The following is a 115,343-nucleotide window of genomic DNA, read 5'->3' as shown; positions in this document are numbered from 1 at the left end:
GGCGATTGTACCTGTTGCAGCCCGCACACCTCACGTAAACATCCGCGCAACCAGCGATGGGCCAGGTCCGCGTCCAGGCGCGGGTGCCAGAGCATCGCCACGGTGAAGGCCGGTAAAGCCAATGGCAACTCGAAGCTGTGCAGGCCCTCGCGCTGGTGGACGGTGTAGCGCTCGGGCACGCTGGCGATCAGGTCGGTGTCCCGTGCCAGTGCGATGGCGGTGGAGAACCCGGCCACGATGGTAATGATCTGTCGCGGCATGCCTTGGGACTCAAGCAAATCATCAATCTGCCCTCGCGCTTGGCCACGGCGGGAGACGTACACGTGTTGCCCTTCGGCATAGCGCCGAATGCTGACAGTCCCCCGGCTGAGCGGATGCCCGCTGCGCACTACACCGATCAAGCGATCACGAAACAGCGCCTGGGTCAGCACCTCGGGGTTGGCACTGGCGTCGACCACACCGGTCTCCAGGTCGACGCTGCCATCGCGCAGCAAGGCGGTGTCCTTGTCGGTTTTAGTGACGAAGCGCAGGCGCACGCCAGGCGCCTCCCGGGCGATGCGCGCGAGCAATGCCGGGCCGAAGTTTTCGACGAACTCTTCGCTGGTGCGCAGGGTGAACGTACGTTCCACCCGGGCCATGTCCAAGGACTCGGCGGGCCGCAACACCGCCTGGGCCTCCTGCACCAAGCGGCTGACCTGCTCACGCAACGCCACCGCCCTGGGCGTCGGCACCAGGCCACGACCCGCGCGCACCAGCAGCGGGTCGCCGGTGGTCTCACGCAGGCGTGCCAGCGCCCGGCTCATCGCCGACGGGCTCAAGCGCAGGCGTTCTGCGGCGCGGGCGACGCTGCCTTCGGCGAGCAACACGTCCAGGGTGATCAACAAATTAAGGTCGGGCATCACGGCTCCTCATCAGGCGTTTCATGCAGGTATTAACTGCATACCCGGCGTCTTCCGCCATGTTAGGCCACGCCATAGAGTTGTGACAGTCGTGTTCACTCAAGGATTTACCCATGCACACTGCTTCACGAGGCGCCCTTGTCAGCCTGTCCCTGTCCATGTTGCTGGCCGCCTTGGGCACCAGCATTGCCAACGTCGGGTTGCCGGCGTTGGCCCATGTGTTTGATGCATCGTTTCACGCCGTGCAGTGGGTAGTGCTGGCCTACCTGCTGGCGATCACGGCGGTGATTGTCAGCGCCGGCAGCCTGGGCGATCGCGTGGGCCGTCGGCGTTTGTTGCTCGCCGGCTTGTTGTTGTTCGCCGTGGCCTGTGGGCTGTGTGGGTTGGCGCCGTCACTGCCATGGCTGGTGGCGGCGCGCGTCCTGCAGGGGCTTGGTGCGGCGGTGATGATGGCAATGACCCTCGCGATGGTCGGCGACACCGTGACCAAGGAACGCACCGGCCGGGTGATGGGCTTGCTCGGCACGATGTCGGCCGTGGGGACCGCGATGGGGCCTAGCGTGGGCGGGATGCTGCTCAGCTTGTGGGGTTGGCAAGCGTTGTTCCTGGTGGGCGTACCCTTGGGCCTGCTGGCCGCTGTCCTCGCCTGTCGCTACCTGCCGCTTGATCGACAGCCCCGGCTTCAGCCCACGGGCGAGCGCTTCTGGTCGCCGCTGAAAAATCCTGCCCTGCGCGTCGGCCTGGTCATCAGCGCGCTGGTGGCCGCCGTGATCATGACCACCTTTGTGGTGGGGCCGTTTTATCTGTCTCGGGGGCTGGGGCTCGATCCCGCCTGGATGGGCCTGGCCATGGCGGTCGGGCCTTGTGTGGCCGCGCTGACCGGTGTGCCCGCCGGCCGTCTGGTGGACCGCCTGGGCAGCCAACGCATGACCCTCGCGGGGCTAGGCGTCATGGCCCTCGGCGCCCTGCTGCTGTCTCTGGTCAGCGGGCTACCGGCCTATCTGGGTTCGCTGGTGTTGCTGACCGCCGGTTACAGCTTGTTCCAGGCCGCCAACAACACCGCGGTGATGAGCGATGTGCAGGCCTCACGCCGTGGCAAGGTCTCGGGCCTGTTGAACCTGTCACGCAACCTCGGCCTGATCTTCGGCGCGTCGGCCCTCGGCGCGGTGTTTGCCTGGGCTACACCGGACGTTACTCGTGCGCTGCCGCAATCAGTCGCCTACGGCCTGCACGTCACCTTTGGCGTGGCGCTTGGCCTGATCCTGTTGGCAGCGGGGATACGACACAAATATTGACAAGTTAAAATCGTAACGACTATTGTCTGACAACCTGATCACCAAGGCAGTCCCATGCTTGAGCTCCAACGCCCCGATTCGCTCGTCGTCCGGGTTGTCAGTGCCATCCGCGCAGAAATCGACTCCGGCCAGCTGCCGCCCGAGTCGCGCATGCCCACCGAACAGCAACTGGCTGAACAACTCAATGTCAGCCGTTCCGTGGTGCGCGAGGCGATTGCCCAGCTCAAGGCCGATGGCGTGATCACCGCGCGCCGGGGCCTGGGCTCGTTCATTTCGCAGACGCCGGCCGGTACGGTATTCCGCTTCCCCCAGGCCGACGGCCGCCGCCCCGACCTGGCGCAGATGTTCGAAGTGCGCCTGTGGATCGAAACCCAGGCCGCCTCGATTGCCGCCCGGCGCCGCGATGATGCCGACCTGCAGCGAATGAAAAGCGCCCTGCAGGCCATGCAGGACAACCGCGACAACTTCGAAGCCGCCGCCATCGCCGACGTCGAGTTCCACCGCGCCATCGCCGACGCCAGCAAGAATGACTACTTCGTGGCCTTCCACGACTTCCTGCGCAGCCAACTGGCCAGTGCGCGCAAGACCGCCTGGGAAAACTCCGCATCTCGCTTTGTGATCGGCTCGGCCGATGCCACTCAGGAACACCAAGCGCTTTATCAAGCCATCGCCGACGGTGACGCCTCACGCGCCGCCGCGAGTGCAGAGGCTCACCTGCGAGCGGCCGCGCGCCGCCTGAGCCTGGAGCTGCCCGCCACCCATTGATTGCTTTAAATAGCGTGTCCCTGGACACGCCCTTTTTTTAACAAAAACATTAGTCTGACAACCTGATAAGCAGACCGAAATGTGCAACCTTAGAGACTCCGCGTAATGATCCACGACTATTGCATCATCGGCGGCGGCATCGTCGGCCTGGCCACCGCCATGGAACTGCTCAAGCGCAAGCCCGGCGCGTCCCTGGTGATCCTGGAAAAAGAGTCGGTACTGGCCAAGCACCAGACCGGCCACAACAGCGGTGTGATCCACGCCGGCATCTACTACGCACCCGGCAGCCTGAAGGCCGACCTGTGCAAGCGCGGCGCCGAACAGACCAAGCAGTTCTGCACCGAACACGGCATCAAGTTCGAGGTGTGCGGCAAGCTGCTGGTGGCGTCCAACCCGCTGGAAATGCAACGTATGGAAGCGCTGTATGCGCGGTCTCAGCTCAACGGCATGAAGGTCGAGCGCCTGGATGCCGACCAGCTGCGCCAGCGTGAACCGAACATCGTCGGCCTGGGCGGGCTGTTTCTCGACGCCACCGGCATCGTCGACTACCGCGAGGTGTGCGAGACCATGGCCGAGGTGATCCGCCGTCGCTGTGGCCAGATCTGCCTGGACCGCACCGTGACCGCGATCCGCGAAGACACCGACAAGGTCACCATCAGCACCCGCAGCGAAACCTGGCAGGCGCGCCACCTGGTGGTGTGTGCGGGCTTGCAATCGGACCGGTTGGCGACGCTGGCCGGGGTGAAGATCGACCACCAGATCATCCCGTTCCGGGGCGAATACTTCCGCCTGCCGCCGGAAAAAAACAACATCGTCAACCACCTGATCTACCCGATTCCCGACCCGGAGCTGCCATTCCTTGGCGTGCACCTCACGCGCATGATCGACGGCAGCGTCACCGTCGGCCCGAATGCCGTGCTGGGCCTGGGCCGTGAGAACTACCGCAAGTTTTCGGTGAACTGGCGCGATGTGGCGCAGTACGCCAGCTTCCCGGGGTTCTGGAAAACCATCTGGCAGAACCTCGGCTCGGGCACCACCGAGATGAAAAATTCGCTGTTCAAGTCGGGCTACCTGGAGCAGTGCCGCAAGTACTGCCCATCGCTGACCCTCGACGACCTGCTGCCCTATGAAGCGGGCATCCGCGCCCAGGCAGTGATGCGCGACGGCAGCCTGGTACACGACTTTTTGTTCGCCCAGACCTCGCGAATGCTGCACGTGTGCAACGCGCCCTCGCCGGCCGCCACGTCAGCCATGCCCATCGGCGCGATGATCGCCGACCGCCTGTTCACCCCCGCGTAACACCCGGCACCAAACGTCCATTTGACAATAACTATAAAGACTCAGAAGGAAGTAACGCATGACGGCTCCCGCCTCCATCCCCAGCACTGAAACACCCGAGCAAACCCGCAAGCGCCTGCGCAAAGTCGCCGCCGCGACCATCTTTGGCTCGATGCTGGAGTGGTACGACTTTTACCTCTACGCCACCATGGCCGCGATTGTGTTTTCGAAGATTTTCTTCGATAACAGCGACCCGAAGACTGCCACGCTGATGGCGTTTTCCACCTTCGCCATCGGCTTTATCGCACGCCCGTTCGGCGGCATCCTGTTCGGCTACCTGGGCGACAAGTTCGGCCGCAAGCAAGTGCTGGTGCTGACGTTCTGCCTGATGGGCGTGTGCACCACGCTGATCGGCCTGATCCCCAGCTACGCTTCCATCGGCATCTGGGCGCCGATCGTGCTGGTGTTTATCCGCATCATCCAGGGCCTGGGCGCGGGTGCCGAGTTGTCTGGCGCGGCAGTGACGTCCTATGAACATGCCTCCCAAAACAAACGCGGCAGCCAGGGTGCCTGGCCGGCGCTGGGCCTGAACCTGGGCCTGCTGCTGTCCTCGCTCACGGTGTACCTGCTGACCATCAACGGCAACGAGTTCCTGCTGGCCGGCGGCTGGCGCATCCCGTTTGTGTGCAGCATCGTGCTGGTGGGCGTGGGCCTGTGGGTGCGCAACAGCATCCCGGAAACCCCGCAGTTCAATGAGCTGAGCAAGGCCGAAAGCAAAGCCAAGGCGTCGCCACTCAAGGCCTTGTTCAAGAACGACCTGAAGGGCCTGGCGGTGGTGTTCTTCGTGGCCATTGGCTACAACGCCCTGAGCTACATCTTCAAGACCTTTTCCCTGGCCTACCTCACCCAGTTCAAAGGCGTGGACGTGCACGTCACCTCGTTGTCGGTGACCATCGCCAGCCTGATCGCCATCGTCGCCGTGCCCTGCTTTGGTTGGCTGTGCGACAAGTGGAGCAGCAAGACCGTGCTGATGCTCGGCGGGGTTTGCTCGTTGCTGTTCGCTTACCCGTTCCTGGCGCTGCTCAACAGCGGCGAAAGCCTGATGATCTACCTCGCCATTGGCGTGGGCACCGGCATCCTCGCGCCGATGATGTTTGCGCCGCAGGGCTCGTTCCTGAGTCGGCAGTTCCCGACCCAGACCCGTTCTTCGGGCTTCGGCACCGGGCGTGAAATCGGCACGGCCATCGCTGGCGGCCTGGCGCCATTAGGTGCGTTGTCGATGGTCGCGGCCTCGGCCACTCACTCCACTGATGGCGTTGTGATAATCCTCGCGGTTTCGGCCTTGCTGGTGGTGGTGTTCGCCTTGTGCGACCAGGGCCGCAAACACTCGGCATTCAAGAACTGAGGAAAAAAGTTCGGACCAACGGGTGCATGGACGCACCTACATCGCGCATCATGGGCACTTTCAAGCTCAAGGGTAACGTCCATGCGCGTTCTGTCATTGATGATGGGTCTTACGACGCTGGCCGCCAGTTTGGTGTTCTGCGCCAGCGCGATGGCGAATGAAGAAAGTCAGTTGGTACAACAGATCAACGATTACCGCAGCCAGGTACAGCGCTGCGGCAACCAGGGTTCCCAGGAACTGCCACCGCTGGCCAGCGACACCCGGCTGGTGCTGCCCGCCACCAACGTTGGCGACCTGCAGCAGGCCCTGGCCCGTGCGGCCTACCCGATGGTCAACGTGCAGGCCATCAGCCTGTCGGGCCCCAAGGATGCACAAGCAGCGATGAAAGCCGTGCGCGAAAGTTTCTGCCGCGTAGTGCTGGACCCGCAATTTGTCGACATCGGCGTGAGCAACAGCGGCCAGGACTGGCGTATCGTGCTCGCCCGCCCGCTGCTGTCCAGTGGCCTGGGCGATTGGCAGACCGAAGGCAAGCAACTGCTCGGCCTGATCAACGCCGCCCGCGAACAGCCGCGCCAATGCGGCACCCAGGCCTTTACCGCAACCACCCCGCTGTCGTGGAACGACGACCTGGCCAATGCCGCCAACAGTCACACACGCAACATGGCCAACGGCAACTTCTTCGACCACCTCGACCACGACGGCCGCACCCCCGGTGACCGTGCCGAACTGGCCGGGTATATCGCCAAGAACATCGGCGAGAACATCGCCGCCGGCCTGGACACCCCACGCAAGGTAGTCGACGGCTGGCTGGCCAGCCCGGGCCATTGCGCCAACCTGATGAACCCGCAATTCCGTGAGCTGGGCGCCGCCTATGCGATGGACCCCAAGAGCGATGCGGGGATCTACTGGACGGGGGTTTTCGGCGCGCAATAACCGATTTTCAGCGGCCTCCACGCCACCGAAGCATCAAATTGATATCATTCGGAAAATCCCGCTGAACTGCCGGCGGGCATTCCGGTCTGTTGCTTGTCAGGCCACCCCTTCCTGGCATTGAATCGACCGAGGCACACAAGGTGTTTTCCCAATGATGAATTGGCTGCAAAGCAGCAGCGACATGGCTGAGCGGGTACGCCAGCATGATTGGGCAACCACGCCCCTGGGCCCGTTGGAACAGTGGCCCGATGTCCTCAAGACCACCGTGGCCTTGTGCTTTGCCTCCAGCTTCCCGCAGTCCATCGCGTGGGGCCCTCACCTGACCATGCTCTACAACGATGCCATGACCCCGATCCTGGGCGACAAGCCCTATGCGCTGGGGCGTCCGTTCAACGAGGTGTGGCGTGAAGCCTGGGCAGAGGTCAGCCCCATCGCCCAGGCGGCCTTCGAAGGGCATGCGACCTATGTCGAAAACTTCCCGCTGGTGATCGAACGCGGCGCCGGGGCCGAGCAGGCGTATTTCACCTTCTGCTACAGCCCGATCCGCGACTCCCTGGGCAAAGTCGTGGGCATGCTCAATACCGTCACCGAAACCACCGCTACCGTGTTTCTCACGCGCCGTCTGGCGGTGCTGGACGCCATCGGCAGTGCAGTGGCCAATGCCATCGATGCAGAAGCCATCATGACCAGCACCACGCGGTTGCTGGCCGAGCACCTGCACGTGTCGAACTGCGCGTATGCCGACATGGACGACGACCAGGACGGCTTCACCATTCGCGGCAACTGGGCCGCGCCCGGGTCACCCAGCATCGTCGGGCGCTACAGCCTGGCGTCGTTCGGCGAGCTGGCAGTGCGCCGCTTGCGCGCAGGCGAACCGCTGGTAATCCATGACAACCGCGTGGAGTTCGCCCCCAACGAAGCCGCCAGCTACCAGGCCCTGGGCGCCTTGGCGACGGTGTGCTTCCCGCTGATCAAGGACGGGCACCTGACGGCCCTGATGGCGGTGCATCACAAGAACGCCCGTGTGTGGTCGCCTTACGACCTGGCCTTGGTGGGCGAAGTCACCGAACGCTCCTGGGCGCATATCGAGCGCGTGCGCGCCGACGCGGCAGTGCGCGACGGGCTGACGGCCATCACCGAATTGAACGCCACCCTGGAGCAACGGGTAGAAGAGCGCACCACCGCGCTGACCCAGGCCGAAGCCGCCTTGCACCAATCGCAAAAACTCGAAGCCATCGGCCAATTGACCGGTGGCGTGGCCCATGACTTCAACAACCTGTTGACCATTATTCGCTCCTCAATGGACTTCCTGCGCCAGCCCGGGCTGTCCGAAGAGCGCCGCCAACGCTACATGGGCGCCGTCTCCGACACCGTCGAGCGGGCCAGCAAGCTCACCAGCCAACTGCTCGCCTTCGCCCGTCGCCAACCGCTCAACCCGGAAGTCTTCGACGTGAGCCTGCGGGTGAAGAACATCGGCGAAATGCTCGAAAGCGTGACCGGTGCGCGCATCCATGTGCAGATTGAGCTGCCTGCCACGCCGTGTCATGTACGCGTCGATTCCAGCCAGTTTGAAACCGCTTTGATCAACATGGCGCTCAACGCCCGTGACGCCATGGACGGCCAGGGCCAACTGACCCTGCGCGTGACTAGCGTGCCGGCCTTGCCGCGCATTCGCGGGGAGGCCGAGGTGCGCCAACCGTGTGTGGCGGTGTCCCTGGCCGACACCGGCAGCGGCATTCCCGGCGACAACGTGGAGCGCATTTTCGAGCCGTTTTTTACCACCAAGGCCGTCGGCAAAGGCACCGGTTTGGGCTTGTCCCAGGTGTTCGGATTTGCCAAGCAATCGGGCGGCAACGTCGATGTGGCCAGCACCCTCGGGCGCGGCACGGTGTTTACCCTGTACCTGCCCGAAGTGGCACCTCCCACCGTGCAACCCACTGCGCTTGCCGAAGAACACGCCCCGCTGCCCGACACCACGCTGCGGCATATCCTGATAGTGGAAGACAACCTGGAAGTGGGCCGCTTCGCCAACCAGATCCTGCAGGATCTCGGCTACCAGACCACCTGGGCCACCGATGCCGAACAGGCACTGGCGCTGGCCGGGGCGGATGCCATGGCCTTCGACGGGATTTTCTCGGACGTGGTCATGCCGGGCATGACCGGCGTGGCGATGGCCAGGCTGCTGCGCCAACGCCGCCCGGACCTGCCGGTGGTGCTCACGTCGGGCTACAGCGAAGAGTTGGCCGACAGCGGCTATGAAGGCTTCGAGTTCCTGGCCAAACCCTATTCGGCCGAGCAGGTGGCACGGGCGTTGGCCAAGTCGATGGCCCGGGACTGAGGCCTACTCCGCGACCGCCACCTGATTGCGCCCCAGGGCCTTGGCCCGGTACAGCGCCTTGTCGGCGGTGTTCATCAAGCTGTGCAGGTCTTGGTCGAGGCTGCGGGTGGTGGCCACGCCCAGGCTGGCGGTCAGGCCGTGCACGGGTTCGGCGGCCAGGCCGGAAATCGCCTTGATCAGTTGCTCGGCGATGTCGCGGGCGGTTTCCAATGAGGTGTTGGGCAACAGCACGGCAAACTCTTCGCCACCCAGGCGGCCGTACACGTCGGCCTGGCGAAACGACGCGCTGATCACCCCGCCAATCTGACGCAACACCTGGTCACCCGCCTGGTGGCCGTAGGTGTCGTTGATGTCCTTGAAGTGGTCCATGTCCATCATCAGCGCACTCAGCGGCTGCTGGTTGTGCCGGCACTGGGCGTACAAGAGTTGGGCGTGTTCGAAGAAGGCGCGACGGTTCATCAGCCCGGTGAGCTCGTCGGTCTGTGCGGCGCGGGTGGAGATGTTGTGGGCGCGTTCCATCTGACGGGTCAGGCGAAAGGCTTTTTCCAGGGCGTCAGACAATTTGCGCGTGGCGCTGACCACAAAGGTCGAGAACACCAGCACCGCAATCGCCACGCCCACTTGCATCGACGACGGCTGAAACAGCAGCCACAGCGTGCACGGCAGCAACACCAGGCCCATGGAGCCCAGGGTCATGTAGCGATAAGCCGAGTAACAGGACACCGCGCTGACCGACATGCCGACGGTAAACAGCATGACCAGCACCTGGGAGACACGGTCGTCGGTGGGCATCACGGCCAGGGCACCCAGGCCCCAGACGCCGGCCGACAGCATCAGCGTAACCCAATAGCGGCGCTCCCAACGGTCGGGAGTGCGTTCGATGTTCGGGCAGCGGAACCAGTCCATGAACATCTTGAGGCGTAGCAGCGAGGTGACCGCCAGCACCACCATCCAGATCAGCATCACCTTATGGTCGAAGCGATCCCAGCACAGCCAGCACAGCATGGCGGCGCCCAGGTAACTGCCGAAAATGGCGGCGAACGACTGACGAAACAGCTGGTGCAAACGGTCCGTTCGCACCTGCTCCTCGATAAAACAATCCTGGTCCCGCCCACGCCCAAGGCCGTTCATGAAATCCGCCTGCTTCGACTGCCACGACAAAGGCGCCATTGTGGCACCCTGCCAGTAGCGCGGACAACAGAATCCAGCACGGTAGAGCCCTTAAAGCGGTTCCGGCCGCAGAATCAGCACGCCAAGGGGCGGCAAATTCAGCGACAGCGACACCGGTTGCCCGTGACGTGGCTCATCCTGAGTAAACACCGCCCCGCCGTTGCCGTAGTTGGAGCCGGCATAGGTGTCGGCATCGCTGTTGATCACCTCACTCCAGCGCCCGGCAAACGGTACGCCCACGCCATAGGCCTCCCGCGGCACCGGGGTAAAGTTGGCGACCACCAGCACCGGCCGGCCATCCTTGCTCCAGCGCAGCCAGGCGTAGACGCTGTTGATCGCGTCGTCGCCGATCAGCCACTGGAAGCCCTGGGGCGCGTCGTCCTGCTCGTGCAACGCCGGTTCCTCGCGATACAGGCGGTTCAAATCGCCCACCAGTTTTTGCACGCCTTTGTGCTCGGCGTATTGCAGCAAGTACCAGTCCAGTTGCTGGTCGTGGTTCCACTCGCGCCACTGACCGAACTCGCAGCCCATGAACAGCAGCTTCTTGCCCGGGTGCATCCACATGAACGCCAGGTAGGCGCGCAGGTTGGCAAACTTCTGCCAGCGGTCGCCGGGCATCTTGTCGATCAGCGAATGCTTGCCGTGCACCACTTCATCGTGGGAGATCGGCAGGATAAAACGCTCGGACCAGGCGTACACCAGGCCGAAGCTCAACTCGTTGTGATGATGGGCGCGGTACACCGGATCCTGCTGGATGTAGTGCAGCGAATCGTGCATCCAGCCCATGTTCCACTTGTAGTTGAAGCCCAGGCCACCCTGCTGGGTTGGCTGGCTCACGCCGGGCCAGGCCGTGGACTCTTCGGCGATCACCAAGGCGCCGGGCGCTTCGAGGGCGACCACGTCATTCAAGTGGCGCAAAAAGTCGATGGCCTCCAGGTTCTCGCGGCCGCCATGGCGGTTGGGCACCCATTCGCCGGCCTTGCGCGAATAGTCGCGGTAAAGCATCGAGGCCACGGCATCCACGCGCAGGCCGTCCACGTGGAAATGCTTGAGCCAATGCAGGGCCGAGGCCAGCATAAAGCCATGCACTTCGGTGCGACCCAGGTTGTAGATCAAGGTGTCCCAGTCCTGGTGGAAACCTTCCAGCGGGTTGCCGTATTCGTACAGCGCGGTGCCGTCGAACTGCGCCAGGCCGTGGGTATCGGTAGGAAAATGCGCCGGCACCCAGTCAAGGATCACACCGATATCCGCCCGATGCAGGGCGTCGACAAAGTAGGCAAAGTCTTGCGGCGAACCAAACCGCGCAGTCGGCGCAAATTGTGACAGTGCCTGGTAACCCCAGGAGCCGCCGAACGGGTGCTCCATGATCGGCATCAGCTCGACATGGGTGAAGCCCAATTGCTGCACATAGGGGATCAAGCGCTCGGCCAGCTCACGCCAGTTGTACTGGCGCGCCACTTCGCCCGCCTCGTCCAGCTCGGCCTGCCAGGACCCCACGTGCAGTTCGTAAATGGACAGCGGCGCGGTGTGCTTCTGTTTCTCGACCCGCGCCTGCATCCACTCATGGTCTTGCCACTCGACCTGCAGCGGTTCGGCGACCTTTGACGCGGTGTCGGGAGGCAACTGCGTGGCCAGCGCCACTGGGTCAGCCTTGAGCGGCAAAATGCCGTGGCTGCCGAGAATCTCGTACTTGTAGGCCGCGCCCGGTTGCAGGCGTGGGATAAAGATCTCCCACACACCCGACGGATGCCGCAGGCGCATTGGGTGACGGCGACCGTCCCAGATATTGAAGTCGCCCACCACCGACACTCGCCGCGCATTCGGTGCCCACACCGCAAAGCGCACACCCTGCACGCCATCGACACTGGTCACCTGGGCGCCCAGGCAACTGCTGAGGTCGCGGTGGTTGCCTTCGGCAAACAGGTACAGGTCCATTTCGCCCAACAGCAATTGGCTGAAACTGTAGGGGTCTTCGGTGATCTGCTCGCCACCGGCCCACTGGATTTTCAGCAGGTAGTCCTGGCGCGTACCGAAGTGGCCGACAAACAAGCCCGGCACCAGGGTCGCATCGAGGCTGCCGATGGGGTCGCCACTGTCGCGCGCCAGTACCTGGACACTCAAGGCTTCCGGCAGGAAGGCGCGGATAAATTGGCCGCCCTGCTCGTCATCATGGGGCCCGAGAATCGAGAACGGGTCATGGTGTTCGGCGCGTACCAGCGCCTCGACATCTTTGGCTGCCGGTAATGCAGTCAACTTCGGTTGCAGCGGTTCTTTATGTGTAAAGCTCATGACGTCTCCCCACCGCGTGCAGTTTTCGATATAGGTGCTTGCTCACTGGAAGCGACCCCGCTGAGTAAACCGTGCAACCCTTGCAGGGGCACCGGCAACCAGGTCGGGCGGTTTTCCGCTTCGTAGGCCACTTCGTACGCGGCCTTCTCCAGGCTGAACAACGTCAGCGCTGCGTCCTGGCCGTTGGCATCCTGCCAGTCATGCGCCAGTGTAGACGTAGCTGCCTGATAAGCCTGGATAAATGCCTCGCGCGCCTCTTTCAGGTAACGCTCGGTTACCCGTCTGCGCGCCAACTCCGCTTCGGGCGAGTGATCCACGCCCTGAACATTGAGGGCCATGGCCGCCGCGTAATCAAACGAGCGCAGCACGCCACTCACATCTTTATAAGGGCTGTGCTTGCCACGCCGTTCATGTAACGGACGCGCCGGTTCCCCTTCAAAGTCGATCAGGTAGGCATCGCCCTGTACCACCAGTACCTGGCCCAGGTGCAAGTCCCCATGTACCCGGATGCGCAGCCCGCCTTTCGTGGCTTTGGCCAAGGCCTGCACGTAACGGCCTATGGCTTTTTCCCGGGCCAGCAATTCACTGACCAACGCCTGATCCGCGGGGTTCAACCGGGTTTCATGAAGTTTGAGTAATTGCAGCGCCCGGTCGAGCTGCGCGCCCACATCCCGGGCCCAGGCCTGGGTGTCCTTCGCCGTGGTCACCTCGGGCGCAAAGTCCTTGTTCGGCGTGCTTGCGCCCAAGACAACGTGCATTTCTCCCAGGCGTTGCCCCAGCAACCCGGCAAAGTCCTGCAACTCGCCAAGGGCGTTGTAATGCTGTTCCTGCTCGGAGATCGCCTCGGCCAACTCATCCCGAATCGCCCGCTCCAGGCTGTTCTGTGTCCAGGCCCACGCGTCGCCCTGATTGCTCAGGTAACCCTGGGCAATCATCAGCAGGTTGTCCTGCCCTTGCCCGTCACGGCGGATCACCGACCCCATCAGCGGCGAAATATTCGGATAACCCGCCTCGGTCAGGTACGCGCTCATTTCCAGTTCGGGGTGCACCCCGGAGGCCACCTTGCGGATCAGCTTGAGTACCAGGCTTTCACCCACCACCACCGAGCTGTTGGATTGCTCGGCCGACAGGTAACGCACCTGCGCCTCATCGGTCAGTTGCAGCGCCGCCAGGTGCGGTGTGGCGGCAAAGCGCAGGGGACCATCGCTGGAATCAATTACCGTACCGGCCTGCAAGCCCTGGATGACCGCCCGAATAAAGTGCTCAAGGCTGAAGGCATCGGTCACCAGCCCGACCTGGCGCGTGCGCCGTACCCGGGCCAGCGCCAACTGCTGGGGCAACGCCGTGGTGAGCTGGTCTTCGGCCAGAAACCCCAGCGGCAGTTGATAGCGGCTGACCTGGCCGTCGCTGGTCACCTCGATTTCACTGAGCAACACCGGGTGCTGCGGGTCGCCAAAGCGCACACCGTAGGCGATATGCACGCGGTCAATGGCGGCGTCCTTGCCAGCAAACCAACGGCGCTTGGGCAGCCAGGCCGGCAATGAGGTGTGCTCAAGGGTGTCGCGGCACGGCGCTTCCAGGAGTTCTTCCATACGTTTCTTCAGAACCAATGTGGTGAAGTCCGGCATGCTCTGGGCCGGCTCCACATGCCAGCTCGGCATCTGGTTTTCCGCCGCCAGCACGAACCAGTAGAAACCGTAAGGCGCCAACGTCAGCAGGAAATTTAGCTGGCCGATGGGCGGGAAGGCATTCCCGCCGAGCATCTCCACCGGCACCATGCCGGCGAAGGCCGACAGGTCCAGCTCGGCCGCCTGGGCACTGCGGGACACGTTGGCCACGCACAAGATGATCTCGGTGCGGCCGTCCTCCCCGGTGAACTCCCGGGTGTACGCCAGGATGCGCCGGTTGCTCGGCGAGAGCATTTTCAAGCTGCCCCGGCCAAATGCCTTGGATTGCTTGCGCACGGCGAGCATGCGCCGGGTCCAGTTCAACAGCGAGTGCGGGTCTTGGGTCTGGGTCTCGACGTTGACAGACTGGTAACCGTACAGCGGGTCCATGATCGGCGGCAGCACCAGGCTGGCCGGGTTGGCACGGGAGAAACCGCCATTGCGGTCGATGGACCATTGCATCGGCGTACGTACGCCATCGCGGTCGCCCAGGTAGATGTTGTCGCCCATGCCGATTTCATCGCCGTAATACAGGGTGGGCGTACCGGGCATCGACAGCAGCAGGCTATTGAGCAGTTCGACGCGGCGACGGTCACGCTCCATCAACGGCGCCAGACGCCGGCGAATGCCGAGGTTGATCCGCGCACGACGGTCGGCGGCGTAGTAGTTCCACAGGTAGTCGCGCTCTTTGTCGGTGACCATTTCCAAGGTCAATTCATCGTGGTTGCGCAGGAAGATCGCCCACTGGCAATTGGCAGGAATCTCCGGGGTCTGGCGCAGAATGTCGGTGATGGGGAAGCGATCTTCCTGGGCCAGGGCCATGTACATACGAGGCATCAACGGGAAGTGGAACGCCATGTGGCATTCATCGCCGTCGTCGCCCTTTTTGTCGCCAAAGTAGAGCTGGGTGTCTTCGGGCCATTGATTGGCTTCGGCCAGCAGCATGCGGTCGGGGTAATGCGCATCGATTTCGGCGCGAATCTGCTTGAGCACCTGATGGGTCTCGGGGAGGTTCTCGTTATTGGTGCCATCGCGTTCGATCAAGTAAGGAATGGCGTCCAGGCGCAGGCCGTCGATGCCCATGTCGAGCCAGTAGCGCATCACCGACAGCACGGCCTCCATAACTTTCGGGTTATCGAAATTCAGGTCCGGCTGGTGGGAATAGAAGCGGTGCCAAAAGTACTGGCCGGCCACCGGATCCCAGGTCCAATTGGACTTTTCGGTGTCGAGAAAAATGATGCGGGTGCCGTCGTACTTCTGGTCGTCATCAGACCACACGTAGAAATCCCGCGCTGCCGAGCCGGGCTTGGCCTTTCGCGCCCGCTGGAACCAAGGGTGCTGGTCGGACGTATGGTTGATCACCAGCTCGGTGATCACCCGCAGACCACGCTTGTGGGCCTCAGCGATAAAGCGCTTGGCGTCGGCCAGGGTGCCGTAGTCGCTATGCACACCTTGATATTCGGCGATGTCATAGCCGTCGTCGCGCCGTGGCGAGGGGTAGAACGGCAGCAGCCAGATCGTGTTCACGCCCAGGTCGGCGATGTAGTCCAGTTTGGCGATCAGCCCTGGAAAATCACCGATACCGTCGTTATTGGCGTCGAAATAGGATTTGACGTGAACCTGGTAGATCACCGCGTCCTTGTACCAGAGCGGGTCTTTGATGAAGGTGGACGGTGTGGGTTTCTTCGCCATTGGAAACTCCTGGAATTCTTTGACATTTGCCCGATGGAGCACGGTCAATGTGGGAGCTGGCTTGTCGGGTCGCCGCATCGCTGCGATAGCGGTGTGTCAGGGCCAGAAAGGCTGGCTGATAGACCGCTATCGCAGTGATGCGGCGACCCGACAAGCCAGCTCCCACAGGGGTTCTCCATCGGCTCAGGAAACGGTGATACGCCAAATACCGAACGGCATGTGCGGCTCGATACGCATCCATTGGGTCTTGCCGTACCAGGTCCAGCGATGGCCGTTCATCAGGTCTTCGCCCTGGGTCTGGGCATCGTCGGGCAGGCCCAATTCCCACAGCGGCAACTCAAAATTCGCTTCCTGGGCGTTGTAAGGATCCAGGCTCACCGCGACGAGAATGAAGTTGCTGCCATCCTCGCTGCGCTTGCCGAAGTACAGGATGTTGTCATTCCACGCGTTGTACAGCTTGAGCCCCAGATGGGTGTGCAAGGCCGGGTTTTGCCGGCGGATGCGGTTGAGCTGGGCGATCTCGGCAATGATGTTGCCAGGGGCGGTGAAATCCCTGACGCGGATCTCGTACTTTTCCGAATCCAGGTATTCCTCTTTGCCCGGCACAGGTGCGGCTTCGCACAGCTCAAAGCCTGAATACATACCCCAGAGGCCCGAGCCCATAGTGGCCAGCGCCGCGCGGATCAAGAAACCCGGGCGGCCAGATTCGTGCAGGAAGCCTGGGTTGATATCCGGCGTGTTGACAAAAAAGTTCGGCCGGAAGCACTCGCGCCAGGGCGACTCGTTCAACTGGGTGAAATATTCGCTCAGTTCGGCCTTGGTATTGCGCCAGGTGAAATAGGTGTAGCTCTGGGAATAACCGACCTTGCCCAGCCGCGCCATCATCGCCGGGGTGGTAAAGGCTTCCGCCAGGAAGATCACCTCCGGGTGCTTGGCGCGCACGTCACTGATTAGCCATTGCCAGAACGGCAGCGGCTTGGTGTGCGGGTTGTCGACGCGAAAAGTCTTCACCCCCTCTTCCACCCAGCCCACCACGATGTCACGCAACTCAGTCCACAGGCTCGGAATCGCGTCCGCCGCATAGAAGTCGACGTTGACGATGTCCTGGTATTTCTTCGGCGGGTTTTCCGCGTATTTGATCGTGCCGTCCGGCCGCCAGTTGAACCAGCCCGGGTGCTGCTTGAGCCACGGGTGGTCCTGGGAACACTGGATAGCAAAATCCAGGGCGATTTCCAGGCCATGCTCGGCGGCGGCCTTGACCAGGCGGCGGAAGTCAGCGCGGCTGCCCAGCTGCGGGTGAATCGCCTCGTGGCCGCCGTCCTCGCTACCGATGGCGTAAGGGCTGCCCGGGTCGTCCGGCCCGGCCGTGAGGGAATTGTTGCGGCCCTTGCGGTGGCTACGCCCGATGGGGTGGATCGGCGGGAAGTACAGCACGTCGAAGCCCATGTCATGGATCATCGACAGTCGCGAGTGCACGTCATTGAAGGTGCCGTGACGGGAGGGATCGTCGGTGATCGAGCGGGGAAACAACTCGTACCAACTGGCAAATTGCGCAGCCGTACGCTCCACATCGATCGGGTACACGGTGCTGATGCTCAAGTAGGCACGGTGGTCGGCCTGGGTCATCAGGTGTGCACTGTCTTCGTGCAGGAACTGCGCGACCTGCTCGGTTTCCAGCAAGCCCGAGAGTTCATGGTGCAACAGCATCAGACGGTCGCGCAGTTCGTTGTCGCTGCGCTCGGCCGCTTGCAGCACCAGGCTGCGCCCCTCCTGCAACTCCAGGCTGACCGGCACGCCGGCCTCGTGTTTCTTGCGCAGTTCGTAGCAGAAACTGGCGAAGGTATCGATCCAGGCCTCGATGCAATATTCGTGGGGCCCAAGCGCTTCGACGGTAAACGCCCCCTCCCAGCCATTGTTGCCCACGTCAGTCATCACCACGCTGTGCCAGCTTTCATCGCGCAGCGGGCGCCAGCGGATCAAGACAGCGAGCTTGTCATGACCGTCGGCGAACACCTTGCTGGTCACGTGAACCCGCTGGCCAACCACGGCCTTGACGGCAAATTCGCCGCCGTCGATCACGGGTGTGGTGCTTTCGATGGCGATCCTGGGCAACAGCAAGGCCTGGGACAGCGGCAATATGGAATCGTCTGGAGCCAGTGTTTCAGCAGTCATCGAGCATCTTCCCCTTACGCCCTGTGGACGCTCTTTGCTTGATCCGAATTCTGATACGGCGAAGCTCTCCCTGAGCGGGCCGTCATAGGTCCGAGCCCGGGCCCCGGTTAAAAGTTCAGGTGGATGTGCCGCCATTGAGCGGGGAATCAATTCACCGCGCCGGCTGTCCACCGATAGAGCAAAGCACAAAGGAGGCCACACCGATGAATATCCCGATCCCGGCTGAAACGCCGGACCCGAATATCGACAACCCGACCCTGCCGCCCAGCGAACCAGAGCCGATTCCGGAGAAAGAACCGCCTGAAAACGAGCCGCCTGCGGTGGAGGAACCGCCGACGACAATGCCGCCCGTCATTGTTTGAAACGCTCATACACGCAGGGGCTCGGTGCTCGACGCCGGGCCCTTTTCAGCACCTGCGTATGAGAGCCGTCCTTTCACTACAATTAGCGAAATGCCTTACAGCACTATCGGTCTACACCCCGCTTTACCACGATTCGACGTCCTTATACTCGTGTGCGTAAACGCTCTGGTCAGGTTGCTGGCAGTAGCGTTTTGTTGAACTCCCACGAGGCCAAAACCATGTCGATCATCAATCCGCATTACGTCCCCCCTGCCGGTACTGGGCAAAACACCAACGTGCCGCCACGTCACTCATCACCGCCCGCCAATCTCCCGAATCCAACCCCGAGCTCTGGCCCAAACTGGTCCACACCGCCCACGCAGCCTGCCCCGGGAAAAGGGGATAAGACCGTCAATGAATTGAACGCACTGCTGACCCCGGAAAACATCGAAGAACTCATGAACAACCCCGACTCGGACAAGTCGCGTGCGATCCTCACCCAGCTCCGCCCACTCATGACCCAAGCCAATATCAGCCAATGTTTGCAAGGTCAAAATGCTGAAGCGAACGCCAAGACTCTTGAAAAAATTGGCGAGCGTCTAGACAAGAACAAGCTCGAAGCCAACCAGAATTCATGCCTCAAAGGGTTAGGTGATAAATACCTGCATCAGGCCAAATACAGAAATCTCGAAATGCTATTTAAAGCATTCGATGCGGAGCTTGGCGATTTCGCCAACTTTTTAAGCAGCTCGAATGAAAACCTGAAAAACCTCAAGACGCGAATGTTCGGGACGAAAGCTAACACCAAAGAGTTGAACGATTTCGGTGGCCGCCTGAGCAAAGGTAAAATCGAAAAGATGCGACGCGAAGGCCCAGGCGGCCAAAGCTGAGTCAATGCTTCAACCCCGCTCACGGTTCCTTTTCGAGCAGTTTGACGATCCTCGGCATCAGGCTGAAGACCGCCAGGGCCAGCAACGTACTCAGCACCGCCGTCGACTCGCGCCCCAGCCCCGCCGCCACACCGATGGCGGCCGTCATCCACAACCCGGCTGCGGTGGTCAGGCCCTTGACGTGCTGTCCCGCCTCATCCTCCTTGCCTTTGAGGATGGTGCCAGCCCCGAGGAACCCGATCCCCGCAATCACACCCTGCAACACCCGGCTCATGGCATCCGCCTGGCTGCCAGACATCTGCGGTACCAACACAAACAGGGCAGCCCCCAAGGCCACCAGCATATGGGTGCGCACCCCGGCCGCCTTGCCCTTGCTCTCTCGTTCAAACCCGAGGATGCCGCCCAGCACAGCGGCAATCAGCAGGCGCACGGTAATCTGTGTCACCTGCCGGGCATCGCCGATATCGGCGAATTCGGCCTGCAGGGTTTGCCACACTTCATGCCACCAGGCGTCCATGGATGCGTTCCTTTGTCGTTATGGGTAATGGATGGACAGCGGCGACCGTCAGTCAGTTGCCTGGAACGTTGGAGGACCTGGCCAAGCCCAATCTTTACCAGCCTGAGAAAAGGAACGTGTCATGCCTGTACGTATCGAAAGCCACACCTGCCGCTTCAAGGTCGATGAGAACGGCCAGGAACAGAGCCTGCCCGCTGAGCAAGTGACGGTGAGCACCGACAGCGCCAAAGCCATGTCATTTGTGCAACTGGGCGCCGACCGGGTGTACATCACAGAAGCCGAGGCCGACGCCTTGACCGTTGCCGGCGCCAAGGACGGGCGTAAGCACTTGAAGGCCACCGACAGTGATTCGGTGATTTGATTGATCTGTATCAGCACCTTCGTCAATGGCCTGCACCCCTTGCGACACGGGGTGCAGCACATTGTCGCAGGCGGTGAAACGCGCTTCATCTGATCCGCTTTTTATCGCAATAGCTGAGTCTGTTATGCAAACAGAGCGCCGGTCATAGTTCATTCGCCTGATGGAGGCTGATGAGCAAACGACCATGAGCGAAAGAATCCCCGTCCGAACCGTGGAAATCCATGAGCCTGCGCACCCAAAGAAGGTGAAGGCCAAATCCAGCGACAACCTGATCCATACCCGCAGTTTCACCGGCTTGTTCCGCACCTTGCGCGTCAGTGGTGCAGGCTTTCTGTTCCTGGCCTTCTTCGGCACGGTGTGGCTGAACTGGGGCGGTCGCCAGGCTGTGCTGTGGGACCTGGCTGAAAGCAAGTTCCACATCTTTGGCGCCACCTTCTGGCCCCAGGACTTCATTCTGCTGTCAGCCCTGTTGATCATCTGTGCCTTTGGCCTGTTTGCGATCACCGTGTTTGCCGGGCGTGTGTGGTGCGGCTACACCTGCCCGCAAAGTTCGTTCACCTGGCTGTTCATGTGGTGCGAAAAGGTCACCGAGGGCGAGCGCAACCAACGCATCAAACTGCAGGCCGCGCCCTGGAGCCTGAACAAACTGGCACGGCGCTCGGCCAAGCACACCTTGTGGCTGGGCATCAGCGTGTTGACCGGCCTGACGTTTGTCGGCTACTTCACCCCCGTGCGCCCCCTGGCTGAAGAGCTACTGACCTGGCAAATGGGCGGCGTAAGCCTGTTCTGGGTGCTGTTCTTTACCGGCGCCACCTACATCAATGCCGGCTGGCTGCGTGAAGCAGTGTGTATGCACATGTGTCCGTATGCGCGATTCCAAAGCGTGATGTTCGACAAGGACACCCTGACCATTTCCTACGATGTGGCCCGTGGCGAAAACAGAGGCCCGCGCAAACGCGAGGTCAAGCCCGCCGACGTCGGCCTGGGTGACTGCATCGACTGCCAGCTGTGCGTGCAGGTGTGCCCCACCGGTATCGACATCCGGGACGGCCTGCAAATGGAGTGCATCGGCTGCGCCGCCTGCATCGATGCCTGCGATTCGATCATGGACAAGATGGGTTACGCCCGTGGCCTGGTCAGCTACACCTCCGAACATCAGTTGCAAGGTGGCAAGACTCACCTGCTCAGGCCACGCCTGATCGGCTACAGTGCGGTGCTGCTGGTGATGATTGCGGCGTTGGTGGTGGCGTTGATCGAACGACCAATGGTGTCGCTGGACGTGACCAAGGACCGTGGCATGTTCCGTGAGAACAGCCAGGGCATGATCGAAAACATCTACAGCCTCAAGGTCATCAACAAGACCCAGCAACGCCAGGACTACCGCCTGGAACTGGTGGACGCCGAAGGCTTCCAGCTGCAGGGCAAGACCGAGATCAGCTTGGCCCCGGGGGAAATCAGCGATGTGCCGGTGTCGGTGGCGCTGCTGGCCGACAAGCCGGCGAGCAGTTCGCAGACGTTGCGCTTCAAGGTCACGGATGTGGATGAGCCGTGGATCTACAGTGCCGCCGACAGCCGCTTTGTGGCGCCATTGAACCGCTGAGGTCTATCCAAATCTGTGAAAATCCAACTGTGGGAGCGGGCTTGCCCGCGATAGCGTCAGGTCAGCCAGCACTGCCGTCGGATGTGCCGCCGTCATCGCAGGCAAGCCAGCTCCCACATGTTGCCCGGCGTCAATTTCAACACGTTAATTAGGCCCCCATGAAACGCTACGAAAAATTCGCCGATGACATCGCAGAACTGATCCGCTCCGGGGTGCTTGGCCCCGGCCAGCGCGTGCCGTCGGTGCGCTATGCCAGCCAGACCTACGGCGTCAGCCCGTCCACGGTGTTCCAGGCCTACTACCTGCTGGAGCGGCGCGGGCTGATTCGCGCACGGCCGCGTTCGGGCTACTTTGTGAATACCCATGCGCCCAGCCCGTTTTCCGAACCGGTGGTAAGCGAACAGGTGCACGAGTCCACCGAAGTCGACGTCAGCGAACTGGTGTTCTCGGTGCTCGACTCGATCAAGGACCCGAACACCGTGCCGTTCGGCTCGGCGTTCCCCAGCCCCATGCTGTTCCCGCTGCCGCGCCTGGCCCGCTCCCTGGCCAGCGCCAGCCGCGAGATGGACCCGCGCCTGGTGGTCACCGATATGTCGCCGGGCAACCCGCAACTGCGTCGGCAGATCGCCCTGCGCTACATGGTCGGCGGCCTGATGCTGCCGATGGAAGAACTGCTGATCACCAATGGCGCCCTGGAGGCCCTCAACCTGTGCTTACAAGCGGTGACGGAACCCGGCGACCTGGTGGCGATTGAAGCGCCGGCGTTCTACGCCTGCCTGCAGGTACTGGAGCGCTTGAAACTCAAAGCCGTGGAAATCCCCGTGCACCCGCGCGACGGCATTGACCTCAACGCCCTGGCCCAAAGCCTCGAGCGCTACCCGATCAAGGCATGCTGGACCATGACCAGCTTCCAGAACCCCATGGGCGCCACCCTGCCGGAAGCCAAGAAACAAGCGTTGGTGGAGCTGCTGCGCAGCCATCAGGTACCGCTGATCGAAGACGATGTGTACGCCGAGCTGTATTACGGGCAGCAGGCGCCCAAGCCGGCCAAGGCCTTTGACACTGAAGGGTTGGTGATGCATTGCGGCTCGTTCGCCAAGAGCCTGGCCCCGGGCTACCGCGTGGGCTGGGTGGCGGCCGGGCGCTTTGCGCAGAAAGTCGAGCGCCTGAAGCTGATGACCTCGTTGTGCCCCTCAATGCCGGCCCAGGCGGCGATTGCCGACTACCTGCAACATGGCGGGTATGACCGGCACTTGCGCAAATTGCGCTACGCCCTGGAAGAACAGCAAAGTGCGATGCTGGCGGCGATTGCCCGTTACTTCCCGGCGCAGACCCGGGTCAGCCAGCCGGCCGGAGGCTATTTCCTGTGGCTGGAACTGCCGGAGCAGACCGACTCGCTGAAACTGTTCCAGATGGCGTTGGCCCAAGGCATCAGCATCGCACCAGGGCCGATCTTCTCGGCGACCCAGCGCTTTCGCAACTGCATTCGCCTGAACTATGGCAGCCCATGGACCGAGGCATCGGAGAAAGCGATGGAGACATTGGGGCGGATCGTGCGGTCATTTTGAGCCGGAACCGAATCAAGGAAATGGCCACACAGGAGGGCGCATTCTTCTCTTATTGAAGATTGCACCTTCCCTGGTTCAATGTTGAGTTCCCCATGAGCATGCCTATTCGCACGGGCCTTCCACGGTCACCCATCCCCCCCAACTACATGCGTGCAGCCGAACAGAAACAAGTGCGCGAGATGACCAGCCCGATGGGACGCCCGGCCGGCGACCATCGCTCGGCAGAACGGATCATCGAACAAAGCCCGGTGCTGAGGCGCTTACTGGACAACCACGACAACTACCACGTGCTTGATGAATTGATGATGCAGGTCGGTAATTGGACCGAGGCTAACCCTGACCCGAAATCCCGGGCCAACGCGGCCTACGACCTAGACAAAGTCTTGCGTTTCATCGACAACGTCGACGATCGCGCCCTCAGTTGCAGCCGAAACCGCAATGGCTATATCGACGGTTTTTGCACAAATGGCTATGGCACCGCCCACAACTCGGAGGCCCGCCTGTTGCAGGCCTTTTCCTATAAAGGCTACGAGATTCTGCGCTACCTGCCGACCTGACCACCCACGCCCTTAGCGGCCGCCGCCCAAATCCAGAAAGGTGCCGGTGGTATACGAGGCTTTGTCCGACAGCAACCAGATAATCGCCTCGGCCACTTCATCCGGGCGCCCGCCGCGCGCCATGGGGATGCCCGACTCGAGTTTGCTGACACGGTCCGGATCGCCACTGAGGGCATGGAAGTCAGTAAAGATATAGCCAGGACGTACGGCGTTGACCCGAATGCCCTCACCTGCCACTTCCTTGGACAGGCCCACGGTGAAGGTGTCGAGCGCGCCTTTGGACGCGGCATAGTCGACGTACTCGCCCGGCGACCCCAGGCGCGCCGCGACCGACGACACGTTGACAATGCTGCCGCCCTGCCCGCCATGCTTTGGCGACATGCGCAGCACCGCATGCTTGGCACACAGGATCGGCCCCAGCACGTTGGTCTTCATGATCTTGAGAATGCGGAACTCGGACATTTCATCGACCCGCGACTTATGCCCCACGGTACCGGCATTGTTGACCAGCGCAGTGACTCGGCCCAGCTCGGCATCGACGCGGTGGAACAGGCCGATCACTTCATCCTCGATGCTCACATCGGCGCGCACAGTGATCGCCTGGGCACCCAGCGCACGGACCTGCTCCAGCACGCGATGGGCCGCCTCTTCGTCAGACTGGTAGTTGATGCAGATGCGATAGCCCTGGCGCGCCGCCAGCAAGGCCGTCTCGGCGCCAATCCCACGACTGCCCCCGGTGATGATGACGACTTTGTCCATGCGTGTGGTCTCCTGATTCAACCTGATGTGTATGGCTGGATCCAAGAATACCTGTCACGCACGGCTTTTGTCAGGGGCTACGGCGTCTTCGGCGCGCTGGATATCGGCCATGAATCCATCGGCAGGCAGCGGGTGCCCCAACAGGTAGCCTTGCAGGGAATTACACCCCAGGCGCGTCAGGAAGTTCTGCTGCACATCGGTCTCCACGCCTTCGGCCACAATACGCAGGCCCAGGGCCTGACCCAGGGCAACAATGGCCGAAACGATGGCGGCGTCGTCGCTGTCGTGCTCCAGGTCGCGCACGAAGCCCCGGTCAATCTTCAACTCGTTGGCCGGCAGGCGCTTGAGGTACATAAGGCTGGAGTAGCCGGTACCGAAATCATCGATGGACAGGTCGACGCCCATGTCGGAGAGCTGTTGCAACACCGTCATGCTCGCGTCGGCGTCGCTCATGGCGGTGGTCTCGGTGATTTCCAGGGTCAGGCTGTTGGCCGGCAACTGGTGACGCTCCAGTGCAGTGGCCACGCTCTTGACCAGCCCGGCGTGACAGAACTGCAAGGCCGACAGGTTCACCGCAATGCGCCAGTCCTCATAGCCCTGGGCGTACCACAGCGCCATCTGGCGACAGGCTTCGTTGAGCACCCATTCGCCAATCGGAATGATCAGCCCGGTCTTTTCCGCCAGCTCGATAAACATCGCCGGCAACAACAGGCCCTGTTGCGGATGCTCCCAACGCAACAAGGCCTCGGCGCCCACCGCGATACCACTGACCGCGTCGAACTTGGGCTGGTAATACAAACGGAATTGCTCGTGCTCGACGGCATTGCGTAAGTCCTGCAGCAGTTGCAGTTGCTTGCGCGCATTGGTGTTCATCGACACATCGAAGAAGCTGTAGCCGTTCTTGCCCATGCCCTTGGCGTGGTACATCGCGGCATCGGCGTTCATCAACAGTTCCTGGGGGTTGTTGCCGTTCCCCGGGAACATGGCAATGCCGACGCTGGCCGAAATCTTCAATTCGTGTTCGGCCACCTTGAACGCGCGATTGATCAGGCCCACCTGGCGCTCGGCCAGGCCCATGGCGTCATCGGGCTGGCTCAGTTGCACCAGCAGCACGAATTCATCGCCGCCGATACGCGCCAGGGTGTCCTGACCGCGTAGGTCTTCCCGCAGGCGCAGGCCGACTTCGCGCAGCAACTGGTCGCCCATGTGGTGACCGAAGGCGTCGTTGACCGGCTTGAAGCCATCCAGGTCGATAAACATCAGCGCAAAGCAACCGCCCTGCTCCTTCACTGCCTGAATGGCCTGCTGGATACGGTCGGCCAACAAGGTGCGATTGGGCAGGCCAGTGAGCATGTCGTGCAGCGCCAGGTGAGTCAGTTCCTGGTTGGCCAGGGTCAGGGAATCGGCCAGCACCGCCGTGCGGGCTTCCAGGCGAGCGTCGAGCAACGAGGTCAGCAGTGCGATGATCAACACCGCCAACGAGGTCACCAACACCACGTTGTCCAGGCCTTTACCGCTCAAGCCGGTCAGCGCCGCGCCACAGAAACTCTCGTCGGCAAAGCGTGCGGCGGCCATGCCGGTGTAGTGCATGCCGACGATCGCCACGCCCATTACCACCGCCGCGCCGCCGCGCGCCAGGCGCACGTACGGGGTGTTGCGCCGCAAGTTGTGGGCGATCCACAGCGCTGCGCCGGACGCCACCACGGCGATCAGCAACGAGGCGCCAAACAGCGTGGGGTCGTAGTCAATGCCGGGGGTCATGCGCATGGCGGCCATGCCGGTGTAGTGCATGGTGCTGATGCCGGCGCCCATGACCAATGCGCCAAACGCCAGTTGCCAGGCGAGCAGGCGGGGTTGGTTGATCAGCCATAATGCGAAGCCGCTGGAGAGCACCGCGATCAACAGCGACAGCGCGGTAATGCCCACGTCAAAGCCCAGGGCGAACGGCAGGCGCAACGCCAACATGCCGATAAAGTGCATGGACCACACGCCCACCCCCATCGCCACGGCCCCGCCGGTCATCCACAGGTACACCGCGCGGCCTTTGGTGGTCGCGATGCGACCGGCCAGGTCCAGGGCGGTATAGGACGCCAGGATCGCGACGAACAAGGAGATCACGACAAGAGAGGGAGAATAACTACCGATGAGCATGGGACTTCTCAAAACCGACGGGCCTGAAAAGCCCGTGCCAGGTGGCAAAGCGAGCGATTGTAGCGAGAATAATTCTTGTACAGTTGAATTATTAGCGTATAGCCATCACTGGCATTTTGACGTCAATCTACCGACTCAAAACCGAAGGAAATTCGGCGCGAAATTGAATCCAAATATGGGGTTTGTGTGGGAACTGGCTTGCCTGCGATAGCGGTGCATCAGCTACCGCAAAGTCGACTGGACCACCGCGATCGCCGGCAAGCCGGCTCCTACAGGGGGTCGGTGGTGTACCCAGTTTCCCGGCCGGGCATAGATCCAAATGTGGGAGCTGGCTTGCCTGCGATAGCATCGCCTCGTTGCACCTGACCACCGAGTCGCCTGTATCGCAGGCAAGCCAGCTCCCACACAAGCCCGGCTCCCACACTCAGTCAGTCTTCACATCCGTGTTGCCATCCCAACCGCCACCCAGCGCGGCGATCAGTTGCACACTGGCCACCAATCGAGTCTGCAGCAGGGTCAGCACCGTGCGCTCGTTGCTCAGGGCCGTGGCCTGTACGGTAACCACATCCAGGTAGGCGATCAGGCCGGCCTTGTACTGGTTCTGGGTCAGGCGCAGGGATTCACGTGCTGCGGCCAGCGCTTCGTTGCTGACCACGGCCTCGTCTTCCAGCACCTTGAGCTGCACCATGTAGTTTTCCACTTCACGGAAGCCGTCGAGCACGGTCTGGCGGTACTTGGCCACGGTTTCGTCATAGCTGGCGATGCTGCGGTCGACTTCGGCCGAACGCTGGCCGCCGTCGAACAGGGTCATGGCCAGTTTGGGCCCCACCGACCAGAAACGGTTCGGCAGGCTGATCCAGTCGGCATAGGTGCTGCTCGAATAGCCGCCGGCCAGGCTCAGGGTCAGGTCCGGGTAGTAAGCAGCCTTGGCCACGCCAATGTTGGCGTTGGCGGCGATCACCGAACGTTCGGCCGAGGCGATGTCCGGGCGGCGTTCCAGCAGCTGCGACGGCACGCTCGCCGGAATCTGCGGCAGCGCCGGGATGCTTTGGCTGACGGCCAGGTTGAAGTTGGCCGGCGCCTCGCCGATCAACACCGCGATGGCGTTTTCCAGCTGGGCGCGCTGCCAGATCAGGTCGATCAGGCTGGCCTGGGTGGTCTTGAGCTGGGTTTGCGCCTGGGCGATGGCGTCCTTGCCGGAAATGCCGGCACGGTATTGGTTTTCGGTCATGGTCAGCGAACGCTGGTAGGCGTCCAATGTGGCTTGCAGCAGACGGGTCTGTTCGTCCATGACTCGCAGTTGCAGGTAGTCCTGCACCAGTTCCGATTGCTGGCTCAGGCGCATCGCCGCCAGGTCCGCCGAGCTGGCTTCGGCCGTGGCTTCATTGGCTTCCAGGCCTCGGCGCAGCTTGCCCCAGACGTCGGCTTCCCAACTCACACCCAGTTGAGCATTGAGGGTGTCACGGATACCGCTGCTGGAACTGCTCAGGCTGGCGTTACTGCTGCCAGTGCCCTGGCTGGCGCGGGTTTTACCGGCGCTCAGGTCCACCGTCGGGAAAAACGCGCCACGGGCACTGCGCACTTGGGCCTGGGCCTGGCGAAAGCGCGCTTCGGCCTGGGCGACGGTCTGGTTGGAAGTGTTCAGGCGCACCACCAGGTCATTGAGCTGAGGGTCGCCGTAGAGCTCCCACCAGGCGCCACGGGCCAGGGAGTCGCTGGGGGTGGCTTGGCGCCAGCCCTGGGCTTCCTTGAATTGCGCCGGTTCGATGACGTCCGGGCGTTTGTAGTCGGGGCCGATGGCGCAGGCGCTGAGCAGCAGGGCCAACACGACGGTAGGAACGAACTTACTCGCGAAGGTGGTCAACGAGAATGCGCTCAATCCGCAGGTACGCGGTGCATGGGCGTTTTTCGCCGGCAAGCCGGCTCCTACAGGAAAATGCATCGGAGCGGCAAACAGATGCGGTGCATTGGCAGGTGTTGAATCGGTCATAGCGCAGTGTCCAAGGCAGCATCGGTCCGCACGCCGCGCCAGGCATTGAAGCGATGGCGTGCGCGGTCTAGATAGAGGTAAACCACCGGGGTGGTGTAAAGGGTCAGGATCTGGCTGAACACCAGGCCACCGATAATGGTCAGGCCCAGGGGCTGGCGCATTTCGGCGCCATCGCCGGCGCCGAGCAGCAACGGCAATGCGCCGAGGATCGCCGCCAGGGTGGTCATCAGGATCGGCCGCAGACGCAGCAGGCAGGCACTGCGGATCGACTCCAGCGGGCTCATGCCATCGTGGCGTTCCAGTTGCAGCGCCAGGTCGATCATCAGGATCGCGTTTTTCTTCACCACGCCGATCAGCAGGAACAAGCCCAACAGCGAGATCAGGCTGAACTCGCCGCCCAACAGGTAGATGGACAGCAGCGCCCCCACCCCCGCCGACGGCAAGGTGGACAGGATGGTCAACGGATGAATGTAGCTTTCGTACAGGATGCCCAGCACCAGGTACACCGCCACCAGCGCGCCGAGGATCATGAACGGCTGGCCCTTCTGGGTCGCCGCAAACGCATCGGCGGTGCCGGCCATCTTGGCGATCACGTCTTCCGGCAAGCCGACCTTGGCCACCGCCCGTTCGATGGCGGCCATGCCCTGCTCCACCGTCACGCCGGGCGCCATATCGAAGGCAATGTTCTGCGAAGCGAACTGGCCCTCATGGCGCACGGTGTCATCGGCCAGGCTGTTTTCGTAATGGGCGATGGTCGACAGCGGAATCCGCGCGCCCGTGGAGGTGATGACCTGCACCTGGTTGAGGGTGATCGGGTCCTTGGCATAAAGCGGGTTGACCTCCATCACCACCTGGTACTGGTTGAGGCTGTCGTAGATGGTCGAGATCTGCCGTTGGCTGTAGGCGTTGTTGAGCACCGAGGTGACCATGGCCATGTCCACCCCGAGGCGCTTGGCCTGGTCGCGGTCCACGATCAGCGTGACCTGCGCTGCGCCGCGTCCTTCACGGGCGTCGATGGCGGTCAGCTCAGGCAACGTATGGAACGCGGCCACCACCTTCGGGTACCACTCGCGCAGCGCCGCCAGGTCACCGCTCTGCAGGATGTAGGAATACTGCGCGCTGCTCTGGTCACGGCTGCCACCAAACTGCAGGTCCTGGTCGGCCATCAGGAACAACCGCCCGCCCGGCACCAGTGGCACGTCCTTGCGCAGGCGCTCGATCACCGCCTGGGCGGAAATCTTGCGCTCGCTGATGGGCTTGAGGCGCACCAGCATCACCGCGTTATTGGTGCCGTTGTTGCCACCAATGAAGCCGGCCACGCTGAGCACCGCCGGGTCCTTGAGCACAGCCTGGCGAAAGGTTTCCATCTTCGGCTGCATCACGCCGAACGACAGGCCGTCGTCACCGCGCACAAAACCGATCAACTGCCCGGTGTCCTGCTGCGGCATGAACGTCTTCGGCACCACCACATACAGGGCGACGTTGACGCCAATCGTCAGCAACAGACTGAACAAGGTCAGGCGCCGGTGGCGCAACACCCAGTCAAGGCTGGTGGCATAACCGGCGACCATACGGTCGTTGACCTTCTGGCTCCAGCGTTGCAGGCCGGTCATCTGGCCTTTGATATGCGGCTTGAGCCAGCGTGCGCAGAGCATCGGCGTCAGCGTCAGCGACACCACCAGCGACACGATGATCGCCGCCGACAGCGTGATGGAAAACTCGCGGAACAGGTTGGTGACAATCCCGCCCATGAACAGGATCGACAGGAACACCGCCACCAGCGACACGTTCATCGACAGCAAGGTAAACCCGACTTCCTGGGCGCCCAGGTACGCCGCCTTCATCGGCGGCACGCCCTCGTCGATATGCCGAGAAATGTTCTCCAGCACCACGATGGCGTCATCCACCACCAGGCCGGTGGCCAGGATCAGCGCCATCAGCGAGAAGTTGTTCAGCGAGAAGCCAAACAGGTACATCACCGCAAAAGTGCCCACCAGCGACACCGGCACCGCCAGCGTCGGAATCAGCGAGGCGCGGAAGTTGCCCAGGAACAGGTAGACCACCAGGATCACCAGCGCCACGGCAATCAGCAGGGTCATTTCGGCTTCATGCAAGGTCGCGGTGATCACCGGCGAGCGGTCCATCGCCAGGCTCAGCTTGACGCTGCTCGGCAGCACCGCCTGCAAGGCCGGCAATTGCGCCTTGATCTGCCGTACGGTCTCGATGATGTTGGCGCCGGACTGGCGGTTGATCACCAGCAGCACCGCCGCATCATTGTTGAAGAAGCCGCTGTTGTAGCGGTCTTCCACGCCGTCGCTGATCTTGGCCACATCCCCCAGGCGCAAGGCGGCGCCGTTCTGGTAGCGAATCAGCAGCGGCTCGTAGTCCTTGGCTTTTTCCAGTTGGTCGTTGGCCTGGATCTGCCAGTTGCGCTCGCTGTCTTCCAGGGAACCTTTAGGCCGGCGCTGGTTGGCGTTGGCGATGGTATTGCGCACGTCGTCGAGGGCTACGCCGTATTGGTCGAGGGCCTTGGGCTGCAACTCGATGCGCACGGCGGGCAACGAACTGCCGCCGATCTGCACTTCGCCCACGCCCGGCACCTGGGACAGGCTTTGGGACAGGATGGTCGAGGCCAGGTCGTACAACTCGCCCTTGGGCAGCACGTCCGAGGTCAGCGACAGCACCATGATCGGCGCCTGGGACGGGTTGATCTTCTTGTAGGTGGGCATGCTGCGCATGCCACTGGGCAACAGGTTGCGCGATGCATTGATCGCCGCCTGCACTTCCCGCGCCGCCCCGTTGATGTCCCGGTCGGAGTCGAACGCCAGGATCACCCGCGTGGAGCCCTGGCTCGACGAGCTGCTCATGGTGGTGATGCCGGCAATCGAGCCGAAGGAGCGCTCCAGCGGCGTGGCCACGGTGGACGCCATCACCTCGGGGCTGGCCCCGGGCAAGCTGGCCGACACCACGATCACCGGGAAGTCGATCTGCGGCAACGGCGAGACCGGCAACAAGTTGAAGCTCACGCCGCCCAGCAACATGATCGCCAGGCTCAGCAGCATGGTAGCTACCGGCCGGCGAATGAAAGGTCCGGACAGGTTCATGACTCAACCGGCTCCAGGCTTTGCGGCTCTTTGCGCCAGCGCCGGCCCAGACGATCGAAGTACAGGTAGATGACCGGCGTGGTGAACAGGGTCAGTACCTGGCTCACCAGCAGGCCGCCGACCATCACCAGGCCCAGGGGCTGGCGCAACTCCGCGCCGGAACCGGTGGCCAGCATCAACGGCACCGCGCCGAACAAGGCCGCCAGCGTGGTCATCAGGATCGGCCGGAAGCGCAACAGCGCCGCCTGGTAGATCGCGGTCTGCGGGTCCAGGCCCTGGTTGCGTTCGGCGTCGAGGGCGAAGTCGATCATCATGATCGCGTTCTTCTTCACGATACCGATCAGCAAGATGATGCCGATGATCGCGATCATGCCCAGGTCATTGCCGCTGAGCAGCAACGCCAATAGCGCCCCCACGGCGGCCGACGGCAAGGTCGAGAGAATGGTGATCGGGTGGATATAACTCTCGTAGAGCACGCCGAGCACGATGTACATGGTGACCACTGCCGCCAGGATCAGCAGCAAGGTGCTCGACAACGAGGCTTCGAACGCCTGGGCCGCGCCCTGGAACTGGGTCTGCACGCCCACCGGCATGCCGATGTCCTTCTGGGTCTGGTTAATCAGCTCCACGCCTTTGCCCAGCGCCACGCCGGGGGCCAGGTTGAACGACATCATCACTGCCGGGAACTGGCCGATATGCGCGACGGCCAACTGTGCCTGGCGCTGCTCCACATGCGCCAGGCTGGACAGGCGCACCTGCCCGCCGTCGGTGGTTTTCACATGAATCTGGTTCAGCGCGGCCGGGCCGAGGGTTTCGCCGGACTGGGCCTGCAACACCACGCGGTACTGGCTGGCCTGGGTGTAAATCGTAGAAATCTGCCGCTGGCCGAAGGCGTCGTACAGCGCATCAGTGATGGTCGACACACTCACGCCCAGCCGCGAAGCCGCGTCGCGGTCGATCACCAGGAACACTTGCAGGCCCTTGTCCTGCAGGTCGCTGGCCACATCGGTCAGTTCCGGCAATTGGCTCAACGCATGCACCAGCTTGTCACTCCACAGCGCCAGCAGGTCGGCGTCAGGCGAGGACATGCTGAACTGGTACTGGGTACGGCTGACGCGGTCTTCGATGGTCAGGTCCTGCACCGGCTGCATGAACAGGCGGATGCCCACCAGCTTGTCGATTTCCGGCTGCAGGCGCGTGATCACCTGGGCGGCGCTCAAGTCGCGCTGGCCGTGGGGCTTGAGGTTGATCAGCAGGCGACCGCTGTTGAGGGTGGCGTTATCACCGTCCACACCAATGTAAGAAGACAGGCTTTCCACGGCCGGGTCGGCCAGGATGATCTTGGCCAGCTCCTGCTGGCGCTGGCTCATGGCCGCAAACGAGATCGACTGCGGTGCCTCGGAAATGCCCTGGATGACGCCGGTGTCCTGCACCGGGAAGAAGCCCTTGGGCACCACCAGGTACAGGAACACGGTGAGGCCCAGGGTGGCGATGGCCACCAGCAGGGTCAGCGGCTGGTGCTTGAGCACCCACTGCAATTTGCGCCCGTAGGCTTCGATCAGCCAATCGATCCACGCGCCGCTGGCCTTGTAGAAACGCCCCTGCTCTTCTTCCTTGGGCTCACGCTTGAGCAAGCGCGCGCACATCATCGGTGTAAGGGTCAGGGACACCACCAGGGAAATAAGGATGGCGACTGCCAGGGTGATGGCAAATTCGCGGAACAGGCGCCCGACCACATCGGCCATGAACAGCAACGGGATCAATACGGCGATCAGCGACAAGGTCAGGGACACCAGGGTAAAGCCGATCTGCTTGGCGCCCTTGAGCGCGGCGGCCAGCGGCGTCTCGCCTTCCTCGATGTAGCGGGAGATGTTCTCCAGCATCACGATGGCGTCGTCCACCACGAACCCGGTGGCGATGGTCAGGGCCATCAGCGTCAGGTTGTTGATGGAGAACCCCGCCAGGTACATCACGCCAAAGGTGCCCACCAGCGACAACGGCACGGCGATGGACGGAATGATCGTGGCGCTGAAACGGCGCAGGAACAGGAACGTCACCATCACCACCAGGGCAATGGCGATCAGCAATTCGTGTTGTACATCGGTGACCGAGGCGCGGATGGTCTGGGTGCGGTCGGTGAGCACCGTCACGTCAAGGCCTGCGGGCAGGTTGTCGGTGATGCTCGGCAGCAGCGCCTTGATGCGGTCCACCACTTCAATCACGTTGGCGCCCGGCTGGCGCTGGATATTGAGCAGCACGGCCTGATTTTCATTGGCCCAGGCGGCGAGGCGTTCGTTCTCGGCGCCGTCGACGATCTGTGCCACGTCCTTCAGACGCAACGGCGCACCGTTGTTGTAGGCCAGGATCAGCTCGGCGTACTGCTGGGGCGAGACCAACTGATCGTTGGCATCGAGCATCGACACGCGAGTGGGGCCGTCAAAGTTGCCCTTGGGCTGGTTGACGTTGGACGCGGCGATCAGGGTACGCACATCCGACAGGTTCAAACCATTGGCCGCCAGGGCCTCCGGGTTGACCTTGATGCGCACGGCCTGGCGCTGGCCACCGGCGATGCTGACCATGCCGACGCCGCTGATCTGTGCAATTTTTTGCGCCATGCGCGTGTCGACCAGGTCATTGAGCTTGGGCAACAGCATGGTCTTGGAGGTAATCGCCAGGGTCAGCACCGGCGTATCGGCCGGGTTGACCTTGTTGTACACCGGTGGCGCGGGCAAGTCCTTGGGCAGCAGGTTGGTGGCGGCGTTGATCGCGGCCTGTACCTGTTGCTCGGCGACATCCATGTTGATGTCGAGGTTGAAACGCAGGGTCAGCACCGAAGCGCCGCCCGAGCTGGTGGACGCCATCTGCGTCAGCCCGGGCATTTGTCCGAACTGGCGTTCGAGGGGCGCGGTGACCGCACTGGTCATCACGTCCGGGCTGGCGCCGGGGTACAGGGTCATCACTCGGATCGTCGGGTAATCCACCTGGGGCAGAGCCGACACCGGCAGCAAGCGGTACGCGATGATGCCGGCCAGGACAATGGCCAGCATGCTCAGCGTGGTAGCAACCGGGCGAAGGATAAACAGCCGCGACAGGTTCATGAACCGACCTTTTGCGCCTTGCCGGCGCTGGCGCCGGTCTCCCCTTTCGCCGCAGGCTTGCCTTGCAGGTGTTCGGTCGGGGTGGTCGGCACTTCGCTGCTGTCATTGACCACTTCGATCTCGCTGCCGTCCTTCAAGCGGTCGGTACCTTCCAGCACCACGCGGTCGCCCGCGGCCAGGCCTTCCTTGATCACGGTGTTGTCGCCATCGCTGTCGCCGATCACCAGGGGCTGGACCTTGACCTTCTTGTCGCCGTCGAGCTTGTAGACGAAGGTACCGTTGTTGCCGAACTGGATGGCGGCAGACGGTGCCAGCACTGCGTTGTGCAGGGTGTCGGCAAGCAGGTGCACGTTGACGAACTGGTTGGGGAACAGCGCCTGGTCCTTGTTATCGAAACGGCCCTTGAACTTCAGGGTGCCGGTGGTCACGTCGATCTGGTTGTCGAGGCTTTGCAGCACGCCGGTTGCCTGTTGTTTGACGTCGCCTCGGTCCCAGGCTTCAACGGGCAGTTTGTTGCCGGCGTGGTAGCGGGTGAGCACGGTGTCCAGGGTGTTTTCCGGCAGGGTGAAGACCACGCTGATGGGCTGGGTCTGGGTGATCACGGCGAGGAAGGTGGTGTCGTTGGCCGCCACCAGATTGCCCACATCGACCTGACGCAGGCCGACACGGCCGCTGATCGGCGCGCGGATCTTGGTGAATTCGAGGTTGAGCTTGGCGTCGTCCACCGCGCCCTGGTTGGTCTTGACCGTGCCCTGGTATTGCAGGACCAGCGCTTCGGCGGTGTCTAGGGTCTGTTTGGCGATGCTGTCCTGGGCGTACAGGTCGCGGTAACGCTGCACGTCGACCTGGGCGTTCTTCAACTGCGCCTGGTTCTGCAATAGCGTGCCCTGGGCCTGGAGCAAGGCGTTCTGGTAGCTGCGCGGGTCGATTTCCGCCAACAGGTCACCGGCCTTGACCATCTGCCCTTCTTCAAAGGCGATCTTCACCAGTTCGCCACCCACCCGGCTGCGCACATTGATGGTGTTGAGCGCCGTCACCGTGCCCAACGCCTTGTAGTACACCGGGAAGTCACCCAATACCGCCGGCGCCACGCGCACCGGAATCGGGCCGGTGGAACCGCCGAAGCCCGGGCGCATCATCCCCGACTTGCCAGCGCGCTCGGCCGGTTTCTTGGCGGCGGCGTCCTTGTGGCTGGCGGGCCAGAATTTCCAGCACAGGCCGGCGATGACCAGCAGCACGAGCAGGCCGAACAGCCAGCGGCGGGAATTGCGGGGGGAGGATTGCATGGAATGATCAACCATTGGGCGCGAGAGCTTCTTCTTTGGGAGGCTGAAAGATAAGCACTGGTGCGCATTTAGAAAAGCGCCTTTACCGGCTATTTACCTTGGACTTACAACTTTTAACTTCTGACCTTAGTCCATTCGCTATTGGGCTAAGCGTTTGAGCGACAAATAAAAACGGCCTGGACTAGGCCAGGCCGCAATCATGCAGCACGCGTGTTACTGCAAAACGACAGTAATGCGCAGAAACAGTTACTTCAAAACAGCCAGGGCTGCTTCGTAGTTCGGCTCTTGGCCGATTTCAGCAACTAGCTCGCTGTGCAGCACCTTGTCGTTTTCATCCAGTACGACCACAGCGCGAGCGGTCAGGCCCTTGAGGGCGCCTTCAGCGATGGCCACGCCGTAGTCGACGGCGAAGGCAGCGCTGCGGAAGTCCGACAGGTTCTTAACGTTTTCCAGGCCTTCAGCACCGCAGAAGCGCGCCTGGGCGAATGGCAGGTCGGTGGAGATGCACAGCACAACGGCGTTGTTCAGGTCGTTGGCCTGGGCGTTGAACTTGCGAACCGACGTCGCGCAGGTCGGCGTGTCGACGCTTGGGAAGATATTCAGCACTTTGCGCTTGCCGGCAAAGGTGGCCAGGGTTGCGTCCGACAGGTCGCCGGCGGTCAGGGTGAAGTCCGGCGCCTGGGAGCCGACTTGCGGCAGATCGCCTTCAACCTGGATCGGGTTGCCACGGTGGGTGACTTGAGCCATGAACAGAATCCTTATGCTGGGTTTATTGAAACGAATTCGAGAGGCCGAAGTTAACCACAAAGTAGGACAGGCAACTATGCGCGGGTGCATTCTTTTACAGCGCCCCCCTCTGAGGGCGCTGCCAGGTTCTAGAGCGTGAAGGTCTGCGTCACCGTCTTGCGATCATCCGGTCCATCCATATCAAAAATGAACACGACTTTGACGGTAATCGCCGTGGAGCTGCCTATCGAGAAATTTTTCTCTGTGAGCCAGTCATGCCAAACCCCGTCCTGGCGCATGCTGTCGGGCGAGTTAAGCGCATAGCTCCCGGTGACGTTACCGGTTACTTCCACATTGATATTGGCTTTGTGTCGATTGATGTGGCCGGTGATCTTGTATCTATCGGTTTGGAACCTCAGCATGCTGTCCTGCTTCAGCCAGCGGACGCTCAGGTGACCGGCGTATCTGTTGTCGTACTCGCCGGTTATCGTCGCGCTCTGCCAGTTATGCGGCGCGTCAGAGTGTTGATCGATGGTTTTGTCGTCCTTGGGGTCTGCTGCTTTCATTTCAGTGATCTCCATAATCGGGTTCGGTGAACCCTGAACTTAGGGCCCGAGCTCACGCTATCACCGCCCGGCGAGTTCGATCACTGTGACAAATCACAGTCTTAAAGATGAATTGCGCATCAAAATAACCGGGCTAATCGCCGTCTCTTCGAACACCCGGTCAACGCGGGATGTGCTCTAATCGCCGGTTTTTCGCACACACCCCGAGGGTCCGTCACCTTGATTACTCAACCCGCCACCAAAGTCCTGGTCATTGGTTATGTCTGGCCGGAACCCCGTTCCTCGGCGGCAGGCGGGCATATGATGCAGATTCTTGAGAGTTTCCTGACGCAAGGCTGGGACATCACCTTCAGCAGCCCTGCGACGATCGGCGAACACAAGGCTGACTTGCCCGGACTGGGCATCCGCGAATGCGCGATTGAACTCAATAACAGCAGTTTCGATGACTTTATCCGCGAACTGGCCCCGGATATCGTGCTGTTCGACCGTTTCATGATGGAGGAGCAGTTCGGCTGGCGCGTGGAGAAATGCTGCCCCAACGCCTTGCGCGTACTGGAAACCTCCGACCTGCAAAGCCTGCGCGACGCTCGCCACCAACGTCAGAAGGACCACCTCAAAGCCCACCCGGACAGCGACGACTTCACCGCGCTGTTCGCACCAGCGCTGGAAGAAGAGTTCCAGTTGATGGCCGACACCGACCTGGCCAAGCGCGAGATCGCGGCGATTTACCGCTGTGATATCAGCCTGATGATCTCTGACGTGGAGATCCGCCTGCTCACCGAGCAGTTCAAAGTGCCCGCCGCCCTGCTCCATTGGTGCCCGCTGATGCTGCAGCCGCCGACCGAGGCGTTCGCGCCATTCGAGGACCGCGCGCACTTTCTCAGCATCGGCAACTTCCGTCATGCGCCGAACTGGGACGCGGTGCTGTGGATGAAGAACAGCCTGTGGCCGCTGATCCGCCAGCATCTGCCGGGCGCCCAGCTGCATGTCTACGGGGCCTACACGCCGCCCAAGGCCACGGCGCTGCACAACCCGGCGCAGGGCTTTCATGTGATGAACTGGGCCGAAGACGCGCTGCAGGTGATGACCGCCGCACGTATCTGCCTGGCGCCGTTGCGTTTTGGCGCCGGCATCAAGGGCAAGCTGGTGGACGCGATGCTCTGCGGCACGCCGAGTGTCACCACGCCGATCGGTGCCGAAGCCATGGGCGATGGCCAACCGTGGCCGGGTGTGATCGAACAGAGCGCCTCGGCCCTGGCGGCCGCGGCCGTGGCGCTGTACCAGGACCGCGCACGCTGGACCGAGGCCCAGGAAAACGGGCGCCAGTTGCTGGCGCGCCGTTACGACCAGGACATGCATGGCCCGGCGCTGGTGGCCTGCCTGGAACACTGTCGCCGCAACCTGTCAGCCCATCGCCGGGACAACTTCACCGGCAGCATGCTGCGCCACCATGCGCATAAAAGTACGCAGTACATGTCCCAATGGATCGAAGCGAAAAACCGCGTCGTGTAAACACCAGCGCTGGCGAGGTCGCGCACGAGGGGGCATTATCCTACGCAGCAACCACAATAAAGCGACGGCAGCATGACCCGAGCAGCGCGTATCACCGACCCTTCCTACGAGCTGATGGACGACCACAACGGCCTGTCCATCATCTATCGCCAGCACGGTTTCCCCTGCCCGCTGGTGCGCTGGCATTTCCACAAGGAATACGAGCTGCACCTGATTGTCGCCAGTTCCGGCAAAGTGTTCATCGGCGACTATATCGGCAACTTCTACCCGGAAAGCCTGTTCCTCACCGGCCCCAACCTGCCCCACAACTGGATCAGCCAAGTGGAGGAAGACGAGGTGGTGCCCAAGCGCGACATGCTGGTGAACTTCACGGATGAGCTGTTTGAAAGCGGCAGCCAGATCTTCGCTGAACTCAAGACCCTGGCACCGTTGTTGGAGCGCGCCCAATACGGCATCGAGTTTCGCTGCAAAAAAACCATCGCCCAGGCCATGACCTTGATGCAACGCATCGAAGACGCCCAGGGCATGGCGCGCCTGGGGCACTTTTTTATCCTGCTGGAGGTGCTCAGTGCCTGCGAGGACTACCAGTTGCTGTCCGGGGTGAATACGCCGCAACTGGCCGACGAACACAGCATCGACCGCACTAACCGCGCGGTGGACTACATCTTTGCCCACTACGCGCGCGAGTTGCCGCTGGAGGAAGTGGCGGATTACCTGGGTATGAAGCCGACGTATTTCTCGCGGGTGTTTAAACAGGCCACCGGGCGTACGTTTATCGAGTTCGTCAACCGGCTGCGCATCAGCAAGTCGTGCGAATTGTTGGCCGATGGCGACAAGGCGGTGACGGATGTGTGTTTTGAGTCGGGCTTTAACAACATCTCCAATTTCAACCGGCGCTTCCAGCAGCTCAAGGGCATGACCCCTTCCCACTACCGCCGCCTGGCGGTGCAGCGGTTGACCGAGCAGAACCTGGCCTGAATCGCTTTCTGTGGGCGCCGGCTTCCTGGCGATGCAGGCACCGCGGGGTGTCGGGGGCACCGTGTCGATGCCATCGCCGGCAAGCCGGCTCCTACAGGGGGGGGCGGGGTCTGCTTGGGTCAATCGTTTCAGCCCATCACGACGCAAGTGCAAAAAAGTATCAGTGCCAGTGCGCCCAAGGATTTGTCACATCGCCATTTCAAGGCTGTAATCAACCGCACACTCTTCCTGGCTCGTTGCAGGAAGACACAACAACAATAACTGTCCTTCTGTAGCCCCTGGGCGCAGAAATGGAGTGCGCGATGAAGTTCACAGCAAAAGCTCTGCTTGCCTCTACCTGCATGATGACCTGCATGACCCTCAGCGCCGTCAGCTTTGGCGCGCAGATCCTGACCATTGCCACCGTCAACAACAGCGACATGATCCGCATGCAAAAGCTCTCGAAAACCTTCGAGACCGAGCATCCGGAGATCAAGCTCAATTGGGTGGTACTCGAAGAAAACGTGCTGCGCCAGCGCCTGACCACTGACATTGCCACCCAGGGCGGACAGTTCGACGTGTTGACCATCGGCATGTACGAAGCTGCACTCTGGGGCGCCAAGGGTTGGCTGGAGCCAATGAAAGACCTGCCGGCGTCCTACGACCTCGACGATGTTTTCCCTTCTGTGCGTGACGGTTTGTCTGTCAAAGGCTCGCTGTACGCCCTGCCGTTCTACGCCGAAAGCTCGATTACCTATTACCGCACCGACCTGTTCAAGGACGCCGGGCTGACCATGCCCGAGCACCCGACCTGGACCCAGATCGGCGAATTCGCGGAAAAACTCACCGACAAGACCAAAGAACAGTACGGCCTGTGCCTGCGCGGCAAAGCCGGCTGGGGTGAGAACATGGCGCTGATCACCACCCTGGCCAACGGCTACGGTGCGCGTTGGTTCGATGAGAAGTGGCAGCCAGAATTCAATGGTCCTGAATGGAAGGACGCGCTGACCTTCTACGTCGACAACATGAAGAAATCCGGCCCGCCGGGCGCTTCCAGCAACGGTTTCAACGAAAACCTGGCGCTGTTCAACAGCGGCAAGTGCGCGATCTGGGTCGATGCCAGCGTCGCGGGTTCGTTCGTCACCGACAAGACCCAGAGCAAAGTGGCCGACCACGTCGGCTTTACCTTTGCCCCTCACGAGAAGACCGACAAGGGCACCTCGTGGCTGTACTCCTGGAGCCTGGCGATTCCGACCAGTTCCAAGGCCAAGGACGCCGCCAAGGTGTTCACCAGCTGGGCGACCTCCAAGGAATACAGCCAGCTCGTGGCCAAGACCGACGGTATCGCCAACGTACCGCCAGGCACGCGCAAATCGACCTACAGCGACGAATACATGAAGGCCGCGCCGTTTGCCAAGGTGACCCTGGAATCGCTGAAAGTCGCGGACCCGACCAAACCGACCCTCAAGCCGGTGCCGTATATCGGTATCCAGTTGGTGACCATTCCTGAGTTCCAGGCCATTGGTACCCAGGTCGGCAAGTTCTTCTCCGGCGCCTTGACCGGTCAGCAAACGGTGGACCAGGCGCTGACTGCCGCGCAGACCACCACCGAGCGCGAGATGAAGCGCGCCGGTTATCCCAAATAGGCCTGACTCACCCTTGTAAATGTGGGAACCCCATCAATGTGGGAGCCGGGCTTGCCCGCGATAGCGGTCTGTCAGTTGATGAATGTGTGTGCTGACACACCGCTATCGCAGGCAAGCCAGCTCCCACATTGGATCGCGCTCCGACGCTGGCCCTGCCTGTAATCGACTGGTTTTGATCACCATGAATACACCTCCCAAAAACCGCCTGGCCAACCCCGGCTGGTTCCTTGTCAGCCCCTCGGTGGCCTTGCTGCTGCTGTGGATGATCGTGCCGCTGGGCATGACCCTGTACTTCTCCTTGATCCGCTACAACCTGCTCTACCCCGGTGAAAACCAATTCGTGGGGCTGGAGAACTTCACCTACTTCATCACCGATTCGGGCTTCTTGCCCGGCGCCACCAATACCTTGCTGCTGGTGGGCAGTGTGCTGTTGATCAGCGTGGTGTTTGGCGTGTTGATCAGTGCGTTGCTGGAGGCCAGTGAGTTCTTCGGTCGCGGCCTGGTACGGGTGTTGCTGATTTCGCCGTTCTTCATCATGCCCACGGTCGGTGCGCTGATCTGGAAGAACCTGATTTTCCACCCGGTGTCGGGGATTCTCGCCGCCGTGTGGAAGCTGTTCGGTGCCGAGCCGGTGGACTGGCTGGCGCACTACCCGCTGCTGTCGATCATCATCATTGTGTCGTGGCAATGGCTGCCCTTCGCCATCCTGCTGTTGATGACCGCCATGCAGTCCCTCGACCAGGAACAAAAGGAAGCCGCGCGCCTGGACGGTGCCGGCGCCATCGCGATCTTCTGGCACCTCACCCTGCCCCACCTGGCCCGCCCAATTGCCGTGGTGGTGATGATCGAGACGATCTTCCTGCTCTCGGTGTTTGCCGAAATCTTCACCACCACCAACGGCGGCCCGGGCTACGCCTCGACCAACCTGGCGTACCTGATCTACAACCAGGCGCTGGTGCAATTCGACGTGGGCATGGCCTCGGCAGGCGGCTTGATTGCCGTAGTCATCGCCAATATCGCGGCGATCATCCTGGTGCGGATGATCGGCAAAAACCTGACTGACAAGCCTTGAGGGCCGCGCCATGACGCTTCAACAATCCCGCCGCCTGCAAAGCCTGCTGCTCGGCACCCTGGCCTGGGCCATCGCGATCCTGATTTTCTTCCCGATCTTCTGGATGGTGCTGACCAGCTTCAAGACCGAAATCGACGCGTTCGCCACACCGCCGCAGTTCATCTTCACGCCGACGCTGGAGAACTACCTGCACATCAACGAGCGCAGCAACTACTTCGCCTACGCCTGGAACTCGGTGGTGATCTCGTTCAGCGCCACCGCCCTGTGCCTGCTGATCTCGGTGCCGGCCGCCTACTCCATGGCGTTCTACGAAACCCAGCGCACCAAGGGCACGCTGCTGTGGATGCTCTCCACCAAGATGCTGCCGCCGGTGGGCGTGCTGATGCCGATCTACCTGCTGGCCAAGAGCTTTGGCCTGCTGGATACGCGGATCGCGCTGATCATCATCTACACGCTGATCAACCTGCCGATCGTGGTGTGGATGGTTTACACCTACTTCAAGGACATCCCCAAGGACATCCTCGAGGCTGCCCGCCTGGACGGCGCCACCCTGTGGCAAGAAATGGTCCGCGTGCTGCTGCCGATTGCCAAGGGTGGCCTGGCGTCCACGGTGCTGCTGTCGTTGATCCTGTGCTGGAACGAGGCGTTCTGGTCGCTGAACCTCACCTCGTCCAACGCCGCGCCACTGACCGCGCTGATTGCCTCCTACTCCAGCCCCGAAGGGTTGTTCTGGGCCAAATTGTCTGCCGTCTCGACCCTGGCCTGCGCGCCGATCCTGATTTTTGGCTGGATCAGCCAGAAACAGCTGGTGCGCGGCTTGTCCTTCGGCGCCGTGAAATAACCCACATGCCCTGTAGGAGCCGGCTTGCCGGCGATAAGGCCCTTGAGCCCTGCGGCGACCTTCAAATCGCCATCGCCGGCAAGCCGGCTCCTACGAAGAGCGTGTGCGGTTTTAACGAATAACTACAAGCGGAGGCCCATCATGGCCAACCTGAAAATCAAGAATCTGCAAAAAGGCTTCGAAGGTTTCTCCATCATCAAGGGCATCGACCTTGAGGTGAATGACAAGGAATTCGTGGTGTTCGTCGGCCCGTCGGGCTGCGGTAAATCCACCCTGCTGCGTCTGATCGCCGGCCTGGAAGAAGTCACCGAAGGCACCATCGAGCTGGACGGTCGCGACATCACCGAAGTGACCCCGGCCAAGCGTGACCTGGCGATGGTGTTCCAGACCTACGCGCTGTACCCGCACATGAGCGTGCGCAAGAACATGTCGTTTGCCCTGGACCTGGCCGGCGTCGACAAGAAGCTGGTCGAGAGCAAAGTCAGTGAAGCGGCGCGCATCCTCGAGCTGGGCCCGTTGCTGGAGCGCAAGCCCAAGCAGCTCTCCGGCGGCCAGCGCCAGCGTGTGGCCATCGGCCGGGCGATTGTGCGCAACCCGAAGATCTTCCTGTTCGACGAGCCGCTGTCCAACCTCGATGCCGCCCTGCGCGTGCAGATGCGCCTGGAACTGGCGCGCCTGCATAAAGAACTGCAAGCCACCATGATTTACGTGACCCACGACCAGGTCGAAGCCATGACCCTGGCCGACAAAGTGGTGGTGCTCAACAGCGGCCGCATCGAGCAGGTCGGCTCTCCGCTGGAGCTGTACCACCAGCCGGCCAATCTATTTGTGGCGGGCTTTCTCGGCACGCCGAAAATGGGCTTCCTCAAGGGCAAGGTCACCCGCGTCGACGGCCAGGGCTGCGAAGTACAACTGGACGCCGGCACCCTGATCAACCTGCCCCAGAGCGGTGCCAGCCTGAGCGTCGGCAGCACCGTGACCTTGGGCATTCGCCCGGAACACCTGGAAATCGCCACGCCGGGCCAGACCACCCTGACCGTCACCGCCGACGTGGGCGAGCGCCTGGGCAGCGACACCTTCTGCCACGTCGTCACCGCCAACGGCGAACCGTTGACCATGCGGATTCGTGGCGACATGGCCAGCCAATACGGCGAGACGCTGCACCTGCACCTGGACCCGGCGCACTGCCATCTGTTCGACACCGAAGGCAAAGCCGTGGCCCGCCCACTGCGCGCTGCCGCCTGATTTTGCGAGAGTTGCCATGAAACTGAATAAACAGAACCTCACCCAGTTGGCGCCGCAGGTGAAAATCCCGGCGTATGCCATCGCCAGCACCACCCAAGGCATCGCCCACATTGGCGTCGGCGGTTTCCACCGTGCGCACCAGGCCTATTACACCGACGCGCTGATGAACACCGGCGTGGGCCTGGACTGGAGCATCTGCGGCGTCGGCCTGCGTGCCGAGGACCGCAAGGCCCGCGACGACCTGGCCGGCCAGGACTACCTGTTCACCCTGTATGAACTGGGCGATACCGACGACACCGAAGTGCGCGTGATCGGTTCTATCAGCGACATGCTGCTGGCCGAAGACGGCGCCCAGGCGTTGATCGACAAACTGGCGGACCCGGCGATTCGCATTGTGTCGCTGACCATCACCGAAGGCGGCTACTGCATCGACGACAGCAACGGCGAGTTCATGGCCCACTTGCCACAGATCCAGCACGATTTGGCGCACCCGAATGCACCCAAGACCGTGTTCGGCTTCATCTGCGCCGCCCTCACTAAACGGCGCGCCGCCGGCACCCCGGCGTTTACCGTGATGTCTTGCGATAACCTGCCGCACAACGGCGCCGTCACGCGCAAGGCACTGCTGGCGTTCGCCGCGCTGCACAACGCCGAGCTGCATGACTGGATCAAAGCCAATGTGAGCTTCCCCAATGCAATGGTCGACCGCATCACGCCGATGACCAGCACCGCGCACCGTCTGCAATTGCACGACGAACACGGTATCGACGATGCCTGGCCGGTGGTCTGCGAGCCTTTTGTGCAGTGGGTGCTGGAAGACAAATTCGTCAACGGCCGCCCGGCCTGGGAAAAGGTCGGCGTGCAGTTCACCGACGACGTGACGCCCTACGAAGAGATGAAGATCGGCCTGCTCAACGGCAGCCACCTGGCCCTCACTTACCTGGGCTTTCTCAAAGGCTACCGGTTTGTCCACGAAACCATGAATGACCCGGTGTTCGTGGCCTACATGCGTGCGTACATGGACCTGGACGTCACACCGAACCTGGCGCCGGTGCCGGGCATCGACCTGACCGAATACAAGCAGACACTGGTGGACCGCTTCTCCAACCAGGCGATTGCCGACCAGTTGGAACGCGTCTGTTCCGATGGCTCGTCGAAGTTTCCCAAGTTCACCGTGCCGACCATCAACCGCCTGATTGCCGACGGGCGCGAGACCGAGCGCGCGGCGCTGGTGGTGGCGGCCTGGGCGTTGTACCTGAAGGGTGTGGATGAGAATGGCGTGAGCTACAAGATCCCGGATCCCCGTGCGCAGTTTTGCCAAGAGCTGGTGAGTGACGATGCGCTGATCAGCAAGCGCCTGCTGGGGGTGGAGGAGATTTTCGGCACGGCTATTCCCAACTCGCCCGCGTTTGTGGCAGCGTTTGAGCGGTGTTTTGCGAGCCTGCGCGACCACGGCGTGACCGCCACCCTGAAAACCCTCCTGAAGCAACCCGCTTAAACCTGTAGGAGCCGGCTTGCCGGCGATAGCGGTCTGTCAGTCACTTCTTGGCTGGCTGAACCACCGCCATCGCCGGCAAGCCGGCTCCTACAGGGAGCGTATTTCACTCCGACAATACTGCTGAGCAGACCACCATGACCCAGCAAAACCTGTTTCTCGGCATCGACTGCGGCACCCAGGGCACCAAGGCCATCGTCCTCGACGCCAGCAGCGGCAAGGTGCTGGGCCTGGGCGCGGCTGCGCACAGCCTGATCAGCGGCGCCAATGGCCGTCGCGAGCAGCACACCCAGGAATGGTTGGACGCCTTTACCGAAGCCACCCACCGTGCCTTGCAGCAGGCTGGCGTGGACGGCCAGGACGTTCTTGGCATCGGCGTTTCCGGTCAGCAACATGGCCTGGTGCTGCTGGATGACAGTGGCCAGGTTCTGCGTCCGGCCAAGCTGTGGTGCGACACCGAAACCGCGCCCGAAAACGACCGCCTGCTCGAATACTTGGGCGGTGAAAGCGGTTCGCTGGAGCGCCTCGGCGTGGCCATTGCGCCGGGCTACACCGTCTCCAAGTTGCTGTGGACCCGCGAGCAGCACCCGGATATTTTTGCGCGCATCGCGCATATCCTGCTGCCCCATGACTACCTCAACTACTGGCTCACCGGCCGTGCCGCCGCGGAATATGGCGATGCATCGGGCACCGGGTATTTCAACGTGCGCAGCCGCCAGTGGGACGTGGACCTGCTCAAGCACATCGACCCCAGCGGGCGCCTTGAAGCCGCGTTGCCCACCTTGATCGAGGCCGACCAACGCGTCGGCACTATCCTGCCAGCAATTGCCGAGCGCCTGGGCATCAACCCCAACGCCCTCGTCGCCAGTGGCGGCGGTGACAACATGATGGGCGCCATCGGTACCGGCAATATCGCGCCGGGCGTGATCACCATGAGCCTCGGCTCCTCCGGCACCGTCTATGCGTTCGCCGAGCAACCAAATGTAAGCCCGCAGGCCTCGGTCGCCACGTTCTGCTCGTCCAGCGGCGGTTGGCTGCCGCTGATCTGCACCATGAACCTGACCAACGCCACCGGGGTGATCCGCGAGCTGTTCGACCTCGACCTGGTCGCGTTCAACACGCTGGTGGAACAGGCCCCCATCGGCGCCGACGGCGTGAGCATGCTGCCGTTCCTCAACGGTGAACGGGTGCCCGCCCTGCCCCACGCCACCGGCAGCCTGCATGGGCTGACCATGACTAACCTGACGCGCGCCAACCTGTGCCGCGCCGTGGTCGAAGGCACGACCTTCGGCCTGCGCTACGGCCTGGACCTGCTGCGCCAGACCGGCCTGCAAAGCCAAAGCATCCGCTTGATCGGCGGCGGCTCGAAGAGCCCGGTGTGGCGGCAGATGGTTGCCGATATCATGAACACCGAAGTGATCTGTACAGAACAAAGCGAAGCCGCCGCCCTGGGCGCGGCGATCCAGGCGGCGTGGTGCCAGTCCGGCGAAACCCTGGCCAGCCTGTGCGACAAATGCGTGAGCGTCGACCCGGCCAGCCGTACCCTGCCGGTGGCGGCCAGTGTCAGCGCCTATCAACAGGCGTACGAACGCTATCAACAACTCGTGGCAACCCTTTAAGAGCGAACGACTATGTATCTGGTGTGTGGTGAAGCGCTGTTCGATTTCTTCAGCGAGGAAGATGCCAGCGGGCAGGCTTCCAAGGTCAACTACAAGGCCATTGCCGGGGGCTCGCCGTTCAACGTGGCCGTGGGTTTGCGCCGCCTGGGCATCGAAGCCGGGCTGTTTGGCGGCGTGTCTACCGACTTCCTCGGCCGCCGCCTGTTGCAGGTGCTCAGGGACGAAGGCGTCAGCGAGCAGTTCCTGGTGGAGTTCGCCGCACCGACCACCCTGTCGATGGTGGCCGTGGGCGCCAACGGCTCACCGCAGTACAACTTCCGTGGTGAAGGCTGTGCCGACCGGCTGCTGGAAGTCACCCATCTGCCCGAGTTGGGCGCAGACATCCGTGGCCTGCACATTGGCTCGTTCTCCCTGGTCGTGCAGCCGATTGGCGACACGCTGCTGAACCTGGTCAAGCGTGAAAGCGGCAAGCGCTTGATCAGCCTCGACCCCAACGTGCGCCTCAACCCGCAACCGGATATCCAGTTGTGGCGTGACCGTGTGGCCGAGTTGGTCAAGCATGCCGACCTGATCAAGGTCAGCGACGAAGACCTGCACTTGCTCTACCCCGAGCAGTCGCCGGAAAGCGTGCTGCAAGGCTGGCTGCAACACCGCTGCCAGTTGGTGTTCCTCACCCGGGGTGGCGAAGGGGCCAGCGTGTTCAGCCGCCAGCACGGCCATTGGTCGCAACCGGCCGTAGAGGTGGTGATGGCCGATACGGTCGGCGCCGGCGATACCTTCCAGGCCGCGCTGATTGCCTGGTTGACCGAGCACAATCTGGATTCGGTCGAGGGCCTGCAACAGCTTACCCGCGCGCAGATCGACGCCATGCTCGGCTTTGCGATCCGCGCCGCCGCCCTCACTTGCGGTAAGACCGGGCCGGATCTGCCCTATCGCCAGCAGTTGGGCTGAACACGCGTTCATGAAGGTTTTGTCAGTTAGCGCATCATTAATCGAAGGTTAATCCCCCAGGTCGACAGTGAACTTGACCGCACTCACCGCCCCCGGGGGCCCGTGCGGCCGCCGGCCCGTCGTGTTGATGGGCCTGCGAACGACTTGCGGAGAACCCTCATGAAACTGCGTACTTTACTGTTCACCGGCACCTTGGCCCTGGCCGCGCTCTCAGGCGTCGCCCAGGCTGACACTGCCCAGCAAACCGATGCCAAACCCGTGCCCTATCAATACGGCATGCCCTTGAACATCGACAAAGTGATTGCCATGCACGAAACCGACACCAATGTGTGCAAAGTCATCAACGCCGACATCAAGTTCGTCGATAAAGCCGGCAAAATCGAAGATGTGGGCTACCGCAAGATGTCGGAAGCCTGCGACTTCCAGAACTGAGCCGTTGAAACAGACAAGGCAGGCCCGCGCATAAACGAGTAGTCTTGCGGGCTTGTCACCAGGCTGAAAGGATTCGCCATGTCACTTAGCTTCCGCGCCCTCGCTACGTTTACCGCCCTGCTCTGCTTCGCCCTCGCATTGGTCTGGGGCCTGCGTCCCGACCTGCTGCTGTGGTTGTGGAGCGTCGAGTATTCCAGCGCGACCGGGCTGGTCTCACGCCGCAACGCCGCGCTGTTCCTGGCGATCGGCATCATGTTCTATCGCGCTCGCCATGCACCGCCCTCTGACACACGAAGCGCCCTGACCACCGGCTTTATCACCGGGTGCCTGGTATTGGCTGTGCTGGGGTTCAGTGAATGGATCAATGGCAATGCAGGGCCAGGCATCCTGCTGGCAGTGGCAACAGAAACCGTACTGGGCCTGGCGTTTCTCCAGGCCCACAGGTCGTCGGTGATTCAACCTCAGACGTCGGCCTAGTAGTAGCCGCGTCCTCCCACTCTTTGCAGGGCGGGTGCATGGGTGTGCTTGAGGTCTTCGCGCAACCCGGTGATCAGGTTGCAAATGGCTCGACTGCTGTCGAGCTTGTCGGCGTTGATGCCTTTTACTTCCAGATCCACTCGGTCACGGTCGCGGTCGTCATAGACCTTGATCGTCAGCGAGGCATCTTCGGCTTTGGTGCATTCGCACCGTTTGGGCAGGAAACTTCCTTCAATAATGCTGCGAAGTTCTAATTCCGAAAGCATGGCCAACCTCTCCTTTTATGAGACTGCCAATCAGTTTTTATGAACGCTCAAGTTGCTGGCAGGTGCGTGCCTGCCACGTCTTGCCAACCCTGGAAGACGCTTTCAATCACCAGCCTACTCGGCAAAATCCCCTCTCGTTGTAACCTTTCCTCATAAGTGACGAGGATTGTTATATATCCCGGAAAGGTTTTTACATTCAGTCATCAAACTCTCGGCGAATGGCAGGGATTAAACGTTTAATCCCGGACTTCCGGTTAAACAGCCGTTTGCGCCGCCACTCTTTCAGCAACATGTCGCAAACTATCGAAATTGATATTGGCACCTGAGTTGATCGCCACCAGGGTCTGGCCACGCGTACCGGTTCGCTCGACGTAACGACGAATGCCTGCCACGGCGAGTGCGCCTGAGGGTTCGGTGATTGAGCGGGTATCGTCGTAGATCAGCTTGATGGCGCTGCACAACTCGTCGTTGCTCACGGTGATCACTTCATCCACCCAGTCGCGACAGATTTCATACCCATAGGCACCGACCTGCGCCACGGCGGTGCCATCGGCAAACCCGTCGACACTGGGCAACACCACCCGCTCACCCGCACGCAAAGCTGCCAACAGGCAGCTGGAGCCTTCGGGCTCGACGCCGATGATGCGCACCTGGGGCCGCAGGTATTTGACGTAGGCGGCAACGCCGGCGATCAAGCCCCCGCCGCCGACCGGTACGAAGATCGCATCCAGCGCACCCTGTTGCTGGCGCAGCACTTCCATGGCCACGGTGCCCTGGCCCGCGATCACGTCCGGGTCATCGAACGGCGACACAAAGGTGCAACCCGAAGTCTCGGCCAATTGCAGCGCATGGGCCAGCGCGAAGGGAAAGCTCTCCCCATGCAACACCGCCTCGGCACCTCGGGAGCGCACACCCAGCACCTTCAGTTGCGGCGTGCTGCAGGGCATGACGATGCGTGCCTTGATCCCCAGCTCCAGCGCGGCCAGTGCCACACCTTGGGCGTGGTTGCCCGCCGACGCGGTGACCACGCCCCGGGCCCTTTGCTCGGCCGTGAGCTGCACCAACTTGTTGTAGGCGCCGCGGATCTTGAAGGAAAAGGTCGGCTGCAGGTCCTCACGCTTGAGCAACACCTGATTGCCCAGCAACGCCGACAACGCCGGGGCTGCCTGCAAGGGCGTGCGCACTGCCAGGTCATAGACCGGGGCGGCGAGGATCTTTTTCACGTAGTGCTCAAGCAGTTCCGGGTTGGCGGTGTGTGGAACGGGGCACGTGCTCATCGGTGTCTCCTGGCGCTTTGTTTGAAGGCCCTGGAGACGGAAAAACAAAACCCGCCTCTAGGGCGGGTTGGGGTGCAGCCGTGTGCTATCCCGCCAAATGAGGAATGGCGGTAATAATCATCAGCGGGCTACGCAAGGTTTGTAATGTCATGCAACGAAATTAACCGGCGCCTGGCGGGCACGTCAATGGCCTGCTGCCATTTAGCGGCTGGGGGTTTACGATGGATATACGAAACATATACGCTTTGTATATCAACTCAACACAGTGAAGACCATGGGCATCGTCAAGATCACCGACCAACTGCACGAACAGCTTCGCCTGGCCAGCGCCGCCATGGACCGCTCCATCAACGCCCAGGCCGAGTTCTGGATCAAGATCGGCCTGCTCGCCGAACTCAACCCCCACCTGCCTTACAACGAGCTGATCAACAAACTGTTGCTGGACAAGCCCGACCTGATCCGGGGGCGCAGTTGATGATCAAGACCGCCCCACAATTGGCCGTAATGCGTGAATCCGGCCGCCTGCTGGCCCAGGTGTTCAGCATGCTCGACGGGTTTGTCTGCGCCGGCCGCTCCACCCTGGAGCTGGACGCCGCCGTCGAGGCCTTCATCCGCAACGACCTGAAAGCCCGCCCCGCCAGCCTGGGCCAATACGACTACCCATTTAGCATCAACACCTCGATCAACGAGGTGGTGTGCCATGGCATGCCCAGCGCCAAGGACATCCTCAAGGACGGCGACATCATCAACATCGACATCACCCTGGAAAAAGGCGGGTTTATCGCCGATTCCAGCAAGATGTACATGATCGGCAACGTGGCGCCCAAGGCGCGGCGCCTGGTGGAAATGACCTTCGAGGCGATGTGGGCCGGCATTCGCCAGGTCAAGCCCGGGGCGCGGCTGGGTGATATCGGCCATGCGATCCAGAGCCACGCACAGGCCAACGGCTACAGCGTGGTGCGTGATTACTGCGGCCATGGCATCGGCCGGCAGATGCACGAGGAACCGCAAGTGCTGCACTTCGGCCGCCCTGGCACCGGGCTGGAACTGCGCGAAGGCATGGTGTTCACCATCGAGCCCATGCTCAACCAGGGTGGCGCCAAGGTGCGCAGCCTCAAGGATGGCTGGACGGTGGTGACCAAGGACAATAGCTTGTCAGCGCAGTGGGAACACACCGTGGCGGTGACGGCGGACGGCTTCGAAGTGCTGACCCTGCAGCCCACCCCCTGATGACATAACCCTGTAGGAGCCGGCTTGCCGGCGATGCGGACAACGCGGTGATTCAGGTACACCGCAGTGATGCCATCGCCGGCAAGCCGGCTCCTACAGAGATCAGCATCACCTCGTAGGATCTGGCTTGCCAGCTCCCACAGAGTCAGGGGACAGGGGACAGAGGTCACACGACGTTGGCGCCGCCGGCGATTCGCTTGAGCCCCAACACCATCAACCCCGCCCCCAGCCCCATCGCCGCCAGGAACAGCGGGTACGAAATCCACCACGGCGTACCCGCCGTCATCATGCTGAATTCCGACATGCCGCCCACGCTGGCGATCAGGTTGAGCGGCAGGAACACCACGTTGATCAACGTCAGCTTGCGCAACAGGTTGTTCATGCTGTTGTTCATCAGGTTGCCGCGTGCGTCGATCAGCCCGGAGAACACGTTGGAGTAGATCTCTGCCTGTTTGTAGCACTGGTGGTTTTCGATGATCAGGTCGTCGATCAGGCCCAGGGTCTGGGCGCTGAAGTGTTCCTTCTCGGCGTGGTTGCGCAGCCGCGTCAGCACGGCGCCGTTGCTGTGCAGGGCGTTGATGTAATAGATCAGGCTCTCGCTGAGGCTGAACATCTGCATCAGGTGATGGTTGCTCATGGAGGCGTTGAACTGTTGCTGCAACTCCCGTGCAACCAGCTTGATCACCTTGAGGTGGCCCAGGTAGTGGTGGATGTTGTTGAGCAGCAAGTCGAGCAGCACGTCCAGTGGCGCGTGCAAGGGGTGGCGCTTGCCCAAGCCGGTAAGCGGGGTTTCATCGGGGGCGATCACCAGCAGCCGGTCCGGTGAAAACAGCAAGCCGCAGGACGACACTTCAAACACCAGGCTGCCACCGCCGGAGTAGTTTTCCGGGCGTTTCCAGATCAGGAACAGGTTGTCGGGGTGGAACTCGATTCGCGAGACTTCGTCCGGGTCGAGTGCCGAGGCCAGTGCGTGTTCATCCAGCTTGTAATGGTCACGCAGCCTGTCTCGCTCGGCCGGGTCAGGGTTGTTGAACAACAGGATGGGGGCCTCGTCACTGTCCCCGCTGCGCAGCGTGCCATCGATCAGGTCAAAGCGCTGGATCATCGCCGGCTACCAGACCTGGCCTTGGCGCTTGAGCTCCAGGCGCCGCACAAACTCCTCCAGCACCAGGGCATACAGGTCGTCCTGCAAATAGGCATCTTCGATGCCGGCGTCCATATTGGGGTTGTCGTTGACCTCGATCACCACCACCTTGTCACCGGATTGCTTGAGGTCCACGCCATACAGGCCGTCACCGATCAGGTTGGCGGTCTTCACAGCCAGTTCGACCACGGCCTTCGGCGCCTCGTGGACCGCGAGGGTGCGGCATTCGCCGTTGATGTCCTGGCCGATGGCCTTGTGGTTGTAGATCTGCCAATGGCCCTTGGACATGAAGTACTGGCAGGCAAAGATCGGCTTGCGGTTGAGTACGCCGATGCGCCAGTCGTACTCGGTGTAGAAAAACTCCTGGGCCAGCAGCAGCACCGAATGTTCGAACAGCTCGGCCGTGGCCTTGAGCAGGGCCTCCTGGCTCTCCACCTTGATCACACCCCGGGAGAAACAACCGTCGGGGATCTTCAGTACCAAGGGGAAACCCAGGCGTTCGCCGACCCGTTCGAAGTCTTCCGGTCGTTCCTTGTAGAGAATCTCGGTGGCGGGCATGCCCAGTTGATGGCTGTTAAGCAGGTCGGTGAGGTAGACCTTGTTGGTGCAGCGCAGGATCGACGCCGGGTCATCCATCACCACCAGGCCTTCGCTCTCGGCCTTCTTGGCGAAGCGGTAGGTGTGGTTGTCGACGCTGGTGGTCTCACGGATCAGCAAGGCGTCGTATTCGGCGAGGCGTGCGTAGTCCTTGCGTTCAATCAGCTCCACGTCGATACCCAGGCCTTTGCCGACCCGCACGAAGTTGTCCAGGGCACGGGCGTTGGACGGGGGCAGTTGCTCTTGAGGATCGTGGAGGATGGCCAGGTCATAACGGGCCAATCGGCGTGAACGGGGTTGGCGCCAGATCTTGCGGCTGAAGTTGTCGAGGGCGTGGGCGAATTGATCTTCCTGATCATCACGCAACTTGTGCAGCACGCCGGACTTGACCCCTTCGATATGCCAGCCATTGTTCTTTCTGAATTCAACTAAGAGGATCGGGCACGGGAAGGTTTCAAATAACTGGCGGGCCAGATCCTGCAACGGTTCTATATTGGTGCGGCCGAAGTAAAGGGTCAGGGTAAACCCTTCGGTATTGCTGTAAAGGTGATGACTCAAGGCTTTATCGAGGGTTTTATCCAGGTCATCCAGGGCCAGGCCATACAGTGACTTTTTGGTCAGTTCACTGATGGTGCGCACCGACGGAATCACCTTGTGCCCCCGCGCTTCAGCCAGCAACGAGCAGTAATAGCCGTGCCCCAGGTACTTGTAGCTGCGGCACAGGTTGATGACCTGCACACGCTTGCCGCTCTCGTTTTCCCGCGTCTGTTCCAGGTATTCCTGGGCGGTGACGATGTCTTCGCTGGGGAAGTAGGAGGCCCAATCTTCCTTGCGTTCGACAATGATCACTACTTGACTGGCCCCTTTGGGTGGTGCGCAAAAATAACCTTTGTTAGTTATTGTCGCCGCGAGGGTTTGCTCGGATACTTCACGCCAATGACCTTGTACCGCCGACATAATATTTGATCCGCTTTAGAGAACTCGACCTTTTCTATTAAGCACGATCTTTTAGAGAAGTCCCGTTTCGTTACGCAACTTTTACGGCGGTTATATGGCTCTTTCCTTTCGCGTTGCAACACCGGCCGATGTGCCTGAATTGGTGGCCTTGGAACAGCATTGTTTCACCACCGACCGGCTCTCGCCGCGCAGTTTCCAGTGGATGGTCAGCCGCGCCCACGGGCAGTTGCTGGTGGCGGAAAATGACGAGCAATTGCTCGGCTACGCCCTGGTGTTGTTCCATCGCGGCACCTCATTGGCGCGCCTGTACTCCATCGCCATTGCCGAACACGCGCGCGGCATAGGCCTGGGCAAGCAATTGCTGGCCCGTATCGAGGCCTGCGCCGTCGAGCACGACTGTGCCTACCTGCGCCTGGAAGTGCGCACCGACAACCCCGGCGCCCTCGCCCTCTACGAACGCAATGGCTACCGGCGCTTCGCCCTGATCAACGATTACTACGAAGACCATACCGCCGCCCTGCGCCTGGAAAAACGCATCCTGCAGCATCACACCGTACTCCCGCAGAGCGTGCCGTATTACCAACAGACCACCGACTTCACCTGCGGCGCCGCCTGCCTGCTGATGGCCATGGGCGCGCTAGTGCCTGGGCGTGTGGCGCAGCGGCGCGAAGAGCTGCAAATCTGGCGCGAAGCGACCACCGTGTTCATGACCGCCGGCCATGGCGGTTGCAGCCCTCAGGGTTTGGCGCTGGCCGCCTGGCGTCGGGGGTTTCGCGTGCGGATGCAGGTGAATGTACGTGGGCCGTTGTTTCTCGATGGCGTGCGCGACCCGCACAAGAAGGACGTGATGCGTGTGGTGCACGAGGCGTTCGAGGAAGAACTGGCAGGCAGCGACGTCGAACAGGTACTCGGCGGCGCCCTGGACTTGCCACGGGTGCTGCAGGCAGGCGGGCAACCGCTGGTGTTGATCAGCAGCTACCGCCTTACGCGCTCCAAGTCGCCGCACTGGGTGATGGTCACTGACTGCGACGACGAGTTTGTCTACCTGCACGACCCGGATGTGGACCACAGCCAGCACCGCCAGCCCCTGGACTGCCAGCACCTGCCGGTCAGCCATGGGGAGTTCGAGCGCATGTGTCGGTTTGGCAACAACAAGTTGCGAGCGGCGGTGATGCTGTTTAGGCCACCTGCTTGATCGCGGCCTTGGCTTCCAGTTCGCGCACCAGCGGCAACACGCGCTTGCCGAAGTACTCGACTTCTTCCTGGAAGTGCAGGAAGCCGGCGAGCACCAGGTCCACACCGACCGCCTTGAGCGCGACGATGCGCTCGGCAATCTGTTGCGGGGTGCCGATCAGGTTGGTCTTGAAGCCGTCGTTGTACTGCACCAGGTCTTCGAAGCTGGACTTGGCCCAGTTGCCCTCGCCTTCGGGCGACGCCTTGCCCGCTTGCTTGGCCGCATCGCCAAACGCATTCACGGCTTCCGGGTCGGCTTTTTCGATGATCTCGGCGAGCACGGCGCGGGCCTCTTCTTCGGTGTCACGGGCGATGACAAACGCATTCACACCGACTTTGACCGAATGATTATTCGCGGCCGCCTTGGCACGGATATCGTCGACCTGAGCCTTGATACCTTCCGGGGTGTTGCCGTTGGTGAAATACCAGTCCGACACCCGCGCCGCCATGTCCCGCGCGGCTCGTGAGCTGCCGCCCTGGAACACCTCGGGCTGGCCCAGTGGCTTGGGCTTGAGGGTGTAGTTGTTGAAGCGGTAGAAGTCGCCCTTGAAAGTGAAGTCGTCCTGGCTCCAGATGCCCTTGAGGGCACGGATGAACTCTTCGGAACGGCGATAACGCTCATCGTGTTCCAGCCAATGTTCGCCGATGGCCTGGAACTCGCCCTTGAACCAGCCGCTGACGATGTTCACCGCAATGCGGCCGTTGGTGAGCTGGTCGATGGTCGCCAATTGCTTGGCCGCCAACGCCGGTTGCCACGGGCCGGGCAGGATCGCTGCAATGACTTTGAGCTTGGTCGTCGCTGCCAGCAATGCGTGGCTGAACGCCACGGACTCATGCTGGTTCTCGGCGCCGTAGCCGGCAGTAAAGCGAATCTGCGTCAGGCCATAGTCAAAGCCGGCCTCTTCGGCCAATTGCGCCAGTTTGCGGTTGTAGTCGATGCCCCAATGGGTGCGCTGTTCGATCTTGCTCACTACCAGCCCACCGCTGACGTTGGGCACCCAATAGGCAAATTTCACGGCTTGCTGACTCATCGGACCTTACCTCGCACACAGGGATGTAGGAGGGTCAGAGCAGCAAGCGTGCCAGCCACCGGCAAAGGCCCGGCGTACAGGCGCCGCCTTAAGAAACGGGGCAGTAACGGACTGTATCGCGGGTGTCAGGGATCGCACCGCTTTGTCGTTCCACTGTTGCTGGAGCAACAGTCAGCCAGGGTTTCAGCCCGTAAATACGGGCTGAAACACCCGGCACGGACTGTGCAATCGCCCTGGTACTTGAACACTGCCAAGGAGCTGCCTCCCATGACCGAGCAACACGTGATCAACCCGCTGTCCATCGGCGTCGACTACCCCACACTGGCCGCACGCTTTCGGCCGATCTTCCAGCGCATCGCCGACGGCGCGGTTGAGCGTGAGCAGGCCCGCACCCTGCCCTACGAACCCATCCGGTGGCTCAAGGAAGCCGGCTTTGGCGCCGTGCGGGTGCCGGTGGAATATGGCGGTGGCGGCGCATCCCTGCCCCAGTTGTTCGAGCTGCTGATCGAACTGGCTGCTGCCGACTCCAACGTGCCCCAGGTCCTGCGCGGGCACTTTGCGTTTGCCGAGGACCGACTGAACGCGCCACCCGGTGCCGGACGCGACCTGTGGTTCAAGCGTTTTGTCGACGGCGATATCGTCGGCTGCGCCTGGACGGAAATCGGTGATGTCGCGATTGGCGATGTGGTCACTCAGGTCAGCCCGGACGGTGATCAGTGGAAGCTCAACGGTGAGAAGTTCTACAGCACCGGCAGCCTGTTTTCGGACTGGATCGACGTGTACGCCCAGCGCAGCGACACCGGCGCTTCGGTGATCGCCGCCACCCGCACGCGCCAGCCGGGTGTGGTGCAAAGCGATGACTGGGACGGGTTTGGCCAGCGCACCACGGGCAGTGGCACTACGCGTTTTACCGATGCGGTGGTCGAGGGCGACAACGTTATCGATTTTGCTACCCGGTTCAAGTATCAGACGGCCTTTTACCAGTTGGTGCTGTTGGCGAGCCTGGCGGGGATTGGGCGGGCGGCGCTTAATGATGTGGCGCAGCAGGTGCGTAGTCGTAAGCGTATTTACAGCCATGGCAATGCGGCGCATGTGAGTCAGGATGCGCAGATTCTGCAGGTGGTGGGTGAAGTGGCGGCTTTGGTGTATGCGGCTGAGGCCAGTGCGTTGAAGGCGGCTGTTCCGGCGCAGCGGGCTTACCTGGCGCGGTTTTCGGGGGATGCGGTGTTGGAGCGGGAGGCCAATGTGGCGGCGGAGATTGAGTCGGCGACGGCGCAGGTGGTGGTGTCGCAGTTGGTGCAGCGGGCGACCACTGAGTTGTTCAATGCGCTGGGGGCTTCGGATGTGCGCCAGGGGAAAGCGCTGGACCGGCATTGGCGGAATGCGCGGACGGTGTCGTCGCATAATCCGGTGATTTATAAGGCGCGGATTGTGGGGGATTGGGTGGTGAATGGGCGTGAACCGCCGTTTGTTTGGCAGATTGGGAATGGGGTGGGTCGGGGGTGAGGTTTGATTGGGGGCTTATCCGTTATTGGGGTGATGGCTGAGTATGGTTTCGCCCTTACGGCGACTCACTTTGGAAAAGCCCCAAAGTAAGCAAAGGGCTCTTGCCCCAACACTCGGCACCTCGCTTAGGCTCGGTGTGCCCGTAATCCGACAGTGATTTGGGGGGCCGCCGCCACGCGCCATCCATGGCGCGGGGCGGCTAAACCGGCATCCCTGCCGGTTTACCCCCCAAATCCCTGCCGAATTCCGGCCAGCGTGTTTGACGGGGCGCTTCAGATCAAAATCAAAAGCAAGAGCACAGCGGCCTGACAGCCGGCTTGAGTGGTGTAGAGCAAAGGCAAAGGCAAACGCGGTCCACTGTAGGAGCCGGCTTGCCGGCGATGGTCGTTAACGATAAAGCAAAAAATCAGACAGAACGCGACACCCTGTGGGAGCTGGCTTGCCTGCGATGGCATCCACGCGGTGCACCTGTTTCACCGAGGTGCCTGCATCGCCGGCAAGCCGGCTCCTACAGGGGAATGCGGTCGGCTCTAAGGCCGCCGTGTCTGCTTTTGATTTTGATCTTAGGCGCCCCGTTTAACACGCTGGCCGAACGCAGGTTTGAATCCGTGGGTAACCCGGCAGGACGCCGGGTTAGCCGTTACCCAAACAATGGATATGTACTCAGTGCCCAATCAAAGCGTCATCGCCGCCAACCACCCAAATGCCAACAGCGGAATGTTGTAGTGCAAAAACGTCGGCACCACCGTATCCCAGATATGGTGATGCTGGCCGTCAATGTTCAAACCGGAGGTCGGGCCCAGAGTGGAGTCCGACGCCGGCGACCCCGCATCGCCCAACGCGCCGGCCGTGCCGACGATGCACACAATGGCCAGCGGACTGAAACCCAGCTGCACACACAGCGGCACAAAAATCGCCGCCAGGATCGGCACCGTGGAGAACGACGACCCAATGCCCATGGTCACCAGCAAGCCCACCAACAGCATCAGCAAGGCGCCGACACCACGGCTGTGGCCGATAAAGGCCGCCGAGGTTTCCACCAGCGAGCGCACGTCGCCCGTGGCCTTGAGCACTTCGGCGAAGCCTGAGGAGGCGATCATGATGAAGCCGATCATGGCCATCATCTTCATGCCTTCGGTGAACAGGTCGTCGGTCTCGCGCCAGCGCACGATGCCCGACACCGAGAAGATCAGGAAACCGGCCAGGGCGCCAATGATCATCGAGTCCAGCCACAGCTGAATGATGAACGCCGAGGCAATCGCCAGGCCGGCCACCAGCAGGGTCAGTGGGTTGTACTGCACGGCCACTTGCTCAACCCGCTCGATTTTCTCCAGGTCATACACGCGTTTCTTGCGATAGCTGACGAACACCGCCACCAGCAGGCCGACCACCATGCCCAAGGCCGGCAACCCCATGGCGTGGGTGACGTTGACCTGGCTGATGTCCACCCCGCTCTTGGCCACGTTGGCCAGCAGGATCTGGTTGAGGAAGATATTGCCGAAGCCCACCGGCAGGAACATGTACGGGGTGATCAGGCCGAAGGTCATCACACAGGCAATGAGGCGGCGGTCCAGTTGCAGCTTGGTCAGCACGTACAGCAGCGGCGGCACCAGCAACGGGATAAACGCGATATGGATCGGCAGGATGTTCTGCGAGGCGATCGCCACCACCCAGAGCAGGCCGATCAACAGCCATTTGACGTGGCTGCCGCCAGTGGCTTCCTGGCGGTCCACCAGCATCAGCGCCTTGTCGGCCAGGGCGTGGGCCAGGCCGGATTTGGCAATGGCCACGGCGAACGCACCGAGCAAGGCGTAGGACAATGCCACAGTGGCGCCGCCGCCCAACCCGCCGTTGAAGGCCTTGAGCGTGGCCTCGATGCCCAAGCCGCCAGTGAGGCCGCCCACCAGGGCGCCGACGATGATGGCGATGACCACATGCACGCGGGACAAGCTGAGCACCAGCATGGTGCCGACCGCGGCAATGACTGCGTTAATCATGGTTACCTCAAGCAGAAACATAAAAAACAGGCAGGCCCGCGCCCAGGCGGCCATCGGGTGGCTGCCAGCGTGCAGGCTTGAAGGAGGTCTTATTAGAGGGCGCGCACTTTGCAGCAGGCGCGGCCGCATGTCAAAAAACGGCGCCGCTTTTGGGTTTAAATTGAACGTTTAAATAATAAAGAACCGAAAAACGCGGCCGATACAGAGGCTCTCTGTGTTTTCAGGTTAAGGATGCGCCTCGATGTCTCTCAGACAGCTTTCCATTCAATGGAAAATCACCCTGCTCGCCGGCCTGTGCCTGCTGGGGATCGTGACCCTGCTGGTGGGTTTGTCGTTGTATCGCATGGAGCAGAGCTCGGAGCAGGTCAAGGCGTCCAGCATGCAGATGCTCGATCAGGCCGCCCAGGCGCGCATCGAAGCCCAGGGTGAAGCCCAGGCACTGGGCATTCGCCGTCAGTTCATGGACGCTTACCAATACGGCCACGGGTTTTCCCGCCAAGTGCTGTTTTTGCGTGAACAGGCCGAAAAACGCTTCCTGGATGCGTTCGACACCCGCGAAGACCTGACCCGCCAGGTCAAGTCGGCCCTGCAGGCCAACCCCGACTTGCTCGGCTTGTCCCTGGTGTTCGAAGCCAACGCCCTGGATGGCAAGGACGAGCTGTTCGCCAACCAGGCAGAGCTGGGCAGTAACGACAAGGGCCGCTTCGCCCTGTACTGGTCGCAGCCCACGCCCGGCAAACTGGAGTCGATGGCGCTGCCGGAAAGCGACATGGCCGACACCCGCGTCGGCCCCAGCGGTGAAAAGGCCAACGCCTGGTTCACCTGCCCGCGCACCACGCTCAAGCCCTGTGTGATCGAGCCGTACTTTTATGTGATCAACGGGCAGAACGTGCTGATGACCAGCATCGTGTTCCCGCTGATGGTCAACGGCAAAGTCATCGCTTCGCTGTCGGTGGACATCAACCTGAACAGCCTGCAGGCCGTGAGCCAACAGGCGAGCCAGAAGCTGTATGACGGCCAGACTCAAGTCAGCATCCTGAGCCCCACTGGCGTGCTCGCCGGCTACAGCCCGGACGCCAGCAAGCTCAGCCAGCGCCTGGACACGGTCGACACCGCCAGCGGTGCGCAATTGATCAGCGCCCTGGCCAGCAGCAACCAGATCCGCAGCCTGCGCACCGACCATCAGCTCAAAGTGCTGGCGCCGTTCGCGCCGATCCCGGACGGCAAGGCATGGGGCGTGTTGCTGGATGTGCCGGAGAAAGTCCTGGTGGCCCCGGCCGAAGCGCTGAAAACCCAACTGGATGCCGACAATGCCAAGGGCACCCTGCTGGAGCTGAGCCTGGGCCTGTTCGCGGCCGTGCTTGGCCTGATCCTGGTGTGGCTGATGGCGCGCAGCGTGACCCGGCCGATCCTCGGCGTGGCCAGCATGCTCGAAGACATCGCCAGCGGCGAAGGCGACCTCACCCGCCGCCTGGCCTACGACAAAAAGGACGAACTGGGGCAGTTGGCCGGCTGGTTCAACCGTTTCCTCGACAAGCTGCAACCGATCATTGCCGAGGTGAAGCGTTCGGTGCAGGACGCCCGTGGCACCGCTGACCAATCGGCGGCCATTGCCACTGAAACCAGTGCTGGCATGGAGCAGCAATATCGCCAGGTCGATCAAGTGGCCACCGCCTCCCACGAAATGAGCGCCACCGCCCAGGACGTCGCCCGCAGCGCCGCCCAGGCAGCCCAGGCCGCGCGCGATGCCGACCAATCGACCCGTGAAGGCCTGACCGTGATCGACCGCACCACCACCAACATTGGCAACCTGGCCGCCGACATGAGCACGGCCATGGCCCAGGTCGAAGGCTTGGCAGCCAACAGCGAGAAAATCGGTTCGGTGCTGGAAGTGATTCGCGGCATCGCCGAGCAGACCAACCTGCTGGCTCTCAACGCCGCCATCGAAGCGGCGCGTGCCGGTGAGGCCGGTCGCGGTTTTGCCGTGGTGGCCGATGAGGTGCGCAACCTGGCGCGCCGCACCCAGGAGTCGGTGGAAGAAACCCGCCTGGTGATTGAGCAACTGCAAAGCGGCACCGAAGACGTGGTGGGCGCCATGGGCAACAGCTATCGCCAGGCCCAGGGCAGCGTCGAGCAGGTCGGCCAGGCCGTGACCGCCCTGCGCCAGATCGGCGATGCGGTGACGGTGATCAGCGACATGAACCTGCAGATCGCCAGCGCCGCTGAAGAGCAGAGCGCGGTGGCCGAGGAGATCAACAGCAACGTGGCGACGATCCGGGATGTGACCGAGTCGTTGTCGGAACAGGCCAATGAATCGGCGCGGGTGAGCCAGGCGCTGAACAGCCTGGCGAATCAGCAGCAAGGGCTGATGGATCAATTCCGGGTGTAACGGATTGCCCTCGAATGGGGTGGCGATCCAATGTGGGAGCGGGCTTGCCCGCGATGCAGGCAACCCGGTGTGTCAGTCACACCTCTGTGATGCCATCGCAGGCAAGCCAGCTCCCACATTGTTAATCGGTGGCGTGTCAATTTTGTCGTTTGGGGAGTTCGATCAGGGCCTTCAAGCCGCCCAGTTCGCTTTCTTGCAGTTGGAGCACCCCGCCCCACACTTCGACGATATCGCGCACGATCCCCAAGCCCAAACCGTGGCCGTCGATCTGCTCGTCCAGGCGTGCGCCTCGGCTGAGCACCTGGTCGCGCTGGGTTTCGGGAATGCCGGGGCCATCGTCTTCAACGGCCACTAAGTAGTGCTGCGGCGTTTCGCTGATCGTCAGGCGCACGTCCGCATCTGCCCATTTGCAGGCGTTGTCCAGCAGGTTACCCAGCAGTTCCAGCAGATCCTCACGGTCCCAGGGCAGTTGCAGCCCAGGGGGCACGTGGTAGCTCAGGTCCAGGTGCTCGCCGTGGATCATGGTCAACGTGGCCAGCAATACGGGCAGTTCTTTTTCGCAGTCGAACAACGCGCCTGGCAGGGTTTCACCGGCCAGGCGCGCGCGATTGAGTTCGCGGTTGAGGCGCTGTTGCACCTGTTCCAGTTGATCGCGCAACAGTTTGCTCAGTTCGGGGTGGTCCTTGAGGGCCTCGCTTGAGGCTGCACTCAACAACACGGCGAGCGGGGTTTTCAGGGCATGGCCCAGGTTGCCCAGGGCATTGCGCGAGCGCTTGAGGCTGTCTTCGGTGTGGGCCAACAGGTGGTTGATCTGTGCCACCAACGGTTCCAGCTCCAGCGGCACCTGGGTGTCGAGTTGCGAGCGCTGGCCTTGTTGCAATTGGGCGATCTGTTCACGCGCGGTTTCCAGCGGGCGCAACGCACGGCGCACGGTAACCCGCTGCAAGACCAGCACCAGCAACAGCGCGGCCAGGCCGAGGATCAGGCCGACCCGACGCATCAGGCGGAAGCTCTCCCGCACGGGCGTGTAGTCCTGCGCCACGCTGATCGAGATCAACTGGCCATAGCGCTTATAGTCCGCGCGCAGCACCAGCAGTTGCTGGCCTTCCGGCCCCAATTGCAGGTTGCCTTTGAGCCCGGTCTCGGGCAGGCGGGGCAGTTCCTGGTCCCATAGCGAACGGGAGCGCCAGTGGGTATCGGCAAAATCAATGCGAAAGTAATGCCCGGAAAACGGCCGTTGGTAGGCCGGCGACAAGCGCTGCTCATCCAACTGCACACCGCCTGCCCCACGTACCAGCGCCACCAGCAGGTTCTCGGCGTCGTTGCGCAACCCCGCTTCCAGGTAGCGCTGCAACCCGGCTTCGAACAACCACAGGCTGGTTTGCGCCAGCACCACGCCGACGACCACCATCACACTGATCAACCCCAGGCTGAGGCGCCGTTGAATCGACCTCATGCGGGGCTGGCGCCAAACAGATAACCCTGGCCACGCCGGGTTTCGATCACGCTGCGGCCCAGCTTGCGGCGCAAGTGGTTGACGTGGACTTCCAGCACGTTGGAATCGCGCTCGGTCTCGCCGTCATACAGGTGCTCGGCCAGGTGGCTTTTCGACAGGATTTGTTCGGGATGCAGCATGAAATAGCGCAGCAGGCGAAATTCAGCGGCGGTCAGCTGGATCTCCTCGCCATCACGCAACACGCATTGACGACCCTCATCCAGGTGCAACCCGGCCGCCTGCAAGGTGGGCTGGTTGGCCCGGCCATGGGAGCGGCGCAACAGCGCCTGGATACGCAGGTAGAGTTCTTCGGGGTGAAATGGCTTGCTCAGGTAATCGTCAGCGCCGGCCTTGAGCCCTTCGATGCGTTCGGCCCAGGAGTCCCGGGCGGTAAGAATCAACACCGGCGTGGCCAAGGCGGCGATGCGCCATTGCGCCAGCACCTCAAGCCCTGGCAGGCCGGGCAAGCCGAGGTCGAGGATGATCAGGTCGTAGGGTTCACTGCGGCCTTGATAGACCGCGTCGCGACCATCGGCCAGCCAGTCGACGGCATAGCCCTGGCGCTGCAGGCCGGCCAGCAGTTCATCGGCCAGAGGCACGTTGTCTTCCACCAGGAGCAGGCGCATCAGTCGTCTTCCTTATCTTTGAGCAGCTCGCCGGTGCTGGCATTCAGCTCGATTTCACGCACCACGCCGTCAGCGGTCAACAGTTCGATTTCATAGATATAGCGCACCGGCCGGTCGTCGTGTTCTTCCAGCTCGGCGTCCAGCAACTTGGACCCAGGGTAGCGCTCGAACGCCGGCCCCAACAAATCTTCCAGGGGCGCGATGACCCCCTTTTGGCGCAGGCGCAACGCTTCGTCCTGCCCGAGGTCATGGGCCGCCAGGCCTGAGCTGATCAGCAGTAACACCAGCGCCACTCGACCGCCCGTGCGTCGATATACCTTCATTACCCATCCTGTTGTTCCTTGACGTCGCCACGTTAGCCGTCGCAACTTAACTGAAACTGAATTGCCACCATGGCAATTGCCGATAGTCCATTTCCCCAACTGTTGTGCGAGATTTCTTATACTGATCCGCTCGCTTCAATTGAGACTGGTATGACTGCCATCCACATCAAGTTTCCCGCATTGACCCTCAAGGCCGGCAAACGCGCCTTTACGCGCATTCGTGAGCAAGGCCTCAAACCGGCCGATGTCGGCATCCTACCCGGTGCGGCCGGCGGCCCCAAGGCCTTGGGTATCCAGGGCCTGGACCTGGCGCTGTTCGGCGACTGGCTGCCACGCATGCCGCGCGAGCGCGCGTTGATCGGCGCGTCCATCGGCTCCTGGCGGTTTGCCAGCGCCTGCTTGCCCGACCCGGTGCAAGGTCTGCTCGACCTCGGCCGCCTGTACAACGAACAAAGCTTCGCCAAAGGCGTGACCATGGCCGAAGTCAGCCGCAGTTGCCAGCGCATGCTCGACGACTTGCTCGCCGGCCGTGATGCGCGGGTGCTAGACAACCCCGACTATCGCCTGAACATCATGGTGGTCAAAAGCCACGGGCTGCTCGCCGATGACCACCGTGGCCGCCTCGGGTTGGGCCTGTCGTCAGTGATCGCCGACAACCTGCGGGGCCGCGCGCGGCTGTCGCGGCATTTCGAACGGCTGATCATCCACGACCCGCGCCAGGCACCACCGGTGCATCCGTTGCAGGATTTCCCGTCGCGCTTCCTCGACCTGGAATTGGGTAACCTGCGCCAGGCGCTGCTGGCCTCGGGCTCGATCCCCATGGTGATGCAAGGCGTGCGCGACCTGCCAGGCGCGGGCGCAGGCACCTACCGCGACGGCGGCCTGCTGGACTACCACCTCGACCTGCCCTACCACGGCGACGACATCGTGCTGTACCCGCACTTTACCGACCGGGTCATCCCCGGCTGGTTCGACAAAGGCCTACCGTGGCGGCGCAGCAATCAACAGGGTTTGCAGGATGTGTTGCTACTCGCTCCGTCCAAGGATTACCTGGCCCGCCTGCCCCACGGCAAACTGCCGGACCGCAGCGACTTCAAGCGTTTCATGGGCGATGACCCGAGCCGTAACAAGTACTGGCAAACCGCGATGAGCGAGAGCCGGCGCTTGGGGGATGAGTTTCTGGAATTGGCGGACAACAACCAATTGGGCGAACGACTCCAGCCCCTGTAGGAGCCCGGCTTGCCGGCGATGGGCGTTCACGCGGGAAACCTGAATAAACACGGCGCCTACGGAGGGACGGTATGCGCGGTGTGGGATCAAGCTGTTAAACTCGCCGCCTGCCAGATACCTGACCGAGCTGAAAATACTGTGGAAATCTTCAAAGAGTTTACCTTCGAGTCCGCCCACCGCCTGCCCCACGTACCGGAAGGCCACAAATGCGGGCGCCTGCATGGGCATTCGTTCAAGGTGGCGATCCACCTGAGCGGTGACCTGGATCCCCATACCGGCTGGATTCGCGACTTCTCGGAGATCAAGGCGATTTTCAAGCCGCTCTACGAACGCCTCGACCACAACTACCTCAACGACATTCCCGGCCTGGAAAACCCCACCAGCGAAGTGCTGGCCAAGTGGATCTGGAATGAGCTCAAGCCCCTGCTGCCGGAACTCAGTGCGATCCGCATCCACGAGACCTGCACCAGTGGTTGCATCTATCGCGGCGAGTAAGCCTCCGACTGCTGAAAAACCACCTGCGGGTGGTTTTTTTATGTCCGGCTCCCGTACAGTCATGACCTCCAGCCCACTCGGAGCACGCTGTCATGATGCGCCCTGCCAACGCCCATGATGTGGCCGCCATCGAAGCCATCGTTGAGGCCGCCTACTCGCCTTACATCACGCGTATCGGCCGCCAACCCGGTCCTATGCTGGAAAACTATCAGGCGCTTGTCGCGGCGGGAGGCGTACACGTGCTGGACAATGCCGGGCAGATACAGGGCTTCATTATCCTGCTGGATGCTCCCGACGCGCTGTTGCTGGACAACCTGGCCGTCGCCCCGCAAGCCCAGGGCCTGGGGTTGGGGCGCCAACTCATGGACTTTGCCGAACAACAGGCGCGCGACGCGGGCTACACGGCCATCCAGCTCTACACCAACGTGGCAATGACTGAAAACATTGCGCTGTACACCCGTCGAGGTTATGTCGAGACCCATCGGGCCGAAGCACACGGCCTGCACCGGGTGTACATGCGCAAACCCCTTTAGGAGCGTCCATGGAAAACACCTGGCTGGCCCAGGCCAAACGCTTGCAGGCGTTGGCCTCCACGGGGCTGCATTTTTGCACTGACGATTTTGAGCGCGAGCGCCTGGAGGAAATCGCCGAGATTGCCCACAGCATGCTGGCGCAATTGGGCAACGTGCCGCTGGAGCGCATCACCGGGTTGGTGCCGGACTTTGCCAAGCGCTATTCCACGCCGATGATCGACGTGCGGGGCGCGGTGATCGAGGGCGACCGAATCCTGCTGGTGCGCGAATTGACCGATGGCTGCTGGGCACTGCCGGGCGGCTATGCCGATATCGGCCTGTCGGCGGCGGAAAACATCGTCAAGGAGATCCGCGAAGAGGCCGGGTTGACCGTCACGGCGCAGGCGCTGTACAGCGTCACCCACAAGGCCAAGGGCATGTATCGCCCGGATGTGCGGGATTTCTACAAGCTGTACTTTTTGTGTGAACGTGTCGATCAACTGGCCCCCATGGCCGGGTTCGAAACCACCGAAGTGGGCTTTTTCAGCCTGGATGACCTGCCGCCGCTTTCCCGTGGACGCACCATCGAAAGTGACCTGGAAGCCGCGTTCGCCTTTCATCGCGGCGAGACCACCCAGACACTGTTCGACTGACCCAGACTGAACGCCTGATTGCTTTTTGCCCAAGAGGAACTTGCCCATGCACATCATCAACGCCCGCCTGCGCAACCGTGAAGGCCTGCATGATCTGCACCTGGAACATGGCCGGATCGCCAGCATCACCGCGCAAACCACGGCGCCCGTACTGGCGGACGACGACCTGGACGCTGCCGGCAACCTGGTGATCCCGCCCTTTGTCGAGCCTCACATCCACCTCGATGCCACCCTCACGGCCGGCGAGCCGCGCTGGAACATGAGCGGCACGCTGTTCGAAGGCATCGAGTGCTGGGGCGAGCGCAAAGCCACCATCACCGGGGCAGACACCAAGGCCCGCGCCAAGAAAACCATCGAGGCCCTGGCGGCCCACGGTATCCAGCATGTACGCACCCACGTCGACGTCACCGACCCAGACCTCACCGCGCTTAAAGCGATGCTGGACGTGCGCGAAGAAAGCGCGCACCTGATCGACCTGCAAATTGTCGCGTTCCCCCAGGAGGGCATCGAGTCCTACCGCAATGGCCGCGAACTGATGGAAGAAGCCATTCGCCTGGGCGCCGATGTGGTCGGTGGCATTCCGCATTTCGAATACACCCGCGACCAGGGCGTTAGCTCGGTCAAGTTTCTGATGGACCTGGCCGAACGCACCGGTTGCCTGGTGGACGTGCACTGCGACGAAACCGACGACCCGCACTCACGCTTTCTCGAAGTGCTCGCCGAAGAGGCCCGCAGCCGTGGCATGGGCGCGCGCGTCACCGCCAGCCATACGACCGCCATGGGCTCCTACGACAATGCCTACTGCGCCAAGCTGTTCCGCCTGCTGGGGCATTCGGGCATCAGTTTTGTCTCCTGTCCCACCGAAAGCATCCACCTGCAGGGCCGCTTCGACAGTTTCCCGAAACGCCGGGGCGTCACCCGCGTCAACGAACTGCTGGAAGCGGGCATGAACGTCTGCTTCGGCCAGGACTCCATCGTCGACCCGTGGTACCCGCTGGGCAACGGCAACATCCTGCGCGTGCTTGAAGCCGGTTTGCACATCTGCCACATGCTCGGTTATCGCAACCTGCAAAGCGCGCTGGACCTGGTCACCGACAACAGCGCAAAGGCCATGGCCTTGGGCGACCGCTACGGCCTTGAGCCGGGGCGCCCGGCGAACCTGCTGATCCTGTCGGCAGACAGCGACTACGAGGTGATCCGCAGCCAGGGCCTGGCGCTGTATTCGATCCGCCATGGCAAAGTGCTGATGAAACGGCAACCAGCGCAGGTGACGTTTTTATAACGCGCCTGGATGCTGCTTCAGGTTTGTGGCCGCGCCGTGCCAAACAGGCTGACGCTCAGCAAGGTGTCGCCCTGTGTCAACAAACGCACGGGCGCCGTACCTCCCGGCATCACCACCGCGACTTCGCCGCCGCCCACCCAGCCTGCTCGCCACGCCGCGCAGGCCACGGCGCTGGCGCTGGTCCCCGAAGATGCCGTGGGCCCCTCCCCGCGTTCGAACACCCGCGCCAGCACTTGATTGCCCTGCCCACGGGCAGCCCACTGCAAATTGACACCCGCTGCACACGGAACACCACCGCCCGCCGGTGGCGCGAATGCAACGGCTTTCAAGGGTTCGAACAAGGCGGGTTGATGCATTCGAGAGTTATTTGGCAGCAGCGCAGGGTCTTCGACCAATGTGACGCAATGCGGGTTGCCCACACGCACGAACTGGCTGCACGACCATTGCGGCTCAAGCGCCGTCAGTGAGGCCACCTGGCTGAATTCACGGTTCGCTGCTTTCACGCTGCCCACGTTACGGGCGCCAACCGCCTGCGGCCCGAACTCGGGCAAACCCAGTGCCAGCCAGAACCCCGCCACGTCCTCGTAGAAAGCAGGCTCCACCCGGGTGATGACCGGCGATTGCGCATCAGCTTTATCGTGATGCACCCGCAACTCGCCCCCCTGGCTTAGCAAGCCTTGGTCGGTCAGGGCCTGGGCGAAGATGGTCAGGCCATTGCCGCTGCGCTCGGCGAGGGTGCCGTCAGTGTTGACGATCAACACATCGAACGGTGCCTCGGCCTGGAACGGCCCGATCAATAGCCCGTCGCTTCGATGGGCCTTGGCATCCGCAGGGCGTGGCAAGGAGCCCCAGCCACACTCGGCGGCAATGGCTGAAGACGCCCAAGCCTTACGGGTATTCGCAGCCTCGGCGGCGCTGTCAGGAAGATTGATGCCCTGGCGTCTTAATAGGGCCGGGCTGACCACGCCATAGATATTGCCGCGGGCATCGTAGAAGTGGGTCATAGCGTGATTCACCCCAGCAGTCGCAGGCTGTCCAAGAAAAAAGAGCCACGCGATTGTGTGGGAAACCACCTGCCGAGTTCAATTCAGAGGTGATCTGGAGGGTAGCAACTCGCGTAAAAGCTCTGGGGTTCATCAGCCCTCACGAGGATTACACACCTTCCAGACCACATCTGACAAAGCCTGTGTGGCCGGCAGGCCGCCTCAGGTTCCATGTTTGTAAAAATAAAATTCAAGACCGCCGCGCCAATCCGCTTTCCCATGGAACCCGGCTCGCTCGATGCGGCCTGATGTGCAAGGATGTCGCGCCGGACATCGTTCTTTGAACGCAAAACCAAGGATTCTTCATGACTGCCATCCCCACCCCAGCGCCCGTGGTTCCCGGGCGGCTGGAACAAATGTCGACCCGCATCGCTTTTTTTATCGCAGGTTTCGGTATCGCCGCCTGGGCGCCGCTGGTGCCTTATGCCAAGGCTCGCGCGCAACTCAATGAGGGCACCCTGGGCCTGTTGTTGCTGTGCCTGGGCGTGGGGTCGATTATCGCCATGCCCGTGGCGGGCGCCCTGGCGTCGCGCTTTGGCTGCCGGCGCGTGTTGACCGCAGGGACGATCCTGATCTGCGTGGCGCTGCCGATGCTGGCGACCGTCAGTTCGATTCCCTTACTGATAGCCGCGCTGTTCCTGTTTGGCGCAGGCCTGGGCACCGTGGATTCCACGGTCAACCTGCAAGCGGTGATCGTTGAACGCGCCAGCGGCAAGACCATGATGTCGGGCTTCCATGGGTTGTTCAGCCTGGGTGGCATCGTCGGTGCAGCCGGCGTGGCCGGGCTGTTGGGGCTGGGCCTTTCGCCGTTGCAGGCAACCCTCGTGGTGATCGCCGTGATGGCCGCAGCCTTGCTCAAGGCCGGGCCGCACCTGCTGCCCTACGGCAGTGAAAGCTCAGGGCCCGCCTTTGCGATCCCCCATGGTGTCGTGCTGTTTATCGGCTGCCTGTGTTTTATCGTGTTTCTGGCTGAAGGTGCGGTGCTTGACTGGAGCGCGGTGTTCCTCAGCGCCGAGCGCGGCCTTGACGAAGCCTACGCCGGCCTGGGCTATGCCGCTTTCGCCTTGACCATGACGGCCGGTCGCCTGACAGGTGACGCCATTGTGCGCAGGTTGGGTGCCACCCGCGTGATCATGATCGGCGGCGCACTCGCCACTGCCGGCATGCTATTGGCCACGCTGTCCCCCGCCTGGCAAACCGCGTTGCTGGGGTATGCACTGGTGGGCGCCGGTTGCTCCAACATCGTGCCGGTGCTGTACACCGCGGTGGGCAAACAAAAGGTCATGCCGGAACATATCGCGGTGCCGGCCATCACCACCCTGGGGTATGCCGGCATTCTGGCCGGCCCCGCCGTGATCGGTTTTATCGCCCATGGCAGCAGCCTGAGCACGGCCTTCGTACTGATCGCCACACTGCTGGCGGCGGTGGCTATCAGTGGCAAGATCCTCAAGGTCTAGCCCCGTCACTTCGTTTTGTGAGCCTCATCCTGCTCCAGCCAGCGATCGAGGCTCTTGTTGCTCAGCCAGCCTTCCTGGTAAGGCGGACCGAACAGCCGGGCGCCATTGGCGCGCTCCAGCGAACGCAACAGGCCCGGGCGTTCGATGATGTTCTTTGCGGTATAGACACACAGCTCGCTGTATTTCGGCCGGGGCATGCCAGTCGACGGTTCCAGCACGGCCTCGCCTTGTGGATCGACGTCGTAAGGGTCTTGCATCACTGCCTTGAGCGTGACGATTTCGACGAACTGGTGGGGCTCGAAAAAATAGGTGCGATCCTTGGTCTTGTCTCTCAACTGCTCGAACAAACCTTGAAACGCCTGGACCACCTGGGCATTCCCTTGGGCATGGAAGGGATCCTGGCTGTACACGCTTGGAGAGCTGTTACCTTGCAACGCGGTAGCGGCCCGAAGGCTGTCGCGGGTGATATCGCCCTCGCTGCTCAAGATTGCATCGCTCAACCGTGGGCGCTGGAGAATCTCCCTGGCGACCTGGATCACCCGATCCAACGCATCGTTGTCACCCAGGCTCAGGGCGGCAACCTGCTGCAGCGAAGACCGGGTCAAGCGCCCGTCTTTCAGAAACGGATGCAACATGTCATAGCCTTTTTCCAACGTGGCGGCCAATTGCTTGTCCGTCGAGAGGGCTCCAGGTTGCGAACAGTTCGCCCGCGCGACCGCAGGGTTCTGCAGCGCACGCAGGTGTCGAGTCGACAAGGCTGTGCGCAACAGCGCTGGCTTGCGAGGTGCGCTATCCCCGGCAAGGTCTTGAACCCAGGTGGCCCCGGCTGCGTCGTTCCAACTGCCAACTGGGGCCGTGGGGGGAGGCTCGGCAGGTCTTGGCACCGAACCGCCCAGGACGGCTGGCCAAACGTGAGGCAGTGAACCCTCGATAGTCATGCGGTTTCTCCAACTTTTCTCTTATGCGTACTGACCCGATGAGCGCCATCGAAATGGCTGGGATCAGGAAATCGGTCCCGTGGGTCGAGCTGCAATGTATGTGGTTGGCTAAACCCGACAGTTCCGGATAACGCACGAATACCAATTTCAATATGTAAAAAATCGGGCCGTGGGGTTAACCCCACCGGTGTCCACGCCACCAGGCCGCCAAGCCACTGATCAGCGTTGCCAACGCAAAACCTGCGGGTTTCGGCGGTTTGCTGCGAGACGTGCAAGGTTGCCCGGTGGGCAGCATGCCCCGGGAGAAGTCATCGGCGACCGGGGCCTGGAATTTGCGCTGCCCGACAAAGGCTTTCATTCGACGGGCCTGGGCAGCATGTTCACTGGGCAGCACCAGGGGCGCCGGCAGGGCGACATCTCCCTTGGCCGTGGGCGTGTCTGCTGCACCGACCCCGCACAAAGGCTCACGACAGATCCTCTGCGAGGATTGAAACGAGGTAGCAGTCATCGGTTGGACCTGACTCTGAGTCTGAAAGACAGCCGGCAGCATCAAGCCGGTGGATGTGACCTCTGTGGCATTTCGTCATAAACCGTTCCAAGGCCAAAAGACACGCAAAAAAAATCGCAGCCCCGAGGGCTGCGATTGTTCACGTCGATGACGGATCAGAACCCGACGCTGGCCTGCACAAAGAACGTGCGCGGCTGGCCCAGGTACAACCCGGCGTTGTTGTCGCTGGAACGGGTGTAGTGCTGCTGGTCGAAGACGTTTTTCACACCGACGCCCAGTTTCAGGTTCGACAGTTGCGCACCGAAGTCGTACCCACTGCGCACGTTGACCGAGACATAACCCGGGATATCACCGTACTGGCCATCGGCAGTGCCCTGGGTGATGTAGGTGGTGCCGGTGCCTGGCGCACGTTGGGCGGACTGGGCAAACACATCCAGGTTGTGGGTCCAGTGATTCACGTCATAACGCAGGCCCAGGGTTGCCACTTCACGGGAGTACAGCGGCAGGTCGCGGCCCTTGAACGGTACGTCGCCCTCGGAGGTGGCCTTGGTGTAGGTGAAACCGGCGCTGGCGGTGAGGCCGTCCAGGCGAGGGTCGAGGTTCGACAGGTCATAGTGGGCCGAGGTCTCGATCCCCTGGTGCTTGGTGGCGCCCAGGTTGGTCCAGCCCACGTCGTTGCTGACGTATTGCAGTTCATCCGAGAAGTCGATGTAGAACAGCGTCACTTCGCCGCCCCAGACGCTGTCGTTGTAGCGCGTGCCGATCTCGTAGGTCTTGGCTTTCTCCGGGTTCAGGCCGTTGGCGGTCTGGTCGCCGGTGCCGCCCTGCCCCAGCTGGAAGTACTGCAGGCTGCCAAAGGAGGTTTCATAGTTGGCAAACAGTTTCCAGGCATCGGAGACGTGGTACATCACGCTCAGGGCCGGCAGCGGTTCGTTGTTGTGAACTTCGCGGCGTTTTTCCTGGGTGCGCGTGCCGTTCAGGGCCACCACCGGGCGGTCATGCCATTCGGTACGGATGTCTTCGAAGCGAATGCCCGGGGTGATGGTCCACTTGCCGATATCGACTTTGTTATCGATATAGAACGCGTTGGCTTCGGTGCCACCGGTGCGGTCCTGGTAGACATGGCCATCGCTCTGGCCGCCCGGGGTCGGCACATTGTTGACCAGGTTCAGGCTGCTGGCCTGCTCGTGCATGCCCTCCTTGAGGTAGCGATAACCGAGGCTGACTTCCTGGGTGCTCGGGCCCACGTCGAACACATGGGACACACGCGGCTCGATGCCGAAGGTGTAGTAGGTGCGCGGGTAGGAGCCGATGGTCTTGAGGTCGCGGTTGGCGATGTTGCTGCCACGGAAACTGTCGGAGTAGTAGGTCAGCACTTCGGCCTGGGTACGGTCGTCGATCTGACGGATGTATTTGAAGGACATGTCTTTGCGGCGGCCACTGAAGTTGTCCCAGTCACGCACCGATTGGTACGGGTTGGCGTCGAACTGCTTCTGGGTCAGGCCGCCGGGCATGTCGGCGCTGGCGTCGTAGTAGTGGAAGTTGAGCGAGAAATCGTCTTGATCGGTCGGCGCCCAGTGGGTCTTGAAGATCACGTCGTCGATGTCGTTGGAGTTGTTGCTGCTGCGATAACCGTTGCCCTTCACACCGGAGTACAGCAACGCCGCGCCAATACCGTTATCGGCTGTGCCGCCGACGAAAGCGTTTTCGATGTGCTTCCAGCCGCCGTGGGCCGAGGTTTCCAGGGTGGTGCCGACGTCGCCGGAGAATTTCTCGGGAATCGCACGGGTCACGAAGTTGATCACGCCACCGACGTTTTGTGGCCCATAACGCACGGAACCGGCGCCACGCACCACGTCGATGCTGTCCAGGTTGCCGGCAGAGATCGGCGCCATCGACAGTTGCGGCTGGCCATAGGGGGCGAACGCGGCCGGCACGCCGTCAATCAGCACGGTGGAACGTGGCGACAGGCGCGACGTCAGGCCACGCACACCGACGTTGAGGGAAATGTCGCTGCCGCCGGTGCCGTTGGACTCTTGCACCTGCACACCCGGCACACGGCGCAACACGTCGCCGACGTTCATCGCGCCCTGCTCCACCATCGCCTCGCGACGGATCACGGTACGGGCGCCCGGGTGGTTCTGCACCACTTCGGCGTTGGCATCACCCAGCCAGTCGCCGACCACCTTGATGTCGGTGACGCCCAGCTCCAGGGGCGAGCCGGCTTCACCGGTGCCGCTGCTCAGCGGGCGCAGGGTCACGGAGCCCGCATCGATCTGGTAGTCCAGACCGCTGCCTTGCAGCAATTGGCGCAAGGCTTGTTCAGGCGAGAGGTTGCCGTCGACCGCAGGCGCTTGCTTGCCGGCGACCATGTCGGGGCTGAAGAACACTTGCAGGGAGGTTTGCTGGCCCAGTTGGCTCAGCGCTGCGCCCAGGGGTTGGGCGCGGATGTGAATCCCGTCATCGGCATAGGCTTCGGGCAGCGCGGCACTGACGGCCAGTGCAAGGGCCAGGGGCGCCCAGCGGGAGACTTTATTGTTTTTCACGGCGAGTTTTTTCACGTCGAACCTAGTCCTGTGATCGCAAGAGTATGCGGCTGTTAATGCAAACCAGTTGCAGTTGCAGGAGAAGACGAAGAACTCGGAAAAAACCTGAATGTCAGCGTGAAATAATTTCCTGGCTGCCATCCGGCAAGGTGCGCAAGGCCACCGGCAGGATGTGCGGCAGGGCTTTGAGCAAGGCGTCGGTGTCACTGGACTTGAACACGCTGGTCAAACGCAGGTTACTCACCGCGGCCGTGCTGACCCGCAATGGCTGCTCGCGATAGCGCGACACTTCCCGTGCCACCTCACCGAGGCTGGCGTTGTTGAACACCAGCTTGCCCGTACGCCAGGCGGTCAACTCATCGGCATTTACGGCGTACGCTGCGGCGACTTGCCCTTGTGCATCGATATGCGTGCCCCGGCCTGCCGTCAGCGTCACGCTCTGGTCCGCAGAACGCCCCTGTACCTTGACCGTACCGGCCTCCACCACCACGCGGGTCTGGTCGTCATCCCGGCGCACGTCAAACCGCGTGCCGGTGACCGTCACCTGCCCTGCCCCGGCCGCCACGACGAAGGGGCGGCTGGTGTCATGTTCAACGCTGAACATCGCTTCGCCCTGTTTGAGCTCCACACCGCGCCGGCCTTTTTCATAGTGCACGGCGACCACGCTGCGGCTGTTGAGGTCCATCACTGAGCCGTCGGGCAGCGCCACCTGGCGATGCTCGCCCAGGCGCGTGCTGAATTCGGCGCTGTAGGGTTTGGGATGATCCAGGCCGCTGAACAGGCCCAGCCCGAGGGCGACGGCCACCACACTCGCGGCCACCGCATAACGCAGGAGGGCACGGCGTTTGGGGCGCTCGACCGGCGCTTCGCACAGGGCCTGCAACCGGGCCTTGGGCAGCAAATCGGTGGCGCTCCACAGCCCTTGCAGCACATCGAATTCATATTGATGCGCAGGCTGCTCCGCGCGCCAGGCATCAAACCGTTGGCGCTCTTCACCGCTCAACGGGCCGTCTTGCAGGCGTACAAACCATTGCGCGGCTTCGTCGCGGGCACGGCTATCCATCATGGAAGGTCCTGTTTCAGGGCGAGCTGGGTTCATGGGGCGATCGCGTCCAGGCGGTCACGCAGATGCCGCAGGGTGCGGATCATATACTTTTCCACCATGTTCTTGGACAGGCCCAGGCGCACGGCGATTTCCTGCTGGGTGAGGCCCTCGATTTTCTGCCAAATGAAAATCTTGCGGCAGTTGAGCGGCAACTCGGCCAAGGCCCGCTCGATGGAGTCCGCCAACTGGATCGCGTGCATGAAATGCTCCGGGTCGCCGCTGTGGGGCGAACTCTGCTCTAGGGCTTCCAGCGCCAGCGTCTCGCGACGGTCTTCGCGGCGGTAGGCGTCAACGGCGATATTGCGCGCCGTCTGATGCAGATAGGCACGCGGTTGCTCAACCTCGGTCGAACGCGACTCGAGCACCCGCACAAAGGTGTCGTGGGCCAGGTCTTCGGCCTGCTGACGGTTTCTCAGGCGGCGCGTCCAGGTTCCGATCAACTCTTCGTAATGCTCGAAAAAGCCTGTTCTGCGGGGCGGCTGAGGAATCATCGCGGGTGCACTGGGAAGGCGGGGGTGTGAATAGTAATGCTTCCTATTAAGTGGAGCAATTGCTACCTGTCGCCCTACCAGAGTTCTCGTTTGGGGCCAGCTTCAGGAGGAACCGTCTGCCCGCCTGCACTCAGCCGCAGTTCATTCACCCAATGTTCCAACGCTTGATGAACTCACAAAGGCTTTCAATCCTTGCGTTCAAATCGAGCGGCGAATAGTCAGGTCGGTAAGCAGCTACATAAGTGGATGCGACCTTTACCTTGTTCGCGGACTGGCTCTTGCGAGCATTCGCTTTTTTGTAGTGAAGCCGATTTGCCCACATGCTCGCCCCACCTGTTCGTACAGCCGAAGGGTGAACGGCTCTGACAGTCGCCTCTAATTGCTGGGCATCCAAATAGTTTTCCACCTCACGCCCCTCAGTCACCCAGACAAACCGCTCCGGGTGATGACTGAATGCTGTGACTATGCGCTGCTTCGTTGCATTGATTTCTTTAAAGGGGCTATCTTTATCACTGTCGAGCAAAATGGCCGAGTGACGATTCAACCTGACCAGACTTATCAAGTCCTCGATGTTGCCATCGTCGTCCTCATCGCCCGCGAGATGGCTGAGCAATCGCCCACCGTAAAACATAATTGAATAGTGAATGCCCTCACGCAACCCGGGCGACATGCCAGTAATCCAGTGGTTCAGATAAATGCGATCCGAAGGTCCTTCGACCCAAATCACACAGTTTGCCTGCAAGATATCCGACGCCATGTATCCCATGCGATCGAGCACCTCGCTCAGGTCAGGCTTACAGTCAATGTAAGTGCCGTAGCTCTGAAAAATCTTCAACCCTTCCTTGCTCGCACTATTGATGAGTGAGGCAGAGTGAGTACTGATAAACAGTTGCTGTGATCGCTCACGGGAAACCTGGATCAGCGTTTCCATCAAATAACGCATCAGGGTCGGGTGCAGATGGATCTCAGGCTCTTCTATCAAACACACGGCACCTTCCGGGCACTTCCTCAGCCAACTCACGATCCAGGCAAAGGTCTTCCAGCCAGACGGCAGCCAATGCCCCTGGAGTTCATTGGACATGCGATGGTCATCATCGAGCCAGACGCCGATGACGCCCTCTTTACTCAGGTGAAATGAAATGTCGTTGAGCATCTCATGCCCCATTTCGTCGGCTCGCGGGACCAACGCCAAGCCACAGAGGTACTGACGGATGTTATTCAGTTCCCGGACAAAATCCGCATCAAAAATCTCTGTCTGTTGGGGCACCCCTCGATAACAAATATTGGCGCAACTGAAAAAGCGCGGCAGCGGGCTGAAGGGAGCGTCTTTATAGAGCTCACCCAACACTGTCAGTTGCCGGAGCGAGCCTCTCCCCTGAGCAGATGACTGATACCACCTGCCGCTTAACATCCGAGGGGGAGTCAAGAGTTGCCTGCAACGCACATGACGCAAAGCCTCACTGGAATGGTCAGTTGCACCTGACGCGAAGAGATAACTCCAGCGCTCGCCATTGGAGAACTCGACACTAAACGTTGGAAAACTCTGCATGGGAGGATTCTCCCGGGGAAGCGACGCTAAAACCTCCGGATACCGCAACGCCCTGATCATGTCGATGATCGTTGATTTTCCAGCCCCGTTCTCACCCAGCATGACGTTTACAGACCCAGGCTCCAACGCAGGCGTCTCAAAGAGAACGGTGAGGTATTCCTCGACGGATAACCCTTGCGGCTGATGTTGCGAAGGTGTGTTGAGGGTGCGGATGCCGGAAAACCAAATACGAGAAATATTCATACGCCAAGGATATCGAGGGATTTCCCACCGTATCGGCCTTACCGACGAACACTGAAGATCCAGAAACTCAGGCGGGATATGCCGTTTGAACCGGGCGGTGAACTTCCACGGCGCCGCACCAGTCAGCTGAAAGGACTCTCATAAAACGGTGGGTGGGCGATGCAGATTTCGTTGCAGCAACAAGTGGCCCTGGTCACCGGCGCCAGTTCCGGCATCGGCGCAGGCGCGGCCAAGGCCCTGGCCGAAGCCGGTGCGGCGGTGGTGCTCAATTACAACTCCCAGGCAGCGCCGGCAGAAGCCCTGGCGGCGCAGATCAACGCCAGCGGCGGGCGGGCAATCGCCCTTGGTGGCGACGTGTCCAAAGAGGCCGACGTCGAACGCCTGTTCGCTCAAACCCTCGATGCCTTCGGCCACCTGGATATCCTGGTGGCCAATTCCGGCCTGCAGAAAGACGCCAACCTGGTCGACATGACGCTCGACGACTGGAACACCGTGATCGGCGTCAACCTCACCGGCCAGTTCCTGTGCGCCCGCGCCGCCGTGCGAATTTTCAACCGCCAGGGTGTGCGTGACGGTGTGTCGCGGGCGGCCGGCAAGATCATCCACATGAGTTCGGTGCACCAGGTGATCCCCTGGGCCGGGCACGTGAATTACGCGGCGTCCAAAGGCGGCGTGGAAATGTTGATGCGCACCCTCGCCCAGGAAGTCAGCGAACAACGTATCCGCATCAACGGCATTGCGCCCGGGGCGATCCGTACCGCAATCAACCGCGCCGCCACCGAAGGCGCAGCCGAAAAAGAACTGCTCAAGCTGATCCCCTACGGTCGTGTGGGCGATGTCGAAGACGTCGCCAACGCGGTGGTCTGGCTGGCCAGCGATGCTTCTGATTATGTGGTGGGCAGCACCCTGTTCATCGATGGCGGCATGAGCCTGTATCCGGAGTTCCGTGGCAATGGTTGATTTCAACAACGAACCTCAGAGTGCCATCGATGCCCACGGCATCATCGGCGACATGCGCAGTGCCGCGCTGGTCAACGACAAGGGCAGCATCGACTTCTTCTGCTGGCCGGAGTTCGACAGCCCGTCGATCTTCTGTTCGCTGCTGGACACGCCCCAGGCCGGTGCCTTCCAACTCACCCCCGACCTGCCCAACGCCCGCCGCGAGCAGATCTACCTGCCCGATACCAACGTGCTGCAAACCCGTTGGCTCAGCGATGCAGCCGTGGTGGAAATCACCGACTTGCTGGTGATTAGTGAAGACATCGACGACCTGCCGCTGCTGGTGCGGCGGGTACGGGTGGTCAGCGGCAAGGCGACGATCCACCTGCGTTGCGCCGTGCGTCATGACTATGCGCGCACGCCTACCCAAGCCAGCGCCGTGGACGCCAAGGTGCTGTTCACTGCCGACAGCCAACCCGGCCTCCTCCTCGCCAGCAGCCAGCCGTTGCAGATCGAAGACGACGCAGCCGTCGCCACCTTCACCTTGGCCCAGGACGAAGGCGCCGAGTTTGTGCTCGGCGGTGAAGACGACGAACGCGTCGACAGCCGCTGCACCGACCTCGCCCTGGCGCACACCTTGAAGTTCTGGCGCGGCTGGATCGCCCAATCCAACTACCGTGGGCGTTGGCGTGAAATGGTCAACCGCTCGGCCCTGGCGCTCAAGCTGCTGACCTCGCGCAAGCACGGCGCGATCATCGCCGCTGCCACGTTCGGCCTGCCCGAGACGCCCGGCGGCGAGCGCAATTGGGACTACCGCTACACCTGGATCCGCGACGCCTCATTCACGGTGTATGCGTTCATGCGCCTGGGCTTTGTCGAGGAAGCCAACGCCTATATGCGCTGGCTCAAGGGCCGGGTCAGCGACTGCTGTGGCCAGCCGACCAAAATCAACATCCTCTACGGCATCGACGGCCGCCAGGAGCTGCCCGAAGCCACGCTTGCGCACCTGAGTGGCCACGGCGGCGCCCAGCCGGTACGCATCGGCAATGAGGCGTTCGACCAGATCCAACTCGATATCTACGGCGAGCTGATGGACGCGGTGTACCTGGTCAACAAGTACGGCGAAGCCATCTCCCACCAGGGCTGGAAACACACGGTGGAAGTCGCCGACCAGGTCTGCGAGATCTGGAACACACAGGACGTGGGCATCTGGGAAATGCGCGGCGAACAGCATCACTTCCTGCACTCGCGACTGATGTGCTGGGTGGCGCTGGACCGTGCGATCCGCCTGGCGTCCAAACGCTCGCTGCCCGCCCCTTTCGCCCGCTGGGATGAAACGCGCCAAGCCATCTATGCCGACATTTGGAGCAATTTCTGGAATGAAGAACGCGGCCACTTCGTGCAGCACATCGGCAGCACGGCGCTAGACGGTTCGATGTTGCTGATGCCGTTGGTGCGCTTTGTCGCAGCCACCGACCCGCGTTGGTTGAGCACACTGGAAGCGATCCAGAAAAGCCTGGTGCGCGACGGCATGGTCTACCGCTACCGCAACGACGACAGCCAGATCGACGGCCTGCAAGGCACCGAAGGCGCGTTTGCCGCCTGCTCGTTCTGGTACGTCGAATGCCTGGCCCGCGCCGGGCAAGTAGAAAAGGCTCACCTGGAGTTCGAGCAGTTGCTGCGCTACGCCAACCCCTTGGGCTTGTACGCCGAAGAGTTCGACAGCCAGGCCCGGCACCTGGGCAACACGCCCCAGGCCTTGAGCCATTTGGCATTGATCAGCGCGGCGACCTTTCTGGACCGCAAACTCAGCGGGGAGAAGACCACCTGGCAACCCTGAGGCGGCCTGTGCACAATGGGCAGCCCCTCGGGCCGCCCTCAGGAGCTGCAATGCGCCAGGTACTGCTGATCATCGACGTGCAACCGTCCTTCAATTCGCCCGCGTGGCTAATCGACGGCATCAACGCCCTGCTCGGCCACTTGCCGTCGGTGGCCACCGTGGAACGTCACGACGAAAGCATCACCCCCTTCGCCCGCCAACTGGGCTGGCAGCCCGCACCGGACGACCACAGCCTGATTGAGGCGGATCGCATCTTCATCAAGCACGGCTATGCACCCACGCCCGAGACGATCGCCTACCTCAAAAGCCTGGCGCCTGAACGTGTGTTGGTGTGTGGCATCCAGACCGACACCTGCGTGCTGGCGGCGGGTTTTGCGTTGTTTGATGCCGGGTTGCAGCCGACGTTGATCAGTGATTTGACGGTGGGCTCATCGCTGGATCGGTCGGGAAAATTGGGGGTGGATTTGTGGCGGCATCATTTTGGAAAGGTGGTGGATCGCGATCAGGTCATCGCAGCGATAACCCCATGAGCCCTTTTCCCACGCTTTCGACGCAACGCCTGTCTCTGCGGGAATTGGTGGCGAGCGACGCGCCAGCCTTGTTTGCCATTCACAGTGATAGCGACCACATGCGCTGGTTCGGCGCAGAGCCCATGACCCACCCTGCCCAAGCCCAGGCCCTGATCGAGACCTTTGCCCAATGGCGCACCCAGCCCAATCCAGGCACACGGTGGGGGATCGAGCATGCAGGTCATCTGATCGGCAGTTGCGGCCTCTACAAATGGAATCGCAGTTGGAACAGCTGCGCCCTCTCCTTCGAACTGGCACCTGCAACACGTAGCCAAGGGTTGATGAGCGAAGCGCTGCGGGCGATTCTCGATTGGGGCTTCTCTCACCTGCAGTTGCATCGTGTGGAAGCCCTGGTGCACCCACAAAACATAGCCTCCCTCGCCTTATTGCATGGCCTGGGCTTCGCGCTTGAAGGAACATTGCGAGAAGCCGGGTTCTGGCAAGGCCAGCGACATGACCTCATGGTGTTGGGGCTGTTGAGCGGGAATGGCTAGACAAAGAATAAGCAGCACATAAGGATAGCGATGCCATTCACCGCGCCCGGCATTCGAAGGAAAGAACATGACCGCGCGAATTCAAGTAGATGTCCACCTACCCTTCCAGCCAACGCAGGTGCTATTCGGTTGATGCCCATTATTTCTGTGCTGATCCATGTCCCTGACTGGCGTACGGCAACCGCGTGGTATGCAGGTGCCTTTCCATCGGCCAAGCGTATTTATCACGAGCCCGATGACTTTGGTCATCTGGACGTGGAAGGCGTAGCGCTCGAGATCGTCAATGCCGACAGCAAGGTGGCGTGCGGAGCGGCGGGATCGGTGGTGTATTGGCAAGTGGAAGACCTGCCCCTGGCGGTACAACGGTTACAGGACTTGGGCGCGACGCTGTATCGCGGCCCGCTTGCCATCGAGGGCGGCGATTGGATATGCCAAGTGCGCGACCCTTGGGGTAATTGCATCGGATTACGCCAAGTGGGCCTAGACAAGTAACCCCCCTGCCTTAAACCGCACCACGCGCCGTCATCGGTTTGAGCTAAAGTCTGTGCACCTTCGGCTACTGCGTTCGAGCCCACCATGAGTCCAACTGCTTCGCGGCTTTATGTCCGCACCCCGATGCTCAATGTGGCGTATGAGACCCACGGCCCCGCCAATGGCGAGCCGGTGATCCTGTTGCATGGCTTCCCCTATGACCCGCGCGGGTATGACGAGATCGCGCCAGTGCTGGCCGAGCGTGGCTACCGGGTGCTGGTGCCGTACTTGCGCGGGTATGGCCCGACGCGGTTTGTCAGTGAGCAGGTCATGCGCTCCGGGCAACAGGCGGCGCTGGCCACGGATTTGCTGGATTTCATGGATGCACTGTCGATCCCCCAAGCCACCCTTGTCGGCTTTGACTGGGGTGGGCGTGCGGCGTGCATCGTCGCGGCGCTGTGGCCGCAGCGGGTGCGCGCGCTGGTGACCGGGGACGGGTACAACATCCAGGACATTGCCAAGTCACTCAAGCCCAGGGCGCCGGAGACGGAGCATCGGCTGTGGTACCAGTTCTACTTTCATACACAGCGCGGCGTGGACGGATTGACCGCCAACCGCCGCGAGTTGTGTGAGCTGTTGTGGCGCTTGTGGTCGCCGACCTGGGCCGAGGGCCCGGGGTTGTATGCCAAGACGGCGCCGTCGTTCGATAACCCGGATTTTGTCGAGGTGGTGATTCATTCGTACCGCCACCGTTTCATGTACGCCCCGGGCGACCCGGCCTTGGAGCCCATTGAACAAGCCCTGGCGCTGAAACCGCCGATTACGGTGCCGAGCATTTCCTTGTGCGGCGCCGACGATGGCGTGGGCCCGGCGCCGATGGAAGATGACGACGTGGACCACTTCACCAGCTTTTATCGCCGCCAGGTGCTGCCGGGCGTTGGCCACAATGTGTTCCAGGAAGCGCCGCAGATCACCCTTGAAGCGCTGCAGGCATTACATGCCTATGCCACCGGTGAAAATCGCTCGCGGTAAGCCTGGGGCGTCACCGACAAGGCCCGCAGAAAGCTGCGGCGCAGGGTTTCTTCACAGCCGAAACCGCACTGCACGGCGATGCGTTTGATCGACGCGCTGCTGTCCGCCAATTGCCGGCGTGCGGTTTCCACGCGGATCAGCTCGACGGCCCGTGCCGGGGTCTGGCCGGTCTCGGCGCGGTAGTGGCGCACAAAGCTGCGCTCACTCATGCCCGCCTGGGCGGCCAGGGTGGCGATGTTGAGGTCGAGGGTGAGGTTTTCTGCCATCCAGGCGTGCAGCTGGGCAAAACGGCTGTCGCCCTTTTGCAGGGACAGCGCCACGCTGAACTGCGATTGGCCCCCCGGACGCTTGAGAAACACCACCAGGTGCCGCGCCACTTCCAGGGCGATGGCGCGTCCCATGTCCTCTTCCACCAGGGCCAGGCACAGGTCGATGCCTGCGGTGACTCCGGCCGAGGTCCAGATGGCGCCTTGCCGGATGAAGATCGGGTTGGACTCCACCGTCAGCAACGGAAACTTGCGCGCCAGTTCTTCGCAGCGCGTCCAGTGGGTGGCCACGCGGCAACCGTCGAGCAAACCACTGGCCGCCAGCAGGAACGCACCGGTGCACACCGACGCCATGCGCCGGGTATGCCGGGCCTTTTCGCGTACCCAGTCGACCAGCGCCGGGTCTTCGGCAGCGCCGTACACGCCCCAGCCACCGGCGATCACCAGGGTGTCACAAGGCTGGTCGACGGCGGGTAGCGGCTCGGCCACCAGGGCAAGGCCAGCCGAGGTTTTCACCGGCTCTGATTGAGCGGCGATCACCGACACCGCGTAGGGCAGCGGCAACCCGCGTTGGCGTGCCAGGTCATTGGTGGAGGCGAACACTTGCAGGGGCCCGGTTACGTCGAGCACCTGGGCATTGTCGAAAGCGAGTACGTGGATGAGTCGGGGCATGATTGGCGTGATTTGTGGGTTCAATGGCGTATTCGCCAAAGCCTAGGCCTCTACAGTAAAGCCGTCCACCCCTTTATCGGAGCTTCATTCATGACCTTGCAGATCGGCTTTCTGTTGTTTCCCGGTATCCAGCAACTCGACCTCACCGGCCCGTATGACGTGCTCGGCTCATTGCCCGACGTAAAGCTGCATCTGGTGTGGAAGGACCTGGCGCCGGTCACGTCCAGCACCGGGTTGGTGTTCACCCCGACAATGACCTATGCCGAGTGCCCGAACCTGGATGTGATCTGCGTGCCGGGGGGGGCCGGCGTGGGTGCGTTGATGGAAGACCCGCACACCCTGGACTTCCTCAAGGCCCAGGCACAGACCGCGCGCTACGTGACCTCAGTGTGCACCGGTTCGCTGGTGCTGGGCGCGGCGGGTCTGCTGCGCGGTCGCAAAGCCACCACTCATTGGGCTTACCACGACCTGCTCGCCCCGCTCGGCGCGATCCCGGTGCAGGCGCGTGTGGTACGTGACGGCAACCTGTTGACCGGTGGCGGCATCACCGCCGGAATCGATTTTGCCCTGACCCTGGCGGCCGAGCTGTACAGCGAAGCGGCCGCGCAACTGGTGCAATTGCAGATTGAATACGCACCGGCGCCGCCGTTCGATTCGGGCAGCCCTGAGACCGCGCCCAAGCATGTGCTGGAAGAAGCACGCAAACGCACCGCCGAATCGCGCAAGACCCGTGGCGAAATCGTCGCACGGGCCGCTGCGCGTCTGGGCTGACAACACCTGTAGGAGCCGGCTTGCCGGCGATGGCGTAACGTCAGCGAGCCTCTCTGAAACTGATATACCGCGATCGCCGGCAAGCCGGCTCCTACAGGGGGGTCGCGGCGGCCAGGTTTTGCCGGGTCAGGTTGGGCGGGACATCAACGCCAATCGCGCCGCGAGCACCATCAGCACGGTCGCCAGCCCCCATTTTTGCAGCCAGACGCTTTGGGAGCGGCTGGAAAAGAACCGGCTCAACGCGCCACCGAACATGCCCAACACGCTGTGAAACACCGTGGCAATCAACGTCAGCACCCCGCCGAGCATCAACAATTGCAGGGCAATGGGCCCCGCCTGCGGTTGCACGAACTGGGGCAGGAACACCACAAAAAACAACAACGCCTTCGGGTTGAGCAGGCTGTTGAGCGTGGCGTGCATAAACACCCGCCCAAGTGGCACAGGGTTGACCTGATCAGTACCCGGCGCAGGGCTTTTCTGCAAGGTCTTGAACACCAGCCACAGCAAGTAGACCACCCCCGCATACCGGATCAGATCAAAGGACGGCGGCCAACTTGCCACCAGCGCCGTCACGCCCGTGGCGGTCAACGCCGTCAGCAACAGGTCGGCCACGCTGATGCCCAGGGCCGCGGCCATGCCACCGCGCCAGCCGTGGGAAACACCGTGGCTGATCACAAAGGCCATGTTCGGCCCCGGCGATAACAGCAGCAACAAGACTGCACCGCAAAACACCGCCAGGGTCGCCAGGTCGATCATGCTCAAGCCCTCCACCGAGAAACCCCGGAGATTAATCCGCACACGTGGGGCAAACAAAAAATTGTGCTGGATACATTGTTCATGGCTGATTGCTCATTGCCATAAGTCACGCTTAGAATGCGAAACATTATCAATTAAGCCTGTTGTGCCAGGACCTCCATGTCGAGCGACCACCCTCTGGATCATGCCGCCATCGGCCAGCTCTACCATACCCACCACACCTGGCTGCGCGGATGGTTGAGTCGTCGCACCGGCTGCCGTGAACACGCCGCCGACCTGGCCCAGGAAACCTTCGTGCGCCTGCTTAACGCACGCAAACAACAGACGTTGCAGCAGCCGCGCGCCTACCTGAGCAGCATCGCGCGCAGCCTGATGATCGATCAGTATCGTCGTCGCGAGCTGGAACGTGCCTACCTCGAGAGCCTCGCCCACTTCCCGGAAGTCGAGGTGCCCTCGGAAGAAACCCGGTTGCTGATCCTCGACAGCCTGGAGCGCATCGACCGCCTGCTCGACCAGCTCAAGCCACGGGTGCGCGAAGCGTTTTTACTGGCGCAACTGGACGGCCTGACCTGCGCGCAAATCGCCCTGCGCCTGGGCGTGTCCAGGGCGACGGTGGAACGTGACTTGTCTAAGGCACTGCACGCCTGCTATCGGTTGCGCTATGCCGAATGCTGACCCGCGCCTGGTAGACCAGGCTATCCAGTGGATGATCACGCTGCGCTTCAACATTGCCGATGACGCCAGCACCGCCGCATTCGAACAATGGCTGCAAACCAGCGTCGAGCACCAGCGGGTGTGGCAACGCGTGGCGACAATGAATGATGATTTCAGCCGTCTGCCCGCGCAGCTTGGTCGGCACACCCTCGACGGCGCACGCCAACGCATCAGCCGCCGCGAGGGCCTGAAGCTGCTGGGCCTGTTTGCCGGTGCGACGGGGCTGGCGTGGTTCGGTCGCGACTACACGCCCCTGCCCGCCCTGATGGCCGACCATCGCACCGCAACCGGCGAGCAACGCTGGGTAGCATTAAGCGATGGCAGCAATATCCTGCTCAACAGCGCCACGGCCATCGACACGACGTTCAACGCGCAACGGCGACAGGTACACCTGCGCCAGGGCGAGATGCTGGTACACACCGGCACCGATAGCCGACCGTTCTGGGTTCAGACACGCGACGGATACCTGCGCGCCCTCAACAGTCGGTTCCTGGTGCGCGAGGAATCCAAAGGCACCCTGCTCGCCGTGCAACAGGGCGAGGTGGCGGTGTACGCCCACAGCGACAGCCCCCATGCCCGCCAACTACTCAAACCAGGCGAACACATCCTGTTCAACCCGAACGGCCTCTACGCCCCCCTCGCCAACGGCCTGGACCCTTGGGCCTGGAGCGATGGCGTGATCAGCGCACACAACATGCGCCTGGACGACTTCCTCACCGAACTGGCCCGCTACCGCAACGGCTTGGTGCGCTGCAGTGAGGCGGTCGCCGGGTTGCGGGTGTCGGGCACCTACCAACTGGCGGACACCGACCAAGTGCTGACACTGGTGGCGCAATCGCTGCCGGTGAGCCTCAACTATCGCAGCCGTTTCTGGGTCACCGTTACACCCCGGGTTTAATGTCCAAAAAATAAATGAGGTGAATTCGCATTGCCGTTCGACCTGTAAGGAAAGGCCGATTAACAGGCCGGTTCCATCCCCTTCTTTCAGGAGCACCCCGCGGTCATGCAAGCGTTCCCCTCCCCACGTTCCCCTCTCAAGCGCGCCGTGCAGGCCGCCTTGCTCGGCGCCTGCCTGGGCGCCTGCGCCCTGCCCCCGGCCGTAATGGCCCAGGCCTCGGCCACGGATAACCAGGCGCGCGATTGGCACATTGCCCCCGGCCCCTTGGCCAGCGCCCTTGACCAGTTCGCCCGCCAGGCCGGCATCAGCCTGTCGTATGACGCCACCAGCGTTGCCGGTAAAACCAGCCAGGGCCTCGACGGCAGCTTCGACCGCGAACAGGCCTTGGGCCAACTGCTGCGCGGCCAGGGGTTGCAAGCCCAGCGCCAAGGCAGCACCACCTGGCTGTTGTTGCCGCAACTGGCCGAATCCGGCGCCTTGAACCTGGGGGCCACCACCGTGACCGGCGACCGCTTGGGCGCCCTTACTGACGGCACCGGTTCCTACACCACGGGCGCCGTCACCATCGGCAAAGGCGAACACAGCCTGCGGGAAACACCGCAGTCGGTGAGTGTGATGACCCGCCAGTTGATGGACGACCAAAACGTCACCACCATCGACGACGTGATGGAGCGCACCCCGGGTATCACCACTTATGAATCGCCCATGGGAGGGAAATATTTCTACTCCCGCGGTTTCAAGATGCTCGGCCAGTACCAGTACGACGGCGTGCCGCTGGACATCGGCAAGGACTACGTCCAAGCCGACAGTTTCACCGCCAACATGGCCATCTACGACCGGGTCGAAGTCCTCAAGGGCGCAGCCGGCATGCTCAAGGGTGCAGGCACCGCCAGTGGCGCGGTGAACTTCGTGCGCAAGCGCCCCCAGGCAAAACCCACCACCAGCCTGTCCCTGTCGGCCGGCACCTGGGACAACTATCGCGCCGACGTCGACACCGGTGGCCCGCTCAATGAAAGCGGTACCGTGCGCGGCCGCGCGGCGGTGAGCCAACAGAATCGCGGCTCTTATATGGACATCCACAAGCGCCAGGACCAGGCCTTCTACGGCGCCCTGGACATGGACCTCACCCCCGACACTACCCTGGGCCTGGGCGCCAGCTATGAAGATGTCGACGCCACACCCTGCTGGGGCGGCCTGCCCCGCTACAGCGACGGCAAGAGCGCCCACCTGAGCCGCTCCACCTGCCTGGGCCAGGCCTGGAACGACTGGCAAAGCCGGCGCGCCACGTTCTTCGCCGACCTCACCCATCACTTCAACGATGACTGGAAAATCAAAGTCGCTGCGGTGCACAGCCGCAACCTGCAAGACACCAAGTATGCCGCCAGCGAAGGCACGATCGCCTACGGCAACCCGGCCCCTACCGCCAACTCGTATGCGGCATTGATGGATTACGACCACCGGGATTTCGGCCTCGATGCCTATGTGGATGGCAAGTTCGAAGCCTTTGGCCTCGAGCACGAGTTGATCATCGGCGCCAACGGCAGCCGAGGCACCCAGGACGATGTGTACGCGATCCAGAACCTGCCCACCCGCCAGAGCATCTACCAGCCCGATCACCACTTCCCGGAACCGGCCAACGACACGTTCTGGCCCAACATGTACCGCGGCGGCACGGTTAAGGAAACCGCAACCCAGTACGGTACCTATGCCACCTTGCGCCTGCGCCTGGCCGAACCGCTGATGGTGATCCTCGGCAGCCGCGTGAGCTGGTACGAGAACCGGCGCCAGTCCAATAACCTGGCCTGGGGCGAGTGGGCCGTGCAGGATGCGCGCACCCGGGAAACCGGTGAGGTCACCCCGTTCGGAGCGGTGATCTACGACCTCAACGAACACCTTTCGGTGTACGCCAGCTACGCGGATATCTTCCAGCCGCAAAGCTCCTATGCCACGGTCGATGGCGCGGCGCTCAAGCCGAAGATCGGTGACAACTATGAGCTGGGCATCAAGGGCGAATGGTTCGATGGGCGTCTCAACAGCTCCCTGGCGCTGTTCCGTGCCGTCGAGAAAAACGGCGCCGAAACCGACTACACCACCCAATGCGGCAGTTCGGCCGACGGCTTTTGCTACACCGATAAAGGCAAAGTACGTGCGCAGGGCGTCGAGGCCGAGGTCAGTGGCGAATTGCTCGATCGCCTGCAGGTTTCCGGTGGCTACACCTACACCCAGACCAAATCGCTGAAGAATATCGACAGCGCCGTGGAGGGTGGTGTGTCCAACAGCTACGTGCCACGGCACATGCTGCGGATGTGGGGCGACTACCAGCTCGACGGCGCCCTGTCGAAGTGGAGTGTCGGCACCGGTGTGAATGCCCAGAGCAGCAATTACCGCTTGCAGGGCATCAAGCTCGAACAGCCCGGCTACGCCATATGGAGTGCACGATTGGCCTACCGTGTGGACGACACTTGGACCTTGGCGTTGAATGGCAACAACCTGTTCGATAAAAATTATTACCAAACCGTGGGCACCGCTTCCTGGGGCAACTTCTACGGTGAACCGCGTAATTTCACCGTGAGTTTAAAAGGCAACTTCTGATCCCGCGAAAGCCCCAGTGGCAGGGCACTTAGTGCGCCCTGCCACCCCTTCTTTGTCCCCCTTTCCTACGTCTATTCGAAAAAGGTTTTCCGGTTAAACAGGAAAATTCTCACATTTGTTCCTACACTCAAAATCACACCCCATCACCGAGTGTCCGGACAAGGAAAGTCAATAAAATGCCGCAAAAAAGATTAATTAATGTGTCTAGCACGCCACCTCCGCACCATCGTCAATTCGTTGACTGAGCAATAAAAAGGAACACTCCTTAAGTCACTACCCCGCAGGTTTCCTCCGTCCAGGATGGAGTAATTGCGTTTTACCCAGAGTAGCCGTAGTTCGACTCGCGCTCTAAAGCAGTTCGCTGCCTTATTGAACAAACAGCCGAACAGAGAGCCTGGAGTGCAATGAGGGATGTTTTATGCGAGAGAAGTCGTCAGTCGATAGCCTGTTTTTGACGCGCGCCGGTTTTGTTGAGTTCTTTGTTGTTTTCGTCAAATTGATCCATGGCCTGACGGCCATCTTGCCACCGCTGGTCCTGGTGTATTTCCTCGACCCGATGGACCCCGAAATGCGCCCTCATTTCCTCGGTCTGCTGCTGTTTTTCGCGGTCATGACCATCATTATGTTCCAGGCCATGGGCATCTATTCCGAAGAGCTGTTCAGCAATCGCCTGCGCCTGCGCACCAAAGTGGTGGCCTGGACCGCGGCGTTTTGCATCCTGCTGTTCATGTACCAGATCCTGCAGATGTTCCCGCAACTCAACCCCCATAACCTGGCCGCCTGGTACTTCGCCAGTCTGGGTTTGCTGTGCGTTGAGCGCCTGGTGATGCTGCGCCTGTACCGCAACCTGATGCGCAAGGGCAAATACCTGCAACGCACGGTGATCCTGGGTTTCACCGACACCGCCGTGCACGTCGCCGACCACCTGCAACGCAACGGCGATATCCGCTCCGGCCTGATCGGCTTTATCGATGACCGCACCGAACGCATTCCCAAGGAGCTGAGCAACCTGCCGCTGCTGGGTAATACCCGCGACCTGGAAAAGCTGATCCGCTCCGAAGAGGTCAACCAGGTGATGATCTGCCTGCCCTGGGCCGCCGAGCAGCGCATCCATGGGCTGGTCAACCGCCTGCGGCAGATGTCGGTCAACGTGATGCTGGTGCCCGACATGGCCGCCCTGCGCTACGGCCACAGCCGCATCACCGACGTGGGCGGCATCCTGATGTTCAATACCTCGCAGTTGCCGCTGCGGGGTTGGTCGCCGTTTATCAAGCGTTGTGAAGACTTGCTGCTGGCCAGCCTGGCACTGGTGGCGCTGTCCCCGGTGATGCTGGCGACGGCGATCGCGATCAAGCTCGACTCCAAAGGCCCGGTGCTGTTCCGCCAGAACCGTTATGGCTACAACGACAACGAGATCCGCGTGTTCAAGTTCCGCTCGATGTTCACCGACCAGAGCGACTTCACCGCCGAGCAGCAGACCACCCGCCAAGACCCGCGCATCACCCGCGTGGGCCGCATCATCCGCAAGACCAGCATCGACGAGCTGCCGCAGCTGTTCAACGTGCTGCTGGGCAACATGTCCATGGTCGGCCCGCGCCCCCATGCCACGGCGACCAAGGCCGCCGGTATTCCGTTTGAAGTGGCGGTGAGCGAGTACAGCTCGCGGCATCGGGTTAAACCGGGCATCACCGGCTGGGCGCAGATCAACGGCTACCGGGGTGAGACCGATACCCTGTTCAAAATCCAGAAACGTGTCGAGTACGACCTGGAGTACATCTCCAAGTGGTCGGTGTGGTTTGACTTGTACATCGTCTTCATGACGGTCCCCGCCGTCCTGTCCACCAAGGAGGTCTATTGATGAATACCCTCAACGGATTGATTCCCTGCATTATTTCCGGTGGTTCGGGGACTCGGCTGTGGCCGGTGTCCCGGCAGAACATGCCCAAGCCGTTCATGCGCATGCGCGACGGCCAGAGCCTGCTGCAAAAGACTTTCCAGCGCGCCGCCAAGTTGCCCGGCGTGGAAAGCGTGCTCACGGTGACCAACCGCGACCTGCTGTTTCGCACTTTGGATGACTACCGTGGGGTGAACAAGGCCCACCTGCCCCTGGACCTGTTGCTGGAGCCGTTCGGCCGCAACACCGCGGCGGCCATCGCGGTCGCGGCGTTGCACGTGCAGGAACATTTTGGTGACGCCGCCCAATTGCTGGTGATGCCCGCCGACCACCTGATCCTCAATGAAGTGGCGTTCGCCCACGCCGTGACCCAGGCCCGCGACCTCGCCGAGGCTGGCTACCTGGTGACCTTCGGCATCCAGCCCGACCACCCGGAAACCGGCTTTGGCTACATCGAAAAAGGCGAAGCGCTGGGCACCGGCAACCGGGTCAAGCGCTTTGTCGAAAAGCCCGACCTGGCCACCGCCCAGGCCTACCTCGACGGCGGCAAGCACCTGTGGAACGCCGGCATGTTCTGCTTCAAGGCCAGCACCCTGGTGGATGAACTGGCCACCCATGCGCCGGACGTGCTCAGTGCCGCAAGAGCCGCGTTGGAACACAGCCAGAGCCTGCAGAGCAAGACTTCGCGCCAGCGTGAGCTGGAGGCCGAAGCCTTTGGCAGCGCACCGGACGTCTCCATCGACGTGGCACTCATGGAAAAATCCAAGCAGGTAGCGGTGGTGCCATGCGACATCGGCTGGAGCGACATCGGCTCCTGGGAAGCCCTGCGCCAACTCACCCCGAGCGACGCCCATGGCAACCAGGTCAATGGCGAGGCGATTTTGCATGATGTGCACAACTGCTACATCGACTCGCCCAAGCGCGTACTCGGCGCCGTCGGTGTGCGTGACCTGATCATCGTCGACACCCCCGACGCCCTGCTCATCGCCGATGCCAACCGCAGCCAGGATGTGCGTTACATCGTGGCCGAACTCAAACGCCAGAACCACCCGGCGTTCAGCCTGCACCGCACTGTCACCCGGCCGTGGGGCACCTACACCGTGCTGGAGGAAAGCAGCCGCTTCAAGATCAAGCGCATTGTCGTCAAGCCTCAGGCGTCGTTGTCGCTGCAGATGCATCACCACCGCAGCGAACACTGGGTAGTGGTCAGCGGCGCTGCGCAGATCACCAATGGTGAGCGCGAATTCTTGATCAACGCCAACGAGTCCACCTACATCCCGGCCGGGCACAAGCACCGCCTGACCAACCCCGGCATCATCGACCTGGTGATGATCGAGGTGCAGAGCGGCGAGTACCTGGGCGAAGACGACATCGTGCGCTTCGATGACATCTACGGGCGTGCGCCCCTCGACGTGAAAAAATAATATGCGCACCTCGTTGATCATCCCGACCCGCAATGCGTCCAGTCACCTGGCGCGGCTGCTGCCTGCGCTGCACATGCAGCGCCTGCAACCGGACGAGATGCTGGTGGTCGACAGCGCCTCCAGCGATGACACCGTGGCGCGCTTTCGCGAATTTGGCGCGCGGGTCGAAGTGATCGATGCCCGTGACTTCAACCACGGCGGCACGCGGCGCTGGGCCAGCGAGCAGGTCGATGGCGAGGCCTTGATCGTGATGACCCAGGATGCGATCCCGGCCGACCCTGACACTTTCGCCAACCTGCTCGACGAACTGCAGCAAGATCCGCTCAACGGCGTGGCCTATGGCCGTCAGCTGCCGCACCCCGGCGCCGGGGTGCTGGGCGCGCAATCGCGGCACTTCAACTACCCGGACCAGAGCCGCAGCAAAAGCCTGGCCGACGCGCCGGAACTGGGGATCAAGACCTGCTTCAGCTCTGACTCGTTTTCGGTGTACTCGCGCAGCGCCTTGCAGTCGGTGGGTGGTTTTCCTGCCGATGTGATCGGCAGCGAAGACGCCTACGTGGCCGCACGCATGCTGCTCGAAGGCTACAAGGTGCGCTACGCCGCTTCGGCGCGGGTGTACCACTCCCACGATTACCGACTCATGGATGAGTTTCACCGCTACTTCGACATTGGCGTTTTCTACGGTCGCGAGCCATGGATCCGCCAGGCCTTTGGCGACGCGGGCGGTGAAGGTAAACGCTATGTACTGGCTGAGCTCGCGGCGTTACGCGCAGCCGGTGCATTGCACCGCGTACCCGAAGTACTGGTGCGCAGCGCGTTCAAGTTGCTCGGCTACCGGCTGGGCCACCTGGAACGCCGGCTCCCCCTCGCCCTCAAGCGGCGCATCAGCATGTTCCCCGGTTATTGGAGGTGAGCATCATGACCAACAGGAAGTCCCAATTGATGAAACGAACCCTGCTCGTCCTGGCCATGATTGCCTTGGCCGCCTGCAATACCCCTGCGCGCATCGTCCGGCCGGATGGCCAGGCCGTCGAGGACGGCAAGCGCGCCCTCGAACAGTTGGCACAACTGCCCCAGGCGGTGGAACGCATCCGCGTCGGCGACCAGTTGCGCATCGTGCGTGATGCCGGGGAAATGCCGACGCTGTCGGCGTTCAACGTCAGCACCATCTACGAGCTGACGCTGTACACGGTGCAAACCGACGGCAAGATCAACTACCCGTTCCTGGGGCCGATCCAGGTTGCCGGGCGCCAGCCTTCGGAGCTGGCGGCGGAGCTGAGCAACAAGCTCGCCCCGGTCTACCGCGAACCGCGGGTGACGGTGAACATCAACCAGGCACCGGGTAACTCGGTGATCGTCGGCGGCGCGGTGAACAACCCGACGGCGGTGCAGATCGGCACGGCCAATACCCTGGAGCAAGCCATCATTGGCGCCGGTGGGGTGAACCCTGCGGGCGATGCCAGCATGGTCGCTTTGCTGCGCGAAGATGCCCAGGGCGCCTACCACGCCTATTTCCTGGACTTCAGCCAGTACCTCAGGCCCGGCCCCAACGGGCGCAAACCGGTACGCCTGCAACGGGGCGACGTGGTGTTCGTGCCTAAATCCAACGTGGGCGAACGCATCCAGGGAGTGGATACCTACTTGAACCAACTGATCCCATTCACCAAGTCCATCGGGGTTGGCTACAACTACACCAAAACCAGCGGCGGCAATAACTAAAGGAGCGACATCCCATGATCGAGATCCGTTCTTTTCGTGATCTTCTGCGCTTGTTCTTCATCTTCCGGCACGAGTTCAAGCTGGCGGCGATTGCCGCGCTGGTGATCATCCTGCTGGGGGCGTTCCTGCTGCCGGCCAAGTACGAATCCACCGCGCGCCTGCTGGTCAAGCCAGGCCGTGACTCGACCTTGCCGATCGAGATCAGCAACCGCCAGGCGCTGGTCATGCCCAGCACCCAGCGTGACCCGATTGTCGACGAAGAGCGCCTGCTGACCGGGCGCCCGATCGTGCGCGCAGTGGCCGAGCACTACCTGGAAATCATCGAAAACGCCCCACCACCCGAGGGCTTCTGGAAGCGCACCAAGTACTACGTCAAGGCCGGTATCGGTGGCGTGTTCGATGGCTTGCGCGTGGTGCTGGAAACCGTCGGCATCGTCGAGAAGACCACGCCCGTGGAACGCTTGGCCGCCAGCCTTGAGAAGAACTTCGAGGTCAGCCACGCCGCAGGCTCCACGGTGATGGACATCAGCTTCAAGTGGGGCGACCCGGAAATCGCCCAGGCCGTGGTAAAGAACTGGGTCGAAACCTACATCGCCGAACGCACCGAGGCCTTGGGCCGCAAGAGCCTGTACGCGTTCTATGAAGGCCAGGTGAACACCAGCGCCAACGAGATCAAGAGCTACAAGCAGCAGATCCTCACGCACCTCAATGAGATCGGCGCGGCGAGCATCACCGACCGCCTGGAAGACCTGTCCGAGCGCATCAACGTGCTGCGCGGCGAAACCTTCAACACCACACGATTGATCGCCTCCTCCGACAGCGCCATCGCCAGCACCCGCGAGCAGCTCAAGGGCCAGCCCAAGGAAGTGACCACGGTTCGCCAGATCGCCCTCAACCCGCAACAGCAGGACTTGCGTCGCCTGCTCAACCAGAAGTTGCTGGAAAAGGCCGACATGATGCGCACCTACACGGACAACGCGCCGCCGGTCAAAGCCCTGGATGCGTCGATCCAGGCCATGCGGGTGCAGGTTGCCAGTGAAAGCAACACCGTGCAGAGCTCGGAAAACCGTGCGCCGAACACCCTGGAAATCCACTTGCAGCGCGTGCTGCTGGATGAAACCAGCAACAACCTGGCGCTGCGCACCCAGCTGGTTCAACAACAGAAACAACTGGTGAACCTGGAAGCGCAACGCAAGGAGGCGCTGGAGATTGAACCGGAGCTGGCCCGCCTCTCCCGCGAGCTGAACACCACCGAGCGCAACTACGCGCTGTACGTGGACAACCTGGAAAAATCGCGCATCGACCGTGAGCTGGACAACAGCCAGATCAGCAACATCGCCGTGATCGAAGAAGCCACCCTGAACCCGGGCCGTATCTTCCCGAAAACCCTGGTGATGCTGGTGCTGGCGATCCCGTTTGCCATCGTCGTCGGGCTGCTGGTGATCTACCTGTGCTACCTGCTGGACCAGCGTATTCACGACGGCGGCCTGGTGGAGCGCAAATTCGGCCTGCCGCTGTGGACCACCCTGCCGGAACTGGACACCACCACCGCGCAGAGCACCAACGCGTTCAACGCCAGCATCTATCGGCTGTACAGCCTGCTGCAGCCTGATCGCATTGCCGACCATGGCCTGACACTCGGGCTGACCTCGTCGCGCCACGGCGAAGGCGTGACCTTCGTAGTGGAGCAACTGCGCCTGTTGCTGCAAGAGAACGGCATCAATGTGCGCGTTGGCGGCTCGGCACCGGCCGAACCGGGTGAGGTGGTGCTGCTGGATGCTTCAGCGTTGCTGGACAACCGCGAAGCGTTTATCACCCTGCGCCGCGCCGACCTGATCGGCCTGGTGGTGGAAGCCCAGAAAAGCACGGTGCCGGTGGTGGAACATGCGCTGTCGATCCTCAACACCGCGTTCGGCAAGGTGGACGGCATCATCATCAACCGTCGCAAATTCGAAGTACCGGCCAAGGTACTCCGGACCATCGCCAAGTACCGGGGGGCGTTCTGATGCGCATCGCCCTGCTCGCCCCTCTGCCGCCGGAAAAAAACGGGATCGCCGATTACGCGAACCATTTCAAGGCGGCCCTGGAGCAAGTGGGCGTGACGGTGGCGACACCGTTGACGGGCGTCGAAGGCAGCACCGAGGCGATCAAGCGCGCCATCGACGGGTTCGACTGGCAGAGCGTGGACCTGGTCCACGCCGAGCTAGGCGGCGGGCGGCTCGGCGAGTTCCTGGCGCTGCGCGAGCTGCGCAAGGCCTACCCCAACCTGCCGCTGACCGCCACCGTGCATGACCCGGAGCGCATTGTGTGGCGGCGCGAACACCTGCCCTTCCCGCTGAACCTGCTGGAACGTCTGCCCAGCCCGCTGCCCCAGGCGGCGGTGGTGCTGGCCGACCCGCTGACGTTGCGCGAAGAGCGCCAGGTCGCCAAAGGCCTCACGCGGCTGATCACCCTCACTCGCCTGGGCGCCGATTGCCTGAGCGAACGCATGCAACTGCCGGCCGGCAAGGTGGCGGTGATCAACCACGCCAACCTGGCGATTCCCCCGGCACCGCTGCCCTCGCTGGACACCTTGCACCTGCTGTATTTTGGTTTTATCTACCGGGGCAAAGGCATTGAAGACCTGTTGCAGGCATTGGCGGACGTCCTCAAGAGTGCCCCCGAATTGCGTGACCGTGTGCGCCTGACCCTGGCCGGGGGCACCGCCCCTGAAATGGCGTTTGGCGCGGGCGGCAACTACCTGGAGCAGCTGAACAGCCAGATCGCCGAATTGGGCCTGACGGGTGTGATCGACTGGCGCTTGAACCTGCCCGCCGATGAAATTGCCCAGACGATCCAGGCGCACCATGTGATGGTGCTGCCGTATCGCGAATCAAAAAAACTCGGTTTGCTCGGCCGCCAGCGTGGCACCAGTGGCGCGTTGTCCTGGGCCACGGCCTGCGGGCGCGGCGCGATCACCTCCAACGCCCGCGCGTTTGCCGAAGAGGTGGCAAGCGGCAACGGTGCGATCTTCCCCGAGGGCGATGTGGCGGCATTGAGCGAGCAGTTGTTGCGCCTGGCACGCACGCCGTTGCTGGCTCGGGACTGGGCGGAACGCGCCGGAGAAATCGGCCGCGAACGCCTGTGGCCCCTGACCGCGCAAAAGTTCAAGCAGCTGTTCGAGCAAGCGATTGCGGGAGTTCCCTATGGCGCGTAAACGCACCTACCTGGCCACCCTTGCCGTCATCGCCGCCCTGGGCCTGACCGCCTTCCTGTGGGGGCGCCAGGCCGACGCTGAGAACCATGTGCTCAAAGGCAGCAAGGTGGTGGTGTGGAAAGACTTCCTGGGGGTGAACGCGCAGTTCCTGTGGTTCAGCCCCACGCTCTACCAGAAGCAGATCGACCGTCTCAAGGCGCTGGGCCTGGAGTGGGTGCGCCTGGACCTGCATTGGGATCAGCTGGAACCTGCGCAGGGCCAGTACCAGATCGCCACGCTGGACCAACTGGTGGGCAACCTGCAAACCAACCAGCTCAAGTCAGTGTTCTACCTGGTGGGCTCGGCGCCCTTCGCCACCACCGCGCCGGTGGGTGCGCCCTATCAGGACCAGTACCCGCCCAAGGACCCGAACCTGTTTGCCAACCGCATGGCGTTGCTGTCCCAGCGCTACCCCAGCGTGAATGCCTGGCAGGTGTGGAACGAGCCCAACCTGCTGGGCTTCTGGCGCCCGGTGGCCGACCCGGCCGGTTACGCCACCCTGCTCACCGCCACCGCCGCCGCATTGCGCGCCGTGGACGCGAACAAACCGGTGGTGGCGGCCGGCATGGCGTTTTTCAGCGAGATGCCCAACGGCCAGACGATGCTCAGCGCCCTCGGCGCGCTCGGTGTGGCGAGCCTGAATACCACCATCTCGTATCACCCCTACACCCAACTGCCCGAAGGTAACGACCCGTCCAACCTGGATTTCATCAGCAAGACCACCACGCTCAACCAGGCGTTGCGCAACGGCGGCGTGCAAACCCTGTGGAGCACCGAATGGGGCTGGTCGACCTACCCGGGGCCCAAGGACGCCCAGGACCTGATCACCCAGCAGGGCCAGGCCGACTACATCGTGCGGCGCGTGGCGCTGATGAGTGCGATGGATTACGACAAGATCTTCCTGTTCACCCTCAGCGACCTCGACCAGCGCGCCAGCGTGCGTGATCAGTATTACGGCTTGCTGGATATCGACGCGAACCCCAAGCCGGCCTACACCGCGCTGAAGAACTTCCTCGATGTGAGTGGCCCGCAACTCACCCCCGGCGACCCACCCACCGCCGACAGCTTGCCCGACGGCCTGTTCAGCATTGGCTGGACCCGTGCCGATGGGCACAAGCTGTGGTTCTTCTGGTCGGCCGAAGGCGGCAGCGCGCACTTGCCCAACCTGACCAGCGCCACCCTCTACGACCCGTTGCGCGGCACGCAAACCCCGGTGAGTGGCACCAACGGCCTGACTGTACCAGTCAAGTCGAACCTGCAAATTCTGTTATGGGATTGAAGCCCGTCATGCGCATTTTATGGATCCTGCCCTATTCACCCTGGCCCGCCACCAGCGGTGGCAAGACGCGCCAGTTCCACCTGCTGCGCAGCCTGGCCGCCCGTGGGCATCGGATCACCTTGCTGCTGCATGACAAACATCCGGTGTCGCTCACCGACCGCCAGGTGCTGGAAGCGTTTCTCGAACAACTGATCATCCTGCCGCGCCGCCCACTGCGCAGCTTCAAGACCCTGGTGGCCGGGTTGTTTGCGCCCTACCCGCTGCTGGCCAGCGTGAACGGTTTGTCGGGCCCCTTGCAGGACACCTTCAACCAGTTGCTCAACGAGCATTGGGACGTGGTGCAGATCGAACACAGCTACACCTTCCAGCCTTATGAAGACACGCTGCTGCGCAAATCCCAGCCATTCGTGCTGACCGAACACAACGTGGAGTCGGCCCTCGGCGCCGCCACCTATGACCGTTTGCCAGGCTGGGCGTTGCCGTTCATTCGCTACGATCAATGGCGCTATACCCGCTGGGAACGCCGGGTGATGCGTCAGGCGGCGCAGGTGGTGGCAGTGACAGACACCGACGCCCAGGTGCTGGAAAAGATCGCCGGCAAGCCGGTGCCGGTGGTGGTCAATGGCGTGGATTGCGACCACTTCGCCGCAGCCCGTCCCGACTCGTCGACGCGCCGCGTGTTGTTCCTGGGCAACTATGAATATGCGCCGAACGTGGACGCCATCGAATGGGCCCTGGACGAGATCCTGCCCAAGGTCTGGGAACGCTGCCCGGAGGCGCGCATGAGCGTGTGTGGTTTCGGCATGCCGGGCAGCTGGCGCGAACGCTGGAAAGACCCGCGCATCGAGTGGCAAGGCTTTGTGCCGAACCTGCTGAACCTGCAATCGAGCTGCTCGGTGTTCCTGGCCCCGTTGCGCCATGGCGGCGGCTCCAAATTGAAAGTGCTCGAAGCCCTGGCCGCCGGACTGCCGCTGGCGAGCACCGAGCAAGGCGTGTCGGGCCTGGACCTGGTCGAAGGCCTGGACTACCTCGGCGGCCAGAGCGCCACCAGCCTCGCGGAATCGGTGGTGCGCCTGCTGCAATTTCCCGACGCCGCCGCGCCCATGGGCGAAGCCGGGCGCGCCTATGTGCGCCGGGCCCATGACTGGAGTGTGGCGGCCAGCCAGCTGGAACAGGTGTACGCCAGCCTGTCGCCGCTCGAGCAAAAGGAGCCCGCATGCGTGTAGGTCTGGATTACCGCACCGTCGGCACGTCGCCGCAATCAGGGATCAGCCGCCAGGTGTATGCCCTGGAGGATGCCCTGCGTGCGTTGCCCGAGATCGAGCTGGCGCGGTTCACCGTGGCGCCCCTGGGCGATGAAACCCGTTTGCAGGCCCACTGCCCGGCCTGGGGCTGCGCGAAGACTGCCATGCACCAACCGCACAATCGCCTGCGTTTCGAGGCAGGCTTCCTGCCGCGTGCGTTGCGCGAGCAGCACATCGACTTGTACATCAGCACCTTCAACATGGGCCTGCCGTTGCCGCCCAAGCCCAAAGGCTTGCGCACGGTGGTGCTGTTGCATGACCTGTTCCAGATCACGTTGAACAACTACCACGCCAACCGCTTGAAGGCGTTGATCTACAAGACCAGCGATCGCCTGTCGATTGCCTACGCGGTGCACAGCGCCGACCGGGTGTGGACACCGTCGCAGTACAGCGCCGATGAAACCGCGCGGTTGTTTCCCAAGGCCGCCGGCAAGATCCGTGTGCTGCCCAATCAGGTCGATGGCTTTGTCGAATTGGCAGCCGACCTCACCGCGCGCCAACTGCCCGAACGCTATTGGTTGCTGGTGGGCACCCGTGAATTACGCAAGAACGTGCCGTTCCTGGTGGACGCCTGGCAGCAGGCGCGTCGCCAATCGCCGGCGGTACCAGAGTTGGTGCTGGTGGGCAGCCTCGACCATTTGCCCGAAGCCCAGCGCAACCTGCCGGGCATACGCGCCTTGAGCGGTGTGTCGGACGCCGAGCTGCACGCGCTCTACCGCCAGGCCTCACGCCTGTGGCAGCCCTCCTATGCCGAAGGCTTTGGCTTGCCGGTGATCGAGGCCCTCAGTGTCGGCACGCCGGTGGCGGTGGCCAGTGGCACGTCGTTGGATGAAATCACCCCACCGTCGGCGCCGCGTTTTTCGCCCACCGACGGCCCGGCCCTGGTGCAGCTGATGGTGGGTGTGTGCGAGAAGCCAGATGAACAATCGCCCGAGCAACGACGCCAATGGGCCGAGCGTTTCAACCGCCAGGCGTACCGTCGGCGCCTGGCCGAACTGATCGAGGAACTGAAGTGAGACTATCCCTGGCAAGCCTCGTCGCGATCCTGTTCGGCCTGCTGTTTGGCGCCCTCGCCTTGGCGCTGTCACCGGCCAAGGCATTCCTGGCGGTGATCGGCCTGGCGGCAGCGGTGACCATCCTGCGCTTTCCCCTGTGGGGCCTGTTGCTGTTTGCCGGGGTGGCCACGTTCATGCCGTATTCCACCGTCAACCTGGGCATTCGCAGTACGGTCAGCGAGGCGATCCTGGCGCTGACCTGGGGCGCGGTGCTGTGGCACAACTTCCTGGCGCGCCTGCCCGATACACCGAGCCTCACCCGTCGCCCCACCGACCAGATGCTGTTGTGGCTGATGCTGTTCAGTGTGTTCCCGTTTATCGTCGGCCAGGTGACCATCCACGCCGACACCAGCGGCGTGGCCAACTGGCTGCGCTGGCTGCTGAGCCTGTCGGCGGTGTTCCTCTGCGCGAAGTTGCTGACGGAGCACAAACAGCGCGAATCGCTGGTGATCGCCCTGTTGCTGGGGTCCCTGGCGATGCTGGTGCTGTCGATCGCCGTGTTCGTGCGCACGCGTTCAGGGGCGGGCATTGCGCCGATCCTGGCGGTGTTCAACTACGGCAACTTCGACATGCTCAAATTCGGCCTTGAAGCGATGTCATCGCGCATGGGCTCGCCGTGGATGCACCCGAACGCCATCGGCGGGATCATGGCGTTGCTGCTGCCGCTGGCGTTCTGCTTCGGCATGACCGAGCAGGGCTGGAAGCGCGCGCTGGGCCTGGGCGTGGCGTGCCTCGGTGCCGCCGCCTTGCTATTGGCCAGTAGTCGTGGCGCGATGGTCAGCCTGGCCTTGGTGCTGATGTGGATGGCCACGCGACGTGTGCCGTACACCGGGCGTTTGTTGATGATCGGCGCGGCGCTGACCGTGGCGCTGGTGATGGCGTATCCACCCTTGCAGGACCGGCTGGCGACGATTTTCTCCTCGAGCAACGCCAGTACCGAAGTGCGTTTTGACGAATACCGCATGTTCCCCCAAGCCATGGCGGCCTATCCGTTCGGCATTGGCTTCAAGGTCGACCCTCCGGTGCCCGGCACGCACTTTTTGGGGATCTCCAACCTCTGGCTGAACTTCATCTACAAGACCGGCATCGCCGGCATGCTGTTTTTCGTCGCGGTGACCGTGCGTTGGTGGCGTGAAGCGCGCCCGGAAAAAGGCCCGATCCGCCTGACCAAGGACAATGCGCTGTGGCTGGGCAGTACCGCAGGGATTCTGTCGGCGCTGGTCAGTGGGTTGTTCGACCACTATTTCAGTTTTGCCGTGGTGATGGTGGCGCTGTTCTGGTTGATGGTGGGCCTCAATGTGCTGGAGGCTCGCCGGTTGTTTCCGGCACGCCTGCCGCAGCTCAAGACCGTGGTGCCGGGCAAATCACTCCTTGACGGCGCGCGGCCTTAACCATGCTCGGCTCTGCCGTCTGGCTGACCCTGGCGACCCTGCTGGGCCTGTGCCTGGGGTTCGCCCGTGAATGGCTGCTGGTGGCAGCCTGGGGTGCGGGAGAGCGCAGCGATGCGTTCCTGATCGCGTTGTTCTTGCCCGAAGCGTTACGCATGTCATTGGCCGGTGGTGTGCTCAGCGCCGCCGCGTTGCCGTTGTACCTGGAACGCAAGGACGGCGAACGCCTGGATTGGCTGGCCGTGCTGTTCCCGGCGTTGATGCTGATTGCCCTGGTCACAGGCCTGCTGCTGACGGTGTTGGCGCCCTGGCTGGTGCAGTTACTCGGCCCCGGCTTGGCGGCCAGCGCCACGGCCCTGGCCAGTAGCAACCTGCAGATCGTGGCGTGGTGCGTGCCGGGGTTAATGTTGCATGCGCTGTTCAGTATTCCGTTGCAGGCCAGCGAACGCTTTGTGCTGGCGGGGTTGGGCTCGCTGCTCTTCAACCTGCCGCCGGTGACCTACCTCGCCCTGGCCGGCACCGCCACGCAACCGCACTCCCTGGCCTTGGCGTGCCTGGCCGGCAGCTTGTTGATGCCCTTGGCACTGCTGCCGTCGATCTGGCGCCAGGGCTGGCGGCCGTGGCGCTGGCAGCTGTCCTTTACACCGCTGCGGGAGTTGGGCCAACGCATCGGCCCATTACTGTTGAGCAACGGCGCCAGCCAGGGCTTGGCGTTGATCGAGCGGCTGGTGGCGTCGTTGCTCGGTGAAGGCGCGGTGACCTGGGTCAACCTGGCGCGCAAGCTGATGAACCTGCCGCTGATTGCGCTGATGAGCCTCAACCAAGTGCTGTTGGGCATGATGAGTCGACGCCAGGGCGATGAGCGCCTGGCCCTGCTCAAACGCGGCCTGGAAACCGCCAGCGTGCTGACCCTGCCGGCCGGTGTGGGCCTGGTCGCCGCAGCGCCGAGCCTGGTGGCCTTGCTGCTGCCCAAGCAATCGGCCGATTCGCCGTTGCCGTTGCTGCTGGCCTGGTTTGCCGTGCCGCTGGTGTTCGGCGCCTGGAATGCGTTGCTGGCGCGTTATGCCTATGCGGCCGGCGACACGCGCCAGCCATTGCGTTGCGAGCTGCTCGGCAGTTTGGTCAACGTGGTATTGCTGGGCGCCCTGCCTTTCGTGTTCGGCCTGGCGGGCATTCCGTTGGCGGCGCTGGCGGGGGTGATCTGCACGGCGTTGTTGCTGATGCAGCGTCAATCGCTGCTCGGCGCCCTGCCCTGGGCGCGGCAATGGGGGCTCAGTGCGCTGGCGATGGGGTTGGCGGCGCTGGCGTTGTTTCGGATTGATGGCGTGTGGCTGCAACTGGGGCTGAGCACCCTGGCGGGGGCGGTGGTGTTGCTTGGGATGGGGCTGTGGTTGAAGCCGTGGCGCAAGGCGTGAGGCGCGCTACAGGGGTTTATAGAGAGGGAGAGGTCACGTGAAGCATCGTTGGATTCAAATGGACATTGCCAAGGGCATCGGCATCTTGATGATCGTGTACGGTCACAGTTGGTTCGTGGCGAATTCGCTGGAACTGCAGTACCCGATTATTGCCTCGTTCATCTTGCCGCTGTTTTTTTTCCTGTCCGGTGTGTTCTTCAAGCCCGAGCAGCCGTTTGTGGAGATGGCGGTGCGCAAGGCCGACGGTCTGCTCAAGCCGTTTTTCTTCACCATGCTGGTGTATGTGATCGTACGCGACGTACTGCGCGGCCAACCCCTGCTGCCGGATATCGGCGGCGTTCTGTATGCCTCGGTGGACACCATTCCCTGGCAGGCACTGTGGTTTCTGCCGCACTTCTGGGTCGCGATCCTGTTCAGTTGGGTGATGCTGCGCCTGATCCAACGCCTGAAGTTGTCACTGCCGGTGAGCTGCCTGCTGATGGTGCCACAGCTGTTGATCGGCATCTGGGTACTGCCGTGGTTCTGGCAAGTACCGGTGAGCGTCGGCGGCCAGACCTGGGTGGTGCCCGGCTTGCCCTTCGGGCTTGAAATCACCCTGATCAGCAGCACCTACTTCATCTGCGGCTACCTGCTGCGCGACTGGCTGCGTCGGCACGAAGGATCGTGGCTGGGCCTGGTGATTTCGGTGGCGTTGTTTGCTGCCGTGTTCATCGGCAGCCACGCCACCATGGACCTGGCGCAGCGGCGCTATGACCACTGGCTGTGGACCAGCCTGCTAGCGGTGCTCGGCGTGTACGCGTGCTGGTCACTGGCGCGGGTGCTGATGGTGTCGACCGTCATCACACGGGCGATGACTTACATTGGCCAGAACACTTTGATCCTGCTGATCTTCCACGGTGAGATCCAGCACAAGACGGTTGACCTGCTGGAGCGGCTGGGGCTGCACGCGTTTGTCGCGGCGTGCGTGGGTTTTGTGGTGGCGGTGGTGGTGCCGTTGTTGATCGGGGAAGTGATCAAGCGGGTGGCGTTCTTGCGGTTTTTCTACTTTCCGTTTCCGGTGCGTAAACCGGCCGGGAATAAGGCGACAAGTTAAGGAACACTGGAGACCCAATGTGGGAGCCGGGCTTGCCCGCGATGGCGGTGGTTCAGCTAAGTCTTTGGTAGCTGACACGACGTCATCGCGGGCAAGCCCGGCTCCCACAGGGTGTTATGTGTTTCAGTCGTCGAGTTGTTGCGGGGCTGGTTTGCTGCCGGCTTTTTCCGGCTTGGCCGGTTTGGCAAGCTTGGCCCCTTTGGCGGGAGGCGTCGCAGCAGGCTCGGGCTCGGCCGGTGCGGCCAGGTCTTTTTCAGCCTGGGGCATCTGGTCGATGGCGCTGAAGAATTCCTTCAGGTCGAGGGTATCCGGTGGCACGGTCTTCTCGACTTTCTTCTCGCCGTCCTTGCCCACCAGAATCACCTTGGTACCACTGCCGGCACCCAGCTTGAGGGCGCGGATCAGGGCGTTGGTTTCCGGTGGCGTGAGCTTCTTGCTGTCCTTGGGGTCCTTGGCGAACTTCTCGCCTTCGGCACCGATGCTGCCGAATGACACGGTGTAGAACACCATGTTGCGCTCTTCGAAGGACTGCTTGGTGGCGGGCTCGTTCAATTGCTTCTTGAGGGTGGCCAGGGTCGGGTTGCCGGAGTCCAGCTCCACCACCACCAGCGGGCGTGATTTGCCCAAATCCTGCTTGAGCGGGTTGATATCATCAGCGGCCAACAGCGGCCCCGTAAAAGCCATCAAGGTAGCCAGGGTCAGCGACCGGATGAGCATGCGCACCTCCTTCCAATTCCATGCAGGGTTCTTGAGTTTCATGTCTGCGACAGTCAAATTCAAGGATGATTCCTACACCACTTTAAGAAAGCGTAGGTCAGGACGCCCGCTACGCAAGGGGTTGGACCGGGTCTGCGGTGATTGTTTCCACTGATTACGGAAACATCATGAGACCTTCCACTCCGGCCAATGCCGCGCAAACACGGGGGCCACGACAGGGTCGGCGTCCACCTGCGCCAGGGTTTGTGCAAAGCCCGGGGCGAGGCCGTTCAACGCCTCCCGTGATTCGTCCCAACGCGACACCGCCGCCGCCATCAGGCCCAGCGCATTCGGCTCTCCGCCTGGAGAAAACAACTGCTCGGCAAACTGGTCGGCGAACACCACCCAGGCCTGGTGCAGGTAGCGCCGGGTGCCGGTGACCAGTTGCGCCTGCACCGTTTCATTGACATTGCCCAGCCAGCGTTGCGGGTAGTCGATGATGCCGATGGCCGAGTAGCAATTGGCGGCGATGTACACCAGGCCGCGGATAACCTGGGCACGGTTGCCGCCCAGCAGGTCGGCGGCGGGAAACTCCAGGCCGAGGTGGATGAGGATCGCGGCACTTTCCGTCAGCACCTGGCCATCCGGCGTGACCAGGGTGGGCACTTGCTTGAGTGGGTTGATGCGCGCCAGTTCATCACTGCCCTCGCCCTCTGCCCACGAGGCCGCGTCGACCCGTCGCCACGGCACCGCGCAGCGCTGCAGGGCGATTTCGATCATGCAGGAGCCGGATTCGTCGATGCCATAGAGCGTGTACATGGGCCTTTCCTCCTAGCGTTGCAGTTTGGCCTGCAAACCGGCCTTCACCTGCGGCCATTCCGAGTCGATGATGCTGAAGCGCACCGAGTTGCGCTTGCGCCCGTCGGGCATGATGCGTTCGTGGCGCACGATGCCTTCCTGCACGGCGCCCAGGCGCAGGATCGCGGCGCGGGATTTTTCGTTGAGTTCATCGGTGGTGAATTGCACGCGCACGCAGTCGAGCACTTCGAAGGCGTAGGTCAGCAACAGCAGTTTGGCTTCGGTGTTGACCGCGCTTTTTTGCGTGGATTGCGCCAGCCAGGTGTGGCCGATTTCCAGCTTGCGGTTGACCCGGTCGACTTTCCAGAACCGCGTACTGCCGACCACCTGGCCGCTGTCACGGCGCACGATGGTGAACGGGATGACGGTGCCCGCGTCACGCCCAGCCAGGGCGGTGTCGATGTACTTATCAACCGTGTTCGGCCCCGGGACGTTGGTGACCTTGAGGTTCCACAGTTCGCCATCGGCGGCGGCGTCGAGCAAGGCGGCCTTGTGGTCGCGGAGCAGGGGCTGAAGTTCGACCGTGGTGCCGGTCAGGGTGATCTGGGTCATAGAGGCGCTGCCGTCTGAGGGTCGTCAGAGACAGAGAGTGCAGGCTGGCGCCCGCACGAATCAAGCGTTTTAAAACAGGCCCATCTGCCCACCCACCAAGGTGCTGAAATCGTCGTCCACGAACGGCAGGATCGCGTCGGCCACCGGTTGCAATTGCCGGGTGACGTAGTGGTCGTAGTCGATGGGCGCCTGGCGCACCTCCAGCGGTTCGGGGCCATTGACGCTGATCACGTAGCTGATCCAGCCACCGCGCTGGTACTGCCGCGGACGCCCCAGACGGTCGTTGTAGTCATCCGCCAGGCGCGCGGCACGCACATGGGGCGGCACGTTGCGCTCATAGTCGTCGAGTTTGCGGCGCAGGCGTTTGCGGTAGATCAGCAGGTCGTCCAGTTCGCCGCTCAGGGTTCGCCGCACGTAGTCGCGCACGTAGTCCTGATGGGGCTGGCGATGGAAGATGCGCTGATAAAGCTCCTGCTGGAACTGCCGCGCCAGGGGCGACCAGTCGCTGCGCACGGTTTCCAGGCCTTTGTAGACCATTTCTTCGCTGCCATCGCCACGCACCACCAGGCCGGCGTAGCGCTTTTTGCTGCCCTCCTCCGCGCCACGAATGGTCGGCATGAGGAAGCGGCTGAAATGGGTTTCGTACTGCAATTCCAAGGCGCTTTGCAGACCGAACTCACTGCGCAAGTGCTCGCGCCACCAGTCGTTGACGTGCTGCACCAACGCCTGGCCGATGCGACTGGCGTCGTCCTGGGAATGGGCACTGCCCAGCCACACAAACGTCGAGTCGGTGTCGCCGTAGATCACTTCATATCCCTGGGCTTCTACCAGCGCGCGGGTCTGGCGCATGATCTGGTGGCCGCGCATCGTGATCGAGGACGCCAGGCGTGTATCGAAGAAACGACAGCCGCTGGAACCCAGCACACCGTAGAAGGCGTTCATGATGATTTTGAGGGCCTGGGACAACGGCGCGTTGTGTTCGCGCTTGGCCACTTCGCGCCCTTCGGAAACTCGCGCAACGATGGACGGCAGGCAGTGTCGGGTGCGGGAGAAACGTGCACCGCGAAAGCCCTCTACCGACTCGCTGTCATCGGGGTGCTTGAGGCCTTCGACCAGGCCCACCGGGTCGATGAGAAAGCTGCGGATGATCGACGGGTAGAGGCTTTTGTAGTCGAGCACCAGCACCGATTCGTAGAGGCCGGGCCGCGAGTCCATGACAAAACCACCGGGGCTGGCCTGGGGCGGTTTGTCGCCCAGGTTTGGCGCGACGAAGCCCTGGCGGTGCATCAGCGGCATGTACAGGTGGGTGAACGCGGCGACGGAACCGCCGCTGCGGTCGGCCGGCAAGCCGGTGACGCTGGCCCGCTCCAGCAGGAACTTGAGCAGTTCGGTCTTCTCGAAAATCCGCGTGACCAGCTCGCAGTCCTTGAGGTTGTAGCGCGCCAGCGCGGGCTTGTCCTCGGCGAACATGCGGTTGATTTCGTCCATGCGCTGGTACGGCGTGGAGATGTCCTTGCCTTCGCCGAGCAGGGTTTGCGCGACGTTTTCCAGGCTGAAGGATTCAAAACTCCAGGTGGCCGAACGCAGGGCTTCGATGCCGTCGATGATCAGCCGCCCCGCCGCCGCCGCAAAGAAATGCGTGCGGCTGCCGTGCTCGCGCCAGGCCATGGGCTCGTCGCCCCGGCCGAGCATCAACGGCACCTTGAGGCGCTGGGCATGTTCGTGCAGCACCCGCAGGTCAAACTGTACCAGGTTCCAGCCGATGATTGCATCGGGGTCGTGCTGGGCCAGCCATTGGTTAAGGCGTTCGAGCAACTGGGCGCGGGTGTCGCAGTAATCGAGTTTGAAGTCGACCGCATCGGCCTTGTTGGGCGGGCCGAGCATGTACACCTGGCGCTCGCCGCAGCCTTCGAGGGCGATGGAATAGAGGTCGCCCTGGGCGGTGGTCTCGATGTCGAGGGACACCAGCTTGAGCGGCGGACGGTAGTCGGGGGCGGGCTTCATCTGCGCCTCGGACAGCGCACCGTTGGCGTCAGGGGTGCCGCCGAACCACACCGGGGCGGTGATGAAGCGCTCCATCATGTAGCGCTCGGGCGGGCGCACGTCGCCTTCATAGACATCGACACCGGCTGCGCGCAGGCGCTTTTCCACGTCCATGGCCTGGCGGTGCTGGCGGGTGTAGAGGCCCAACACCGGGCGATGATGAAAGTCCTGCAACTGCAGCGGGCGCAGCTCGATGTCGCGCTCGCCCTTGAGCAACCCGTCCAGCGGCTTGCGGTGGGCCTCGGGGATAAACATCACCGACGTCTGCATGGGAAGTCGGATAAACCTCGGGCCGGCGTCGGTGGCCAGCCAGAAGCTGACCTCCGTGCCCATCGGGGTATCGCGCCAATGCCGGGTCAGGACAAAACCCTGCTGTAAATCCACCGTACCGCACCTCTGGAATTGCTTTCAGGGCGTGATTCTACTCGGCATCTGTACAAACGCGGCACGTTAACGCGCACGCAGACCGCAATCCGACAAATTTGTTGCAAAACATTAATAACAATCACTATCATTTGCATCGGAGTCGTATCCGCGCAATGAGGACGCGCAACGTTGTTGCCCTATTCCTCACAGTGACGGTTCGCCGTCAGGATCGACCATGCCCACCCGTACCCGACTTTCTGTGCCGTTTCGCCCCACCCTGCTCGCCCTTTGCTGCTCCCTGAGCCTTGGCGCTCACGCTGCCGCCCCCGTCACCCCGCAGGATGCGAATAACAGTCAAGACGGCAACACCCTGGAATTGGGCGCCACCAACATCAACGCCGAAGCGCCAGCACCCGGTGCCCTGCCCCCGGTCTACGCCGGTGGCCAAGTGGCACGCGGTGGCCAGTTGGGTGTGCTGGGCAACCAGGACATCATGGACGTGCCGTTCAGCCTGTCTTCCTACACCGAAAAACTGATCCGCGACCAGCAGGCGCAAACCGTCGGCGATGTGTTGCTCAACGACTCCTCCGTGCGCCAGGCGTCGGGGTATGCCAACCAGTCCCAGGCCTTTGTGATTCGCGGCCTGCCGCTCAATGGCGACGATATCTCGTTCAACGGCCTGTACGGCATCGTGCCGCGCCAGCTCATGTCCACCGACGCGCTGGAACGGGTTGAAGTGTTCAAGGGCCCCAATGCCTTCATCAATGGCGTAACCCCAGGCGGTTCAGGCATCGGTGGCGGTGTGAACCTGCAACCCAAGCGCGCCGACGACGTGCCGCTGCGCCGCTTCAGCACCGACATCAGCAACGACGGCCGGGTGGGCGAACACCTGGACATCGGCCAGCGCTTCGGCGAAGACAACCGTTTCGGCGCGCGGGTGAACCTTTCCCAGCGCGAAGGCGATACCGGCGTGGACGACGAGAGCCAGCGTTCGAAGCTGTTCTCGGTGGGCCTGGACTACCGTGGTGATGCCCTGCGCTTGTCGGGGGACTTCGTGTACCAGAAGCAGCAGGTCAACGGCGGGCGCAACTCGGTGTTCCTCGGCAAGACACTGACCCACATTCCTGACGCGCCTTCGGCCGACACCAACTATGCGCCAAGCTGGGCGACCACCAGCCTCGAAGACACCTTCGGCATGCTGCGTGGCGAGTACGACCTCAACGACAACTGGACCGCCTACCTTGCAGCCGGCGCCAAGCACACCAACGAGATCGGGCGTTACTCCTCGACCACCGTGAACGACACGCTGGGCAACGCCACCGTGACCGGCTCGCGCATCGCCCACCAGGAAGACAACACCAGCCTGATGGCCGGCCTCAACGGCAAGTTCCAGACCGGCGCGGTCAGCCACAAGCTGAACGTCGGTTTGACCGGGATCTGGACCCAGTCTCGCAATGCCTACGACTTCGACTTCACCGAGCACGCCAGCAATATCTACAACCCGGTCGACGTGGCGCAGCCGGTCAAGGGCAGCTTCACGGGCGGCGACATGAACGACCCGGGCATCACCGCCAAGACCTTCGCCCGCAGCGCAGCGGTGTCGGACACCTTTGGTTTCCTGGATGACCGCGTGCTGTTCACCGCCGGCCTGCGCCGCCAGGAACTGGTGGTACAAGGCTATGCCTACGGCACCGGCGAACGCACGGCCAATTACAACAAGGGCATCACCACGCCGGTGTACGGCCTGGTGTTCAAGCCTTGGGACCATGTGTCGCTCTACGCCAACCACATCGAAGGCCTGGCGTCCGGGCCGACTGCACCGACGGTGTTTGGTAGCGCCAACGTGACCAATAAGAACCAGACCTTCGCACCCGCCCGCTCGAAACAGACCGAGGCCGGGGTGAAAGTGGACATGGGCAGCTATGGCGCAACGCTGGGCGTGTACCGCATCGAACAACCAACCCAGGGATACTCCGAGCTGAACGGGGATGGCAGCGCAACGTTTGTGTTCCAGGGTGAGCAGGTCAACAAGGGCGTCGAGTTGAACGTCTTCGGCGAGCCTGTTGCCGGCCTGCGCCTGCTGGGCGGCGCGACGATCATCCACACCGAAGTCAGCGGTACCGCGGGCGGCGCCAATGACGGCAACCGTGCGGTCGGCGTGCCGTCGTTCCAGCTCAACGCCGGGGTGGATTGGGATGTGCCAGGCCTGCAAGGCGTGACGGTCAACGGCCGCATGTTGCGTACCGGTGGCCAGTACGCCGACGCCGCCAACAACTTGAGCCTGCCAACGTGGAACCGCTTCGATGTGGGTGCACGCTACAGCTTCAAGGTGGAACAGCGTGACGTGACGCTGGGCGCGACCGTGGAGAACGTCGCGAACACCAAGTACTGGGAGTCGGCACTCGGGGGTTACCTGACCCAGGGCGATCCGCGCGTGGCCAAGCTGTCAGCCACGGTGGACTTCTAAACGTTTGACTGGATGGCGAGCCGGTGCAGTTGCGCATCGCTGGCTCGCCACTAGACTCAGGGCTTCACTCACAGGGAAGTCCACTCAATGAAAGCAATTCGCACGCTTCGCCAGGCCATTGCCCTGGCCACACTCCTGGCAGCTGGCAACCTTGTCTACGCCGCCGATATCCCGCTGTCCAAATCCCTTGAAGCCGATGAAGTGACCACCAAGGTGTTGTCGGTGGATGCCGCCAAGCATCAAGTGGTGCTTGCTGGCGCCCAAGGCAACCCGGTGCATGTGCAGCTCAGCGAGGATGCCAAGGACCTGGGCAATCTCAAGGTGGGGGATCAGGTAAAAGTGCTGACCACCCATTCGGTCGCCGCCGTGCTCGACACCGACGTCGACAAAAGCGCCCCGGATGCCAGCGAAAAAACCGGTGTGATCCGCGCGACCGCCGACAATCCGAACCCGGGCGGTGCGGCGTTCCGCCAGGTGCAGGTGCAGTTGAAGATCACCCATATCGATTTGAAGAAAAACCAGGTCACCCTGGAAAACCCGACGGGGGCGACCAAGGTGCTGAATGTGGAAAAACCGGAGATTCGCGCAGGGCTTAAAGACCTCAAGGTGGGGCAGAGTGTGCTGGTGACTTTCACCGATACCCTGGAAATCACCACGGCCCACGAAGGCTGACAGCTTGTAGTGGGGGGGGGGGGGGGGGGGGGGGGGGGGGGGGGGGGGGGGGGGGGGGGGGGGGGGGGGGGGGGGGGGGGGG

Annotated in this window: 92 protein-coding genes and 2 pseudogenes (1 of these 94 running past the window's edge); 59 read left to right on the top strand and 35 right to left on the bottom strand. The window is 62.2% G+C overall.

All coding sequences use genetic code 11. The annotated features are described in order from the left end of the window. On the bottom strand, positions 1–899 hold the 5' portion of the coding sequence (locus AC07SU_RS11425; RefSeq protein WP_494997066.1) for a LysR family transcriptional regulator. It extends 10 nt beyond the left edge of the window; only the first 899 of its 909 coding nucleotides appear in the window; it begins with the start codon at positions 897–899; the stop codon falls past the left edge of the window. A gap of 113 nt (positions 900–1,012) precedes the next feature. Here AC07SU_RS11425 and AC07SU_RS11420 point away from each other — a divergent pair, with 113 nt between their 5' ends. The 6 genes from AC07SU_RS11420 to AC07SU_RS11395 all read left to right on the top strand — a co-directional run bounded on the left by AC07SU_RS11420 (position 1,013) and on the right by AC07SU_RS11395 (position 8,913). Next, a complete protein-coding gene (locus tag AC07SU_RS11420) occupies positions 1,013–2,194 on the top strand; it encodes an MFS transporter (RefSeq protein ID WP_176998352.1) in 1,182 nt (393 codons plus the stop codon). 54 nt (positions 2,195–2,248) lie between these two features. Next, positions 2,249–2,959 carry a FadR/GntR family transcriptional regulator gene (locus tag AC07SU_RS11415; protein ID WP_494997065.1) on the top strand — a complete coding sequence of 237 codons (711 nt, stop codon included), beginning with the start codon at positions 2,249–2,251 and terminating at the stop codon, positions 2,957–2,959. A 105-nt stretch (positions 2,960–3,064) separates the two neighbouring features. Continuing rightward, complete coding sequence (gene lhgO, locus AC07SU_RS11410; protein WP_494997064.1) at positions 3,065–4,258, top strand: L-2-hydroxyglutarate oxidase; 1,194 nt, start codon at positions 3,065–3,067, stop codon at positions 4,256–4,258. A gap of 58 nt (positions 4,259–4,316) precedes the next feature. Continuing rightward, positions 4,317–5,642 carry an MFS transporter gene (locus tag AC07SU_RS11405; protein ID WP_176998355.1) on the top strand — a complete coding sequence of 442 codons (1,326 nt, stop codon included), beginning with the start codon at positions 4,317–4,319 and terminating at the stop codon, positions 5,640–5,642. Between the two features lie 81 nt (positions 5,643–5,723). Beyond that, complete coding sequence (locus tag AC07SU_RS11400; RefSeq protein WP_494997063.1) at positions 5,724–6,575, top strand: CAP domain-containing protein; 852 nt, start codon at positions 5,724–5,726, stop codon at positions 6,573–6,575. A 151-nt stretch (positions 6,576–6,726) separates the two neighbouring features. Then, the gene (locus tag AC07SU_RS11395) at positions 6,727–8,913 is read left to right on the top strand and encodes an ATP-binding protein (protein WP_494997062.1); all 2,187 of its coding nucleotides are present in this window, start codon (positions 6,727–6,729) and stop codon (positions 8,911–8,913) included. A gap of 3 nt (positions 8,914–8,916) precedes the next feature. On the opposite strand, the gene AC07SU_RS11390 is transcribed toward AC07SU_RS11395, so the two are convergent. The 4 genes from AC07SU_RS11390 to AC07SU_RS11375 form a co-directional block, all read right to left on the bottom strand. Then, positions 8,917–10,083, bottom strand: coding sequence for a GGDEF domain-containing protein (locus AC07SU_RS11390; RefSeq protein WP_494997061.1), 1,167 nt, complete (start codon positions 10,081–10,083; stop codon positions 8,917–8,919). A gap of 51 nt (positions 10,084–10,134) precedes the next feature. After that, positions 10,135–12,372 (bottom strand): 1,4-alpha-glucan branching protein GlgB, encoded by a 2,238-nt coding sequence (gene glgB, locus AC07SU_RS11385; RefSeq protein ID WP_494997060.1) that lies wholly within the window; start codon positions 12,370–12,372, stop codon positions 10,135–10,137. Beyond that, positions 12,369–15,731 carry a maltose alpha-D-glucosyltransferase gene (treS, locus tag AC07SU_RS11380; protein ID WP_494997059.1) on the bottom strand — a complete coding sequence of 1,121 codons (3,363 nt, stop codon included), beginning with the start codon at positions 15,729–15,731 and terminating at the stop codon, positions 12,369–12,371. The genes glgB and treS overlap by 4 nt, the downstream gene beginning before the upstream one ends. A gap of 183 nt (positions 15,732–15,914) precedes the next feature. Next, positions 15,915–17,903 (bottom strand): alpha-1,4-glucan--maltose-1-phosphate maltosyltransferase, encoded by a 1,989-nt coding sequence (locus tag AC07SU_RS11375; protein ID WP_494997058.1) that lies wholly within the window; start codon positions 17,901–17,903, stop codon positions 15,915–15,917. Between the two features lie 203 nt (positions 17,904–18,106). On the opposite strand from AC07SU_RS11375, the gene AC07SU_RS11370 reads away from it, so the two are divergent. Beyond that, the gene (locus AC07SU_RS11370) at positions 18,107–18,265 is read left to right on the top strand and encodes a hypothetical protein (RefSeq protein ID WP_176998362.1); all 159 of its coding nucleotides are present in this window, start codon (positions 18,107–18,109) and stop codon (positions 18,263–18,265) included. Positions 18,266–18,483: 218 nt separating this feature from the next. Next, positions 18,484–19,134 (top strand): hypothetical protein, encoded by a 651-nt coding sequence (locus tag AC07SU_RS11365; protein ID WP_494997057.1) that lies wholly within the window; start codon positions 18,484–18,486, stop codon positions 19,132–19,134. A 19-nt stretch (positions 19,135–19,153) separates the two neighbouring features. On the opposite strand, the gene AC07SU_RS11360 is transcribed toward AC07SU_RS11365, so the two are convergent. Then, the gene (locus tag AC07SU_RS11360; protein WP_176998364.1) at positions 19,154–19,651 is read right to left on the bottom strand and encodes an MgtC/SapB family protein; all 498 of its coding nucleotides are present in this window, start codon (positions 19,649–19,651) and stop codon (positions 19,154–19,156) included. A gap of 121 nt (positions 19,652–19,772) precedes the next feature. On the opposite strand from AC07SU_RS11360, the gene AC07SU_RS11355 reads away from it, so the two are divergent. The 4 genes from AC07SU_RS11355 to AC07SU_RS11340 all read left to right on the top strand — a co-directional run bounded on the left by AC07SU_RS11355 (position 19,773) and on the right by AC07SU_RS11340 (position 23,737). Then, a complete protein-coding gene (locus AC07SU_RS11355; protein ID WP_176998365.1) occupies positions 19,773–20,012 on the top strand; it encodes a DUF3203 family protein in 240 nt (79 codons plus the stop codon). A 184-nt stretch (positions 20,013–20,196) separates the two neighbouring features. Then, on the top strand, positions 20,197–21,612 hold the full coding sequence (gene ccoG, locus AC07SU_RS11350; protein ID WP_494997056.1) for a cytochrome c oxidase accessory protein CcoG: 1,416 nt from the start codon (positions 20,197–20,199) through the stop codon (positions 21,610–21,612). 158 nt (positions 21,613–21,770) lie between these two features. Then, entirely contained in the window at positions 21,771–23,180 is a 1,410-nt protein-coding gene (mapR, locus tag AC07SU_RS11345; protein WP_176998367.1) for a GntR family transcriptional regulator MpaR, read from the top strand. 92 nt (positions 23,181–23,272) lie between these two features. Further along, positions 23,273–23,737, top strand: coding sequence for a hypothetical protein (locus AC07SU_RS11340; protein WP_494997055.1), 465 nt, complete (start codon positions 23,273–23,275; stop codon positions 23,735–23,737). Between the two features lie 12 nt (positions 23,738–23,749). On the opposite strand, the gene AC07SU_RS11335 is transcribed toward AC07SU_RS11340, so the two are convergent. The 8 genes from AC07SU_RS11335 to AC07SU_RS11300 all read right to left on the bottom strand — a co-directional run bounded on the left by AC07SU_RS11335 (position 23,750) and on the right by AC07SU_RS11300 (position 37,417). After that, positions 23,750–24,496, bottom strand: coding sequence for an SDR family oxidoreductase (locus AC07SU_RS11335; protein ID WP_176998368.1), 747 nt, complete (start codon positions 24,494–24,496; stop codon positions 23,750–23,752). 54 nt (positions 24,497–24,550) lie between these two features. Next, a complete protein-coding gene (locus AC07SU_RS11330; RefSeq protein WP_494997054.1) occupies positions 24,551–26,647 on the bottom strand; it encodes a putative bifunctional diguanylate cyclase/phosphodiesterase in 2,097 nt (698 codons plus the stop codon). Between the two features lie 424 nt (positions 26,648–27,071). Further along, entirely contained in the window at positions 27,072–28,637 is a 1,566-nt protein-coding gene (locus AC07SU_RS11325) for an efflux transporter outer membrane subunit (RefSeq protein ID WP_494997053.1), read from the bottom strand. Continuing rightward, positions 28,634–31,741: an efflux RND transporter permease subunit gene (locus tag AC07SU_RS11320; RefSeq protein ID WP_176998371.1), complete on the bottom strand. Its 3,108-nt coding sequence runs from the start codon at positions 31,739–31,741 to the stop codon at positions 28,634–28,636. Before AC07SU_RS11320 ends, AC07SU_RS11325 begins: the two co-directional genes overlap by 4 nt. Then, on the bottom strand, positions 31,738–34,839 hold the full coding sequence (locus tag AC07SU_RS11315) for an MdtB/MuxB family multidrug efflux RND transporter permease subunit (RefSeq protein WP_176998372.1): 3,102 nt from the start codon (positions 34,837–34,839) through the stop codon (positions 31,738–31,740). The genes AC07SU_RS11320 and AC07SU_RS11315 overlap by 4 nt, the downstream gene beginning before the upstream one ends. Then, positions 34,836–36,140, bottom strand: a complete 1,305-nt coding sequence (locus AC07SU_RS11310) for an MdtA/MuxA family multidrug efflux RND transporter periplasmic adaptor subunit (protein ID WP_494997052.1) — start codon at positions 36,138–36,140, stop codon at positions 34,836–34,838. The genes AC07SU_RS11315 and AC07SU_RS11310 overlap by 4 nt, the downstream gene beginning before the upstream one ends. 231 nt (positions 36,141–36,371) lie before the next feature. Continuing rightward, positions 36,372–36,872 carry a thiol peroxidase gene (tpx, locus tag AC07SU_RS11305; RefSeq protein WP_178923335.1) on the bottom strand — a complete coding sequence of 167 codons (501 nt, stop codon included), beginning with the start codon at positions 36,870–36,872 and terminating at the stop codon, positions 36,372–36,374. Positions 36,873–37,000: 128 nt separating this feature from the next. Then, a complete protein-coding gene (locus tag AC07SU_RS11300; RefSeq protein WP_494997051.1) occupies positions 37,001–37,417 on the bottom strand; it encodes a hypothetical protein in 417 nt (138 codons plus the stop codon). 222 nt (positions 37,418–37,639) lie between these two features. Here AC07SU_RS11300 and AC07SU_RS11295 point away from each other — a divergent pair, with 222 nt between their 5' ends. The 11 genes from AC07SU_RS11295 to AC07SU_RS11245 all read left to right on the top strand — a co-directional run bounded on the left by AC07SU_RS11295 (position 37,640) and on the right by AC07SU_RS11245 (position 49,664). After that, positions 37,640–38,929 carry a glycosyltransferase gene (locus tag AC07SU_RS11295; protein ID WP_494997108.1) on the top strand — a complete coding sequence of 430 codons (1,290 nt, stop codon included), beginning with the start codon at positions 37,640–37,642 and terminating at the stop codon, positions 38,927–38,929. A 72-nt stretch (positions 38,930–39,001) separates the two neighbouring features. Further along, positions 39,002–39,907 (top strand): AraC family transcriptional regulator, encoded by a 906-nt coding sequence (locus AC07SU_RS11290; protein ID WP_176998376.1) that lies wholly within the window; start codon positions 39,002–39,004, stop codon positions 39,905–39,907. A gap of 302 nt (positions 39,908–40,209) precedes the next feature. Next, positions 40,210–41,532: an ABC transporter substrate-binding protein gene (locus tag AC07SU_RS11285; protein WP_494997050.1), complete on the top strand. Its 1,323-nt coding sequence runs from the start codon at positions 40,210–40,212 to the stop codon at positions 41,530–41,532. Between the two features lie 181 nt (positions 41,533–41,713). Beyond that, entirely contained in the window at positions 41,714–42,604 is an 891-nt protein-coding gene (locus tag AC07SU_RS11280) for a carbohydrate ABC transporter permease (RefSeq protein WP_176998378.1), read from the top strand. A 10-nt stretch (positions 42,605–42,614) separates the two neighbouring features. Beyond that, complete coding sequence (locus tag AC07SU_RS11275; protein WP_016968929.1) at positions 42,615–43,445, top strand: carbohydrate ABC transporter permease; 831 nt, start codon at positions 42,615–42,617, stop codon at positions 43,443–43,445. Positions 43,446–43,586: 141 nt separating this feature from the next. Then, positions 43,587–44,690: an ABC transporter ATP-binding protein gene (locus AC07SU_RS11270; RefSeq protein ID WP_494997049.1), complete on the top strand. Its 1,104-nt coding sequence runs from the start codon at positions 43,587–43,589 to the stop codon at positions 44,688–44,690. A gap of 16 nt (positions 44,691–44,706) precedes the next feature. Next, on the top strand, positions 44,707–46,188 hold the full coding sequence (locus AC07SU_RS11265) for a mannitol dehydrogenase family protein (RefSeq protein WP_494997048.1): 1,482 nt from the start codon (positions 44,707–44,709) through the stop codon (positions 46,186–46,188). A gap of 134 nt (positions 46,189–46,322) precedes the next feature. Continuing rightward, entirely contained in the window at positions 46,323–47,804 is a 1,482-nt protein-coding gene (gene xylB, locus AC07SU_RS11260; RefSeq protein WP_494997047.1) for a xylulokinase, read from the top strand. Between the two features lie 12 nt (positions 47,805–47,816). Next, the gene (locus tag AC07SU_RS11255) at positions 47,817–48,755 is read left to right on the top strand and encodes a carbohydrate kinase family protein (protein WP_494997046.1); all 939 of its coding nucleotides are present in this window, start codon (positions 47,817–47,819) and stop codon (positions 48,753–48,755) included. A gap of 159 nt (positions 48,756–48,914) precedes the next feature. Beyond that, entirely contained in the window at positions 48,915–49,187 is a 273-nt protein-coding gene (locus AC07SU_RS11250; protein ID WP_176998383.1) for a DUF2790 domain-containing protein, read from the top strand. Between the two features lie 78 nt (positions 49,188–49,265). Continuing rightward, positions 49,266–49,664, top strand: coding sequence for a hypothetical protein (locus AC07SU_RS11245; protein ID WP_494997045.1), 399 nt, complete (start codon positions 49,266–49,268; stop codon positions 49,662–49,664). Here the strand turns inward: AC07SU_RS11245 and AC07SU_RS11240 are convergent. Together AC07SU_RS11240 and ilvA are read right to left on the bottom strand one after the other, a co-directional pair. Next, positions 49,661–49,930 (bottom strand): DUF1652 domain-containing protein, encoded by a 270-nt coding sequence (locus tag AC07SU_RS11240; protein ID WP_176998385.1) that lies wholly within the window; start codon positions 49,928–49,930, stop codon positions 49,661–49,663. The two genes, AC07SU_RS11245 and AC07SU_RS11240, sit on opposite strands and share 4 nt — an antisense overlap. Before the next feature lie 254 nt (positions 49,931–50,184). Then, positions 50,185–51,207, bottom strand: coding sequence for a threonine ammonia-lyase, biosynthetic (gene ilvA, locus AC07SU_RS11235; protein WP_494997044.1), 1,023 nt, complete (start codon positions 51,205–51,207; stop codon positions 50,185–50,187). Positions 51,208–51,481: 274 nt separating this feature from the next. Between ilvA and AC07SU_RS11230 the strand changes: the two genes are divergently transcribed. Both AC07SU_RS11230 and map read left to right on the top strand, forming a co-directional pair. Continuing rightward, positions 51,482–51,682, top strand: a complete 201-nt coding sequence (locus AC07SU_RS11230) for a ParD-like family protein (protein ID WP_003190946.1) — start codon at positions 51,482–51,484, stop codon at positions 51,680–51,682. Beyond that, the gene (gene map, locus AC07SU_RS11225; protein WP_457409552.1) at positions 51,682–52,437 is read left to right on the top strand and encodes a type I methionyl aminopeptidase; all 756 of its coding nucleotides are present in this window, start codon (positions 51,682–51,684) and stop codon (positions 52,435–52,437) included. The genes AC07SU_RS11230 and map overlap by 1 nt, the downstream gene beginning before the upstream one ends. Before the next feature lie 166 nt (positions 52,438–52,603). Here the strand turns inward: map and AC07SU_RS11220 are convergent, their stop codons facing one another. Together AC07SU_RS11220 and AC07SU_RS11215 are read right to left on the bottom strand one after the other, a co-directional pair. Next, a complete protein-coding gene (locus tag AC07SU_RS11220; protein ID WP_176998388.1) occupies positions 52,604–53,542 on the bottom strand; it encodes a magnesium transporter CorA family protein in 939 nt (312 codons plus the stop codon). Positions 53,543–53,548: 6 nt separating this feature from the next. Beyond that, positions 53,549–55,135 carry a RimK family ATP-grasp domain-containing protein gene (locus AC07SU_RS11215; protein WP_494997043.1) on the bottom strand — a complete coding sequence of 529 codons (1,587 nt, stop codon included), beginning with the start codon at positions 55,133–55,135 and terminating at the stop codon, positions 53,549–53,551. A 94-nt stretch (positions 55,136–55,229) separates the two neighbouring features. Between AC07SU_RS11215 and AC07SU_RS11210 the strand changes: the two genes are divergently transcribed. After that, positions 55,230–56,330 carry a peptidase C39 family protein gene (locus tag AC07SU_RS11210; RefSeq protein WP_494997042.1) on the top strand — a complete coding sequence of 367 codons (1,101 nt, stop codon included), beginning with the start codon at positions 55,230–55,232 and terminating at the stop codon, positions 56,328–56,330. Here the strand turns inward: AC07SU_RS11210 and sfnG are convergent. Next, positions 56,314–57,399 carry a dimethylsulfone monooxygenase SfnG gene (sfnG, locus tag AC07SU_RS11205; protein WP_494997041.1) on the bottom strand — a complete coding sequence of 362 codons (1,086 nt, stop codon included), beginning with the start codon at positions 57,397–57,399 and terminating at the stop codon, positions 56,314–56,316. The two genes, AC07SU_RS11210 and sfnG, sit on opposite strands and share 17 nt — an antisense overlap. 267 nt (positions 57,400–57,666) lie before the next feature. Here sfnG and AC07SU_RS11200 point away from each other — a divergent pair, with 267 nt between their 5' ends. Then, positions 57,667–58,905: an acyl-CoA dehydrogenase family protein gene (locus AC07SU_RS11200; RefSeq protein WP_494997040.1), complete on the top strand. Its 1,239-nt coding sequence runs from the start codon at positions 57,667–57,669 to the stop codon at positions 58,903–58,905. 674 nt (positions 58,906–59,579) lie between these two features. On the opposite strand, the gene AC07SU_RS11195 is transcribed toward AC07SU_RS11200, so the two are convergent. Next, positions 59,580–60,899 carry a Na+/H+ antiporter family protein gene (locus AC07SU_RS11195; protein WP_164487975.1) on the bottom strand — a complete coding sequence of 440 codons (1,320 nt, stop codon included), beginning with the start codon at positions 60,897–60,899 and terminating at the stop codon, positions 59,580–59,582. A 244-nt stretch (positions 60,900–61,143) separates the two neighbouring features. Here AC07SU_RS11195 and AC07SU_RS11190 point away from each other — a divergent pair. Beyond that, a pseudogene (locus AC07SU_RS11190) lies at positions 61,144–62,433 on the top strand (methyl-accepting chemotaxis protein); the annotation flags it as partial. A 348-nt stretch (positions 62,434–62,781) separates the two neighbouring features. After that, positions 62,782–63,291: pseudogene (locus AC07SU_RS11185) on the top strand (methyl-accepting chemotaxis protein); the annotation flags it as partial. Between the two features lie 136 nt (positions 63,292–63,427). Here the strand turns inward: AC07SU_RS11185 and AC07SU_RS11180 are convergent. Genes AC07SU_RS11180 through AC07SU_RS11170 form a run of 3 tightly spaced genes read right to left on the bottom strand, consistent with a single transcriptional unit; the run spans position 63,428 to position 65,735 of the window. Further along, positions 63,428–64,747 (bottom strand): sensor histidine kinase, encoded by a 1,320-nt coding sequence (locus AC07SU_RS11180; RefSeq protein ID WP_494997039.1) that lies wholly within the window; start codon positions 64,745–64,747, stop codon positions 63,428–63,430. Then, on the bottom strand, positions 64,744–65,412 hold the full coding sequence (locus AC07SU_RS11175) for a response regulator transcription factor (RefSeq protein ID WP_494997038.1): 669 nt from the start codon (positions 65,410–65,412) through the stop codon (positions 64,744–64,746). The genes AC07SU_RS11180 and AC07SU_RS11175 overlap by 4 nt, the downstream gene beginning before the upstream one ends. Continuing rightward, complete coding sequence (locus AC07SU_RS11170) at positions 65,412–65,735, bottom strand: PepSY domain-containing protein (protein WP_176999311.1); 324 nt, start codon at positions 65,733–65,735, stop codon at positions 65,412–65,414. Before AC07SU_RS11170 ends, AC07SU_RS11175 begins: the two co-directional genes overlap by 1 nt. A gap of 150 nt (positions 65,736–65,885) precedes the next feature. Between AC07SU_RS11170 and AC07SU_RS11165 the strand changes: the two genes are divergently transcribed. The 5 genes from AC07SU_RS11165 (at position 65,886) to codA (ending at position 69,907) form a co-directional block, all read left to right on the top strand. Next, positions 65,886–66,965: a patatin-like phospholipase domain-containing protein gene (locus AC07SU_RS11165; RefSeq protein ID WP_176999312.1), complete on the top strand. Its 1,080-nt coding sequence runs from the start codon at positions 65,886–65,888 to the stop codon at positions 66,963–66,965. A gap of 138 nt (positions 66,966–67,103) precedes the next feature. Continuing rightward, positions 67,104–67,460, top strand: coding sequence for a 6-carboxytetrahydropterin synthase QueD (gene queD / locus AC07SU_RS11160; RefSeq protein ID WP_003190259.1), 357 nt, complete (start codon positions 67,104–67,106; stop codon positions 67,458–67,460). A gap of 92 nt (positions 67,461–67,552) precedes the next feature. Then, the gene (locus AC07SU_RS11155; RefSeq protein WP_176999313.1) at positions 67,553–67,993 is read left to right on the top strand and encodes a GNAT family N-acetyltransferase; all 441 of its coding nucleotides are present in this window, start codon (positions 67,553–67,555) and stop codon (positions 67,991–67,993) included. A gap of 8 nt (positions 67,994–68,001) precedes the next feature. Next, positions 68,002–68,625 (top strand): NUDIX hydrolase, encoded by a 624-nt coding sequence (locus AC07SU_RS11150; RefSeq protein WP_176999314.1) that lies wholly within the window; start codon positions 68,002–68,004, stop codon positions 68,623–68,625. Between the two features lie 46 nt (positions 68,626–68,671). After that, on the top strand, positions 68,672–69,907 hold the full coding sequence (gene codA / locus AC07SU_RS11145; RefSeq protein WP_494997037.1) for a cytosine deaminase: 1,236 nt from the start codon (positions 68,672–68,674) through the stop codon (positions 69,905–69,907). A gap of 17 nt (positions 69,908–69,924) precedes the next feature. Here codA and AC07SU_RS11140 read toward each other — a convergent pair whose 3' ends face one another. Further along, positions 69,925–70,911: a diaminopimelate epimerase gene (locus AC07SU_RS11140; RefSeq protein ID WP_494997036.1), complete on the bottom strand. Its 987-nt coding sequence runs from the start codon at positions 70,909–70,911 to the stop codon at positions 69,925–69,927. Positions 70,912–71,255: 344 nt separating this feature from the next. On the opposite strand from AC07SU_RS11140, the gene AC07SU_RS11135 reads away from it, so the two are divergent. After that, positions 71,256–72,407 (top strand): MFS transporter, encoded by a 1,152-nt coding sequence (locus AC07SU_RS11135; RefSeq protein WP_176999317.1) that lies wholly within the window; start codon positions 71,256–71,258, stop codon positions 72,405–72,407. A gap of 5 nt (positions 72,408–72,412) precedes the next feature. Here the strand turns inward: AC07SU_RS11135 and AC07SU_RS11130 are convergent, their stop codons facing one another. From AC07SU_RS11130 to AC07SU_RS11110, 5 genes are all read right to left on the bottom strand, one after another. After that, positions 72,413–73,162, bottom strand: coding sequence for a type III secretion effector protein (locus tag AC07SU_RS11130; RefSeq protein ID WP_494997035.1), 750 nt, complete (start codon positions 73,160–73,162; stop codon positions 72,413–72,415). A gap of 846 nt (positions 73,163–74,008) precedes the next feature. Continuing rightward, entirely contained in the window at positions 74,009–76,414 is a 2,406-nt protein-coding gene (locus AC07SU_RS11125) for a TonB-dependent siderophore receptor (protein ID WP_494997034.1), read from the bottom strand. 97 nt (positions 76,415–76,511) lie between these two features. Further along, complete coding sequence (locus AC07SU_RS11120; RefSeq protein ID WP_494997033.1) at positions 76,512–77,462, bottom strand: FecR family protein; 951 nt, start codon at positions 77,460–77,462, stop codon at positions 76,512–76,514. A gap of 32 nt (positions 77,463–77,494) precedes the next feature. Further along, positions 77,495–77,995, bottom strand: a complete 501-nt coding sequence (locus AC07SU_RS11115; RefSeq protein WP_176999320.1) for a sigma-70 family RNA polymerase sigma factor — start codon at positions 77,993–77,995, stop codon at positions 77,495–77,497. A gap of 145 nt (positions 77,996–78,140) precedes the next feature. After that, positions 78,141–79,787, bottom strand: coding sequence for an ATP-dependent nuclease (locus tag AC07SU_RS11110; RefSeq protein ID WP_494997032.1), 1,647 nt, complete (start codon positions 79,785–79,787; stop codon positions 78,141–78,143). A gap of 159 nt (positions 79,788–79,946) precedes the next feature. Between AC07SU_RS11110 and AC07SU_RS11105 the strand changes: the two genes are divergently transcribed. The 6 genes from AC07SU_RS11105 to AC07SU_RS11080 all read left to right on the top strand — a co-directional run bounded on the left by AC07SU_RS11105 (position 79,947) and on the right by AC07SU_RS11080 (position 85,132). Next, positions 79,947–80,747 carry a glucose 1-dehydrogenase gene (locus tag AC07SU_RS11105; protein WP_494997031.1) on the top strand — a complete coding sequence of 267 codons (801 nt, stop codon included), beginning with the start codon at positions 79,947–79,949 and terminating at the stop codon, positions 80,745–80,747. Then, positions 80,740–82,566 (top strand): glycoside hydrolase family 15 protein, encoded by a 1,827-nt coding sequence (locus AC07SU_RS11100; protein ID WP_494997030.1) that lies wholly within the window; start codon positions 80,740–80,742, stop codon positions 82,564–82,566. The genes AC07SU_RS11105 and AC07SU_RS11100 overlap by 8 nt, the downstream gene beginning before the upstream one ends. A 50-nt stretch (positions 82,567–82,616) precedes the next feature. After that, on the top strand, positions 82,617–83,096 hold the full coding sequence (locus AC07SU_RS11095; RefSeq protein ID WP_494997029.1) for a cysteine hydrolase family protein: 480 nt from the start codon (positions 82,617–82,619) through the stop codon (positions 83,094–83,096). Beyond that, positions 83,093–83,629 (top strand): GNAT family N-acetyltransferase, encoded by a 537-nt coding sequence (locus tag AC07SU_RS11090; protein ID WP_494997028.1) that lies wholly within the window; start codon positions 83,093–83,095, stop codon positions 83,627–83,629. Before AC07SU_RS11095 ends, AC07SU_RS11090 begins: the two co-directional genes overlap by 4 nt. A 132-nt stretch (positions 83,630–83,761) precedes the next feature. Further along, on the top strand, positions 83,762–84,121 hold the full coding sequence (locus tag AC07SU_RS11085; RefSeq protein ID WP_494997027.1) for a VOC family protein: 360 nt from the start codon (positions 83,762–83,764) through the stop codon (positions 84,119–84,121). A gap of 84 nt (positions 84,122–84,205) precedes the next feature. Continuing rightward, entirely contained in the window at positions 84,206–85,132 is a 927-nt protein-coding gene (locus tag AC07SU_RS11080) for an alpha/beta fold hydrolase (protein ID WP_494997026.1), read from the top strand. On the opposite strand, the gene AC07SU_RS11075 is transcribed toward AC07SU_RS11080, so the two are convergent. Further along, complete coding sequence (locus AC07SU_RS11075) at positions 85,102–86,070, bottom strand: GlxA family transcriptional regulator (protein WP_494997025.1); 969 nt, start codon at positions 86,068–86,070, stop codon at positions 85,102–85,104. The two genes, AC07SU_RS11080 and AC07SU_RS11075, sit on opposite strands and share 31 nt — an antisense overlap. Positions 86,071–86,160: 90 nt before the next feature. Here AC07SU_RS11075 and inhA point away from each other — a divergent pair, with 90 nt between their 5' ends. Continuing rightward, positions 86,161–86,841, top strand: coding sequence for an isonitrile hydratase (gene inhA, locus AC07SU_RS11070; protein WP_494997024.1), 681 nt, complete (start codon positions 86,161–86,163; stop codon positions 86,839–86,841). A gap of 126 nt (positions 86,842–86,967) precedes the next feature. Here inhA and AC07SU_RS11065 read toward each other — a convergent pair whose 3' ends face one another. Continuing rightward, the gene (locus AC07SU_RS11065) at positions 86,968–87,597 is read right to left on the bottom strand and encodes a LysE family translocator (protein ID WP_494997023.1); all 630 of its coding nucleotides are present in this window, start codon (positions 87,595–87,597) and stop codon (positions 86,968–86,970) included. A gap of 159 nt (positions 87,598–87,756) precedes the next feature. Here AC07SU_RS11065 and AC07SU_RS11060 point away from each other — a divergent pair, with 159 nt between their 5' ends. The 15 genes from AC07SU_RS11060 (at position 87,757) to AC07SU_RS10990 (ending at position 107,607) form a co-directional block, all read left to right on the top strand. Then, positions 87,757–88,272: a sigma-70 family RNA polymerase sigma factor gene (locus AC07SU_RS11060; protein WP_494997022.1), complete on the top strand. Its 516-nt coding sequence runs from the start codon at positions 87,757–87,759 to the stop codon at positions 88,270–88,272. Further along, a complete protein-coding gene (locus AC07SU_RS11055) occupies positions 88,259–89,209 on the top strand; it encodes a FecR domain-containing protein (RefSeq protein ID WP_494997021.1) in 951 nt (316 codons plus the stop codon). Before AC07SU_RS11060 ends, AC07SU_RS11055 begins: the two co-directional genes overlap by 14 nt. Before the next feature lie 105 nt (positions 89,210–89,314). Continuing rightward, positions 89,315–91,801 carry a TonB-dependent siderophore receptor gene (locus tag AC07SU_RS11050; protein WP_494997020.1) on the top strand — a complete coding sequence of 829 codons (2,487 nt, stop codon included), beginning with the start codon at positions 89,315–89,317 and terminating at the stop codon, positions 91,799–91,801. A gap of 418 nt (positions 91,802–92,219) precedes the next feature. Then, positions 92,220–93,659, top strand: coding sequence for an undecaprenyl-phosphate glucose phosphotransferase (locus AC07SU_RS11045; protein ID WP_176999337.1), 1,440 nt, complete (start codon positions 92,220–92,222; stop codon positions 93,657–93,659). Continuing rightward, on the top strand, positions 93,659–95,119 hold the full coding sequence (locus AC07SU_RS11040; protein WP_494997019.1) for a mannose-1-phosphate guanylyltransferase/mannose-6-phosphate isomerase: 1,461 nt from the start codon (positions 93,659–93,661) through the stop codon (positions 95,117–95,119). The genes AC07SU_RS11045 and AC07SU_RS11040 overlap by 1 nt, the downstream gene beginning before the upstream one ends. A gap of 1 nt (position 95,120) precedes the next feature. Beyond that, a complete protein-coding gene (locus AC07SU_RS11035; protein ID WP_494997018.1) occupies positions 95,121–96,032 on the top strand; it encodes a glycosyltransferase family 2 protein in 912 nt (303 codons plus the stop codon). Between the two features lie 29 nt (positions 96,033–96,061). Then, entirely contained in the window at positions 96,062–96,838 is a 777-nt protein-coding gene (locus AC07SU_RS11030; protein WP_494997017.1) for a polysaccharide biosynthesis/export family protein, read from the top strand. 14 nt (positions 96,839–96,852) lie between these two features. Further along, positions 96,853–98,844, top strand: a complete 1,992-nt coding sequence (locus AC07SU_RS11025) for a GumC family protein (RefSeq protein WP_494997016.1) — start codon at positions 96,853–96,855, stop codon at positions 98,842–98,844. Next, the gene (locus AC07SU_RS11020) at positions 98,844–100,034 is read left to right on the top strand and encodes a glycosyltransferase (RefSeq protein ID WP_494997015.1); all 1,191 of its coding nucleotides are present in this window, start codon (positions 98,844–98,846) and stop codon (positions 100,032–100,034) included. The genes AC07SU_RS11025 and AC07SU_RS11020 overlap by 1 nt, the downstream gene beginning before the upstream one ends. Next, positions 100,024–101,352: a GH39 family glycosyl hydrolase gene (locus AC07SU_RS11015; RefSeq protein WP_494997014.1), complete on the top strand. Its 1,329-nt coding sequence runs from the start codon at positions 100,024–100,026 to the stop codon at positions 101,350–101,352. Before AC07SU_RS11020 ends, AC07SU_RS11015 begins: the two co-directional genes overlap by 11 nt. An 8-nt stretch (positions 101,353–101,360) precedes the next feature. Next, positions 101,361–102,578 (top strand): glycosyltransferase family 4 protein, encoded by a 1,218-nt coding sequence (locus AC07SU_RS11010; RefSeq protein WP_494997013.1) that lies wholly within the window; start codon positions 101,361–101,363, stop codon positions 102,576–102,578. Then, positions 102,569–103,672, top strand: a complete 1,104-nt coding sequence (locus AC07SU_RS11005) for a glycosyltransferase family 4 protein (RefSeq protein ID WP_494997012.1) — start codon at positions 102,569–102,571, stop codon at positions 103,670–103,672. The genes AC07SU_RS11010 and AC07SU_RS11005 overlap by 10 nt, the downstream gene beginning before the upstream one ends. Next, positions 103,669–105,102, top strand: a complete 1,434-nt coding sequence (locus AC07SU_RS11000) for an O-antigen ligase family protein (RefSeq protein ID WP_494997011.1) — start codon at positions 103,669–103,671, stop codon at positions 105,100–105,102. The genes AC07SU_RS11005 and AC07SU_RS11000 overlap by 4 nt, the downstream gene beginning before the upstream one ends. A 2-nt stretch (positions 105,103–105,104) precedes the next feature. Further along, a complete protein-coding gene (locus AC07SU_RS10995; RefSeq protein ID WP_494997010.1) occupies positions 105,105–106,514 on the top strand; it encodes a lipid II flippase MurJ in 1,410 nt (469 codons plus the stop codon). A 37-nt stretch (positions 106,515–106,551) separates the two neighbouring features. After that, positions 106,552–107,607: an acyltransferase family protein gene (locus AC07SU_RS10990; RefSeq protein WP_494997009.1), complete on the top strand. Its 1,056-nt coding sequence runs from the start codon at positions 106,552–106,554 to the stop codon at positions 107,605–107,607. Positions 107,608–107,730: 123 nt separating this feature from the next. Here the strand turns inward: AC07SU_RS10990 and AC07SU_RS10985 are convergent, their stop codons facing one another. The 4 genes from AC07SU_RS10985 to AC07SU_RS10970 form a co-directional block, all read right to left on the bottom strand. Then, positions 107,731–108,324, bottom strand: coding sequence for a DUF4174 domain-containing protein (locus AC07SU_RS10985; protein ID WP_494997008.1), 594 nt, complete (start codon positions 108,322–108,324; stop codon positions 107,731–107,733). Positions 108,325–108,489: 165 nt separating this feature from the next. Then, positions 108,490–109,122, bottom strand: a complete 633-nt coding sequence (locus tag AC07SU_RS10980; RefSeq protein ID WP_176999349.1) for a glutathione S-transferase N-terminal domain-containing protein — start codon at positions 109,120–109,122, stop codon at positions 108,490–108,492. Between the two features lie 12 nt (positions 109,123–109,134). Next, complete coding sequence (locus tag AC07SU_RS10975; RefSeq protein ID WP_494997007.1) at positions 109,135–109,713, bottom strand: GNAT family N-acetyltransferase; 579 nt, start codon at positions 109,711–109,713, stop codon at positions 109,135–109,137. Positions 109,714–109,782: 69 nt separating this feature from the next. Beyond that, the gene (locus AC07SU_RS10970) at positions 109,783–112,140 is read right to left on the bottom strand and encodes a DNA polymerase II (RefSeq protein WP_494997006.1); all 2,358 of its coding nucleotides are present in this window, start codon (positions 112,138–112,140) and stop codon (positions 109,783–109,785) included. Positions 112,141–112,357: 217 nt separating this feature from the next. Here AC07SU_RS10970 and AC07SU_RS10965 point away from each other — a divergent pair, with 217 nt between their 5' ends. Together AC07SU_RS10965 and AC07SU_RS10960 are read left to right on the top strand one after the other, a co-directional pair. Then, on the top strand, positions 112,358–114,589 hold the full coding sequence (locus AC07SU_RS10965) for a TonB-dependent receptor (RefSeq protein ID WP_494997005.1): 2,232 nt from the start codon (positions 112,358–112,360) through the stop codon (positions 114,587–114,589). Positions 114,590–114,676: 87 nt separating this feature from the next. Next, positions 114,677–115,261: a hypothetical protein gene (locus tag AC07SU_RS10960; protein ID WP_494997004.1), complete on the top strand. Its 585-nt coding sequence runs from the start codon at positions 114,677–114,679 to the stop codon at positions 115,259–115,261. Positions 115,262–115,343: the final 82 nt, after the last annotated feature.

It is taken from the genome of Pseudomonas sp. GW821-FHT05H12, assembly GCF_059419385.1.
This window is presented reverse-complemented; position numbering and strand designations above follow the sequence as displayed.

Bases quoted from the DNA above. Each gene is read 5' to 3' on its own strand.
- AC07SU_RS11065 (WP_494997023.1), bottom strand. From the start codon at position 87,597: ATGATCGACCTGGCGACCCTGGCGGTGTTTTGCGGTGCAGTCTTGTTG.
- AC07SU_RS11405 (WP_176998355.1), top strand. From the start codon at position 4,317: ATGACGGCTCCCGCCTCCATCCCCAGCACTGAAACACCCGAGCAAACC.
- AC07SU_RS11415 (WP_494997065.1), top strand. From the start codon at position 2,249: ATGCTTGAGCTCCAACGCCCCGATTCGCTCGTCGTCCGGGTTGTCAGT.
- lhgO (WP_494997064.1), top strand. From the start codon at position 3,065: ATGATCCACGACTATTGCATCATCGGCGGCGGCATCGTCGGCCTGGCC.
- glgB (WP_494997060.1), bottom strand. From the start codon at position 12,372: ATGAGCTTTACACATAAAGAACCGCTGCAACCGAAGTTGACTGCATTA.
- AC07SU_RS11100 (WP_494997030.1), top strand. From the start codon at position 80,740: ATGGTTGATTTCAACAACGAACCTCAGAGTGCCATCGATGCCCACGGC.
- AC07SU_RS10975 (WP_494997007.1), bottom strand. From the start codon at position 109,713: ATGACCCAGATCACCCTGACCGGCACCACGGTCGAACTTCAGCCCCTG.
- AC07SU_RS11330 (WP_494997054.1), bottom strand. From the start codon at position 26,647: ATGCTCATCGGTAGTTATTCTCCCTCTCTTGTCGTGATCTCCTTGTTC.
- sfnG (WP_494997041.1), bottom strand. From the start codon at position 57,399: ATGAGTCAGCAAGCCGTGAAATTTGCCTATTGGGTGCCCAACGTCAGC.
- AC07SU_RS11210 (WP_494997042.1), top strand. From the start codon at position 55,230: ATGGCTCTTTCCTTTCGCGTTGCAACACCGGCCGATGTGCCTGAATTG.
- AC07SU_RS11300 (WP_494997051.1), bottom strand. From the start codon at position 37,417: ATGAAAGCAGCAGACCCCAAGGACGACAAAACCATCGATCAACACTCT.
- AC07SU_RS11240 (WP_176998385.1), bottom strand. From the start codon at position 49,930: ATGCTTTCGGAATTAGAACTTCGCAGCATTATTGAAGGAAGTTTCCTG.
- AC07SU_RS11320 (WP_176998371.1), bottom strand. From the start codon at position 31,741: ATGAACCTGTCCGGACCTTTCATTCGCCGGCCGGTAGCTACCATGCTG.
- AC07SU_RS10995 (WP_494997010.1), top strand. From the start codon at position 105,105: ATGCTCGGCTCTGCCGTCTGGCTGACCCTGGCGACCCTGCTGGGCCTG.
- AC07SU_RS11140 (WP_494997036.1), bottom strand. From the start codon at position 70,911: ATGACCCACTTCTACGATGCCCGCGGCAATATCTATGGCGTGGTCAGC.
- AC07SU_RS11015 (WP_494997014.1), top strand. From the start codon at position 100,024: ATGGCGCGTAAACGCACCTACCTGGCCACCCTTGCCGTCATCGCCGCC.
- AC07SU_RS11340 (WP_494997055.1), top strand. From the start codon at position 23,273: ATGAGCATGCCTATTCGCACGGGCCTTCCACGGTCACCCATCCCCCCC.
- AC07SU_RS11420 (WP_176998352.1), top strand. From the start codon at position 1,013: ATGCACACTGCTTCACGAGGCGCCCTTGTCAGCCTGTCCCTGTCCATG.
- AC07SU_RS11025 (WP_494997016.1), top strand. From the start codon at position 96,853: ATGATCGAGATCCGTTCTTTTCGTGATCTTCTGCGCTTGTTCTTCATC.
- AC07SU_RS11325 (WP_494997053.1), bottom strand. From the start codon at position 28,637: ATGACCGATTCAACACCTGCCAATGCACCGCATCTGTTTGCCGCTCCG.
- AC07SU_RS11365 (WP_494997057.1), top strand. From the start codon at position 18,484: ATGTCGATCATCAATCCGCATTACGTCCCCCCTGCCGGTACTGGGCAA.
- AC07SU_RS11120 (WP_494997033.1), bottom strand. From the start codon at position 77,462: ATGGATAGCCGTGCCCGCGACGAAGCCGCGCAATGGTTTGTACGCCTG.
- xylB (WP_494997047.1), top strand. From the start codon at position 46,323: ATGACCCAGCAAAACCTGTTTCTCGGCATCGACTGCGGCACCCAGGGC.
- ilvA (WP_494997044.1), bottom strand. From the start codon at position 51,207: ATGAGCACGTGCCCCGTTCCACACACCGCCAACCCGGAACTGCTTGAG.
- AC07SU_RS11310 (WP_494997052.1), bottom strand. From the start codon at position 36,140: ATGGTTGATCATTCCATGCAATCCTCCCCCCGCAATTCCCGCCGCTGG.
- AC07SU_RS11110 (WP_494997032.1), bottom strand. From the start codon at position 79,787: ATGAATATTTCTCGTATTTGGTTTTCCGGCATCCGCACCCTCAACACA.
- AC07SU_RS11400 (WP_494997063.1), top strand. From the start codon at position 5,724: ATGCGCGTTCTGTCATTGATGATGGGTCTTACGACGCTGGCCGCCAGT.
- AC07SU_RS11020 (WP_494997015.1), top strand. From the start codon at position 98,844: ATGCGCATCGCCCTGCTCGCCCCTCTGCCGCCGGAAAAAAACGGGATC.
- AC07SU_RS11255 (WP_494997046.1), top strand. From the start codon at position 47,817: ATGTATCTGGTGTGTGGTGAAGCGCTGTTCGATTTCTTCAGCGAGGAA.
- AC07SU_RS11040 (WP_494997019.1), top strand. From the start codon at position 93,659: ATGAATACCCTCAACGGATTGATTCCCTGCATTATTTCCGGTGGTTCG.
- tpx (WP_178923335.1), bottom strand. From the start codon at position 36,872: ATGGCTCAAGTCACCCACCGTGGCAACCCGATCCAGGTTGAAGGCGAT.
- AC07SU_RS11155 (WP_176999313.1), top strand. From the start codon at position 67,553: ATGATGCGCCCTGCCAACGCCCATGATGTGGCCGCCATCGAAGCCATC.
- AC07SU_RS11375 (WP_494997058.1), bottom strand. From the start codon at position 17,903: ATGACTGCTGAAACACTGGCTCCAGACGATTCCATATTGCCGCTGTCC.
- AC07SU_RS11395 (WP_494997062.1), top strand. From the start codon at position 6,727: ATGATGAATTGGCTGCAAAGCAGCAGCGACATGGCTGAGCGGGTACGC.
- AC07SU_RS11050 (WP_494997020.1), top strand. From the start codon at position 89,315: ATGCAAGCGTTCCCCTCCCCACGTTCCCCTCTCAAGCGCGCCGTGCAG.
- AC07SU_RS11360 (WP_176998364.1), bottom strand. From the start codon at position 19,651: ATGGACGCCTGGTGGCATGAAGTGTGGCAAACCCTGCAGGCCGAATTC.
- AC07SU_RS10985 (WP_494997008.1), bottom strand. From the start codon at position 108,324: ATGCTCATCCGGTCGCTGACCCTGGCTACCTTGATGGCTTTTACGGGG.
- AC07SU_RS11230 (WP_003190946.1), top strand. From the start codon at position 51,482: ATGGGCATCGTCAAGATCACCGACCAACTGCACGAACAGCTTCGCCTG.
- AC07SU_RS11080 (WP_494997026.1), top strand. From the start codon at position 84,206: ATGAGTCCAACTGCTTCGCGGCTTTATGTCCGCACCCCGATGCTCAAT.
- AC07SU_RS11115 (WP_176999320.1), bottom strand. From the start codon at position 77,995: ATGATTCCTCAGCCGCCCCGCAGAACAGGCTTTTTCGAGCATTACGAA.
- AC07SU_RS11105 (WP_494997031.1), top strand. From the start codon at position 79,947: ATGCAGATTTCGTTGCAGCAACAAGTGGCCCTGGTCACCGGCGCCAGT.
- AC07SU_RS11075 (WP_494997025.1), bottom strand. From the start codon at position 86,070: ATGCCCCGACTCATCCACGTACTCGCTTTCGACAATGCCCAGGTGCTC.
- AC07SU_RS11370 (WP_176998362.1), top strand. From the start codon at position 18,107: ATGAATATCCCGATCCCGGCTGAAACGCCGGACCCGAATATCGACAAC.
- AC07SU_RS11290 (WP_176998376.1), top strand. From the start codon at position 39,002: ATGACCCGAGCAGCGCGTATCACCGACCCTTCCTACGAGCTGATGGAC.
- AC07SU_RS11390 (WP_494997061.1), bottom strand. From the start codon at position 10,083: ATGGCGCCTTTGTCGTGGCAGTCGAAGCAGGCGGATTTCATGAACGGC.
- AC07SU_RS11045 (WP_176999337.1), top strand. From the start codon at position 92,220: ATGCGAGAGAAGTCGTCAGTCGATAGCCTGTTTTTGACGCGCGCCGGT.
- AC07SU_RS11200 (WP_494997040.1), top strand. From the start codon at position 57,667: ATGACCGAGCAACACGTGATCAACCCGCTGTCCATCGGCGTCGACTAC.
- AC07SU_RS11250 (WP_176998383.1), top strand. From the start codon at position 48,915: ATGAAACTGCGTACTTTACTGTTCACCGGCACCTTGGCCCTGGCCGCG.
- AC07SU_RS11165 (WP_176999312.1), top strand. From the start codon at position 65,886: ATGACTGCCATCCACATCAAGTTTCCCGCATTGACCCTCAAGGCCGGC.
- AC07SU_RS11060 (WP_494997022.1), top strand. From the start codon at position 87,757: ATGTCGAGCGACCACCCTCTGGATCATGCCGCCATCGGCCAGCTCTAC.
- AC07SU_RS11135 (WP_176999317.1), top strand. From the start codon at position 71,256: ATGACTGCCATCCCCACCCCAGCGCCCGTGGTTCCCGGGCGGCTGGAA.
- AC07SU_RS11030 (WP_494997017.1), top strand. From the start codon at position 96,062: ATGAAACGAACCCTGCTCGTCCTGGCCATGATTGCCTTGGCCGCCTGC.
- ccoG (WP_494997056.1), top strand. From the start codon at position 20,197: ATGAGCGAAAGAATCCCCGTCCGAACCGTGGAAATCCATGAGCCTGCG.
- treS (WP_494997059.1), bottom strand. From the start codon at position 15,731: ATGGCGAAGAAACCCACACCGTCCACCTTCATCAAAGACCCGCTCTGG.
- AC07SU_RS11095 (WP_494997029.1), top strand. From the start codon at position 82,617: ATGCGCCAGGTACTGCTGATCATCGACGTGCAACCGTCCTTCAATTCG.
- AC07SU_RS11170 (WP_176999311.1), bottom strand. From the start codon at position 65,735: ATGAAGGTATATCGACGCACGGGCGGTCGAGTGGCGCTGGTGTTACTG.
- map (WP_457409552.1), top strand. From the start codon at position 51,682: ATGATCAAGACCGCCCCACAATTGGCCGTAATGCGTGAATCCGGCCGC.
- mapR (WP_176998367.1), top strand. From the start codon at position 21,771: ATGAAACGCTACGAAAAATTCGCCGATGACATCGCAGAACTGATCCGC.
- AC07SU_RS11220 (WP_176998388.1), bottom strand. From the start codon at position 53,542: ATGATCCAGCGCTTTGACCTGATCGATGGCACGCTGCGCAGCGGGGAC.
- AC07SU_RS11180 (WP_494997039.1), bottom strand. From the start codon at position 64,747: ATGAGGTCGATTCAACGGCGCCTCAGCCTGGGGTTGATCAGTGTGATG.
- AC07SU_RS11355 (WP_176998365.1), top strand. From the start codon at position 19,773: ATGCCTGTACGTATCGAAAGCCACACCTGCCGCTTCAAGGTCGATGAG.
- AC07SU_RS11245 (WP_494997045.1), top strand. From the start codon at position 49,266: ATGTCACTTAGCTTCCGCGCCCTCGCTACGTTTACCGCCCTGCTCTGC.
- AC07SU_RS11315 (WP_176998372.1), bottom strand. From the start codon at position 34,839: ATGAACCTGTCGCGGCTGTTTATCCTTCGCCCGGTTGCTACCACGCTG.
- AC07SU_RS11085 (WP_494997027.1), top strand. From the start codon at position 83,762: ATGCCCATTATTTCTGTGCTGATCCATGTCCCTGACTGGCGTACGGCA.
- AC07SU_RS11175 (WP_494997038.1), bottom strand. From the start codon at position 65,412: ATGCGCCTGCTCCTGGTGGAAGACAACGTGCCTCTGGCCGATGAACTG.
- AC07SU_RS11090 (WP_494997028.1), top strand. From the start codon at position 83,093: ATGAGCCCTTTTCCCACGCTTTCGACGCAACGCCTGTCTCTGCGGGAA.
- AC07SU_RS11265 (WP_494997048.1), top strand. From the start codon at position 44,707: ATGAAACTGAATAAACAGAACCTCACCCAGTTGGCGCCGCAGGTGAAA.
- AC07SU_RS11215 (WP_494997043.1), bottom strand. From the start codon at position 55,135: ATGTCGGCGGTACAAGGTCATTGGCGTGAAGTATCCGAGCAAACCCTC.
- AC07SU_RS11335 (WP_176998368.1), bottom strand. From the start codon at position 24,496: ATGGACAAAGTCGTCATCATCACCGGGGGCAGTCGTGGGATTGGCGCC.
- AC07SU_RS11035 (WP_494997018.1), top strand. From the start codon at position 95,121: ATGCGCACCTCGTTGATCATCCCGACCCGCAATGCGTCCAGTCACCTG.
- AC07SU_RS10980 (WP_176999349.1), bottom strand. From the start codon at position 109,122: ATGTACACGCTCTATGGCATCGACGAATCCGGCTCCTGCATGATCGAA.
- AC07SU_RS11285 (WP_494997050.1), top strand. From the start codon at position 40,210: ATGAAGTTCACAGCAAAAGCTCTGCTTGCCTCTACCTGCATGATGACC.
- AC07SU_RS10960 (WP_494997004.1), top strand. From the start codon at position 114,677: ATGAAAGCAATTCGCACGCTTCGCCAGGCCATTGCCCTGGCCACACTC.
- AC07SU_RS11270 (WP_494997049.1), top strand. From the start codon at position 43,587: ATGGCCAACCTGAAAATCAAGAATCTGCAAAAAGGCTTCGAAGGTTTC.
- AC07SU_RS11280 (WP_176998378.1), top strand. From the start codon at position 41,714: ATGAATACACCTCCCAAAAACCGCCTGGCCAACCCCGGCTGGTTCCTT.
- codA (WP_494997037.1), top strand. From the start codon at position 68,672: ATGCACATCATCAACGCCCGCCTGCGCAACCGTGAAGGCCTGCATGAT.
- inhA (WP_494997024.1), top strand. From the start codon at position 86,161: ATGACCTTGCAGATCGGCTTTCTGTTGTTTCCCGGTATCCAGCAACTC.
- AC07SU_RS11055 (WP_494997021.1), top strand. From the start codon at position 88,259: ATGCCGAATGCTGACCCGCGCCTGGTAGACCAGGCTATCCAGTGGATG.
- AC07SU_RS11150 (WP_176999314.1), top strand. From the start codon at position 68,002: ATGGAAAACACCTGGCTGGCCCAGGCCAAACGCTTGCAGGCGTTGGCC.
- AC07SU_RS11010 (WP_494997013.1), top strand. From the start codon at position 101,361: ATGCGCATTTTATGGATCCTGCCCTATTCACCCTGGCCCGCCACCAGC.
- AC07SU_RS11275 (WP_016968929.1), top strand. From the start codon at position 42,615: ATGACGCTTCAACAATCCCGCCGCCTGCAAAGCCTGCTGCTCGGCACC.
- AC07SU_RS10965 (WP_494997005.1), top strand. From the start codon at position 112,358: ATGCCCACCCGTACCCGACTTTCTGTGCCGTTTCGCCCCACCCTGCTC.
- AC07SU_RS11005 (WP_494997012.1), top strand. From the start codon at position 102,569: ATGCGTGTAGGTCTGGATTACCGCACCGTCGGCACGTCGCCGCAATCA.